Source organism: Exiguobacterium sp. s150, from assembly GCF_018618435.1.
In the GTDB taxonomy this organism is placed as follows: Bacteria; Bacillota; Bacilli; order Exiguobacteriales; family Exiguobacteriaceae; genus Exiguobacterium; species Exiguobacterium alkaliphilum.
Genome location: NZ_JACSMC010000004.1, coordinates 1 through 115,343, shown reverse-complemented (window position 1 = coordinate 115,343; position 115,343 = coordinate 1). Strand labels below are relative to the sequence as shown.

At 55.1% G+C, this 115,343-nt stretch carries 100 protein-coding genes, 1 pseudogene, 1 riboswitch and 1 other annotated feature (1 of these 103 running past the window's edge); of the genes and pseudogenes, 35 read left to right on the top strand and 66 right to left on the bottom strand.

What is annotated here, in order from left to right:
- From KNP76_RS04150 to KNP76_RS04140, 3 genes are all read right to left on the bottom strand, one after another.
- Positions 1–22 carry the start of an alanine/glycine:cation symporter family protein gene (locus KNP76_RS04150; protein ID WP_214842893.1) on the bottom strand. It extends 1,340 nt beyond the left edge of the window, so the window shows 22 of its 1,362 coding nt (coding positions 1–22); it begins with the start codon at positions 20–22; its stop codon lies off the left edge, out of view.
- A gap of 225 nt (positions 23–247) precedes the next feature.
- On the bottom strand, positions 248–685 hold the full coding sequence (gene bcp, locus KNP76_RS04145; protein ID WP_081825801.1) for a thioredoxin-dependent thiol peroxidase: 438 nt from the start codon (positions 683–685) through the stop codon (positions 248–250).
- Between the two features lie 13 nt (positions 686–698).
- The gene (locus KNP76_RS04140) at positions 699–1,502 is read right to left on the bottom strand and encodes a nuclear transport factor 2 family protein (protein ID WP_214842892.1); all 804 of its coding nucleotides are present in this window, start codon (positions 1,500–1,502) and stop codon (positions 699–701) included.
- Between the two features lie 170 nt (positions 1,503–1,672).
- Here KNP76_RS04140 and pruA point away from each other — a divergent pair, with 170 nt between their 5' ends.
- Together pruA and KNP76_RS04130 are read left to right on the top strand one after the other, a co-directional pair.
- On the top strand, positions 1,673–3,217 hold the full coding sequence (pruA, locus tag KNP76_RS04135; RefSeq protein WP_034804518.1) for an L-glutamate gamma-semialdehyde dehydrogenase: 1,545 nt from the start codon (positions 1,673–1,675) through the stop codon (positions 3,215–3,217).
- Positions 3,218–3,270: 53 nt separating this feature from the next.
- Positions 3,271–3,639, top strand: coding sequence for an iron chaperone (locus tag KNP76_RS04130; protein ID WP_211780681.1), 369 nt, complete (start codon positions 3,271–3,273; stop codon positions 3,637–3,639).
- A 41-nt stretch (positions 3,640–3,680) separates the two neighbouring features.
- On the opposite strand, the gene KNP76_RS04125 is transcribed toward KNP76_RS04130, so the two are convergent.
- The 6 genes from KNP76_RS04125 to KNP76_RS04100 all read right to left on the bottom strand — a co-directional run bounded on the left by KNP76_RS04125 (position 3,681) and on the right by KNP76_RS04100 (position 9,175).
- Complete coding sequence (locus KNP76_RS04125) at positions 3,681–4,496, bottom strand: ZIP family metal transporter (RefSeq protein WP_214842921.1); 816 nt, start codon at positions 4,494–4,496, stop codon at positions 3,681–3,683.
- Positions 4,497–4,625: 129 nt separating this feature from the next.
- Positions 4,626–5,090, bottom strand: coding sequence for a 6,7-dimethyl-8-ribityllumazine synthase (gene ribH, locus KNP76_RS04120; RefSeq protein ID WP_276514424.1), 465 nt, complete (start codon positions 5,088–5,090; stop codon positions 4,626–4,628).
- The gene (ribB, locus tag KNP76_RS04115; RefSeq protein ID WP_214842890.1) at positions 5,090–6,271 is read right to left on the bottom strand and encodes a 3,4-dihydroxy-2-butanone-4-phosphate synthase; all 1,182 of its coding nucleotides are present in this window, start codon (positions 6,269–6,271) and stop codon (positions 5,090–5,092) included. The genes ribH and ribB overlap by 1 nt, the downstream gene beginning before the upstream one ends.
- Entirely contained in the window at positions 6,271–6,912 is a 642-nt protein-coding gene (gene ribE / locus KNP76_RS04110) for a riboflavin synthase (RefSeq protein ID WP_034817888.1), read from the bottom strand. The genes ribB and ribE overlap by 1 nt, the downstream gene beginning before the upstream one ends.
- On the bottom strand, positions 6,893–7,975 hold the full coding sequence (gene ribD / locus KNP76_RS04105) for a bifunctional diaminohydroxyphosphoribosylaminopyrimidine deaminase/5-amino-6-(5-phosphoribosylamino)uracil reductase RibD (RefSeq protein WP_214842888.1): 1,083 nt from the start codon (positions 7,973–7,975) through the stop codon (positions 6,893–6,895). The genes ribE and ribD overlap by 20 nt, the downstream gene beginning before the upstream one ends.
- 152 nt (positions 7,976–8,127) lie before the next feature.
- A riboswitch (FMN riboswitch) is annotated at positions 8,128–8,270 on the bottom strand.
- Between the two features lie 92 nt (positions 8,271–8,362).
- A complete protein-coding gene (locus tag KNP76_RS04100) occupies positions 8,363–9,175 on the bottom strand; it encodes an undecaprenyl-diphosphate phosphatase (protein ID WP_214842886.1) in 813 nt (270 codons plus the stop codon).
- A gap of 451 nt (positions 9,176–9,626) precedes the next feature.
- Between KNP76_RS04100 and KNP76_RS04095 the strand changes: the two genes are divergently transcribed.
- On the top strand, positions 9,627–10,268 hold the full coding sequence (locus tag KNP76_RS04095) for a homing endonuclease associated repeat-containing protein (RefSeq protein WP_235193366.1): 642 nt from the start codon (positions 9,627–9,629) through the stop codon (positions 10,266–10,268).
- 47 nt (positions 10,269–10,315) lie between these two features.
- On the opposite strand, the gene KNP76_RS04090 is transcribed toward KNP76_RS04095, so the two are convergent.
- Both KNP76_RS04090 and KNP76_RS04085 read right to left on the bottom strand, forming a co-directional pair.
- Positions 10,316–11,998: a GGDEF domain-containing protein gene (locus KNP76_RS04090; protein ID WP_214842884.1), complete on the bottom strand. Its 1,683-nt coding sequence runs from the start codon at positions 11,996–11,998 to the stop codon at positions 10,316–10,318.
- A 121-nt stretch (positions 11,999–12,119) separates the two neighbouring features.
- Positions 12,120–12,950 carry a DegV family protein gene (locus tag KNP76_RS04085; protein WP_214842882.1) on the bottom strand — a complete coding sequence of 277 codons (831 nt, stop codon included), beginning with the start codon at positions 12,948–12,950 and terminating at the stop codon, positions 12,120–12,122.
- Positions 12,951–13,124: 174 nt separating this feature from the next.
- Here KNP76_RS04085 and KNP76_RS04080 point away from each other — a divergent pair, with 174 nt between their 5' ends.
- From KNP76_RS04080 to KNP76_RS04065, 4 genes are all read left to right on the top strand, one after another.
- Positions 13,125–13,823 carry an ABC transporter ATP-binding protein gene (locus tag KNP76_RS04080; RefSeq protein ID WP_214842880.1) on the top strand — a complete coding sequence of 233 codons (699 nt, stop codon included), beginning with the start codon at positions 13,125–13,127 and terminating at the stop codon, positions 13,821–13,823.
- 5 nt (positions 13,824–13,828) lie between these two features.
- The gene (locus KNP76_RS04075; RefSeq protein WP_214842878.1) at positions 13,829–16,150 is read left to right on the top strand and encodes an ABC transporter permease; all 2,322 of its coding nucleotides are present in this window, start codon (positions 13,829–13,831) and stop codon (positions 16,148–16,150) included.
- Positions 16,151–16,235: 85 nt separating this feature from the next.
- Positions 16,236–16,964 (top strand): hypothetical protein, encoded by a 729-nt coding sequence (locus KNP76_RS04070; RefSeq protein ID WP_235193367.1) that lies wholly within the window; start codon positions 16,236–16,238, stop codon positions 16,962–16,964.
- Positions 16,965–17,069: 105 nt separating this feature from the next.
- Positions 17,070–18,344 (top strand): RNA-binding domain-containing protein, encoded by a 1,275-nt coding sequence (locus KNP76_RS04065; protein WP_211780673.1) that lies wholly within the window; start codon positions 17,070–17,072, stop codon positions 18,342–18,344.
- 8 nt (positions 18,345–18,352) lie between these two features.
- Here the strand turns inward: KNP76_RS04065 and KNP76_RS04060 are convergent, their stop codons facing one another.
- From KNP76_RS04060 to pulA, 7 genes are all read right to left on the bottom strand, one after another.
- Positions 18,353–19,261, bottom strand: a complete 909-nt coding sequence (locus KNP76_RS04060) for a DUF5996 family protein (protein ID WP_251137331.1) — start codon at positions 19,259–19,261, stop codon at positions 18,353–18,355.
- A gap of 110 nt (positions 19,262–19,371) precedes the next feature.
- Positions 19,372–19,695 carry a thioredoxin family protein gene (locus KNP76_RS04055; RefSeq protein WP_214842874.1) on the bottom strand — a complete coding sequence of 108 codons (324 nt, stop codon included), beginning with the start codon at positions 19,693–19,695 and terminating at the stop codon, positions 19,372–19,374.
- Between the two features lie 17 nt (positions 19,696–19,712).
- Positions 19,713–20,564 carry a DegV family protein gene (locus KNP76_RS04050; RefSeq protein ID WP_214842873.1) on the bottom strand — a complete coding sequence of 284 codons (852 nt, stop codon included), beginning with the start codon at positions 20,562–20,564 and terminating at the stop codon, positions 19,713–19,715.
- A gap of 111 nt (positions 20,565–20,675) precedes the next feature.
- Positions 20,676–21,092, bottom strand: a complete 417-nt coding sequence (locus KNP76_RS04045; RefSeq protein ID WP_251137330.1) for an RDD family protein — start codon at positions 21,090–21,092, stop codon at positions 20,676–20,678.
- A gap of 18 nt (positions 21,093–21,110) precedes the next feature.
- The gene (locus KNP76_RS04040; RefSeq protein ID WP_214842868.1) at positions 21,111–22,184 is read right to left on the bottom strand and encodes a nitric oxide synthase oxygenase; all 1,074 of its coding nucleotides are present in this window, start codon (positions 22,182–22,184) and stop codon (positions 21,111–21,113) included.
- A gap of 104 nt (positions 22,185–22,288) precedes the next feature.
- On the bottom strand, positions 22,289–25,141 hold the full coding sequence (locus KNP76_RS04035) for an EAL domain-containing protein (protein WP_214842861.1): 2,853 nt from the start codon (positions 25,139–25,141) through the stop codon (positions 22,289–22,291).
- A gap of 239 nt (positions 25,142–25,380) precedes the next feature.
- Positions 25,381–28,239, bottom strand: coding sequence for a type I pullulanase (gene pulA / locus KNP76_RS04030; protein WP_251137329.1), 2,859 nt, complete (start codon positions 28,237–28,239; stop codon positions 25,381–25,383).
- A 278-nt stretch (positions 28,240–28,517) separates the two neighbouring features.
- Between pulA and KNP76_RS04025 the strand changes: the two genes are divergently transcribed.
- A complete protein-coding gene (locus tag KNP76_RS04025) occupies positions 28,518–29,648 on the top strand; it encodes a GGDEF domain-containing protein (RefSeq protein ID WP_214842857.1) in 1,131 nt (376 codons plus the stop codon).
- 29 nt (positions 29,649–29,677) lie between these two features.
- Here the strand turns inward: KNP76_RS04025 and KNP76_RS04020 are convergent, their stop codons facing one another.
- From KNP76_RS04020 to KNP76_RS03985, 8 genes are all read right to left on the bottom strand, one after another.
- Positions 29,678–30,247 carry a hypothetical protein gene (locus KNP76_RS04020; RefSeq protein ID WP_214842855.1) on the bottom strand — a complete coding sequence of 190 codons (570 nt, stop codon included), beginning with the start codon at positions 30,245–30,247 and terminating at the stop codon, positions 29,678–29,680.
- A gap of 10 nt (positions 30,248–30,257) precedes the next feature.
- Positions 30,258–30,755: an SMI1/KNR4 family protein gene (locus tag KNP76_RS04015; RefSeq protein WP_214842853.1), complete on the bottom strand. Its 498-nt coding sequence runs from the start codon at positions 30,753–30,755 to the stop codon at positions 30,258–30,260.
- A 72-nt stretch (positions 30,756–30,827) separates the two neighbouring features.
- Positions 30,828–32,486, bottom strand: coding sequence for an FAD-dependent oxidoreductase (locus KNP76_RS04010; RefSeq protein WP_214842851.1), 1,659 nt, complete (start codon positions 32,484–32,486; stop codon positions 30,828–30,830).
- A gap of 12 nt (positions 32,487–32,498) precedes the next feature.
- On the bottom strand, positions 32,499–33,785 hold the full coding sequence (locus tag KNP76_RS04005) for an arsenic transporter (protein ID WP_214842849.1): 1,287 nt from the start codon (positions 33,783–33,785) through the stop codon (positions 32,499–32,501).
- A 35-nt stretch (positions 33,786–33,820) separates the two neighbouring features.
- Positions 33,821–34,099 (bottom strand): Fe-S cluster assembly protein HesB, encoded by a 279-nt coding sequence (locus tag KNP76_RS04000; protein ID WP_214842847.1) that lies wholly within the window; start codon positions 34,097–34,099, stop codon positions 33,821–33,823.
- The gene (gene arsA, locus KNP76_RS03995) at positions 34,096–35,853 is read right to left on the bottom strand and encodes an arsenical pump-driving ATPase (protein ID WP_214842845.1); all 1,758 of its coding nucleotides are present in this window, start codon (positions 35,851–35,853) and stop codon (positions 34,096–34,098) included. The genes KNP76_RS04000 and arsA overlap by 4 nt, the downstream gene beginning before the upstream one ends.
- An 11-nt stretch (positions 35,854–35,864) precedes the next feature.
- The gene (gene arsD, locus KNP76_RS03990) at positions 35,865–36,224 is read right to left on the bottom strand and encodes an arsenite efflux transporter metallochaperone ArsD (RefSeq protein ID WP_214842843.1); all 360 of its coding nucleotides are present in this window, start codon (positions 36,222–36,224) and stop codon (positions 35,865–35,867) included.
- Between the two features lie 12 nt (positions 36,225–36,236).
- Positions 36,237–36,554 carry an ArsR/SmtB family transcription factor gene (locus KNP76_RS03985; RefSeq protein WP_214842841.1) on the bottom strand — a complete coding sequence of 106 codons (318 nt, stop codon included), beginning with the start codon at positions 36,552–36,554 and terminating at the stop codon, positions 36,237–36,239.
- A 222-nt stretch (positions 36,555–36,776) separates the two neighbouring features.
- On the opposite strand from KNP76_RS03985, the gene KNP76_RS03980 reads away from it, so the two are divergent.
- The 8 genes from KNP76_RS03980 to KNP76_RS03945 all read left to right on the top strand — a co-directional run bounded on the left by KNP76_RS03980 (position 36,777) and on the right by KNP76_RS03945 (position 44,702).
- Positions 36,777–38,258 carry a SulP family inorganic anion transporter gene (locus tag KNP76_RS03980; RefSeq protein ID WP_214842839.1) on the top strand — a complete coding sequence of 494 codons (1,482 nt, stop codon included), beginning with the start codon at positions 36,777–36,779 and terminating at the stop codon, positions 38,256–38,258.
- Positions 38,259–38,329: 71 nt separating this feature from the next.
- On the top strand, positions 38,330–38,743 hold the full coding sequence (locus KNP76_RS03975; RefSeq protein ID WP_034817869.1) for a universal stress protein: 414 nt from the start codon (positions 38,330–38,332) through the stop codon (positions 38,741–38,743).
- Between the two features lie 109 nt (positions 38,744–38,852).
- Entirely contained in the window at positions 38,853–39,059 is a 207-nt protein-coding gene (locus KNP76_RS03970; RefSeq protein ID WP_051690367.1) for a PLD nuclease N-terminal domain-containing protein, read from the top strand.
- Positions 39,056–39,901 (top strand): ABC transporter ATP-binding protein, encoded by an 846-nt coding sequence (locus tag KNP76_RS03965; protein ID WP_214842832.1) that lies wholly within the window; start codon positions 39,056–39,058, stop codon positions 39,899–39,901. Before KNP76_RS03970 ends, KNP76_RS03965 begins: the two co-directional genes overlap by 4 nt.
- Positions 39,898–40,656 (top strand): ABC transporter permease subunit, encoded by a 759-nt coding sequence (locus tag KNP76_RS03960; protein WP_214842830.1) that lies wholly within the window; start codon positions 39,898–39,900, stop codon positions 40,654–40,656. The genes KNP76_RS03965 and KNP76_RS03960 overlap by 4 nt, the downstream gene beginning before the upstream one ends.
- A 108-nt stretch (positions 40,657–40,764) precedes the next feature.
- On the top strand, positions 40,765–42,261 hold the full coding sequence (locus KNP76_RS03955; RefSeq protein ID WP_214842828.1) for a C39 family peptidase: 1,497 nt from the start codon (positions 40,765–40,767) through the stop codon (positions 42,259–42,261).
- Positions 42,262–42,484: 223 nt separating this feature from the next.
- The gene (locus tag KNP76_RS03950) at positions 42,485–43,663 is read left to right on the top strand and encodes an exo-beta-N-acetylmuramidase NamZ family protein (RefSeq protein ID WP_251137334.1); all 1,179 of its coding nucleotides are present in this window, start codon (positions 42,485–42,487) and stop codon (positions 43,661–43,663) included.
- 112 nt (positions 43,664–43,775) lie between these two features.
- Positions 43,776–44,702 (top strand): CAP domain-containing protein, encoded by a 927-nt coding sequence (locus KNP76_RS03945; RefSeq protein ID WP_214842825.1) that lies wholly within the window; start codon positions 43,776–43,778, stop codon positions 44,700–44,702.
- Positions 44,703–44,730: 28 nt separating this feature from the next.
- On the opposite strand, the gene KNP76_RS03940 is transcribed toward KNP76_RS03945, so the two are convergent.
- Together KNP76_RS03940 and KNP76_RS03935 are read right to left on the bottom strand one after the other, a co-directional pair.
- A complete protein-coding gene (locus KNP76_RS03940) occupies positions 44,731–44,931 on the bottom strand; it encodes a CsbD family protein (RefSeq protein ID WP_214842823.1) in 201 nt (66 codons plus the stop codon).
- A gap of 56 nt (positions 44,932–44,987) precedes the next feature.
- A complete protein-coding gene (locus KNP76_RS03935; RefSeq protein WP_034804603.1) occupies positions 44,988–45,386 on the bottom strand; it encodes a hypothetical protein in 399 nt (132 codons plus the stop codon).
- Positions 45,387–45,522: 136 nt separating this feature from the next.
- Here KNP76_RS03935 and KNP76_RS03930 point away from each other — a divergent pair, with 136 nt between their 5' ends.
- From KNP76_RS03930 to KNP76_RS03920, 3 genes are all read left to right on the top strand, one after another.
- Positions 45,523–46,323, top strand: coding sequence for an ABC transporter ATP-binding protein (locus tag KNP76_RS03930; protein WP_371816150.1), 801 nt, complete (start codon positions 45,523–45,525; stop codon positions 46,321–46,323).
- A 137-nt stretch (positions 46,324–46,460) separates the two neighbouring features.
- The gene (locus tag KNP76_RS03925) at positions 46,461–47,600 is read left to right on the top strand and encodes an ABC transporter permease (RefSeq protein WP_251137327.1); all 1,140 of its coding nucleotides are present in this window, start codon (positions 46,461–46,463) and stop codon (positions 47,598–47,600) included.
- Positions 47,587–48,690: an ABC transporter permease gene (locus KNP76_RS03920; protein WP_214842819.1), complete on the top strand. Its 1,104-nt coding sequence runs from the start codon at positions 47,587–47,589 to the stop codon at positions 48,688–48,690. Before KNP76_RS03925 ends, KNP76_RS03920 begins: the two co-directional genes overlap by 14 nt.
- Before the next feature lie 35 nt (positions 48,691–48,725).
- Here the strand turns inward: KNP76_RS03920 and KNP76_RS03915 are convergent, their stop codons facing one another.
- The gene (locus tag KNP76_RS03915) at positions 48,726–51,410 is read right to left on the bottom strand and encodes an HD domain-containing phosphohydrolase (protein WP_371816149.1); all 2,685 of its coding nucleotides are present in this window, start codon (positions 51,408–51,410) and stop codon (positions 48,726–48,728) included.
- Between the two features lie 205 nt (positions 51,411–51,615).
- On the opposite strand from KNP76_RS03915, the gene KNP76_RS03910 reads away from it, so the two are divergent.
- Both KNP76_RS03910 and chrA read left to right on the top strand, forming a co-directional pair.
- A complete protein-coding gene (locus KNP76_RS03910; RefSeq protein ID WP_214842817.1) occupies positions 51,616–51,924 on the top strand; it encodes a PadR family transcriptional regulator in 309 nt (102 codons plus the stop codon).
- Positions 51,925–51,930: 6 nt separating this feature from the next.
- Positions 51,931–53,115, top strand: coding sequence for a chromate efflux transporter (chrA, locus tag KNP76_RS03905; protein WP_214842815.1), 1,185 nt, complete (start codon positions 51,931–51,933; stop codon positions 53,113–53,115).
- A 41-nt stretch (positions 53,116–53,156) separates the two neighbouring features.
- Here chrA and KNP76_RS03900 read toward each other — a convergent pair whose 3' ends face one another.
- The 8 genes from KNP76_RS03900 to KNP76_RS03865 all read right to left on the bottom strand — a co-directional run bounded on the left by KNP76_RS03900 (position 53,157) and on the right by KNP76_RS03865 (position 60,531).
- Positions 53,157–54,074: a 1-phosphofructokinase family hexose kinase gene (locus KNP76_RS03900; protein ID WP_214842813.1), complete on the bottom strand. Its 918-nt coding sequence runs from the start codon at positions 54,072–54,074 to the stop codon at positions 53,157–53,159.
- 10 nt (positions 54,075–54,084) lie between these two features.
- A complete protein-coding gene (locus tag KNP76_RS03895) occupies positions 54,085–54,954 on the bottom strand; it encodes a tagatose bisphosphate family class II aldolase (RefSeq protein WP_034804624.1) in 870 nt (289 codons plus the stop codon).
- 19 nt (positions 54,955–54,973) lie between these two features.
- The gene (gene lacB, locus KNP76_RS03890; protein WP_034804626.1) at positions 54,974–55,495 is read right to left on the bottom strand and encodes a galactose-6-phosphate isomerase subunit LacB; all 522 of its coding nucleotides are present in this window, start codon (positions 55,493–55,495) and stop codon (positions 54,974–54,976) included.
- A gap of 13 nt (positions 55,496–55,508) precedes the next feature.
- The gene (locus KNP76_RS03885; RefSeq protein ID WP_214842811.1) at positions 55,509–55,928 is read right to left on the bottom strand and encodes an RpiB/LacA/LacB family sugar-phosphate isomerase; all 420 of its coding nucleotides are present in this window, start codon (positions 55,926–55,928) and stop codon (positions 55,509–55,511) included.
- A 168-nt stretch (positions 55,929–56,096) separates the two neighbouring features.
- The gene (locus tag KNP76_RS03880) at positions 56,097–56,879 is read right to left on the bottom strand and encodes a DeoR/GlpR family DNA-binding transcription regulator (RefSeq protein WP_214842809.1); all 783 of its coding nucleotides are present in this window, start codon (positions 56,877–56,879) and stop codon (positions 56,097–56,099) included.
- 112 nt (positions 56,880–56,991) lie between these two features.
- A complete protein-coding gene (lacG, locus tag KNP76_RS03875; RefSeq protein ID WP_214842807.1) occupies positions 56,992–58,416 on the bottom strand; it encodes a 6-phospho-beta-galactosidase in 1,425 nt (474 codons plus the stop codon).
- 66 nt (positions 58,417–58,482) lie between these two features.
- Positions 58,483–60,159, bottom strand: a complete 1,677-nt coding sequence (locus KNP76_RS03870) for a PTS transporter subunit EIIC (RefSeq protein ID WP_214842805.1) — start codon at positions 60,157–60,159, stop codon at positions 58,483–58,485.
- A 57-nt stretch (positions 60,160–60,216) separates the two neighbouring features.
- On the bottom strand, positions 60,217–60,531 hold the full coding sequence (locus KNP76_RS03865; protein WP_034804637.1) for a PTS sugar transporter subunit IIA: 315 nt from the start codon (positions 60,529–60,531) through the stop codon (positions 60,217–60,219).
- A gap of 290 nt (positions 60,532–60,821) precedes the next feature.
- Between KNP76_RS03865 and KNP76_RS03860 the strand changes: the two genes are divergently transcribed.
- Entirely contained in the window at positions 60,822–62,588 is a 1,767-nt protein-coding gene (locus tag KNP76_RS03860) for an acyltransferase family protein (protein ID WP_214842804.1), read from the top strand.
- Between the two features lie 23 nt (positions 62,589–62,611).
- Here the strand turns inward: KNP76_RS03860 and KNP76_RS03855 are convergent, their stop codons facing one another.
- Positions 62,612–63,112: a YdcF family protein gene (locus tag KNP76_RS03855; RefSeq protein WP_214842802.1), complete on the bottom strand. Its 501-nt coding sequence runs from the start codon at positions 63,110–63,112 to the stop codon at positions 62,612–62,614.
- Between the two features lie 121 nt (positions 63,113–63,233).
- Here KNP76_RS03855 and KNP76_RS03850 point away from each other — a divergent pair, with 121 nt between their 5' ends.
- Positions 63,234–64,493: an alginate O-acetyltransferase AlgX-related protein gene (locus KNP76_RS03850; protein WP_214842800.1), complete on the top strand. Its 1,260-nt coding sequence runs from the start codon at positions 63,234–63,236 to the stop codon at positions 64,491–64,493.
- A 76-nt stretch (positions 64,494–64,569) separates the two neighbouring features.
- Here KNP76_RS03850 and KNP76_RS03845 read toward each other — a convergent pair whose 3' ends face one another.
- The 13 genes from KNP76_RS03845 to KNP76_RS03785 form a co-directional block, all read right to left on the bottom strand.
- Positions 64,570–65,460 carry a hypothetical protein gene (locus KNP76_RS03845; RefSeq protein ID WP_214842798.1) on the bottom strand — a complete coding sequence of 297 codons (891 nt, stop codon included), beginning with the start codon at positions 65,458–65,460 and terminating at the stop codon, positions 64,570–64,572.
- 249 nt (positions 65,461–65,709) lie between these two features.
- Positions 65,710–67,140 carry an MBOAT family O-acyltransferase gene (locus KNP76_RS03840; protein ID WP_211780648.1) on the bottom strand — a complete coding sequence of 477 codons (1,431 nt, stop codon included), beginning with the start codon at positions 67,138–67,140 and terminating at the stop codon, positions 65,710–65,712.
- Between the two features lie 58 nt (positions 67,141–67,198).
- Entirely contained in the window at positions 67,199–68,308 is a 1,110-nt protein-coding gene (wecB, locus tag KNP76_RS03835) for a non-hydrolyzing UDP-N-acetylglucosamine 2-epimerase (RefSeq protein WP_211780647.1), read from the bottom strand.
- The gene (tagH, locus tag KNP76_RS03830; RefSeq protein ID WP_024370615.1) at positions 68,305–69,162 is read right to left on the bottom strand and encodes a teichoic acids export ABC transporter ATP-binding subunit TagH; all 858 of its coding nucleotides are present in this window, start codon (positions 69,160–69,162) and stop codon (positions 68,305–68,307) included. The genes wecB and tagH overlap by 4 nt, the downstream gene beginning before the upstream one ends.
- 13 nt (positions 69,163–69,175) lie before the next feature.
- Entirely contained in the window at positions 69,176–69,973 is a 798-nt protein-coding gene (locus KNP76_RS03825) for an ABC transporter permease (RefSeq protein WP_034798952.1), read from the bottom strand.
- A 17-nt stretch (positions 69,974–69,990) separates the two neighbouring features.
- Complete coding sequence (locus tag KNP76_RS03820) at positions 69,991–71,280, bottom strand: nucleotide sugar dehydrogenase (protein ID WP_211780646.1); 1,290 nt, start codon at positions 71,278–71,280, stop codon at positions 69,991–69,993.
- Between the two features lie 144 nt (positions 71,281–71,424).
- Complete coding sequence (locus tag KNP76_RS03815; protein ID WP_214842796.1) at positions 71,425–72,723, bottom strand: glycosyltransferase; 1,299 nt, start codon at positions 72,721–72,723, stop codon at positions 71,425–71,427.
- Positions 72,720–73,073, bottom strand: a complete 354-nt coding sequence (locus KNP76_RS03810; protein ID WP_214842795.1) for a hypothetical protein — start codon at positions 73,071–73,073, stop codon at positions 72,720–72,722. The genes KNP76_RS03815 and KNP76_RS03810 overlap by 4 nt, the downstream gene beginning before the upstream one ends.
- A gap of 10 nt (positions 73,074–73,083) precedes the next feature.
- Complete coding sequence (locus tag KNP76_RS03805) at positions 73,084–75,048, bottom strand: hypothetical protein (protein WP_214842793.1); 1,965 nt, start codon at positions 75,046–75,048, stop codon at positions 73,084–73,086.
- Between the two features lie 54 nt (positions 75,049–75,102).
- Positions 75,103–77,262, bottom strand: coding sequence for a glycosyltransferase (locus tag KNP76_RS03800; protein WP_214842791.1), 2,160 nt, complete (start codon positions 77,260–77,262; stop codon positions 75,103–75,105).
- Positions 77,259–80,342, bottom strand: a complete 3,084-nt coding sequence (locus KNP76_RS03795) for a CgeB family protein (RefSeq protein WP_214842789.1) — start codon at positions 80,340–80,342, stop codon at positions 77,259–77,261. Before KNP76_RS03795 ends, KNP76_RS03800 begins: the two co-directional genes overlap by 4 nt.
- 180 nt (positions 80,343–80,522) lie before the next feature.
- Positions 80,523–82,586 carry a bifunctional metallophosphatase/5'-nucleotidase gene (locus tag KNP76_RS03790; RefSeq protein ID WP_251137326.1) on the bottom strand — a complete coding sequence of 688 codons (2,064 nt, stop codon included), beginning with the start codon at positions 82,584–82,586 and terminating at the stop codon, positions 80,523–80,525.
- A 237-nt stretch (positions 82,587–82,823) separates the two neighbouring features.
- Positions 82,824–84,950, bottom strand: coding sequence for a heparinase II/III family protein (locus KNP76_RS03785; protein WP_214842787.1), 2,127 nt, complete (start codon positions 84,948–84,950; stop codon positions 82,824–82,826).
- A gap of 182 nt (positions 84,951–85,132) precedes the next feature.
- Here KNP76_RS03785 and KNP76_RS03780 point away from each other — a divergent pair, with 182 nt between their 5' ends.
- Together KNP76_RS03780 and KNP76_RS03775 are read left to right on the top strand one after the other, a co-directional pair.
- The gene (locus tag KNP76_RS03780) at positions 85,133–87,004 is read left to right on the top strand and encodes an SH3 domain-containing protein (RefSeq protein WP_214842785.1); all 1,872 of its coding nucleotides are present in this window, start codon (positions 85,133–85,135) and stop codon (positions 87,002–87,004) included.
- A 170-nt stretch (positions 87,005–87,174) separates the two neighbouring features.
- Positions 87,175–87,450, top strand: coding sequence for a hypothetical protein (locus KNP76_RS03775; RefSeq protein ID WP_214842783.1), 276 nt, complete (start codon positions 87,175–87,177; stop codon positions 87,448–87,450).
- 73 nt (positions 87,451–87,523) lie between these two features.
- Here the strand turns inward: KNP76_RS03775 and KNP76_RS03770 are convergent, their stop codons facing one another.
- From KNP76_RS03770 to KNP76_RS03750, 5 genes are all read right to left on the bottom strand, one after another.
- Positions 87,524–90,121, bottom strand: a complete 2,598-nt coding sequence (locus tag KNP76_RS03770; protein ID WP_214842781.1) for a hypothetical protein — start codon at positions 90,119–90,121, stop codon at positions 87,524–87,526.
- A gap of 198 nt (positions 90,122–90,319) precedes the next feature.
- A complete protein-coding gene (locus KNP76_RS03765; RefSeq protein ID WP_214842779.1) occupies positions 90,320–93,118 on the bottom strand; it encodes an autotransporter outer membrane beta-barrel domain-containing protein in 2,799 nt (932 codons plus the stop codon).
- A 642-nt stretch (positions 93,119–93,760) separates the two neighbouring features.
- Positions 93,761–95,176, bottom strand: a complete 1,416-nt coding sequence (locus KNP76_RS03760; RefSeq protein WP_214842777.1) for an Ig-like domain-containing protein — start codon at positions 95,174–95,176, stop codon at positions 93,761–93,763.
- A 158-nt stretch (positions 95,177–95,334) separates the two neighbouring features.
- A complete protein-coding gene (locus tag KNP76_RS03755) occupies positions 95,335–95,709 on the bottom strand; it encodes a nuclear transport factor 2 family protein (protein WP_034805772.1) in 375 nt (124 codons plus the stop codon).
- Positions 95,710–95,877: 168 nt separating this feature from the next.
- Positions 95,878–98,166: a CotH kinase family protein gene (locus KNP76_RS03750; protein ID WP_214842775.1), complete on the bottom strand. Its 2,289-nt coding sequence runs from the start codon at positions 98,164–98,166 to the stop codon at positions 95,878–95,880.
- Positions 98,167–98,283: 117 nt separating this feature from the next.
- On the opposite strand from KNP76_RS03750, the gene KNP76_RS03745 reads away from it, so the two are divergent.
- Together KNP76_RS03745 and KNP76_RS03740 are read left to right on the top strand one after the other, a co-directional pair.
- Positions 98,284–99,024 (top strand): polyphosphate polymerase domain-containing protein, encoded by a 741-nt coding sequence (locus KNP76_RS03745; protein ID WP_214842773.1) that lies wholly within the window; start codon positions 98,284–98,286, stop codon positions 99,022–99,024.
- On the top strand, positions 99,021–99,713 hold the full coding sequence (locus KNP76_RS03740; RefSeq protein ID WP_034817794.1) for a DUF4956 domain-containing protein: 693 nt from the start codon (positions 99,021–99,023) through the stop codon (positions 99,711–99,713). The genes KNP76_RS03745 and KNP76_RS03740 overlap by 4 nt, the downstream gene beginning before the upstream one ends.
- Before the next feature lie 36 nt (positions 99,714–99,749).
- On the opposite strand, the gene KNP76_RS03735 is transcribed toward KNP76_RS03740, so the two are convergent.
- Positions 99,750–102,434: a S8 family peptidase gene (locus KNP76_RS03735; RefSeq protein ID WP_214842771.1), complete on the bottom strand. Its 2,685-nt coding sequence runs from the start codon at positions 102,432–102,434 to the stop codon at positions 99,750–99,752.
- Positions 102,435–102,607: 173 nt separating this feature from the next.
- Positions 102,608–102,839: a binding site (T-box leader), on the top strand.
- A gap of 55 nt (positions 102,840–102,894) precedes the next feature.
- On the opposite strand from KNP76_RS03735, the gene trpE reads away from it, so the two are divergent.
- From trpE to KNP76_RS03715, 4 genes are all read left to right on the top strand, one after another.
- A complete protein-coding gene (trpE, locus tag KNP76_RS03730) occupies positions 102,895–104,226 on the top strand; it encodes an anthranilate synthase component I (protein WP_214842769.1) in 1,332 nt (443 codons plus the stop codon).
- A complete protein-coding gene (locus tag KNP76_RS03725; RefSeq protein WP_214842767.1) occupies positions 104,223–104,798 on the top strand; it encodes an anthranilate synthase component II in 576 nt (191 codons plus the stop codon). The genes trpE and KNP76_RS03725 overlap by 4 nt, the downstream gene beginning before the upstream one ends.
- Before the next feature lie 243 nt (positions 104,799–105,041).
- Positions 105,042–106,085, top strand: a complete 1,044-nt coding sequence (locus KNP76_RS03720; RefSeq protein ID WP_251137325.1) for a Fic family protein — start codon at positions 105,042–105,044, stop codon at positions 106,083–106,085.
- A gap of 96 nt (positions 106,086–106,181) precedes the next feature.
- On the top strand, positions 106,182–106,622 hold the full coding sequence (locus tag KNP76_RS03715; RefSeq protein ID WP_211780628.1) for a small multi-drug export protein: 441 nt from the start codon (positions 106,182–106,184) through the stop codon (positions 106,620–106,622).
- A 105-nt stretch (positions 106,623–106,727) separates the two neighbouring features.
- Here KNP76_RS03715 and KNP76_RS03710 read toward each other — a convergent pair whose 3' ends face one another.
- From KNP76_RS03710 to KNP76_RS03690, 5 genes are read right to left on the bottom strand one after another with little or no spacing between them, the layout of a single operon-like run.
- A complete protein-coding gene (locus KNP76_RS03710) occupies positions 106,728–107,450 on the bottom strand; it encodes a dihydropteridine reductase (protein WP_214842763.1) in 723 nt (240 codons plus the stop codon).
- Positions 107,451–107,474: 24 nt separating this feature from the next.
- A complete protein-coding gene (locus tag KNP76_RS03705) occupies positions 107,475–108,227 on the bottom strand; it encodes an iron ABC transporter ATP-binding protein (RefSeq protein ID WP_214842761.1) in 753 nt (250 codons plus the stop codon).
- A complete protein-coding gene (locus tag KNP76_RS03700) occupies positions 108,224–109,285 on the bottom strand; it encodes an iron chelate uptake ABC transporter family permease subunit (RefSeq protein WP_214842759.1) in 1,062 nt (353 codons plus the stop codon). Before KNP76_RS03700 ends, KNP76_RS03705 begins: the two co-directional genes overlap by 4 nt.
- Complete coding sequence (locus KNP76_RS03695; protein ID WP_371816148.1) at positions 109,282–110,277, bottom strand: ABC transporter permease; 996 nt, start codon at positions 110,275–110,277, stop codon at positions 109,282–109,284. The genes KNP76_RS03700 and KNP76_RS03695 overlap by 4 nt, the downstream gene beginning before the upstream one ends.
- 11 nt (positions 110,278–110,288) lie before the next feature.
- Positions 110,289–111,290, bottom strand: coding sequence for a siderophore ABC transporter substrate-binding protein (locus KNP76_RS03690; RefSeq protein ID WP_214842757.1), 1,002 nt, complete (start codon positions 111,288–111,290; stop codon positions 110,289–110,291).
- 316 nt (positions 111,291–111,606) lie between these two features.
- Here KNP76_RS03690 and KNP76_RS03685 point away from each other — a divergent pair, with 316 nt between their 5' ends.
- Genes KNP76_RS03685 through KNP76_RS03670 form a run of 4 tightly spaced genes read left to right on the top strand, consistent with a single transcriptional unit; the run spans position 111,607 to position 113,151 of the window.
- Positions 111,607–112,128, top strand: a complete 522-nt coding sequence (locus KNP76_RS03685) for a TetR/AcrR family transcriptional regulator (RefSeq protein WP_214842755.1) — start codon at positions 111,607–111,609, stop codon at positions 112,126–112,128.
- Position 112,129: 1 nt separating this feature from the next.
- Positions 112,130–112,438 carry a DMT family transporter gene (locus KNP76_RS03680; RefSeq protein ID WP_214842752.1) on the top strand — a complete coding sequence of 103 codons (309 nt, stop codon included), beginning with the start codon at positions 112,130–112,132 and terminating at the stop codon, positions 112,436–112,438.
- Between the two features lie 11 nt (positions 112,439–112,449).
- Positions 112,450–112,785 carry a DMT family transporter gene (locus KNP76_RS03675; RefSeq protein WP_214836478.1) on the top strand — a complete coding sequence of 112 codons (336 nt, stop codon included), beginning with the start codon at positions 112,450–112,452 and terminating at the stop codon, positions 112,783–112,785.
- A gap of 24 nt (positions 112,786–112,809) precedes the next feature.
- Complete coding sequence (locus tag KNP76_RS03670) at positions 112,810–113,151, top strand: nuclear transport factor 2 family protein (RefSeq protein ID WP_214842751.1); 342 nt, start codon at positions 112,810–112,812, stop codon at positions 113,149–113,151.
- A gap of 33 nt (positions 113,152–113,184) precedes the next feature.
- Here the strand turns inward: KNP76_RS03670 and KNP76_RS03665 are convergent, their stop codons facing one another.
- From KNP76_RS03665 to KNP76_RS03650, 4 genes and pseudogenes are all read right to left on the bottom strand, one after another.
- On the bottom strand, positions 113,185–113,547 hold the full coding sequence (locus KNP76_RS03665; protein ID WP_214842749.1) for a VOC family protein: 363 nt from the start codon (positions 113,545–113,547) through the stop codon (positions 113,185–113,187).
- A complete protein-coding gene (locus KNP76_RS03660) occupies positions 113,544–114,317 on the bottom strand; it encodes an ABC transporter permease (RefSeq protein ID WP_214842747.1) in 774 nt (257 codons plus the stop codon). Before KNP76_RS03660 ends, KNP76_RS03665 begins: the two co-directional genes overlap by 4 nt.
- Positions 114,314–115,018 (bottom strand): ABC transporter ATP-binding protein, encoded by a 705-nt coding sequence (locus KNP76_RS03655; RefSeq protein ID WP_214842745.1) that lies wholly within the window; start codon positions 115,016–115,018, stop codon positions 114,314–114,316. Before KNP76_RS03655 ends, KNP76_RS03660 begins: the two co-directional genes overlap by 4 nt.
- 3 nt (positions 115,019–115,021) lie before the next feature.
- Positions 115,022–115,255, bottom strand: a pseudogene (locus KNP76_RS03650) (GNAT family N-acetyltransferase); the annotation flags it as partial.
- Positions 115,256–115,343: the final 88 nt, after the last annotated feature.

Genomic DNA, 115,343 nt, shown 5'->3' with positions numbered 1-115,343 from the left:
ACCAGTTTTCAAATTGTGTCATCTGTCCGTTCCCCCTATGTCGTACCGTTGCCCTTCCCATTTTTCAGAAGATTCACATACACGTCAAGTTCGTCCTGGCGCAAAATCCCCTCCTTCTCGTGTAAACAACTTGTCACAAACGGGCTGAGACGTTCGTATACGTGGACATCCATCACAGGAGATTGACATCAAATTGTAAACGATATCTACAAAAAAACGGCCTCCTTTTTAGGAGACCGATTCAAACTTATGACGTGACGGCCGCTACGACTTCGTCGACGTGCCCGTTCACTTTGACGCTCCGCCACTCCTGTTCGATATAGCCGTCCTCATTGATGAGGAACGTCGAACGGACGATGCCGTAGTACTCTTTGCCGTAGTTCTTCTTTAGTTGCCAGACGCCGTAAAGCTCCGACACTTCATGGTCGGCGTCGACGAGCAGGTCGAACGGGAGCTCGTGCTTGTTGATGAAGTTTTGATGCTTCTTCTGGCTGTCGGCCGAGATGCCGATGACGACGGCGCCTGACAGTTTTGGCATCGCGTCGCGGAAGTCACACGCCTCGGTCGTGCAGCCCGGCGTCGAATCTTTCGGGTAGAAATAGAGGACGACCTTTTGGCCGCGGTACTGTTCAAGCGAGATCATGTCGCCGTTTTGGTTCGGTAATGTGAATGTCGGTGCTAACATCATCGTTTCCTCCTTAACCGAACGACGGATCGACGAGTCGTTCGTCGTAGCCGTCGATGGCTTGTTCTAGTTTTTGTTTGAGCGGCTCGAGCGCTTCCAAATACTCGACCGGGTCTTCCGTCGCGGCCGCCGCGCGTAACCCGTCTTCCTGTTCATCATACCAGTTCACGTACGCCTCGAAATAGTCGATCATCACTTGCTGGTTCTCCGGGACGGTAAGCGTCTCCGACAACAGGAGGAAGACGTTATTGTCCGCTTCGAGCGCGACATAGTCCGTCTGCGCGTTGACACGGTCGTAAATCGGGCCGGCCTCGTCTTCCGGTACGTCAGCGAGACGGGCGTTCGCTTCCGGGTTGATCCCGTACTCGTTCGCTTCGATGCCGGTCAACAACTCGCCGACCTCGCCGATGACGTCAATCGGGAGCACGGCCGGTGTCACGACGAGCTTCCAGTCCTCTCCGTCTTTGATGGCGACTTTCGCCAACCGGTTCGGCAGTTCATTCCCGTCCGCGTCTTCCATCTCGTGAACGAGATACGCCACGTCTCCGGCCTCGTTCACCCAACTCTCATAGATGTCCCCAGGGGAAAGTTCACGCGTCACGGCACCGGTCGCCGGGATATCGGTCCACTCGCCCGCATAATCGAGGGCCGCGAGCGCCTCGGCGTCACCTTGTCGAAGCGCTTCCTGATAGTCCGCATAGACGGTCTCGACCGCTTCCGGGAGCGGTCGTTTCACCTCTTCGGCCGGTTGCTCTTCCCCGTTGCCGCACGCGCCGAGCATCACGACGAGCACAAGCGGAAGGATCCACTTCTTCATCCAATCATCCTTTCCCGTTACCTCTCTTGTCCTCATCCTACCATGACTTGATTTTGAGCGAAAACGACACGCTTTTCTGGAAAATTGTTTCACTAGGATTTCCCTTGATTTTTCGATACAATACAGACGTAAGCGCTTAAATACACAATCACTTTTAAGGGGGAACGAGAATGATTCCATACAAACATGAACCATTCACAGACTTTACAAACAAAGAGAACGCCGCGGCCATCCAAGCGGCAATCGAGAAAGTGAACGGTGAACTCGGGAAAGACTATCCGCTCGTCATCGGTGGGGAGAAAGTGACGACAGAAGGCAAAATCACGTCTTACAACCCGGCGAACAAAGAGGAAGTCATCGGACACGTCTCGAAAGCGAACCAAGAGCTCGCGGAGCGTGCGATGCAAGAAGCGCTCACAGCGTTCGACTCATGGCGCCACGTCGACCCGGCTGTCCGTGCCGACGTCTTGTTCAAAGCGGCGAACATCGTCCGTAAACGGAAACATGAATTCTCGGCATACCTCGTGAAAGAAGCGGGCAAGCCATGGAACGAGGCGGACGCGGACACAGCGGAAGCGATTGACTTCATGGAGTACTATGCGCGCCAAATGCTCGAACTCAAACCAGGTAAAAAAGTCGAGAGCCGTCCGGGCGAATACAACCGCTATGACTACATCCCACTCGGGGTCGGGATCGTCATCAGCCCTTGGAACTTCCCGTTCGCGATCATGGCAGGGACGGCCGTCGCGGCCATCGTTGCCGGGAACACGATCCTCTTGAAGCCAGCTTCGACGACACCGATCGTCGCAGCGAAATTCGTCGAGGTCATGGAAGAGGCAGGTCTGCCGAAAGGTGTCCTCAACTTCATCCCAGGGCCGGGCGCTGAAGTCGGTGACTATCTCGTCGACCATCCGAAGACGCGCTTCATCAGCTTCACAGGTTCACGCGACGTCGGCCTCCGCATCAACGAGCGCGCCTCGAAATTGAACGACGGCCAAATCTGGCTCAAGCGTGTCATCGCCGAGATGGGCGGGAAAGACACGATCGTCGTCGACGAGTCAGCGGACCTTGAGCTCGCAGCACAGTCGATCGTCAAATCGGCGTTCGGCTTCTCAGGACAAAAATGTTCGGCTTGTTCACGTGCCGTCATCGTCGACAGCGTGTATGACACGGTTCTCGACCGCGTCGTCGAGTTGACGAACGAACTCTCGGTCGGAAACACAGAGAAGAACGAACACTTCATGGGGCCGGTCATCGATGCGGCCGCGTTCAAGAAGATCACGTCGTACTTCGACGTCGCGAAAGAAGAAGGACGCATCGTCGCCGGTGGGAAAGCCGATGACTCGACAGGCTACTTCATCGAGCCGACAGTCGTCGCGGACGTCGCGCCGAAAGCGCGTCTCATGCAAGAAGAGATCTTCGGACCGATCGTTGCGTTCACGAAAGCGAGCGACTTCAAAGAAGCGATCGACATCGCCAACAACACAGAGTACGGCTTGACAGGTGCCGTCCTCACACGTGACCGCTCGAACCAAGAGTATGCGCGTCAAAATTTCCACGTCGGGAACTTGTACTTCAACCGTGGCTGCACAGGCGCCATCGTCGGCTACCAGCCGTTCGGCGGGTTCAACATGTCAGGGACAGACTCGAAAGCAGGCGGACCGGATTACATCCAGCTCCACATGCAAGCGAAAACGACGTCTGAGACGTTTTAATCTTCAAGTCCGGCTCAACGTGAGCCGGGCTTGTTTTATAAGGAGGATTATTCATGGAAACGTTCGATGACTTTTTAACAACGATTGACGACCCGGAGCGACGCGCCAAGCTAGACGACGTGTTCGACTGGATACGCCAGACGTTCCCCCATCTCGAGGAGCGCATCGCCTGGAACCAACCGATGTTCACCGACCACGGGACGTTCATCATCGCGTTCAGCGTCGCCAAAGCCCATTTCGCGGTCGCCCCGGAAGCGGTCGCACTCGAACAGTTCGCCGACCGGATCAAGGAATCTGGCTACACGCAGACGAAACAGCTGTTCCGCATCAAGTGGGACCAAGCCGTCGATCAGGAGCTGTTGCACGACATCATCGCCTTCAACATAAAAGATAAGGCGGATCACACCTCATTTTGGCGGTGAACGAAGATCAGGCACGACGGCGTCGACCGTCGTGCCTTTTTTCATCCTAACGCCACGTCTAGTATCATCATGATGGCGAACCCGAGCATCAACGCCATCGCCGCCAAATCCTTATGCCCGTTCTCTTGCGACCCCGGGACGACTTCTTCGACGACGACGAAAATCATCGCCCCAGCGGCAAAACTCAAGGCGAACGGCAAGAGCGGCTCCATCATGTAGACGGCCCATACCCCAATCAAGGCGGCGACCGGTTCGACGACGGCCGACAACTGTCCGTAAAAGAAGCTTTTCCGCCGTGACATTCCTTCCCGCCGTAACGGCAACGAGACGGCTGTCCCTTCTGGAAAGTTTTGAATACCAATCCCGATGGCGAGCGCGATGGCCCCGGTCAACGAAGCGGAAGGAAAGTCAGCCGCGACCGCGCCGAACGCGACCCCAATCGCTAATCCTTCCGGGATGTTGTGAAGGGTGATCGCCAAGACGAGCAACGTGCTGCGCTTCCGTTTTTCTGGCTCGATCCCTTCCGCCTCATCCATCGAGGACGTCGGATGTAGGTGCGGCAGCAACTTGTCGACACCCCACAAAAAGAGTCCTCCTAACAAGAAACCGACTGTGGCCGGGAACCAGGACGGCCAGGCACCCTCGCCCGCCATCTCGATCGTAGGCGACAGGAGCGACCAGAAACTAGCCGCAATCATCACCCCACCGGCAAAACCGAGCATGCCGTCCATCAGCCGCTGGTTGATCGACTTCGTCGTGAAGACAACCGCCGCCCCGAGCGCGGTCATTCCCCATGTGAATAACGTGCCGATTAATGCCTGCATCGCCGGGCTCAAAGACACGAACCGTTCGACCATCGCTGCCGCCTCCGTATTCTCCGTCATGTGTGCTCCTTGTCCTTTTCCACCGCTTCGATCGAACGTAACCCGTCACCACCAAAAAAGGAGAGCGAGACGCCCCCCTTTTTCTTCCTCCCTAAACCTTCCTCAGAAGGCGCGCATCAAGTTGGCCATCTCGATGGCCGACGTCGCCGCTTCCCAACCTTTGTTTCCGGCTTTCGTTCCGGCCCGCTCAATCGCCTGCTCGATCGTCTCGGTCGTCAAGACGCCGAAGATGACCGGCACTTCCGACTGATAGCTCGCCTGGGCGATTCCTTTCGCCGCCTCGTTACAGACGTAATCGAAGTGTGGCGTCGCCCCACGGATGACGGCACCGAGCGTGATGACCGCGTCATACTTCTTACTCATCGCCATCTTCTTGGCGACGAGCGGGAGCTCGAACGCCCCCGGGACGAATGCCAGCTCGACGTCCTCTTGTTCGACGCCATGGCGCTTGAGCGCATCTTTCGCCCCGTCTAAGAGACGCATCGTGATCAGATCGTTGAACCGTCCGACGACGATTCCGACTTTCAAGCCTTTTCCAACCAAGTTTCCTTCAAATGTATGCATCATCATTGTTCTCCTCCAAAGTGGTTCATTTTTTGTTGTTTCGTCAGCCGATACTTCTCGTTCGCCGCATGTTCCCCAACGATGATTGGCACCCGTTCCATGACGGTGATGCCACACGCTTCGAGCGCGTCGACTTTCTCCGGGTTGTTCGTCATGAGCCGGACGGTCGTGACGCCGAGGTCGCGGAGCATCGCCGCGCTCACCCGGTAATCGCGTAAATCGGCGTGTAAGCCGAGCGCGACGTTCGCATCGACTGTATCAAGCCCTTGCTCTTGCAGTTCATACGCCTTTAGCTTATTCAACAGCCCAATCCCGCGCCCTTCTTGGCGCATGTATAAGACGACACCGCCTTCGGCCTCGATTCTCGCGAGTGCCGTGTCGAGTTGCGGTCCGCAGTCGCAGCGGTATGACCCGAACACGTCACCGGTCAGACATTCCGAATGGATACGCACGAGCGGAACGTCGCTCAGTCCGTCTTTCACGAGCGCGACGTGTTCTTCTCGGTCGAGGACGTTCCGATACCCGAGCAAGCGAAACCCGCCCTTGGCCGTCGGGAGGGTGACGTCCGCCTCGCGCGTGACGAGATCGGTCTCCATATAGCGGACGAGCGCCTCAATCGTGACGAACTTCAAGTCATGGGCTTTTGCCACAAGTTCAAGGTCAGGTACCCGGGCCATCTCCCCGTCTTCACGGATGATTTCGCAGATGACGGCGACCGGTTCACTACCGGCGAGGCGGGCCAAGTCGACCGACGCCTCCGTGTGTCCGCGTCGTACCGAGACGCCGCCTTTTTTCGCGATGAGCGGGAAGATGTGTCCCGGCCGTTGGAAATCAACGGGCCGGGCGTTGATGTTGGCGAGCTCGCGCACCGTGTGGGCCCGTTCACTCGCCGAGATGCCCGTCGTCGAGTCGACGTGGTCGACGCTGACGGTGAAGGCGGTTCCATGCGGGTCGGTGCTGTTTTCGACCATCGGCTTTAAGTCGAGCCGGACGGCGACTTCTTCAGCGAGCGAGGCGCAGACGAGCCCTTTCCCTTCCGTGATGAGGAAGTTCATCGTCTCGGCCGTCATCTTGTCGGCAAGGACGACGAAGTCCCCCTCGTTCTCTCGGTCCTCATCATCGACGACGATAATTGGGCGACCTTGCTTCAAGTCTTCAATCGCTGCTTCAATCGTGTCAAACATCACCATCCCGCCTTTCCGTATCCTTGTGACGCCAACGATTCGAGCGTCATCGGTTTTTGATTCACTAACTTCTCCATATATTTTGCCAACATGTCACATTCCAAATTGACCGTGTCCCCGGCTTGTTTCATCCCGAGCACCGTCTCACTGTACGTGTGCGGGATGAGCGAGAGCGTGAAGCCGCGTTCCGTCACATCGAACACCGTCAAACTCGTCCCATCGACCGAGATCGAACCTTTCGGGACGATATACCGGAGAAGCGACGGCTCGCAGCTGATGTCGACGTACACCGCGTTCGCGAGCGGACGTTTCTTGACGATGCGCCCGACCCCGTCGACGTGACCGGAGACGAAGTGTCCGCCGAATCGTCCGTTCGCCGGCATCGCCCGCTCCAAGTTCACACGTGTCCCCGGGCGGACGCCGTCAAGGCTCGACGCTTTGAGCGTCTCGGGCATGACGTCGACTGCGAACGTCCGCTCGTCGAACGTCGTCACCGTGAGACAGATCCCGTTGACCGAGATGCTGTCCCCGAGTTTCACGTCCTGCAAGACGATGTCACCCGTGAGCGTGAGCCTAAGCGATGGCCCGTTCCGTTTCACCGCTTTGACGCTACCGATTTCTTCAACGATTCCTGTGAACATCGGGCTCCCCCTTTCGCATGACGAGTTTGATATCGTTGCCGATCGTCTCGACAGAACGAACGTCAAATTGTTCGATTGCCTCGAGCGGTCCGTCATGATTCGAGCGATAGAACCCGGCCTTGCCACCGAAGACGCGTGGGGACTGATACATGACCCACTCGTCGATGTATCCCCCGTCTAAGAGCGACGTCACGAGCGTCGGACCGGCCTCGACGAGGAGACGGCCGATGCCGCGGGCGTACAGTTCCTCGAGCACCCGTTCGAGCGTCGTATAGTCCGCCAGTTCGACACCACGCGACTCGAGTGCCTCACGTCTCGACACATCATCGGACGTCGTATAGACGAGCACTGGTAGTTCGTTCGCCGTGCGGACGAGCTGGCTCGCGTGCGGCACGTTCAACTCTCGGTCTAACACGACACGCAGCGGTTGTTCGGTCGGCCGCTCGAGTCGCGCCGTGAGCGCCGGGTCGTCCGCGATGACGGTCCCGATTCCGGTCAACACCGCGTCGACGTTCGCCCGTAGCGCATGGACGTCGAGTCGGGCTTCTGTCCCAGTTACCCATTTGCTCTCACCTGTCTCAAGCGCGACTTTCCCGTCGAGGCTCGTCGCCGTCTTCAAGATGACGTACGGGCGCTTCGTCTCAAGCGAGCGTAGGAATGCAGGATTGAGCGCTCGCGCCTCACGCTCGAGTAGGCCAACCTCGACTTCGATTCCCGCTGCCTTCAACCGGGCAATCCCGCGACCGGCGACGAGCGGATTCGGATCTTCCATCGCGATGACGACACGACGAACGCCCGACTCGATTAAGAGGTCTGCGCACGGCGGCGTCTTCCCGTGATGCGAGCATGGCTCGAGCGTGACATAAACGGTTGAACCATACGCAGACGCCCCGGCCATCTGGATTGCGTGTACCTCGGCATGCGGCTCACCTGCCTTCAAGTGAGCACCAAATCCGACAATTCGGTCGTCTTTGACGACGACGGCACCGACGAGCGGGTTGACCCCGGTCTGTCCGTCCGCGCACTTGGCCAATTGAATGGCATGTTGCATGTACTGTTTCATAATCTCCCTCCTTGTTTCGTACAAACAAAAAAGACCTGAAGGACATGTCCTCAAGGTCTCGGTGGGAGGTGTCAGCCGTATTTGGGCAAGCCAAATAAACGTTTTCTTTACAGAAAAGCGTACGACGAACTACAGGTCGCGCGGACCTGTCGATTTTCCTTCTCCCATCCAGACTATACTGTCGGCTCTAGAGTCTCACTAGATCCACCGTTCGCACACGTGCGCCCGGGTCACGGACTTAAGGCGTTCGCCTATCACCGCCGGTTGGGACTTTCACCCGACCCCGAAGGAATATTTGTTTGTACGCCCTTACTTTAGCGCAAAAAAGAACGGAAAGCAAAGAGGAAAGTGCAAAAAAAGCGCCACTCCGAGGAACAGCGCTTCAAATCAAGCCAAGAAGAGGACGACGAGAATCCCGACCGCCCAGCAATAGAACGAGAAGTACTTGAGCTCGCCCTTGGCCATGATGTGTTGGAACCATTTAAGCGACACGGCCGTCAAGATGTATGAGGCGATGAACGCTACGATGAGCGGCCCGAACAGCTCGCGCGTCTCCGGGTTCGTGAACAGTTCCGGTCCGTCCAACACGATTGTGCCGAGACTGACCGGGATGAACATGAAGAACGAGAACCGAAGCGCCGTCTCTTGTTTGATCCCAAGAAGGAGCGCCATGACGATCGTCGCCCCCGACCGGCTAATGCCCGGGATAAGCGCGGCCGCCTGGGCGAGCCCGATCAAGATGGCATCACGGAGCGTGATTCCGCCGTCGCCCTTACTTCCCCGCATGTTGCGGATGAACCAGAGGGCGAGGCCCGTAATAATCAACGTGTATCCGACCGTTGCGACACCGCTTAGCGTCTCGCCGATCCAGTCACCGAAGACGACTCCGAGCACGCCGGCCGGCACCGTCGCCACGAGCAACAGCCCGATGAACTTGACGTCAACCATCGTGTCGTCGCTACGATCTTTTTTAAACAAGAACGTCCAAAGACTGACGACGAGGCGGACGACGTCTTTCCGATAAATCGTCAACACGGCGAGGAGCGAGGCGAAGTTAACGAAAATCTCGAACGACAGCCCCGGCAACTGAATGTTGAGCAGCTCTTGGAAGATGACCAAGTGCCCGCTCGATGAAATCGGAATCGGTTCGGTGAAACCTTGAATCACACCGAGCAATAAGTAAAATAACCAGATTGTCATATTAAATGTTCCTCTTTTCTTTTTTCACTCAATGCGGCTATTTTAGCAGACTCTATCTTACACTGACCACTCTTTGAAAAAAATCATATATTTTAAAAACTTTTATTGATTAGTCTGAAAATTAAATTTACTATAGAAGGGTACTCAACTGGTGCAAAGGCGATGACCCCATTGACCAGTTGGGTACTTTTTTGTACAAATTATTACATTTTACCCATTTATAAAACTTTTTGTTTACATTAAAACCATTTGTTATTAAATTTGTAATAGAAATGTTACCCTTTTTTCGAATTCTGAACCTGACTTTAGACCTAGTCTTCTGTTAAAACGTTACAAAGAAATTACGAAATCCACTTATGATTTCGAAAAACTGTCCGATAGTATGATTGTAGAAGCATTTTTCGTCATCATTGTCGGTTCAGATATGAGTCCATGGAAGGAGGAACCATCATTGAGTCAATCGCTATCCACTAAATCCCATCACCTGTCCACCGAACAGCAGAGGATGATCCACTGCATTCGCCTCCTCGGGGACTTGTTGAAGGAACGTCCGCGCCGCTCCGTCTATCGCCGCTTCGCGATGGAACAAAACTGGCCGTCCCCCGAGTCGATTATCCGTCAGTTCGGCTCATGGGCCGAGGCGCTCGCCATCGCCGGTTACGAATGGCACGGAGAGACGACCGTCGATCTTCCGGATAAGATGCCGAAGTATACGCGTGATGACATCATCGAGACGCTCGCGCTCTATTCGCGTGACATGGGCTCGATCATCACATTGAAAAAGTATCAGGAATGGCGGAAACTTCATCCAAAGGCCCCGAGCCATTACCACATCGTCAAGACGTTCGGGTCATGGCACGACGCCTGCGCCGAAGCCGGTCTTGAGGCGAGTGTCACCTATTCGAAGTCGGAACTGTCCGGCGCGCTCCGGGAAGCGATTCACGAGATGGGCTTCTCCCTCTCCTTCGAGGCGTATCGCGAATGGGCGAAACGAAACAACAAACCTTCGACGAAAGCCATTTTACACCGTTACGGTTCTTGGTCGGCTGCCATCCACGCGGTCGAATCTGAAATATTTAGTTCGAAATTATAATCCATCATTCATGCAAAAAGGAGAATCCATCGCGGATTCTCCTTTTCTTATTGAATTCGTTCCGTCGACGTGTCCCGATAATGGGCGACCCGGTCGCGTCCGTTGAACTTCGCCCCAACATACATCGCCCGGTCGGCGTTTCGTAGGACGGTGTCGAGCTCGTCGAACTCGTGAATCGTCTCGATGCCGATACTCGCTGTCACTTGAAGCCGGACCCCTTCCGTGCCGAACGGATGGGCCTTGAGCGCTTGACGGATCTTTTCTGCCGTTAACAAGGCCGACATCTCGTTCATCCGCGGAAACACGAAGACGAACTCTTCCCCGCCATATCGTGTGACGAGGTCGCCGCCACGGACGAGTCGTGTGAACAGCGCCCCCGCTTCGATTAACACCTCGTCGCCGAACGCGTGTCCATACGTGTCGTTGACCGATTTGAAATGGTCGAGGTCGATCAAGAAGACCGACAACGGATACGAGGCGACATCGTTCATCCGTTCTTTCGTCCAGCGCCTTAGTGCCCGTTGGTTCGGAAGACCGGTGAGCGGGTCGGTCAGGCTCTCATGTTGCAGCCGGTCGCGCTCGTCAATGCGTTCGAGCGACCACGACAGCGTCTTCAACAGACGATGCAGCTCGACGGCGAGCGCCTCTTCATACGCCCCGTTCGCCGTCGTCGAGACCATGAAGCTGACGGCGTTCGTCGGGCTATACACCGGCTGGATGCCGAGCGCCGAGTGATGGAGCTCGCTCTGATGGGCCAACAGCTCGGGGTGCCATTCATGGAGCGAGTCGTAGAGGAAGTACGGTTCGGAGGCGTCCCGATGCCGTTCGAGCGTGTAGGCGTCCGGGATGCCGTGGTCGACGCGCCCGGTCATATCGTAGAACGTGCGCACCCCTTCCCGGTTCACTTGAATCCAGCCACGCTCGACCTCGACGATCTCGCGAATCCCGTTCCAAAACTTCTCGATGAGGAGCGGTTCGCTGTCGACGCGGTACAACTGTTCCTTCAACCGTTCGATTTGATCGATCTTCGTCTGCGTCTCTTCCGTCTCCGTCGCCTTCGAAAGACTCATCTTCAAGAGCGACAAGACGAAGAACGTCCCCATCAAGCCGACATAGCCGAACAGCTGATACGCCTCGATGGCGACCATCGTGAACAGTAGTTCGAGCGAGACGACGAGCCAGTCGAAGCGGAGCAGCCGCCACATGATCGGCAGCGGGATTCGTTCCCCAATCAAGAAACGGGACAAGACGAAACTGAAACCGAGGACGAGATAGAGCGTCGCGAAGAACGCGAGGAGCGCCACCCCTTGCTCGAGCAGATGGACCGATGCGCCAATCTCGCCGCCGAGCCGTAAGTAGACGAGCCCCGGCACGAGCAAAATCATCGCCTCGATCAGTGTATTGAGCGGATAAAAATGCAGGAAGCGACGCCGGCCGACCTTCTTCGTGAACGAGCGTGCCTGGAACGTAAGTAACAACAATTGACCCATGACGAGCGCCGGCACGAGCCCATACAAGAAAAACGTCATGAAGACGAACATCTCGTGGAACGTGAAGTGAAGATGGCGCCGTTTGAGCGGGTTCATGACGAATAAGGCACCGAGCGTGTATATGAAACCGAAGAGCGTCCAGTCGAACGCCCCCATGTTCTGCCACGTGGCGTAAGCGATCCCGGTAAAGACGAGCGACCACGACAACCAACTGCGAACGAGATATTTGCGAAATCGCATCGTCTTTCCTCCCTTTCAACTTAGCATTCGTTTACAGTATGAAGGGTTTTGGTGGAAGATTCCAGCCGAAGTTTGAAAGTTGTGACAATAAAAAACCGTGGCCGAGGCCACGGTTCGCTCGTTATTTCGCTTTCAAGTACGAGATGCCAATCGAGCCCGACCCGGTATGGGCACCGAGGAGCGGTGCGAGCGTATCGATTCGAATCGGCACGTCGTCCCCGAGTTGTTGCTTCCATGATTCGGCCAACTCTGGCACGTTTCCGTGGAAGATGGAGACGTCCTTGCACTCGCCAGACTCGATGGCGGCGCGGATGACCTCGAACAGATGGGCCTGCGCCTTCTTGTACGTCCGCACCGTCTGATACGGCACGATCAACCCGTCCTCGAAACGGAGCACCGGCTTCAATTGGAGCATGTTGCCGATGAGCGCTTTCGATTTCGAGATACGTCCGCCCTTTTGCATCTGCGTCAAGTTTTGAATCGTCAACTCGATGCGTACGTCCTTGACACGCTCGTTCATATACGCCTCGACGTCTTCGAGCGCATCGCCGCGCTCGACGCGCTCGATCAGTTCCTCAAGCAAAAGTCCCATCGTATAGATGCCGGCGCGTGAGTCAATCGCGAGCAGTTTGAACTCGGCGATTTCCGCCCCTTGGACCGATGCCGAGTACGTACCGCTCAAATCGGATGACAAGTGGATGGCAATCCCCATGTCGTACGTCTGTTTCAACTCTTCATAAATCGTGACGAAATCCCCGATCGCCGGCTGGCTCGTCGAGACGCGCTCACCCGCGTCAATCCATTCATAGACCGTCTCCGCGTCGACCTCGATGCCGTCTTTATATGGCGTGTCCCCCTTGACGACGTAAAGCGGGACGATGTGGATGTCCGGGTGGTGTTTAATCGAATCCGGTAAGACGACCGTGCTGTCCGTAATGTAAGCAATCTTCATAGTAGTTTCTCCTCCAAACAAAAATTAGTACCTGGTAATATTATTTTATCACAGTTGAAGCGGTTTCACTATTTTTTGAAAAATGTACCCGTTTTCGTGAAATGTTCAAACGGATTCGACGCCACTTCTTTGAAAGCGGGTACATAACCTGTAACGGACAAAGGAGGGTTTCTGATGATTCGACTCGAGCACGTATCGAAAATCTATAAGACAGGCGACGTCGAGACGACTGCGTTGAAAGACGTCGATGTGACGATTCAGGACGGGGCGTTCGTCGTCATTTTAGGACCGAGCGGGAGCGGCAAGAGCACGCTCTTAAACGTCATCAGTGGTCTCGACACGGTCACATCCGGTACGATCACGTTCGACGACATCGTCCTGACCGACCTCACCCCGGAACAGATGACGGCGTTCCGACGTGACCACCTCGGCTTTATCTTCCAACAGTATAATCTGCTCCAAAACTTGACCGTCTATGAGAACATTCAAATCGGCGCCGACTTGACGGACGACCCGCTCCCGATTGACGAGTTACTCGACCAAGTCGGACTGAAAGGCGCTCGCGATAAATATCCGTATCAACTGTCCGGCGGGGAGCAACAGCGCGTCTCCGTCGCCCGGAGCCTTGCGAAAAACCCGTCCATCGTCTTTTGCGACGAACCGACGGGCTCGCTCGACGAGGACAATTCGAAGAAAGTGCTCGAGCTGCTCGAACGCTTGAACGAGAAATACCGCAAGACGGTCGTCGTCATCACGCACAACACCGGCATCGGGGCGATGGCCGACGACGTCATCAAGATGAACTCGGGCCGCATCGTCGAACTGACGCACAACCCGGTCAAACAAGCCGCTCGTGACATCCACTGGGGGTGAGACAGATGCTGTATAAAAACGTATGGAAGACGCTCGCCGGCAAATGGATGCAACTCCTCGCCATCGCCGTCATCATCGTCATGAGCTCGCTCACGTACACGATGATGTTCTATGGCATCAGCGGCATCGAAGTGCCGACCGAGGAATATCTCACCTCGTCGAATCAGGAAGACTTCGCCGTCGAGATGCTCAACCGCGTCACCGAGGAGGAGGCGGCCACACCGGCGCTCGCTGATTTCATCGCCGCTGGCCGGTACACGCTCGCCGACTTGAAACGTGACGACGAGGCGGCCTTCGAAGCGCTAATCGATTCCCGCATCGATGCCGTCGCGCGTGAGATGGGCGACGTGACGCTCGAACTCCGTTCCTCGAAGTTGTTCAACTACACGTTCGACGACAAGGAGCATCGTGGGCTCGTCTTAAAAGACGCGGACACGATCAACCTGTCCTACCTCGAGGCCGGTCGACCTCCGAGCGCGGACGACGAGGTCGCCATCAATACGAAGTCAGCCGAAAAGAACGGGATCGACATCGGCGACACGATCGACCTCGGGTCACCGTTCACGGTGACCGGGTTCGTCTTGTTCCCGGACTATACGTTGCCGCTCTTTGACGACAACTTCTTCAACCTGGACCCGGGCACGCAGACGCTCCTGCTCATGACGGATTCGGCTTACGAAACGCTGAGCGGGACGGAATCGTTCCGTCTCGCGGGCGTCACGGACGAGACGGTCCAAACGGACGTCGACCTCCCGTTCGTCATCTCGGTCATGGAGACGGAAAACATTATGCGTAGTGGCGCCATCTATAGTGAGATCTCGTCCGGTAAAGCGATGGCGCTCGGCTTGAGCCTCTTCATCGTCTCCATCGCCGTCATCATCGTCGCCATCTTGATCTCGAACATGCTCGAGGCCGAGCGCGGTCAAATCGGCCTGTTGAAAGCGATCGGTTACAGTCGACGCCAAATCGCCCTACCGTATTTGGTGCTCATCTTGCTGTTCGCGACCGTCATGCTCGTCGTCGGCTATTTCCTCGGCCTCTATTTCGCCGACCCGCTCAAAGACCTATATCTCGATTTTTATCTATTGCCGTCCATCACCATCGCCCAAAGCCCGCTCGTCTTTCTCACGGCCGTCTTCGCCCCGCTCCTCTTCTTCACGCTCGTCGCCGGGGCCGTCATTTATAAATTGATGGGTGAGAGCGCGCTCGCGCTCCTCTCACCTCGCGACAACGTGTCGCTCAACCGTCTCAGCCGCATCGTCAGCCGTCTGCTTCGAAACGCACGTGGTAAGACGAAGTTCAAATATTTATACGCCGTCAAGAGCACGGGCAGCTTCATCATCTTCTTTTTCGGTATTCTCTTCTCGACGCTCCTCATCGTCTTCGCCCTCATGATGAACGGGGCCGTCGATCGGATGACGGTCGGCGAATTGAACGAGGCCGACTACGCGTACGAGGCGTACACGACGACGCAACCTACGCTTCGCGACGGGCAAGAGCCGTTCCTCACCTATCCGTTCGCGTTCGTCGAAGACAAGCTCGTCACGCTGAAAGGACTCGACGACACGGCCACGCTCTATCGACTGACGGACCGAGACGGGAACGACTTGACGCCCGCCTCAGAAGAGGTCATCGTGAGCGCCTCGCTCGCCTTGAAGCTCGGTCTCGAGGCCGGGGACACGCTCGAGGTCGCCGTTGACAACGAGACGTTGTCGTATCCGATTCGCGGCATCGCCGACGAGTATGCGGGTGACATCGTCTACTTGGCCCGCACAGCGCTCAGCGAACAGTTGTCGGACGGGACGTCACGCGACTTGTTCAACGGTATTTATGCGACCGAACGACCGGACGAGACCGACTATCCGACGATTTTGTCGCGTGACAGCTTGATCGACCAGTCCAAATCGATTAACGAATACATGAACTTGATGATGAACGTCATGATCGGCGGCTCCGCGTTAATCGCGTTCAGCATCCTGTTCGTCCTGACCGCGCTCACGGTCGAAAAAAACTATTACGTCATCTCGCTCTTGAAAGTGATGGGTTACGACCGACGTGAGGTCCGATCGATGATTCTCGACAGCTATTTCGTCTATGCGCTCGTCTCGGCGCTCCTCAGTATCCCGATCGCGCTCCTCGTCCTTCGGCTCATCATCGTCTTGTTCGCACAAGATTACGGACTCGTCCTGCCGCTCGAGTTCGAGTGGATTTACCTGGTGTATACGCTCGGCGCGGTGACGCTCCTCTTCTTCGCGAGCACGTTCATCAGCCGCCGCAAAATCGACAATATCCCGCTCCAAGAAGTATTGAAGACGTATCAAGAATAATTTGTCCCGAAATAGGGCATAATAAGAGAAGAGACCGGGCCTCTCGCATGAGGGGCCTGACTATTTGCAGAAAAGGATGATTCATATGAACCGTACACAAGTGTTGCTCGCCATCCCAGGAAACTGGTCATCGGCCGAGGCAGTCAACGAACAAATCAGTTTACATAGCGAAGGCTACACGATGGCAGGTCTATTGCTACTTGAAGACGAGACCGGTAAAGCGTTCACGGTCGAGGTCATCGAACGCGACCCGGCGCTCGCCGAGGCGATGATTCATGCGAGCACGAGCGGCTTCACGCCAAAAATCGCGAAAGGACTGGCCCGTCACACGCACATCGTCTACTTGATCGTCGATGTGAACGACGTGTCGGACATCGCGGCGGCCCGTCGTGCGGCGAACGCGCTCTTGAACGCGGGCGGCCTCGGTGTCATGGTCGAGACGGCAGGCGTCGCCTACTCGAAAGAGGAGTGGCAAGAGTCGAAAGAAGAAGACCTCGCCCTCGACTACTCGCTCCTCACGGCTATCACTGAAGAGGAGACGGCCTACATGTCGTGGGGCATGAAAGCGTTCGGTCAAGCCGACGTCGCCGTCCCGTCGACGCTTGACGTCGAAGATGCGATTCACGTCATCCATTCGTTCAACTTCCACTTGATTTCAGGTGGCTCGATGTTCGGCGACGGCGACAGCTTCGCCTTCGATGACGGCAGAACGTTCACGGTCGAGATGGGTGAAGACGAACGCACGTCGATTGACAACTTGCTCCACAACCCGTTCGGCTTGATTTACCTCGTACCGCAGACAACAGAAGGCTAATTTAGATGATTGATTTGGACTTCCATCCAAATCAATCTTTTTTGATTAATCGATTATAATCGATTATAATTTATCTATACAAATAATAGATTAGAGGTGAATCCTATGAAAGAATCGCCTACGGTTGAGTTCAAACGAGAACTTACTGACGCTGTCGTTCATGAAGTAATTGCGTTTGCCAATACGCAGGGCGGCGTCCTTTATATCGGGATTGAAGATGATGGGACAGTAACCGGTGTCCCTGACGCGCATAAAACACTCGAAGCAGTTTCAAACAAACTGCATGACAACATTCAACCAGATATTCTTGTCCACTTATATCTAGAAGTTATAGAACTAGACGAAAAAGAGGTCATAAAAATAGCTGTGTCCCGAGGGACAAGACGCCCATATCATTTGAAAAAGAAAGGCATGAAATCGTCGGGTGTCTTCATCCGGTACGGTACATCTGTGACTAATGCATCGGAAGAAAACATTCGTCAAATGATTATCGAGTCGGATGGAACGAACTTTGAAACGATGCGTAGCCTAAAACAAGATTTGACTTTTGAGGAAGCTTCTCACGTTTTCAATCAAGCCAAAGTCAAGTTTGGCGCGGAGCAACAGCGTACACTCGGTCTCTTGACCGATGATGATTATTACACAAATTTAGGACTTCTTCTTTCTGACCAATGTGAACACTCAATCAAGTGTGCTCGCTACCTAGGAAATGACAAACTAGAATTTCAAGATCGCAAAGAATTTAGCGGCTCCATTCTTGCACAAGTCGAATCCGTCTATGAGTACCTCAGCCTAAACAATGCAACGTCAGCACGCTTTGTCGGGTTAAATCGAATCGAGACCGAGAGTTATCCGAGCCCTGCTTTGCGAGAAGCTCTTGTAAACGCCGTCACACATCGCGATTATAGTTTTAGTGGCAGTACGTTGATTCATTTATTCCAAAACCGAATCGAAATCGTCTCGGTAGGCGGACTCGTAAAAGGCTTAACGCTCGAAGATATTGATTTAGGTATTTCCCAAAGCCGAAATCCAATGTTGGCCAATGTATTGTATCGACTGAAATGGATTGAAAGTTACGGCACCGGGTTACAACGAATCAAAGAAAGTTACAAAGAAAGTCTCGAACGACCATACTGGACTACGAGTCCGAACGCTTTTGTCATGACGTTGCCTAAACAAAAACGAACGACACCAGACGCTGACGAAAACGAACTCGAACACTGGCTCAGTCAACGGTCTGAATTCACGACAAAAGAACTCGAAGCTTATTTAAATAAAAGTAAAGGGACTGTCCGAAAACTCATCGAACAGTTGATTGCCGAACGAAAAGTGACCCGCGTCGGAAACGGTCGAACGACGCGCTATCGCACATTAAACTAAACAAGAGCTCACGGACTTTCGTCCGTGGGCTCTTGTTGCGACTGCGCGGGCATCTTGAGCGGTAAAAAATAATGGTCGCATCCTTCCCACCCTAGCCGCTCGCTCAAAAAATCGAACGACGTACGGAAGAAATCTTGGACGTCCCCGTCTGCTGTATGTTCGAGTGACAAGAAACATTCGCTCATCGCGGCGTCATAGTAGGCGTCCGCCGGTTGTAGCCGCTCCGACGGAAGTTCCGTATATTGGAACGGATACGGCAAAATGAAAAATGTCGGCATGTCGACGGACGCATCCCCGAGCCAAAAGCCGAACTCAATCATCGGCTCGTCAAACGCCGCCTGCTCGATGACCAAATCTTTCGGGAACGGTTCGTGTGCGTTATAGACGATGAGTGACGAGACGTCGAACGTGCCCCAGAACAAGGCCGGCATCACTTTCCGGCACCGGAGCGGGGCGAGGAACATTGCTTGTTCCCTTGCCGCATCACGGAACAACTGGAGTCCTTTTTGCGCCGCATCGGCATCATAGGCGAGCGGCGTCTCGTTTCGGTCGAGCCACCACGTCTCGGCCATCTCTTGCGATTTCGGATTGATCCTGACCGTGACGCCAGACGACTCGAGCGCCCAGACGATGGCGTCGTAATACGATTTGATGGACGTCCCGTCGGCAAGCAGGATGACCGCTCGACTACCCTCGACGTGCACGGTGATTTCTGAGATCAGGACATTGACTTCAATCTCGAACCACCTGCCCCCGCTATAGAGCGGTCCGGTCGAGAAGCCGCTCACGGTGAGCGGTAACGTGACGTGGGCCCATTGCGGCTGTTGCGGGGCAAGCCCGAGTTTAATTTTCCCTAAAATTTGTGACACGAGGTGGAGCGTGAGCTTCGTATCCGCCCACTCCGAGTGGCGCAGCATGTGCATAATCGATTCCCCATTTCTCCATTGAACGTCCGACGTGACTCTCTTACCGATTCCCGATGAGGTGGTGCGACAATCAAAAAAATCCACAGGCGTCTGCCTGCGGATTACTTACGCATCTCTTGAATTCGTTCGAGTTGGTGGGTCAACTCGCCGATTGGCACGAACCGGGCCCGGCGGAGCATCTCTTTTCCGTTCATGAAGTATAAGACGACAGGCACGGTGAAAATCGAGTACGCGCCGGCGATGTCGGGCACTTCGTCCGAATCGATTGCGACGGATGCGATTTGCGGGAACGCGGTCAGCATGTCTTCGACTTGCGGCTTGAGCGCATGGCAGACGCTACATCCCGGGTGCGAGACGTAGACGAGGAGCTGGTCCGCTTCTCTGATCCGTTCGTTCAAGGCGTCAAGGGTCGTCACGCTTTCCATATCCATCCCTCCTTCCGTTACGCGTCGAGCCAGAGCACACCGACCGTCTCGAAGCCGGCATGGACCGCGATCGACGGGCAGAAGCGCGTGCGCACGACGTCAAGTGTCGGCAGTTTCGATTCGATGAGCGCGACGAGGTCGTCTTGCATCGACGGAGCGAGCGCCGTCTGGACGAAGACACGGTTGTCCTTCACTCCGTTCGCGGCGTGACGGCGTTCGAGCTCGGTCACCATCTCGGCGTACGCTTTCTTGAGCGAGCGCGCCTTTTTGAACGGGATGACTTTCCCCGTCTCATCGAGCGTGATGATCGGCTTGATGTTCAAGATGTTGGCGAGGAAGAGCTCGCCTGACGAGACACGGCCGCCACGGCGCATCGTCTCCATGTTGCCGATAATCATGAAGAAGTTCTTCTTGTCGCGCCACGCCTCGAGCAAGTCGACGATCTCTTCTGGAGACTTCCCTTCTTCTTCAGCGGCACGTCCAAGGCGGACGAGCTCTTGTTGCGCCTCGAGCGCGGCGTGGCAGTCGACCGTGAACACCTTGAAACCGGCCGCTTCGGCCGCTGCGCTCGAATTTTTCACCGTCGAGCTCAACCCGTTCGAGCAGTGGACGGCGATGGCGCAGTCGTAGCCGTCTTCTTTCAGCCGCTCATAGCGGGCGATGAAGTCACCGAAGATCGGTTGTGACGTCTTCGCCTCTTTCTTTTGTTCAATCATATAGCGGTGCAAGTCTTCAAGCGACAAGTCCGTCTCGCTATAGCCGCTGCCGTCGACAATCAATTGAATCGGGACGATCTCGACGCCGAGCGTCGCCGCCTCCTCTTTCGAGAAGTTGGCCATACTATCTGTGATCCATGCGATTTTTGTCATAAGTACAAGTCCTCCAGTGGTCGTTCTAATTTGTCTTCTCTCATTATACATGATTTCAGGCGCCACTTGCCTGATGAAAAAAGCAGGACGATTCGCATCGTCCTGCCCGAGTCATTTTGTCGAAATCAGTTTCGTGTGGGCGAACTCGTCGTGCGGAAGTTCGACGTCTTTGTTCGACTTCATCTGTTGGAGCGCCCGGAGGAGTGGGAGCCCGAGCGTCGCCGGGTAGACGACGTCTTTATAGAGCGTCCGTTTCACGACTTGTTCGAGCGAGAGCGGACGGCCGTCTTGGCTGACGACTTTGATGCCGACGACCTGGTCACCGATCGTCTGGCCGTTCCGATTTAAGAGGAAGTATACTTCTCCGGCGATTGTAACGAGCGTCGGTAAGTAATAACGCTTCACTTCTTTTTTGGGCCAAATTGTTTTGCGAATCGATTTTTCAATCAGTTTGGCCGGTGTCTGAAAAATGAGTTGGTCGATTTGACTGGCGACGGCACGCTTCCAGATTGGGACTGCCACGTTCATCATCCTTTCGTTTCGGTTCTAGCCTTTCAATTCCTCTTTTGGCTTCGCTTGAAACGCGGAAAACGGGCAGCCGGAACGGGCGAACAAGTTCGGCGTCACGATCCGGTCCTCATAATGTTGGTGAAACACGTGCGTCGCGGCCGGTGAGAGCGGCGGGATGAGCCAGCTCCACTGCCCCGTGACGTCACGTCCCGCGTCCGTCTCGTTTTTCTCGAACCGCTTGAACTGTTTGGCCGCCGTATGATGGTCGACAATCGTCACGCCGGACCGCTCGAACGACTGCAAGACGGCGACGTTCAGCTCGACGAGCGCGCGGTCGCGCCAAAGCGTCCGCTCTTTCGTCGTGTCGAGCCCAAGCGACGTACCGACGATTGGCAACAAGTCATAACGGTCGGCGTCGGCCAAGTTGCGCGCCCCAATCTCGGTCTCCATGTACCAGCCGTTGAACGGCGCCGACGTGAAGCGGAGCCCACCAATCTCGAGCTCCATGTCGGCGATGGCAGGGACCGCATGCCATTTGATGGTCCGCCCGTCAAACAAGTCGTAGTCGTCATGGCGAATCTCGACCTCGAGCACCGCGTCGTCCGGCAATTCGTATAGCCGTACGTCTTGCCCGTCCGTAATCAGGAGTGGCAACACGTCAAACGCCGTCCCGGCACCGCGCCATCCGAGCCGTTCGGCTTGTCTCGTCATGTTGAGCGACAACGGGTCGCCGATGATCCCTTCCGCCGTCTCATAGGCGGCGTAGCGGACGAGCTGGCTGTTCAAAAGACGAAATTCGTTTGGGAGAACGGTCATCGTCGAGCGGATTTTGCCGCCGTTCGTGGCGAAACGGAGATGTGCGACGAGCGCGTCGAACACCTCGTCAAACGTCGTCACGTCCCGGGCGTCGCGCACGTGGAGCGTCTGCCAGAATAGCCGGCCGATGCAACGGTTCGAGTTGCGCCAGGCGAGCTTCGCCCCTTCCGTCAACTCTTCGGTCGTCAGCGTATACGTGCCCGTCCGATTGATTTCCGTCTCCACTTCCATCCATCGTTCCGTCTGGTCTCCTGTCAATTGTGAGAAAAAGTCTCGTGCTGCCTGTACCATCATGTCTATCTCCTCTTCATATCTGTCCTTTCCATAGTAAAGGATTTGCACCTTCCTTTTCCACCCGTGACATACGAAAAAAGCGAGCCCGAATCGGCTCGCTCCAATTATTCGCTTTTCTCGACCAAATCTTTTGAATGTTGAATCGTGAACCCGCGAGGCTTCTCGCTCTCGAGCGACGTGAGGCGCTTCTCAAGCTCAACCGTCTGTTCATAGAACGCCTCATATTGATACAATCCGTTCGCGAGCTCCGTCAATCGCTTCACTTGAATCGAGAACGGCGGTCCTCCGTCGTCGAGCAAGATGACGAGCGTGAGGTCACTGTCGACGGGCAGTCGAATCGACCCATAAAAGGCAATCGTCTTGAATCCTCGCCGCATGATGACGATTGGCGACGTTCCGACGGCCACCGTTTGATTGCGCAACCGGGTGATTGTGATTCCGGCGTGAATCAATCGGCTTGATGCTTGGACGGTCTCGACATATTCTTCGATCGGGGTCAACGTCCCAAGCTCGAGTGCTTGTTCGAACTCGTCGATTTTCAACGGTCGGCTGAAAATGTATCCTTGGATGACGTGACAGCCGAACTCACGAAGTCGAAGCAAGTCATCCATCATTTCGACCCCCTCGACGACGACGTTCATGCCGAACTCCTCGGCGATGAGGAGTAGACTTCGAATGATACCTTGTGCTTTTCGACTCTGGTTGACGTTATGGGCGAAGACACGGTCGATTTTGATCGTCTGGGCACTGTACGCCTGCAAGTATGCAAGCGACGAGTAGCCCTTCCCGAAATCGTCGAACGCGATTGGGACACCGAGGTCGTTCAACCGTTTGAACGCCTCTGTAATCTGTTGGGCGTCCTCGAGTAACGACGTCTCGGAAATCTCGACCTCGAGGTAACTCGGCGGGATGTTGAAACGGTCGAGCATATCTTCAAGCACATGCTCGAAATGTTCTTGGTACAAGTACTTGGCCGAGACGTTAATCGAGATCGGGACTTTGCGTTTGAGCGACGCCAAATAACGGCACACTTCCTCGATGAGCCAGTTCGTCAAATCGAGGTGTAGATTGCTCTCCTCGGCGAGCGGGATGAACTCTGCCGGTGAGATTGATCCCCACGTCGGATGCGTCCAGCGCATGAGCGCCTCCGCCCCGACGATTTGTCCGGTCCAGGCGTTCACTTTTGGTTGATACATGAGATAAAATTCGTTATTTTTCAACGCCCCGCGCATGTCGCGCAAAAGTTCGTATCGTTTGAGCGACTCGATATCCATCTGTGACGAGTATAGCTCAAGTTGCGTCCCGACTTTTTTATCGACCCGGTTCATCGCGATACAGGCATGTTTAATCAGCTCGCTCGCCTGTGCCCCGTCTTCTGGGAAGCGGCTCACACCTATCGAAACTCTGGCGAACAAGTCGTAGACGTCAATCCGAAAACGATACGTCGACAGACTCCCAAGCGTCTTACCGAGTGTGATCACTTCCGGGTCCTCCATCCGCCTCGGCAAGATGATTAACACGTTATCGGCGTCCAAATGGCCGAGCAACGCATCCTTTGGTAATCGTCGAATCAATTGGTTCACGGTCGCGATGCGCCACTTGTCCCCGAGCTCGTAACCGAACGTATGGTTGATTTCGGCAATCCGATTGAACGACAGCGACAATAAGGTGAATGGGTCACGTCTACGCGTCAACTGGTAGACCGATTCAGTAATCGACTCTCGGTTCGGCATATTCGTGATGGGGTCGAGCGAGGCGAGCCGCCAAATTTCTTCTTGTTGTGCTTTCAGTTGTGTGATGTCTTTGACGAGTGTTCGAAAGCCGACGACTTCCCCGGACTCGGAAAAAATTGGCTCCCGGTTCTCTTCAATCCATTTGACCTCACCCTTGGCGAAGATGCGGTACGAGAACGTCGACGGCTTGCCGCTCAATGTGACTTCCCGCGCTTGATTGACTTTCGGCACATCGTCCGGAACGACGACTTTCTGCCAAAAGTCCGGATGCGCATTGAACTGCTCTTCGGTATAGCCGAAAATGAGTGAGAAGCCCGGAGTCAAAAACTTGAACCGCTTCGTCTCGAAGTGACGCTCGAAGATGACCGAGTCGACGATTTCGCAAAGCTGTCTTACTTTCGAACGTTCTTTCGTCAGTTCTTCTTCCGCTTTTGACAAGTTCGTCACATCGAACATCGCCCACGTGACGGTCTTGCGATCTTTTGACACGCCAACCTTCACGATGAGCTCGATGTAATTTCTCGTCTTCGGGTTGAGGACACGCAATTGCGTCTCATATTCAAACCGTTCCGGATCCTTCAGTAACGTCTCGATGGCCGATGCAAACGTGCCCCGCTCTTCTTCATGTATCAATTGGCGGAAATGCTCCCGTTTCATCTCACCGAGTTGACGTTTCGTCAAACCGAGCAGTGCCCCTGTTTGCGGGGAATGATAAAAGTCTCCGGTCTCAAGGTTCAATTCAATCAAAATCAGCCCGGGGATTCGCTCGAACAGCGTACGACTCACTTTCAATCGGTTATAGTTCTCCCGAAGTTCAGTCTGTGTCGTCAAATCTTTGACCACGCCGTAGAGTCCGGTAATGACGCGTCCGGAATAAAGCGGCGTGTTTGTCACGGAAAAGTGTGTCACCCGCCCGTTAGACGTTTGTGTTTTTAGCTCGTAATGCACCGTCTCCCCGTTGAGAGCGCGGGCATGATAGTTGCATATCCGTACCCGTTCTTCGCGGTCCAACCATGAGTTCGACTGAAGAAACCGCACTTCCTCTCCGTTGAATAAAAGCGACAACTTCTCGTTCGAGTCAATTAACGTCAACTCTCGATCGAGCACGTAGACAGCGTCTGGATATTGATCCAATAAAAGCGGATCAAGGTTGATTCGTTCGCCCCGTTCAAGTTGTTCAACGTTCGATTCCAATGCGTGCTTCCAATTTCGGAAGAAGCCCATGTTCACCACTCCCCGGCGTGACAAATGTCACAAATATTGCTTACTATCTTCATTATATAAGACAAGCTAACCAATATTAGTATTCTTTTTTGAAAATAAGGTTAATGTTGTATGGTTAATACATAAATCCAACAGAATGTCACGATTCGATACACAAGTAAAATCACTCCCGGTTCACATTTTAGACACATTATATCCACGAAAAAACCCGAAGGACGGCTGTCCCACGGGTTCGAGCGTTACGGTTGTTTCACGACCACCGTCGCGTACGCCGGCACCTCGACATAGCCCGAGACGCGTTTAATCGTCTTCGTGCCTGCCTGATTGCCGTCGACGATCACGTTCCACTGCCCTTTCGGGAGCTTCACTTTGACCGTTTTCGCGTTGGCGTTATGTGTGATGAACAAATCTTTCTTCTGGCCTGGTGCCTTGTCGTCAATCAAGTACGTGATGACGTTCGGCTCAGAACGGTAGAACTTGACGTTTTTCTTGACGTCTTTCGCCTCCGTCATGCGAAGGCCTGGGTTGGCTTTACGCATCTCGATCAACCCTTTCATGTACTGGACGTCCGCCTTCCGGTCGGCGGCGCGTTTCCAGTCCATCTGGTTGATGCGGTCAGGCGACTTGTACGAGTTGTGGTCGCCTTCTTTCGTCCGCATGAACTCTTGGCCGGCGTGGATGAACGTCGTCCCTTGGCTCGTCAAGAGGATGCTCGAGGCGAGACGGTGCATCTTCGTCCGGTCCGCTTCCGACGTCTCCGGGTTCGTGAGCTCGAGCTTGTCCCAAAGCGTATGGTTGTCGTGCGCCTCGACGTACGTGATCGCTTGCGTCGGTTGCTTCGTGAAGCCTTTGATGTCCGCGTTGTAATCGATTTCCCCGACGATGCCGGTCTTGATGCGGTTCTCAAGGCCGTCTTTGCCGTTGATAAAGCCGTTGTCCGTATCGATGAAGACGCTGCCTTTCAAGCCGTCACGGATGTTGTCGTTGAAGTGCGCGACGCCTGGCATCTTGTAGGCGTTCTTTTGGTTCGCTTTCAATGCCGGGTCGAGTGGTGTGCCGAGGTCCCAGCCTTCGCCGAAGACGAGAATTGACTTGTCAACCTTGTCGAGCGCTTGGCGGACTTTGTTCATCGTGTCGACGTCATGGATACCCATGAGGTCGAAGCGGAACCCGTCCCACTTATACTCGGTTGCCCAGTACACCGTCGAGTCGACGATAAGCTTTTGCATCATCTTCCGCTCCGAGGCCGTGTCGTTCCCGACGCCGGTCCCGTCCGCGAAATCGCCGCCTGCCGTGTAACGGTAGTAATAGCCAGGAACGATTTTGTGAAGGTTCGACGCCTGGGCATCGAACATATGGTTGTAGACGACGTCCATGACCGCGCGCAAGTTATGGTCGTGGAGCCCTTGAATCATCTCTTTCAATTGCATGATGCGAACTTTCGCGTCATACGGGTTCGTCGAATACGACCCTTCCGGCGCGTTATAGTTTTTCGGATCGTAACCCCAGTTGTATTTCGCGTCCGGGTTCGTCTCATCGACCGATGCCGTGTTATAGTCGTACACCGGGATGAACTGGACGTGCGTCACGCCTAAATCTTTGACGTGGTCGAGCCCTGTCTTCGTGTTCGTCTTCTTGCCATTCTCAATCAAGCGAGTACCAGGTTGGACGACACCGAGGTATTTGCCTTTATGGCGAATGCCTGAGTCGTACGTATTCGACGTCACGTCGAAGATCGAGAAGTCACGGACGTGCGTCTCGTAAATGATCGCGTCCGTCGATTGCTTCAACTGTGGTTTCATGTTGTTCCAGCGTTTCGGATTCGTCTCTTTCAAGTCGACGATGACCCCTTGGTCGCCGTTCACGCCGACTGCTGTCGCATACGGGTCGACCGCACGGATGCTGCCCGAGGCGTGCTTGACGCTATACGTGTAGCCGATGCCGTCGAGGTCACCGCGCACTTCCGCGACCCATGTGCCGCGGTCCCCACGTTTCATTTGAATCGTCTTCTTGATGTCTTGATCGTTTGCCGGACGGTCTTTCGGCATGTTCCAAAGCTCGAGTTTGACGTCTTGGGCCGTCGGTGCCCACAAGACGAAGTTCGTCTTCGACTTTTGATACGTGATGCCGAGCTTGCCGTCGTACGCGTACTTCGCGTCGAACTCCGGTGAACGGAGCACGTCGCCCGCTTGGAGCACGCGTTCCCCGAACGTCGGGTGCGTCGCCGTGATGACTTTCGTCAAATCGATGTCCTCGTTTAAGTGGACCGTGACCGATTTGTCACCTGTCACCTCGACTGATTTCACGTTCGCCCCGCTAATTTTCAGTTCGTTCGCGAACGATGCGTCAATCGCGCGGTTGAGCGTGAGCTTCGCCGTGCGGAACGTCGTCGCCTCGAATCCTACGATTTTCGGGGAGCGATCGATTTCAGGCTCCGAATAGTAAATCGTCGACTCGCCTTCGACGAGCCAAATCTCTTTCGCCGTGCTGAGGGCGAAGCGGTCTTCGCCGTCTTTCTCGGCCCACTCACCTTTTTTCGTGATGAGACCGATCAGTTTCTTCGCGTCCGGATTCGCGAACTTCACGTTCGCCACGGCGCCGAACTCGTCCGTCTCGTCGAACGCGATGCTCTGGCCATCTCCGCCGTCCGGCCAAGTCCAAAGACCCCAGTCCGTGTATGTATTGTCATAGCGGAAATAGTGTACTTTCATGTCGACTTCTGTCTTCGCCGTGTCCCCGTCCGGGTTCGACGTGTAAATCTTCGAGTCCCCCGACTTGATCCACACTTCGGCGACGCCGTCTTTAATCATGTCGCTCGTGATGAAGCGGTCGTTCTCAGACCCTTTGTCTTTGTCCCAATTGTCCGTGCGGACGATGAGACCGAGTCGTTCCGGTGAATCGACCGGGAATTCGTAGGCCGCCACCTTGCCGAAGTCGTCCTCACCGTTGAAGGCGAAGCCTTTGTTCGGGAAATAATCTGGGCCATTCGCCCAAAGCCATAAGTTCCAATCCGTCTGATTGCCAGGCGCCTCTTGATAGTGGACGACGACTAACGTCGACTTTCCTTTATCGAGGGCTGACGCTGACATCGGAAACATTGACAGAATTAGTGCAAACGTTAGCACAACTGCCCATACGGGTTTCCATTGTTTGTTGACCATGTGGGTCCCTCCTTGTAGCATGAAATTTGAGAAAACGCTTACACAAAAATTGTAAACGTTTCCTTTTGGGAATTCAATGTTTTTCTAATCTAACACCTAACGATTCCCACTTCACACCATCGGTTAGAAAACCTCCTTCATTTTCCAAATAGAAAACGATTGCATTTTCGCTCGCTTGGACTCTATATAGAAGTTAGAGGAGGAATTTTCAGCTCATGTCATTCACGAATCTCATCAACAACTTGATTGCCAACGCGAGTCTTCTGCTCGTCGGCCTCTATATCATCTCCCGCGTCACGAAGCTCGGGTTCACGACGAAACTGCCGATCCGGCGCCAAGTGACGATTTCCTTTTTACTCGCCGGACTGTCCATTTTGATTACATTGCACGGCGTGCTCTGGAACGCCCAGGCCGACTTCCAATACGGTTTTGTCCCGCTTATCATTGCGGCACTTTACTTCGGTTTGCCTGGGATACGGATCACATACGTCGCGAGCATCCTCGTCTTGCCGTTCATCTTGTCGGAGACGTTGCTAATGATCACATTCCTCGACTACACGCTCGCTGCCGGTGGATCGATTGTCTATATGCATCTACGGGAACGCATTAAACCGACACGTGATATTCGCATCGTCAATGCAATCAGTCTCGTCTTTATTAGCGCGTTATCAATGTTAAATTTCAGCAATTACGACCACTCTACGACGTACTTCTTGTCCTTGATTGCGTTCGTCCTCATCGGCTATTCGGCCGGGTTCGTCCTCCATATTGTTTACGGCGGGATGCGCAAGATACAACGGTCGGAGCGGCTCATCACAAAATATAAGGAAGCTGCCTTCACCGACGCGCTCACCGGACTCGGCAACCGGAGGCGTTTCGATGAAGAGATGAAACGGGTCGACGAAGAAGTATTCACGAGTCCGCAAGACGTCGCCTTGCTCCTACTCGACATTGACCATTTCAAATCGATTAACGATACATACGGCCACGACGCCGGGGACGCCATCTTGATCGAACTCGGGCATCGTTTGGCCGAGACGGCACGAGCCGACGACATGGTGTGTCGCAACGGAGGCGAAGAGTTCTCCGTGCTGTTGGCCGACTGCAACTTGTCGCAAGGGTTCGTCATCGGCAAACGCTACTTACGGCAAATCTCCGAGACACCGTTTTTCTTGCCGGACGGCTCTTCGGTCGACCTCACCGTCTCGATCGGTGTCGCGAGCACATCAGAGGCAAAAGTCGTCACATCGACGCAACTCATCAAGAAAGCGGACATCGGCTTGTACGTCGCCAAACGGAGCGGCCGCAATCGGCTCGGCAAATGGAATGAATTGAAGGCGAACTAACCCCGATGCGGCGGCGCACCGGGGGTTTCTTATAGCTTATTGAACTCATCCAACGACTCTAAATACCAACGATAACCTAACTTGATTTCATCATCCGTCCAGTCGTTCGCCCAAAGCGCCCTCGGGATACGGCCAGTGAACTGCGCCCCGCCCACATGTGCCAAAATATAAGACCCGACATGTTCACACATGCTTCGCGTCAAAAACCTCGTCACGTGAATGCCGTCCTGACTCTCGAGTACGATATCGAGCCGTCGCCCCTCTTGCTCGTCGAGAATCAATTGGTTGTAGCGTCGATGCGCCTCGTCCTTATGCTTATACACCATGCCTCGCCGCGCGTTGTCGTCACGTTCCCACTTAAAGTCCGCTCGTTCTTTCGCGTTGAAGATCTTCGCGAGGACGGCCGGGTCGTCAATCGTGATGCAGCAAAAGATGTGCGGATACGACAGTTGGTCGTCATTCACCAAGTCCATGATGTCCGTCTTCGAGATGATGCGCGCCTTGTAACGGACGAGCAGACGGCGAACGACCTCTTCTTTTTCGAAGACGAGCCACTGCTTTCGTCGTTCGAACTTTTCATGGAGTACTTTATAGTTCATATCAATCACCTCACCAAAGCCAGAAATCTTCCCCATGTGTGACGATAAAGCGATCTAACCAAACAGTGAACTCTACATTGAGATACTGCGCATCCTCAATCGCCCCTGTTTTCCACATCCAAATCAAATAATCATCACGGCCCGCTTTGACACGTTCGGAATCAATCAAGATAACAGAAACATGTAAATCAACGATTGGATACCAAGAATTAGGCCATAACTTATAAAACCGATTCATTAACACAATATTATCGAGTGACAAGATTTCAGGACCACCCCCGTATTCTGGATCATCAAATAATACCGCCCCGTTATGTAACCTCAAAAAGTTGCGGAACGCCTCCGGGACGCCCCACTTCGTCTTCTCTTCGAATCGCTCAATCTCTTCTTCCGTCAAAGGATCTCCATACGAAAAAGAAACGAGCTTCGTCCGTCCGTAACCAACATAGATGTTTGATGTCTCACCGTATATTTCTTTTGTCGCCTTCACAATCTGTTCAACTTCCAAAAGTGACGCACCACCTTCCATGCTTATCTTACAACAAAAAACGGCGCCCGAATCACTCGGACGCCGTCTGGCTCAGTTCCCGTACTTCTTGAACAATTGATAGTTCTTGTTGCCGCCTGACAAATTGTACACGTCGGTGAACCCGAGGTTACGAAGCACGTTTTGCGCCGCGTTCCCCGTCACCCCGCCGTTACAGTAGACGACGGTCGGCTTGTTCTTGTCCATGTCTTTGGCCGCCGCACGTAAATCACCGAGCGGCACGTTGACGGCGCAGTCGACGCATGCCTTCTCGAACTGTGCCGCTTTCCGCGTATCGATGATTTGCATGTCTTCACCCGCGTCGATCCGTTTCTGAAGTTCGGCTGGCGTGATGAGACGCGCCGATTTGTTCATGCTGTTCGCGAGCGCCATGCCCGTGTACATGACCGGGTCTTTCGTCGTCGAGAACGGTGGCGCGTAGGCGAGGTCGAGGTGGAACAAGTCATCGACTTTCGCCTTGAACGTCATCGCCGTGACGAAGACATCGATTCGTTTGTCGACCCCTTCGAAACCGACGATTTGAACACCAAGCAACTGACGCGTCGCCCGGTCGCCAATCGCTTTAATCGTCAAGTCTTTCCCGCCCATATAGGCCGGCTTGTCCGGTTTTGTGTTGTGGAGCACTTCGACATCATAACCGAGCTCACGCGCCTCACGCTCTGAGAGACCCGTCTGCGCGACGGCTTGACCGAACACTTTGAAGATACCCGTTCCGAGGATGCCGCGATGCTCGAGGTCGCCGCCCGTCAACAAGTCGCCGAGGGCACGGCCCATCTTGTTCGCCGTCGAACCGAGCGGACGCCAAATCGGCTTCCCGGTCACGAGTGAGAAGCTCTCCGCGACGTCACCGGCCGCGTACACGTTCTCGACGTTCGTCTCCATCCGCTCGTTGATGGCAATCGCACCGGTCTCTCCGATGTTGACGCCAATGGACTTGGCGAGTTCCGTGTTCGGCCGCACGCCGACCGACAGGATGACGAGATCGGTGTCAATCGTCTTGCCGCTCTCCGTGACGACACGTTCGACGTGCCCGTCCCCGACGAGTTCCGTCACCGTCTCGCCGAGCAGGAGCTCAATGCCGTTCTTCTCGAGATGGTCCTCGACGCGGCACGCCATATCCTTGTCGAGCGGCGGCATCACTTGCGGGATGCGTTCGATGACCGTGACGTCGACACCGCGCAGCTTGAGCTGCTCGGCCATCTCGAGCCCGATGAACCCGGCCCCGATGATGGTCGCATGTTTCGGACTCGTCGCATCGACGAAGTGTCGTGTCGTTTCCGCGTTCTGGATGTTACGAATCGGGAACACGTTGTCCGAATCGACGCCCGGGATCGGCGGGATGATGCTCGAGGCGCCAGTGGCGAGAACGAGGCGATCATACGTGTCCGTGAACGTCTCTCCCGTCTCGAGGTTTTCGACCATGATCGTCTGCGCATCTTTGTCAATCGCCGTCACGTTATGGCGCGTCAACACGTCGAGCTGATAGCGTTTCTTAAAGAACGCCGCGTCACGCGGTGTCAAATCATCACGCGACTCGACTTCTCCGCCGACGTAATACGGGATGCCACAACCCGAGTACGAGATGTCGTAATCCCGGTCGTAGATGGTGATTAGTGCGTCTTCGTTATTCCGACGTGCCTTTGCCGCGACCGATGTCCCGGCAGCGACTGAACCGATGATGACTAATTTCATATTAAACTCTCCTTAATAAAGTAATAGACTGATGTATAAGCCGAGCAAGGTGATGGCGAGCGTCGGAATCGTCAAGATAATTCCGACTTTAAAGTACTGCCCCCACCCAATTTTGAGTCCTTTTGACCGGAGCACGTGAAGCCAGAGCAGCGTCGCGAGCGAGCCGATCGGTGTGATCTTCGGACCGAGGTCGGACCCGATGACGTTCGCATAAATCAATGCTTCCCGAATCTGACCGGTCGTATTCGTCAAATCGATGGCGAGTGCGTCAATCATGACAGTCGGCATATTGTTCATGACCGATGACAAGATGGCCGCTAAGAAGCCCATCCCAAACGTCGCTGTGAACGCGTTGACGGCGAACCAGTCGATGAAATTGGCGAGCACTTGTGTCAGTCCTGCGTTTTGCAGACCATAGACGACGATGTACATCCCGAGCGAGAAGAAGACGATCGCCCACGGCGCGCCGCGGAGGACCGTGTTCGTCCGAACGGCCGGTGAACGGTTCGCCATGATCAGGAAGAACAAAGCGATGATACCGGCAACGATGGAGACGGGGGACCCGACGATGTCGCTCGTGAAATAGCCAATGACGAGCAGGGCGAGCACGACCCACGACATACGGAACATCCGATGGTCTTTAATGACCGAGGCCGGTTCGACGAGCTTCGAGACATCATAGTGTTTCGGAATGTCCTTTTTGAAGTACAAGTACAAGACGAGCAAACTTCCACTGACGGCGAACACGTTGACGAACACCATCCGGGCCGCGTATTCGGCGAACCCGATGCCGAAGAAGTCAGCCGAGACGATGTTGACGAGGTTCGAGACGACGAACGGCAGACTCGCCGTGTCGGCGATGAAGCCGGAAGCCATGACGTAAGCCAACACGACCGCGTCCGGCAGCTTCAAAGCCCGCACCATCGCGAGGACGATCGGCGTCAAGATGAGCGCCGCCCCGTCGTTTGCAAACAGCGCAGCGACAACCGCTCCGAGAAGCGTAATATAAACGAACAGCTTCACCCCGCCGCCTTTTGCGATACGGGCCATATGTAGAGCGGCCCATTCAAAGAAACCAATCTCATCTAAAATGAGCGAGATGACGATGATGGCGATAAAGGTGAACGTCGCGTTCCAAATGATGCCCCAGACCGTGCCGACGTCACTAAAATCGACGACGCCGGTGATGAGGGCGACGGCGGCCATCCCCATCGCCGAGTAACCGATGCCGAGGCCTTTCGGTTGCTTGATGATGAGGAAAAGCGTCACCAAAAAAATGATACTAGCAATCCACTGCACAATGTGTTCCTCCAATAACCTCTATTTATGTTTAGTTAGCAAGTTTGTTGCAGACCGCGAAGGACGAGGCTCACGCCGTCCTCCGTCGATTCGACGTCGAGGGTGACGTTCTCCGCCATCGCTTCGGCGTCTTTGGCGACGGCGAACGTGAGTCCATCGAAGTCTTTGACGTCGTCCGTCGTTTCCGCCGCGGCGACGACCAGCCCGAGCGTCGGACCACAGCACCCTGCCTCCGTACAGATGCGGACCGCTTTCGTTTCTTCCTCCGTCAATGCCACTTTCATAAAGTCGATTGCTTCATTTGTCACGTTCATTTGACTTCCTCCTTGAGTAGTTGGGATAGTGCCGGATAACCGACCGGCAGTTGTTCTTGCCACGACAAGAGTGTCGGGCGCGGATACGCGTGCACGCGTTCAAGCCACGATGACTCGCTCGCGATTTTCGCCGTCAATAAATTACTCGTCACGTCGAGCGGGGTGAACGATTGGTTGACGACCCAGGCGAACGGATGAATCTCGGCCCGCTCTAAATCAACGACGAGACGCTCCGCTTCATACACCGGTGTCGCCTCTGGGAGCGTCGTGATGACGACGTGCGTCTGTTTCGGGTCACGAAGCTTCGGCAGCAAATCACGAACCGCTTCCGGGACGATGCCAGTCGAGCGTTCGAGCTCCCGGTGATAACTCTCGGTCGCGTCCAAGAGGAGAAGCGTATGGCCGGTCGGCGCCGTGTCGATGACGACGAAGCGATCTTTCGCTTTCGCCACTTGACTCGCGAAGGCGCGGAAGACGGCAATCTCCTCGGTGCACGGTGACCGTAAATCTTCTTCGAGCATCAAACGCTGCTCATCCGTCATCTCGCCCGCTTCCCGGAACACATCCATCCGGTACTTCTCAATCTCGACTTTCGGGTCGATCGCGTCGACCGTGAACGTCGACGGCACGTCCTCGCCGATCGTGAAGGCGACGTGCGCCGCCGGGTCGGTCGTCGTCAAGTGGACCGCATGGCCCCGTTCGCTGAGTGCAACGGCAATGAGTGAGGCGAGTGTCGTCTTGCCGACCCCGCCTTTCCCCATCGTCATGATCACGCTCGGTCCGTCCGCTTCCATCGCATCGACGAGCGTATCGATCGAGCCGTAACGGCTCGCGTCATACGTCTTGTCCGGGACGGCGACCGTCTCCCCGTTCACCCAGCGGCGTAAGGCCGGCACGCCGACCAAGTTCTCGTACGCATACGGGAGCATGAACGTCTCGAGATGGGCGACGGCTTCTGGAAGTTCACCGAGCGCTTGTTGTTGCCGTTCGATGAACCGTTTCGTATAGCGGTCTGTCCCTTCGTCGAATGCGACGACGCCGTTGATGACGAGTTGCATCCGCTCGATCCCGATGGCGCGCAGCTCGGTCGCGGCACGTGCCGCCTCGACGAGCGTCGAGACTTCAGGGCGGGCAACGAGGAGCAACGTCGTCTCCTCTCCGTTCGACAACGTCTCAACCGCTTGCTTGTATTGGTTTTGCTTATCGGCAAGTCCTGCGAGCGGGCCGAGACAAGACGCACCGGTCGTGTTCGTCTCGAGAAATTCATCCCACGCGCTCGGGAGCGTGAGCAACCGGAGCGTATGGCCGGTCGGCGCCGTATCAAAGATGACATGATCGTACGCCTCCCTCGCCTTTTCTGACGTCAACAGCTCGGTGAACTGGTCGAACGCCGCGATCTCGACCGTACAGGCGCCAGACAGCTGTTCTTCCATCGACTGGATGGCGACGTCCGGAAGCACGCCGCGATATGGTCCGACCATGCGTTCCATATACTGCTTGGCCGCCTCTTCCGGGTCGAAGTTCGCAATCGAGAGCGCGGTTCCCGGTACAGGGCGCGGCGTCTCGTCGAGCGGCATCTCGAACACGTCCTGCAGATTGCTTGCCGGGTCGGTCGAGACAAGCAAGACGCGCTTGCCGCGGTCGGCGAGCGTCAACGCGAGACTTGAGGCGGTCGACGTCTTGCCGACGCCGCCTTTTCCCGTCAAAAACACGTAACGGGTCGGCTCGATCGTCTGAAAATTAAAGCGGTCCATAAGCATCCTCCTTATTTTTTGAGCGTGATGCGCACTTTCGGCTTCTCTCCGCCTTGTTTTGCGAACGCCGTGACCGGTAGTCCCGTCAGTTCAGCGATCTCGTCGTTTGTCAAATAGGCGCCGCGCTTAAAGATCGTGCCGTCGACGAGCGTGAGCGGCAACGACTCAAGACCCTGCTTAATCTCGTCTTGGACGAGCTTGTTCTCGACGAAACGGTTCGGCTCAGACGCGAGATTGTAACGGGCGACGTCAAAACCGCGTTGTTTTAACACATAATGAACGGTCGCGATTCGCGTCAGTTCTGGGTCAATCGATGGACCGCACAATCCGGTCGGGCAGCACATCGCCGGTTCGAACACTTCAAGTTTCATTTTGGGTCCTCCTTAAATCGCACAGTCGGTGTCACAGTCGCAATTCGCATCGACCGTCTCGACTTTATCCAACAATCCGACGAGCGTCGTGTAGAATGGGCTCGTCTCGTTCAACCGATAGTGAATCCATTGTTTGTCGCGGCGCTCCAAAAGGAGCCCCGCCTGCCGCATCATCTTCAGATGACGGCTGATGGCCGGCTGCGAGATGTCGAAGCAGTCGACGAAACTGCAGGCGCACTGTTCACCGTCTTGCATCTGCTTGAGCATCGTCAAACGCGTCGGGTCGCCGAGCACCTTGAGCACTTTGCTCAACTCTTCTGCTGTATGCATGTTCATTCTCCTTTTCTGTATAACAATAACGTTATATAACCTTCACGTTATGAAACTAACATAGTTTTTAACGAGAAGCAATTGTCTTTCCTGAAAAAGTTAGGTATGATAAACGACGTTGTGAAACTAGGTGTCGGCAGGACCACTTTCTTCATATAATTTGCGTTTTGATCTTCGTGAGACTCGGAGGTCAAAGTCAAAAATCTAGAGAGGTGTGTTCTTTTGGAAAAACTAAATACAGTAAGACAAGATTGGCTCGGCAACGTCCGGGCCGACGTGCTCGCGGGGTTCGTCGTCGCGCTCGCGCTCATCCCAGAAGCGATCGCGTTCTCGCTCATCGCCGGTGTCGATCCGATGGTCGGACTCTATGCCTCGTTCATCATTGCGATGGTCATCTCGATCGCCGGGGGCCGGCCAGCGATGATTTCAGCCGCGACCGGTGCGATGGCGCTCGTCATCGTCTCGCTCGTCGCCGATTATGGGTTGCAGTATTTGCTCGCGGCCGGGATACTCGCCGGAATCATTCAAATCGCGCTCGGTTACTTCGGCATCGCCCGGTTAATGAAATTCATCCCGCGTGCCGTCATGGTCGGCTTCGTCAACGCCTTGGCGATTTTAATCTTCCAGGCGCAGTTGACGAACTTTGAAGGGGAGAGTTGGATCATCTTTGCGCTCGTCGCCGGATCGCTCGCCATCATCTTCTTGTTCCCGCGCATCAACAAAGTCATCCCGGCGCCGCTCGTCGCCATCGTCGTCATGACGATTTTGGCGGTCACGCTCGGGCTCGAGACGAAAAACATTAGCGACATGGGGACGATCTCCGCAACGCTCCCGGAATTTTTATTCCCGAACGTCCCGTTGACGTTAGAGACGTTGCTGATTATCCTCCCTTACTCGATCTCCCTCGCCTTCGTCGGATTGATCGAGTCGCTTTTGACGGCACAAATCGTCGACGACATGACCGGTACGGATTCGAATAAAAACCGCGAATCGAAAGGTCAAGGCATCGCCAACATCGTCGCCGGTTTCTTCGGCGGGATGCCAGGTTGCGCGATGATTGGCCAATCGGTCATCAACGTCTCATCCGGGGCACGCGGTCGCCTGTCGACATTCGTCGCCGGGCTCGCCTTGTTCATCATGATCATGACGATGAGTGACATCTTGATGCTCATCCCGGTCGGTGCCCTCGTCGGCGTCATGTTCTTCGTCTCGTACGCGACGTTCGATTGGGGGTCGCTCAGAGGACTTCGTACGGCGCAGAAATCAGACACGGTCGTCATGCTCGTCACGGTACTCGTGACGGTCATCACACACGACTTGTCGCTCGGTGTGTTCGCCGGGATTTTGACGGCGGCGATCCTCTTCGCTGCGAAAATTTCGAAAGTCGAGCTCGACCGGAACGTCGAGCAAGACAACGTCCACTACACGGTGAACGGCCAACTGTTCTTCGCCTCGACATCCGAGTTCGTCAACCGGTTCGACCTTGAAGAAGACGCGGAAGCCGGCATCAAACACGTGACGATCGACTTCGCGAACACGCATCTGTGGGACGACTCGGCCATCGGCGCCATCGACAAAGTCGTCTTCAAATATCGCGCGCTCGGCATCGAGCCGGAACTGTTGAACTTGAACAAAGACTCGGAGAAATTGCTCAACACGCTCGCGCTTCACTTGAAACAACAAGATGCGAACGCCGGACATTGATGAATTTGCTGTCCGTCACGTCGGCCAATCGCATATACTAAAAAGAGATCGTGTGAAAGAGGAGGACTTGTATGGGAAAGGTATTTATCGCGGCAGACGGTTCTGCCCACTCGAAACGTGCCCTTGAGAAAGCGATTCAACTCGCCAAGGCGTCAGACGCTACAATCGATCTCGTTCATGTCGTCAGCGCGAAAGAGTCAAAAGAAGCCGCGCTCAACTCGACTGGGAAGATCGACCTCGAGACGAAACGAAAGCGGATGCTACAGCCACTCTTCGATTTGATTGAGTCAGCAGGCATCGAGTATGAATACATCGAGCTTCGTGGCGAACCGGACGTCGAACTCGTCAAGTACGCCAACCACGAACCTTACGAGTACGTCGTCGTCGGGTCACGCGGGTTGAACGCGTTCCAAGAGTTCGTGCTCGGCAGCGTCAGCCACAAGCTTGCCAAACGTGCACTCGCCCCTGTCATCATCGTCAAATGAGTAAATCCCTTTCTCCGCCACGAGAAAGGGATTTTTTGTGTCCGATACAGGAACTGACCGGCAGATGTGGAATGGAGTTAAAGAATGTTTTGAATAAGGAGGGACTCATATGGAAATCGCAAACGATTCTGGCATGTTATTGCTTATTTTATTGCCACTACTCATTTTACAGCTCGTCTTGCTGACGTTCGCGTTAATCGACCTATTTAAGCGAAATGAGACGAACGGGCCGAAGTGGGTGTGGCTACTCGTCATCTTGTTCATGAATATCCTCGGGCCAATCATCTACTTCCTCTGGGGACGGACGAAACGATGAAAGTGGACCATCTCACGAAACGGTTCGGCACGTTCACCGCGCTCGATGACGTCAGCTTCTCGCTCCGTCCCGGCTGTACGTCACTCCTCGGCGAGAACGGGGCCGGTAAGACGACACTGCTCAACATGATGGCTCGGGTGACGACGCCGACGTCTGGTAAACTGATTGGTCATGACAGCATTCGTATCGGTTACTTGCCGCAGCGCCCAGCGCTCTATCCATCGCTCACCCCTGTCGAGACGATCCGGTACGCTGGCGAACTGACCGGAACAAAACCGGATCCCGTGAACCTGCTCGCCCGCGTCGGTCTCGAGCCGGTCGACCGCCCCGCCTCCCAACTATCAGGCGGGATGCGGCAACGGCTCGGCATCGCCCAAGCGCTCGTCCATGATCCGGAACTGTTGCTCCTCGATGAGCCGGTGTCGGCGCTCGATCCGCGCGGCCGCCGGGAAGTGCTCGATCTGTTGAGCGACTTGAAACGCGAGCGGATGATTCTCTATTCGACCCACGTCTTGCCCGACGCCGAAGAGGCGAGCGACTGGGTGCTGTTGCTGCGGCAAGGCAAACTGCTCATGGAAGGGACGGTCACGGATTTGCTCGGCTCGAAGTCATCGATTCAACTTCGACTGTTCGACGATCCGACGTCAATGGACGTCTGGACCGCACTCCCAGGCGTGATTCGTGTCACACGCTCCGGGACGTCGTGGGAACTCGAGACGTCAGCGAAAGACGTGACGGAGCGAGCCGTCTTGAAGACGATCCTCGACCACGACTTGCGCCTCCAGTCGCTCCACGTCGGCCATCCTTCGCTCGAATCGCTCTTCTTGGAGGTGAACGCATGAAGACCGCCATCTTCAAACAAGAATGGAACGAGTCGTGGCGCAACAAACGGCTCATCTGGGTGCCTGTGGCGCTCATGCTACTCGCCGCGATGCAGCCGCTCACGCTCTACTTCTTACCCGATATTTTGGCAGCCGGCGGCAATTTGCCGGAAGGCGCCGTCATCGAGATCCCCGCGCCTTCACCGGCCGAGGTGCTGTTGTCGGCCGGTGAACAGTTACGGCAAATCGGTCTGCTCGTCGTCCTGTTGTCGGCGATGCATACGTTCAGCCAAGAACGGACACTCGGTACGCTCGCCTGGCTGAAATCATTGAACATCCCGGCGACGCGCATCGTTGTCAGTAAATGGGGACACTACACGCTCCTTTCGACCGTCTCGCTTTTACTCGCACAAGGAACGGCCGCGTATTATACGTTCATCCTCTTCGATGCGTTCGATGTGACAGACTTCCTCGTGTCGACCGGGCTGTTGATCGCCCATTTCATCGTCCAACTCTCGATTTTCTTCTTGTTCGCTGCCTTGCTCGAAAGTGGCCTCGTCGCACTCGTCATCACGCTCGGCGGCCACCTCGTCTTGTCGCTCCTCATCAGTTGGCTCGAGTGGAACTGGTTACCGTGGCGGCTCGGCGGCTTGTCCGGGGAAGCGCTTCTGCTTGACGTGAAGCCGCTCTGGGCATTGCTGAGCGGATTGTTGCTCGTCGGTCTCTGTCTATTCCTCGCCTCGAAGTACTTGCGCTTTTTGAGCAAATCGTCCTGATTGACGTCCTAGAAAAATGGGTCCCTTTCAGTCGTTCATCCCTCTTCATTTCGGGTATAGAATGATTACAAAATAATTCCAATTCTATCGAATGCTGGAGGGACACAAATGAAACGACACATGTGGGTTATGGTGATTAGTTTCGCCATGTTCTTGCCGATTCACGCCGAGGCCGGGTTCGAGACGACACCGGCCGGGACGGTGTACACGGCGACGGACGGGACGCTTTTGACCGGGTGGCAGACGATTGACGGGAAGACGTATTACTTCGATTCGAACGGGATCATGGTTACAGGCTGGCAACTCATCGAGCAGGCTACATACTATTTCAATCCAGACGGCGCCCTCGCCACCGGTTGGCTCTCCCTTGATGGGAGACGATACTATCTCTTTCCGGACGGGAAGATGGCAACTGGTTTTCAACCGATCGATGGGAAGACGTACTTGTTCGGCGTCGACGGCGTGATGCAAAAAGGTTGGCAAACCGTCGCCGGCAAACGCTACTTCTTCCATTCGACCGGTGTCATGTTGACTGGGTTCTGGACCGTATCGAACAACCGGCATTATCTGTTCGCTGACGGCATCATCCGCACCGGCATGTACACCGTCAGCGGACAGAAATATCTATTTCTTACGAACGGGAAGATGGCAACAGGTTGGCAGACGCACGGGACGAACGTCTATTTCTTCGGGACGGACGGCATACGTCGTCACGGTCTCCAGAAGATCGGCGGAAAAGTGTACGGCCTGCATCCGACGTACGGTTACCGGTTACGTGGCAAGCAAACGCTCGACGGCGTGACGTATCACTTCCATTCGACCGGCGTCCGTGAGACCGGTTGGAAGTATACGACCCAATACGAATACTTCGCGCCCGCCCTCACGAAGAAAACGGATTGGCAATTGATTAACGGCAACTGGTACTTCTTCGATGCGTCCGGTGTCATGTACAAAAACAAGCGCGTCGGCAACGCCACGTTCGGCAGCCGCGGCGCCTATGCCCCTGCCTTGTCCGTCTACAAGATGAACGTCCCGCTCTATCGTCAGTTCCAGATGGGCTATCCGTCCGGCTGCGAGTTCTTCTCGCTCAAGATGGCGCTCGAGAAAAAAGGACGGGTCGTCAGCGCCGAGACGCTCTATCGCGAGATGCCGAAAAGCATGTGGAACGCCCGCTACGAGAATCGATTGTACCGCTGGGTCGACCCGAACGTCATGTTCACCGGCGACCCGAAAGGCACGCTCGGCAAGTATCGGAACTATGGTATCTATCCGAAAGGCATGATCGGTTTCTCGAGCAAATATCGGCCCGTGAAAGACATGTCTGGGCAAGGGCTAGCCTCGATTGAGCGTGAGCTGTCGATGGGGAACCCGGTCATCGTCTGGGCGAGCGTCGATTTTAAGACGCCGTATGGCTATTTCAACTGGTACACGGCCTCGAACCAAAAGTTCACCGGCTTCTTGAACTATCACGTCATGCTTGCGACGGGCTATGACAAGAATAACCTCTATATCAACGACCCGTATCGCGGCCGCTTGGTGATCCCGAAGTCACAAGTGAGCGCCGTCATGAGGGCGACCGGCTGGAAGGCGTTATCCGTCCGCTAACACTTACGAGTCAGACGTATACGCGTCTGGCTCTTTTTAGGTATTATGAATCATTTTGAGAAATAAAATTTCCTATTTTCAATAAAATATATTGAATTAAAAATACAGAATGCTACACTTCAACTAAATAAGTGAAGCGCTTACATTTTCTGAAGGAGGAATTTTTATGAAGAAATGGATTGGGGGCGTCGCTGCCCTGACGCTCATCACCTCATCGCTCGTCATGCTCGAGACGGATGCCAACTCGGTGCCGAAGAAGCCAAAAGTCGAGCTCGGGGTCGAACGGCTTATGTCCGACACATCGCTACTCGACGGCAAACGCGTCGGCTTAATCACGAACCCGACCGGTGTCGACTCGTCGATGACGAGCATCGTCGACTTGTTCCACAACGCGGACAGCTTCGAACTGACGGCGCTCTACGGTCCAGAGCACGGCGTGCGCGGTGACGCCCAGGCTGGGGCCACGGTCAGCTCATACATCGATGAAGTGACCGGCCTCCCCGTCTACAGCCTGTACGGGGCGACGCGGAAACCGACACCGGAGATGCTCGCGGATATCGATGTGCTCGTCTTCGACATCCAAGACGTCGGCACAAGGTACTACACGTACATCTACACGATGGCGTATGCGATGGAAGCAGCGGCCGAGAACGACATCCCGTTCGTCGTCCTCGACCGGCCGAACCCGCAAGGCGGCCTCCGCGTCGACGGACCTGTGCTCGACCCGGCCTATTCGAGCTTCATCGGTCTCTATCCGATTCCGCTCAAACATGGCATGACCGTCGGCGAGCTCGCCGGCTTGTTCAAAACGGAATATCAGATTCAAGCGGACCTCGAAGTCGTCAAGATGAAAGGCTGGAAGCGTTCGATGCTGTATGAGGACACGGGGCTCCCGTTCGTCATGCCGTCACCGAACATGCCGACGACGGAAACGGTCAACGTCTATCCGGCGACCGGGTTATTCGAAGGGACGAACCTATCGGAAGGCCGCGGCACGACGAAGCCGTTCGAGTTGATTGGCGCACCGTACATTAAAGCGCACGAGTACGCCAAGACGTTGAATGACCTCGACCTTCCTGGCGTCACGTTCCGCGCCGCCTCCTTCACGCCGACGTTCTCGAAGAACGCGGGCAAGCTGTCGCACGGCGTCGAGGTGTACGTCACCGAGCCGACGAAGTTCGAGGCGGTCAAGACCGGCATCGCCATGGTGAAGACGGCGCACGACTTGTATCCGGATGAGTTCGAGTTCCTCGCGAACGACTTCATCACCCGCCTGACGGGGAACGCCTACGTCAAGGACATGATCCTCGCCGGCGAGTCGCTCGAGGCGATCATGACGAAAGTCGATGCCGAGCGTGACGCGTTCTTGCCGATTCGGAAAGAGTATTTGTTGTATAAATGATTTGAAGGCAGGCTCATATGAGTCTGTCTCTTTTTGTAACGAAATGGTAATACCCATCATTCCCCTTCTCAATATATTATGGAGGTAGATTACTCGAAAAGGAGCCATCCCCTTGAAAAAACCAATCGCACTCCTCACCTCCGCCGCCCTCGCGGCGACGCTCACGTTCACCCCGTCGACGTCCCCGTTGCCGCTCGAACCGACAACGGTCGAGGCCGCTTATACGGAAACCGCCGTCAACACGAAAGGGAGCGTCACCGGCATCAGCCAACTGCCGGTCCGCAAGACCCCGTCACTCTCGGCCGCTCGGCTCGGTCTGATCCCCCGGAACGGCACGATGACGGTGCGGACGTCGTTCAACGTCAACGGCACGCCGTGGTACAAGATTCAATGGGGCGCCGGGTTCGCCTATGTCCCGGCCGCTTACGTGAAGCTGTCGACAGCTGAGGTCGCCTATAAGAAGACGGCCTACGTCGCGCCATCGAGCGTCTACTTGAAGTCGGGCGCCTCGACCGTCTCGTCGAACCTCGCCTTCCTTCGCCAAGGCACGAAGTTCGAGACGATCAGCTACCGCTACACCGGTCCGACCCGTTGGTACAAAGTGAAAGTCGGGACGCAAACGGGCTACTTGATGGCGAAACACGTCACGTTCACCGCACCTGCGACCGTGTCCGTCTTGAGCGAGACGAACAAAGAGCGTCAGGCGGCTGGCCTGTCGGTTCTCGGTGCCTCGGCGGAAGCGAACCGCGTCGCCCAAGTCCGGGCCGATGAGATGGCGCGCACCGGTCAGTTCTCGCACCAGCTTCGTGAGAACGGAAGCCCGGGTGACACGCTCGACGCCTATAACGTCAGCTATCGCGGTTGGGGCGAGAACATCTATATGGGGTCAAGCGATCCGGCGACAGCCGTCCGAGCATGGATGAACTCGAGCGGCCACCGCGCCAACATCTTGAACACCCGCTTCACCCACCTCGGGACGGGCGCCGCCAAAAATGCGCAAGGGCAGACGATTCACGTCCAAGTGTTTTTAATCAAATGAAAAACGGGCTCGTCGTGAGCCCGTCCATTTAACGACGATCGTTTTTCAGACTGTCCAGGTCTTGTTGCGCCTGGCCGGTCTTTTCTTTTGCCGTGCCTTTCACCTGGTCTTTCTTGCCTTCACGCTCGAGCGAACGGTTGTCCGTCGCCTTACCGGCCGCTTCTTTCACCTTGCCGGCCGCTTTATCAATCAATCCATCAACTTTTCTATTCAACCCGTCTTTACTCATTGTAGATGTCCTCCTTGTGGTATCGTGTCTAATTCATGTACCACTGTGAGAAAAACTCAAACATAGTGTTCTTTGACGAGGACGCGAAAACGCGGGCGGACCGTCAGCTCGATCGTTGTCACCGTCCGGTCCCGGTCCTCGCTCATGACGATCAAGAGCTCGCCATGGTCGCGCCGGTCCTCGAGCACTTCGACCTTGCCGACGGTACGGAGCAGCTGGTAATAAAGGAGCTCTCCGCGCTCGTCTTTGACGTTCACCTCGAACTCGTGATAACTCGGCGACACTTTGAAATAAAACGACTCGCTCCCGTTCGAGAAACGGAACACCGACTCATCATAATAAAACGGGAGCGTCGCATCCATCCGTTTCGGCTCGACCGTGCAAAACAGCGCCCATGCCATCTCGTCAGGGAACTTCTCTCCCGATTCTCCTTTGTTGAATTGCCATCCTTTCATATGAATCCCTCACTTCATCTCCCGATAGTTGTCTGAATACTCCGACTATTGTTTTTCATTCGACGAGGCGTTGAAAATCCCTGCAAACGGGAACAAATCTTTGTATAGGTTTTCACGAGAAAGGAGCTGCGTTCCCGTGTCCATCATTGCGCTCGACCATGTGACGAAACGCTTCGGGGAGACCGTCGCCTTGAACGACTTCTCCCTCCACGTCGAAGCTGGCACGTTGTTCGGTCTGCTCGGACCGAACGGTGCCGGTAAGACGACCGCCATCTCTGTCATGCTCAACTTGTATCCGGCCGACAGCGGGACAATCCGCATTTTCGGTCAATCGATGCCAAAAGACGAGCTCGCCATCAAACGACGCGTCGGCATCGTCCCGCAACACGTGTCCGTCTATGACCAGCTCACCGTGTTCGAGAACATCCAGTTCTTCGCCGAGCTGTATGGGTTCAAGCCCGACGAGGCGAAGCAGAAGACGCTCGCCGCCCTCGACTTCGTCGAACTGACCGCGCATCAAAAGAAACGTCCGCCGGAACTGTCCGGGGGACTGCTTCGCCGTCTCAACATCGCCTGTGGCATCGTGCACGAGCCCGAGCTCATCTTCATGGACGAGCCGACCGTCGCCATCGACCCGCAATCGCGGAACACGATTCTCGAGAATATCCGTGAGCTCAACCGCCGCGGGGCGACGATTATCTACACGTCTCACTATATGGAGGAAGTCGAGCTATTATGTGACCGGGTCGCCATCGTCGACGAAGGCAGGATCATCGCCGAAGGGACGCAAGACGAGTTGAAAGACCAAGTCATGACGCTCGAGACGGCACGGATCAAAGTCGAGGCGCTCACCCCTGGCCTACTTGACCGGCTCGGGGCGCTCGAACGGGTGCGCCGCGTCGAGTACGAGGAGCCGTACCTTGACGTCTCGCTCTAGAAAGACACCCCGCTCGCGCCGCTCCTTGACGTGCTCCACGACGAACGGGTTCGCTTCACCGCCATCACCGTCGACCGACCGTCGTTGAACACCGTCTTCCTCGCCTTGACCGGCAAGACGCTCCGGGAGTGATCATCATGAAGACATGGACGTTCATCAAATATGACATCAAACAGCAACTGCGTGACCGGTCCACCTTGTTTTGGATGCTCATCTTCCCAATCGTCCTCATTTTCGGCCTCGGGACGATGTTGTCGGCCATCTTCAGCACCGAGTTCTCACTCCCGGTGACGGACGTCGCCTACGTCGAGGAATCGACCGACGCGTATCGGGAACCGCTCGAGACGTTCCTCACGTCGGACGACATGCGTGAATTTCTGACGCTCACGGCTTACGATACAGTCGACCGTGCCGAGGCGGCCGTGAACGATGGGGACGCCGATGTCATCCTTCATCTCGTCGGGCCGGACGTGACGCTGTTATATGAAGAGCCGACGACGGTCGAGGTCGACGTTTTAGAGGCGGTGCTCACGCAATACACGGATATCGCCAATCAACAGATTTTGCTCGCCGAAGCGGGCGCATCCGCACCGTACGAACCGTTCACCTTCACGGACAGCGAGAGCGTCGACTTGTCGGGCCGCACCCCGACGTCGCTCGAATATTTCACCGTCACCATCTCCATCATGACGGCCTTGTTCGGCGCATTCTATATCACGTCGATGCTAAACGATGAGCGGCCGATGCGCGGCAGCTACCTCCGGATTCAGGCCGCGCCCGTCCGGCTAATCGACTATCGGCTCGCCCGGACCGTGAGCCGCTATGGGCTCATCTTCCTCCAGCTCGTGCTCGTGTTCTGGTTCAGCCATTTCGTCTATCGGAGCTTCTCGCTCGATCACGTGCGCCTCGAGCTGCTCCTCATCGGTTGGGTCGCCCTCGCCACGTACGGCACGGCGTTCGGCTTCTTCATCTCGAGCCTGCCGCGCCTCGCCTACTCGACGAAAGACGCGATCGTCAACGGCTTCGTCGCCATCATCATGATTCTTTCGGGCGGTTACGTCCCGGGCTTCGATCAAGTGACGCTCACATACGCACCGTGGGCCCGTTACGTCTTCATGCCGATCTTCATGCGCGACGGCCTGCTCGCCGTGTTGTTGCGGGGCGGGGACACGTCGCTCTTTTGGCAAAGTTTCGGCTGGCTGTCGCTTCACGCGCTCGTCTTCGCCGCACTCAGCCTGTTGCTCTGGAAAGGGGTGAAGCGCCATGGTGCTGTTTAGACACGTCGCCAAACGGATGCTTCGGAAGAAAGGGTTATGGGTGTTCACATTCGTCTCGATGTTCGGTTTCGCCCTCGTCCTGTCGTTCTTCAACTCGACGTCAACGCTCAACGCCTCGATTGGTATCCTCGACCGCGACGGCGGGCTCCTCGCCGAGCGCCTGATTGAAGAGGCCGAACGGTTCGGCGACGTGACGTTGTTGCGTTCGACCGCGGAGGAAGACACGTTCCTCGAAGGCCAGGATATCGTCCTCGTCATCCCGGAACGGTTCACGGAAGCGATGTTTCAAACCGAGACGCCTCGCCTCGCCTTCAGCGCGACTGAAGGGAGTGACGCCGCCCTCGTCGAACAGGCACTGAACGCCCACTTGTCCCGGGAACGACAACTGCTCGAGGCGAGCAACTATGACTTGACGGTGTTCCGGACGCTCATGGACGAAGAACCCTCGGGCGGCTATACGCTCACGAGCGAGCCGTTCCGCGAGAGCGTCCAGACGACGGCACGGACGCAGGCGTTTCTCGGACTCCTGTCGTTCGTCATGATGTCGGCGTTCCTCCAGTTCATCCCGCTATTCGTCGCCGACGACCGGGACGAATCGATTTACGCCCGTCTGTTCGCCGCCCCGATTTCACCGCGCCGCTATATCGCGTCGCTCACCGGCTCGTTTTTCGCGGTCGGCACGTTGTACGTCCTCATGTTGCTCGCCTTCAGCTCCGTGCTCTATCGGGATGACATCCTCCCCCATCTACCGGTGCTCACACTGCTCTTTCTCGCGTATCTAGGCAGCTGTCTCGCCATCGGAGCGCTCATCGCCGTGTCGGCGTCGAACCGGGAGAAGGCGAACATTTGGCAAATCTCCGTGACGATGGCGGCCGCCATCACCGGGGGCGCCTTCATCGCTTTGACGTGGCTGCCCGATTCGTTGACGGTCGTCGGGCGATTGCTTCCGACGTATTGGTTCAACGCCGGGGTGATCGACATGTACGCCGGCCGTTTCCCGGCACAGTCCTTGTCCGTCCTCGTCGTGATGACGCTCATCTTCTTTCTCGCGACGGCGCTTTACTTGAAGAGACGGCCGCTGACGACATAACAAAGCGGGACGCCCCGACTCGGGCGCCCCGCTCTTTACCGTTGTAACGTCGGCACGACTTTCTCGAAGAACACCTCGACGAGCATCGGGTCGAACTGTTTGCCAGCCTCGTCTCGAATGACCGCGAGCGCCTCCTCGACCGTCTTCGCCTTACGATACGGTCGTCCCGTCACCATGACGTCGAACGTGTCGGCAATCGAGATGATGCGTGAGGCGAGCGGAATGTCATACTCGCTTATCCCTTTCGGATAGCCTTTCCCGTCCCAGCGCTCGTGGTGGGCGAGCACGATCTCGGACAACGTGCCGTACTCCGGCACCGTGCTCAAGATGTTGTAGCTCACTTCCGGATGGCGTTTAATCTCGCGCCATTCAGTGTCGGTGAGCGGCCCCGTCTTGTCGAGGATATCGTTGCTGATCGCGACTTTCCCGATATCGTGCAAGACGGCGGCCGTCTTCAGCTCGCTCACTTCGGCGGTCGTGAAGCCCATCGCCGTCCCGAGTTTCCCGGACAGTTCCGCGACCCGTTGCGAATGCGCCTCTTCCCGGGGGATTTTCTCGTAGAGCGTCCGCATGATGAGTTGAATCGAGTGATGGCGTCGGCTCTGCTTCTCGGATACTTTATGATGGTACATCCGGTCCTCCGCTAGATTGAACACCTCGATAATCGACATCGACGCATCAAGCTTCACCGCTTCGCCGAACGACGCCGAGATCGGCAGCCCTTCGATCGACTTGGCATGGAACAGCCGGCTCAATCGGTCGGCGAGCTGCCGCGCCTCGTTCGGTGACGTGTTCGGCAAGATGAGGACGAACTCGTCCCCGCCGATTCGGGCGACGGTGTCCTTGCCCCGTACTTCCCGCTTCAAGATGTTCGTCGCCTCGATTAAGAGCCGGTCCCCGACGAGATGCCCGAACGCATCGTTCGTCAACTTCAACCCGTTCACGTCGACGACGATGAGCGCGAGCGGATAATACGCTTCCTCGTCATACGTGAGGAGCGCCTCATCGAAGTAACGCCGGTTCTTCACGCCCGTCAGTTGGTCGTGATAACTCAAGTACTCGATCTCCATCTCATACTTCTTCTTCTCCGTGACGTCCCCGATATAGCCGTGCCAGAGCACGTGCCCGTCGGCGAGCTTCTCAGGGCGGGACGAGCCGAGAATCCACGTCGTATGCCCGTCCGGCATGAAGACGCGGAACTCGGCGTCCCAAATCGTCAAGTCGCGATACGACGCCTCGATGCTCGCCATGACGTGCGGGTAATCGTCGGGATGGATCTTCGAGAAGACGATACTCGCGTCTTTCCGAACGTCCTCGGCGAGCACACCGGTCAACTCTTCGAACCCGCGGCTAAAGAACGGGAACGAGAACGAGCCATCCGGCCGGCGCTCGAACTGATAGATCGCCCCTGGGACTTGGTCGGACAGCTTCGTCAGCAGACGGTCACGCTCGGCGAGCTCCTCCTCGAGCTGGACGCGTTCGGTCACGTCTTTGGCGACGGCGTAAATGTAACTACCTTGGACTTTACAATGCCATTCAATGGAGCGATAGTCCCCGTCAATCGTCCGGTAACGGTTGACGAAACGGAACAGTTCCCTTGCCGTCTCGAGCTCGGCGAAGGCACGGTCCGTCTTCGCGACGTCATCCGGGTGGACGAGGCCGATGAAGTCCATGTTCTCGAGTTCTTCGAGTGGAAAACCGAGCACCCGCTCCCACGGTTTGTTCAAATGTAAAATGTCCCGTTTCTGGAGCGACATGATGCACTCGAGGTCGACGGTGGCGAACCCTTCGAACATCGAGTCTTTCGCTTTACCCGTCTGTTGGTCCGACTTCATCATCTGTTCGAGGATGTGATGGATGTATAATTCGACGAGACCAAGCCGGTCCGGCTCGTCTGTCCCTTGCATGACGATCGTCAAGTCGCCGTAGAGCACGCCATCCTTCTCAATTTTAAACAAGACGATTTGCCCGAGGTCAAAGATGCGGGTCAAGTTTTTGATTAATCGCTTCGAGAGTCGATTCTCGATCAACTCTTCGACGTGCTTGAATATGATGGGATTGTCCTGCTTCATCAGGCGGACCCGTTCCGGATAGACCCCCCACTTCTTGCCAACGGGATGGAACCCTAAAATGTCCAAACTTCGTTCAATCGTCTCGTTCAGACCGCTCAGTGCGACGGTCGAGTACGTCTCGCCGTCCTCTTCAATCAAGTTGAGCGCCACCGCTTTCGCCCCGGTGAACGACCGGATTTGATCGAGGAAATGTTGATTGATCAACAGTTCGCGTCCGGTCGACACGAACCGATGCGACACGTTGACGAGTTGCTTCAAGGCGTTGTTCTCCTGGACGTGCGGCGTCACGTCATGAAAGATCGTCGTCACGTAGCCTGGTCGCTCGCTGAAGACGGATAGCTCATACCACGCCTTGTTGCGACGCGAGAAGTGTTCGAACGTGATGGCCTCCCCGCTGCTGACCGCCTTGGCCACTTGCGCGATCCATTCCCGTTCGCTGTATTCAAAGTCTTTCAACACGTCCGTGATGTGCCCGCCGATAAACTGGTCTCGCTTTGCTTTCATGATGTTCTCGAACGCTCGGTTCACTTCGAAGAACTCATAGTCGACGGGCTCACCGTTCGCGTCGTAGACGACTTTGAACTCGACGTAGCCCTGGGGCATATGGCGCAACAAGGATTGGTATTGAGTATGGTCGCGTGCTGTCACGTCATTCCCTCCTACTGGGTCAGTTTCTACTTTTCAGTTTACCTCATTTTCGATGAATTCCCTATATTTTCCGAATGCATTCAACTGAATATGTACATGTAAAGTTTGTGTAAAGCTGCACCTCAACGGTTGAACGTCTGCATCATTCTTGTTAGACTGATGTCGGTAATCGATATCGAATTTCGATTTTAAGGAGTTGATGATGATGGAAGACCGCATCCTCCGGAAGCTCTTCCTCGGTTTCATCCATATCCACATTTTGCACCATGCCGCAGAACATCCGGTGTATGGTGCCTGGATGGTCGAAGAGCTCCGTGAACACGGTTATGCGATCAGTGCCGGTACGCTCTACCCGATTTTGCACGGGATGGAGAAGGACGGCTTGCTCATCCGGAAGAACGAGAACGTCGACGGCCACATCCGGAAGAACTACACGACGACCGACAAAGGACGTGTCGTCTTGGCGGAAGCCCGCCAAAAAGCGTATGAACTGTTTAAAGAGATAAAGGAGTGACACCACATGGAGAAACAACGCGTAACGCTCAAAACGTTACTTGAGATTTTATTCGTCTCGACCCGGCTCGGCTTGACGTCGTTCGGGGGACCGATCGCCCACCTCGGTTACTTCCACGAGGAATACGTCAGACGCCGCAAATGGATTGATGAGAAGGCGTACGCCGACCTCGTCGCCCTCTGTCAGTTCTTACCCGGACCGGCAAGCTCTCAGGTCGGGATCGGGATCGGCATCGTCCGAGGTGGGATTCTCGGCGGGATCACGTCGTTCATCGGCTTCACCGCCCCGTCGGTCATCGCACTCATCGTATTCGCCCTGTTCGTCTCCGGGCTCGACGTGTCGGACGCCGGCTGGCTCTACGGCTTAAAAGTCGTCGCCGTCGCCATCGTCGCCCACGCCATCCTCGGCATGGCCGGGAAGCTCACACCGGACGCGAAGACGCGGACGATCGCCTTCTTCGCCCTCGCCGGCGCCTTGCTCGTCCAGACGGCGTATAGCCAAGTGCTCGTCATCGTCCTCGCCGCCTTGGCCGGGTTCTTGCTATTCAAGCCGCAAAACTTGGACGTCAAATCGGCGACGTTCCCGCTCTCGAAACGACTCGGGGCCGTGCTCCTCGGGTTGTTTGGGGCACTTCTCGTCATCTTGCCGATTTTACGTGAGACGATCGAGAACCAATCGATTGCGATGTTCGACAGCTTTTACCGGGCCGGGGCGCTCGTCTTCGGCGGCGGTCACGTCGTCTTGCCGCTCCTCGAGCGTGAGCTCGTCCCTGCCGGCTTCTTGAGTGAAGAGGCGTTCCTCGCCGGATACGGGGCGGCCCAGGCCGTACCGGGACCGCTGTTCACGTTCGCGTCGTACCTCGGGACCGTCATCAATGGGGTGCCAGGCGGGTTGCTCGCGACGTTCGCCATCTTCTTGCCGGCGTTCCTCTTGATCCTCGGGGCGCTCCCGTTTTGGAACGCCTTACGCCGGAACCCGAAAGTCGGCGGTGCCCTCATCGGGGTGAACGCGGCCGTCGTCGGGATTTTGATTGCGGCGTTCTATCAGCCGATCTTCACGAGCACGGTGAACGGTGTCGTCGACTTCGTCTTCGCCGCCCTCTTGTTCGTCATGATTGCCTACTGGAAATTGCCGCCTTGGTCGCTCGTCATCGCGGGTGTCATCGGCGGGACGATCATCGGGATGCTGTAACAGAAAACAGCGACAATCGCTCACGATTGTCGCTGTTTTTCTTATGATGGGCTGAACAGTTGGTTGACTTTGATTTTCTCGAGCAAATCAGGTAACGCCTGCACCGAAATCGTTCCCGTCCCCGGTTCGAGGGCGTTCAATGTCCCCGTCGCACTCCCAAGCGCGAGCGTCTGTTCAATCGGATATTGTCTCAACAGCCCCACGGCAATCCCTGCGACCATCGCGTCACCTGAGCCGACAGGATTGATCGCCTCAATGGAAGGGACCGTGACCACATAACGTTCCCCTTCGACCAATCCGATCGCCCCGTCTTTGCCCATCGAATGAACAATCCAAGGAATCGTATCGGCGAGCAAATCGAGTGCTACTTCGGTCGATTTACTCGGTTCAAGGGCCGCGAGTTCTGTTTCGTTCGGTTTGATTAAGAACGGTTTCGACATGACCCCTTCGCGTAATGCGATTCCGCTCGTATCAAGAATCATCCGCTTTCCGAGACGTTCCACGAGTTCGTTCAACTGACGATACGCCGAAGTCGGCACGCCTTTTGGTAGACTTCCTGAAGCGACGACGAGCGTGGCTTCCTCTAGCAACGTGACGAAGTGCTCGAGAAACCCATGCCACTCTAACTCGCTCACCGTCGGTCCAGCTTCTAACACTTCTGTCTGATGCCCTTCATGTAGGAACGCATGACACGAGCGTGTCTCACCCTCCACGTGATAAAAATCATGACGGATGCGCGCCGCGTCGAGTTCCGATTCGATCCATTCGCCTGCCTTGCCCCCGAGAAGGCCGGTCGCGAGGACCGGTTCTCCGAGCTGATGGACGACACGCGTGACGTTCAATCCTTTGCCGCCGGCAGTTTTATGAATCGAGTCGATCCGATTCGTCTTATCGAGTTGGAAGTTGCCCATGTCATACCGGACATCAATCGCAGGATTCAAGGTGACCGTTAAAATCATCGGTTCATCCTCAGTAGCGCCCGTCGCTCATACACATGCGAATTTTTTCTTCGACGACGGTCTTCATCGCAGCCTTCGCTGGTCCGAAGTACTTGCGCGGGTCGCTCTCTTCTGGATTCTCTGTCAACACGCTGCGAAGTGTCGAGGCAAACGGCATTTTCAGCTCGGTTGCAATGTTCACCTTGCAGCAGCCTCGACGGATACATTCTCGGACCGTGTCGAACGGCACACCCGAAGCCCCATGCAAGACGAGCGGGATATCGACAACTTCGCGGATTTGGGATAGTCGTTCCAAATCCAGTTTCGGTTCTGCTTTATACAGACCATGAGCCGTCCCGATTGCTACAGCGAGCGAATCGATGCCAGTGCGTTCCACGAACTCCGCAGCGGCGTTCGGGTCGGTATAAAACGAGTCCGCTTCATCGACGACGAGATCATCTTCCTGCCCGCCGAGGCGCCCAAGTTCAGCTTCGACCGTCGCTCCGTACTCACGAGCCAGTTCGACGACTTGGCGGACCGTTTCAATGTTCTCATCGAATGCGTGATGAGAGGCATCAATCATGACCGACTTCGTACCGAGGTCGAGCGAGTTTTTGATGTCTTCGACCGTCTCGTGATGGTCAAGGTGCAGGGCGATTGGAATCTCGTAGCGGCGAGCCGCCGTGTCTGCGATCGCTTGGATGTAGTCACGTCCCGCATACGTGAACGTGCCCGGCGTCGCCGCTAGAATGACAGGAGAACGCAGTTCAGCGGCCGTATCGACGACAACTTGCGCGGTTTCCAAGTTATGAATGTTGAAGGCAGGTACCGCATAACCGTTTTGTTGCGCATCGAGTAACATCTCTTTCGTATTGACTACACCTGTTTTAATCATTTCCATGTTCAGTCACCTCATCGAATTATTTGCTATCTACGTAACAGCCTGCTTCCCATTTTTCCAAGAACTCATCAAAGATCTCATCGCCGTCAAGCCCTCGGCTCTCATTTGCGAGTGCGTCAATGGCTGCGATTGTTCGCTTCGACTCTTCCGTCTCGATATAGGCCGTTTCGAGGAACACATCGATGATATTTTCCATGAGGCCAAGGCCGGTGATTCGACCGCCGATGCCAATCACATTCGCATCGAGTTGTTCACGCGCCATCTTCGCTGTCGTGATGTCACGCACCAGCGGGGCCCGGACTCCTTTGACCTTATTGGCTGACGTCGTGATTCCGACGCCCGTCCCGCAAATGACGACGCCACGGTCGGCCTCTCCCGTCACCACTTTTTCCGCGACGCGACGTCCGTAAATCGGATAGTGCGTCCGCTCAAAATCATACGTCCCGCAGTCGAGCACCTCGTGGCCTTTTTCTTCTAACACTTTAATCATCTCGTCTTTAATATCCGTCACGATGTGGTCACAACCGATTGCAATTTTCATGTTCCGTTCCTCCTTAGGCCATTTTGTTCAGCATGTCGACACGGATTTGATGCCGACCACCCGAATACTCCGCCTCCAAGAAGGCGCTTACAATTTCTTGAGCAAGTCGATCCCCGATGATCGCGCTCCCCATAGCGATGATTGTTGAGTTGTTATGGTCTCGTGTCATCTTCGCGGAATGCTCGTCAGATACTTGCGCACAGACGATACCCGATTGTTTTGCTGCGACCATATACGATAGAGATCCAAACTCGTCGAGTAAAATACCGCGATCCGCTTCACCGTTTTTCACCGCTTCAGCAGCTCGTGTCACAGCTGAGACCGTATCCTCTCCCGAGTAATCGACGATTTCATGTCCAAGTTCTTCGACCCATCTTACTACCATCTGTTTTCGCGATTCGCTAGCACGATCTGACGTAAGCGCAATTTTCATACGATAACCCTCTTTCTCTTTTGTTCTTTTTTGTTCGTTGTTTACACTTTTATACTACCATATAACGAAACTAAATCAATCATTTAAGAACATATTTTGTTTGTTTTTTATCAAAAAAGGCTATCCATTCATCTTTTAATGAATGGATAGCCTAAATATGATTGTTTTTCAAACATTTACGTGTTCGTTCGAACCAACAATGATCTCCGTGTAAGCAGAATAGTGATGGAGCGTCGTCTCACTGATGTTGTGGTCTGTAATGAGTCCCTCCACACGATCGAGTCGATAGAAGTCGAACAAATCGACACGACCGACCTTACTCGAATCACATAAAATATATTTCATTTGAGCGTTATCTAAAATAATCTTCTGACATGCCCCTTCTTCTTCATTCGCTGTCGTGATGCGCTCATTGTTCACGCCGTTCGTCCCGACGAAGGCGATGGAGACGTTGATTCGGGACATGATGTCGTTCGTGAAGCTACCGACGAACGCCCCTGTACGCTCTCGATACCTTCCCCCAATCAACATCAGCTCGAATCGATTGTCATTCTTAAATCGCTCGAACACTTGATACGAGTTCGTAAAAATCCGGGCGTTGACGTCGATATAGTCATAAATCAACTCGTTCGTTGTCCCTGGACCGATATAGACCGTTGCGTTTTCACGAATCAACTCCGCCGCCTTGCGCGCGATACTCCGCTTCTCGTCTGAACGGATTTGTTTTTTCTCAAGGTGAGATAATTCTTCGTACGACAACGGCCGCTCCATATTGAGCGACTTCGCGCCCCCGTGAATCCGTTCTAGTTTCCCCAACTCTTCAAGCATCTGTAAATCTCGTCGCGCCGTCATCGGGGTGACCCCAAGCAATTCGGTCACTTCCGTCGTCTTGACGACCCCCCTCGTCTCGACAAGTTCCATGATGCGCTCCCAACGTTGTTCTTTTAGCATTTTTCCAGTCCCCCTCCTTCTATCTATTAGTATACTCAACTCCCCCACTCCTTGCCTATCATTTTAGAACATAAACAAACAAAAGCCGGTTCAAAAAGAACCGACTTGTTGTTCATTTGACGTCTTCGGGTTGGAGCACTTGGCGCCGGTTCGCCACTTCACGCATCCAACGTGCACTTTTTTTCGCATATCGTTCTTGCGTCTCGAAATCAACGTAAAACAGACCGTAACGTTTGTTGAAGCCGTTTGTCCAAGACAGGACGTCCATGAGCGACCAGAGGAAATACCCCTGGACGTCGACGCCCGCCTCGATCGCATCGAGAATAGCATCCAAATGCTGCGCGATATAGTCGATTCGCGGCGTATCGTCGATGAAACCGTCTTGGAAATCGTCCTTGTAGCCCATCCCGTTCTCCGTGACGTAGGCCGTCTTATAGCTTGGATACTCACGATGGACTCGTGTCAACATGTCCGTCAATCCTTTCGGGTAGATGGGCCAGTCCCAGTCAGTCGTCGGGACGTCCGGATTCGTGACGCGTTTGCCAATCCCTTTCAAGCCGAAGACGCTCGTCCCTTTCTCGCCAGTCCCGTTGTGGTGAATCCCGCTCTCCCCGTCATGATGCGCGATGAAATGGCTCGCATAATAGTTCACACCGAGGAAGTCGTTCAATCGGCTCGCACGCTCAAGTAGCGCTTCATCGTCCGGTTCAACCCGCAACGATTCACCTTGTAACGCCATCAAATGATTGATGACGCGAAGCGTCTCTTCACTGTAGCGCCCTTTGAAGCAGGCATCGAGCATAAACGCATTCGCGAGCGTATCCTCGACGCGCGCCGCCTCGACGTCTTCTGGGCGATCCGTGATTGGATACTTCGATTCGAGGATATGGATGATGCCAACCTCGCCATTCAAGTTGCGTTCTTTATACGCTTCGACGACACGGGCATGGGCAATCATCATATGATGCATGGCCTGAATCGCCTTCGCCACGTCGTATTTGATGTTCGGCGGGAAATGTCCGATGATGTATTGCCCAGCGACGACCGACCACGGTTCGTTGATAGAGACCCATTTCTTCACACGATCACCAAAGCGGTCAAAACAAACTTCCGCGAAGCGGACGAAGTGATCGATGTTGTCACGGTTCAACCAATCCCCCTCTTTGAAGAGCGGGAGCGGCGTATCGAAATGGTGAAGCGTCACGAACGGTTCGACCCCCTGCGCGATACACTCGTCAATCAAGCGGTCATAAAACGCGAGACCCTCTTCACTCACTTCACCTTTCCCGTCCGGAATGACCCGACTCCAGGCGATCGAGATCCGGATGCCGTTCAGCCCGTACTCGTTCGACAGTTTCAAATCGACTGGATATTGATGATAGAAGTCACTCGCCACGTCCCCGTTGAATCGACTCTCCGGCCGATGAAGGAACTCATCCCAATAACAAGGACCACGTCCCCCTTCACCTACTGCCCCTTCTGCTTGATAGGCTGCTGTTGCTGCTCCAAAAATAAATTGTTCCGGAAATTGTCTCATCGTCAAGTCACCTCATTAGAAAGATTTTGAATCGACAAAGGGCTGTCTTGCGGCAGCCCTTGTCCATCAGTTCATGTGTTTCATCGCGAATGCGAGCGCACCTTTCGGGTCTCGGCAAAGCGAGACATATTCTGCTCCTGAGGTCGAGACGGCTTTCGTCGCACTCGAATCAGAATCTTTTTCAAGTTCGCCTAGCATGGACGCCATCTGTGGCGCGAGAATAATCAAATCAAACTCTGAAATCATGGCCTTGTGCTGACCGTAGGCCATGGCCGTCGACTCTAACTGAATCCCTTCGTCTTTCGCCCCTTTGGCGATGGCGTTGGCGAGCATGCCACTCGTCGCCCCATTTGCGCACAAGACGAGGACGTTATAGGACGTGTTCGAATCAACCGATTTCGGTGCGACGACAGCTTCTGTCGCACTTGTCGCGACTTCGGCGTCTTGAGCCGGATTCGCTTCTTCTTCAAGTAACGCAAGGCGTTCTTTTTCAACGAGCTGCTTATCATATACTTTGAAGAACGGGTAGTAGATGAGCAGGTCGATGATGATGAGCGTCGGCGCGAGCACGAAGGCGAGCGGCGCGAATCCTGTTCCGAGAATCAGTCCAATCGGAGCAGGTGTCGTCCACGGTAAGTTGTAGATGAACCCATTCATCCCTCCGATATCAATGAACGCTTTCAACAACCAGACGTTCACGATTGGTGCCGTGATGAACGGAATAAAGAACACAGGGTTCAACACGATTGGTGCACCGAACAAAATCGGTTCGTTAATCCCGAACATGACCGGGACACTCGACGCCCGACCGACCGACTTGAGCTGTTTCGACTTCGCCATGAACGCCATCATGAGCGTGATGACGAGCGTAGCTCCAGTTCCGCCTAACGTCGCGATAAAGTATTGCGATCCTTGTGACAATACGTTCGTCGCATGCTCACCGGCTTGGAACAGCTGAAGGTTCTCTTCAACGTTCGTAATGTAGATGGCCGACACAGCCGGCTCGACGATTGAAGGACCGTGAATCCCGACAAACCAGAAGAATGCCATCGCACCAAAGATCAATGCAAGACCTGGATAACCATCGGCCGCCGAGAAAATCGGTTGGAAGACGTCGATGATCCAAGCACTGAACCCTTCCGAAGTGAAGCTGCGGAACACCATGTCGAACACCCAGAAGAAAATGATCGATGAAGCGAGCGGAATCAAATCCGCGAACGTCTGGGCAATGTTGCCCGGTACTTCCTTTGGCATTTTTATGGTAATATTGCGTTTGACGCAAAACTTATAAATGTTCGGAACGATGAATGCGACAACGAACGCCGTGAGCAATCCTCTCGTTCCGGTGAAGGCGTTCGACAGCCCGCCTTCGATTTGGTCGATCCCAATCAAGGCAAAACCGATGATGGACACGACCATCGTCGACGTCGAGTTGATTTGCCGCGTCTTCGGTAGTTGTCCATTAAACGTCTCGGTCAAGGACTTCGCGATGGTCGCTGCCATCAACAGACCGACGAGACCCATCGAATACCCATATGCTTTCATGAGACGATCAACCCATAGGTCACTTAAATACACACCGAAAATGTTCGGGACGAATGCAATCAATAAGAAGATACTTGAGAACAAGATGACTGGAATCAAACTGATGAATCCATCTCGAATAGCGCGAAGATACGGGTTGTTTGAAATTTTCTCAAACACCGGCTTCATTTTCTCGATTCTTGCGATTAAGCCGTTCATGATTTTCCTCCTAACGATGATAAGTAATGGAAAAGGGCATTGCTGCCCTTTCATTGATCAGTTCGTGCGTCGATACAATTCGATCATATGTTGCATCATGTCTCGGAGCAGCATCGTCGTCATCAAGTGATCCTGTCCATGCACCATGATGAAACCGAATTCTGCCCCTTCGCCCCGCGCCTCGGCTTGAATCATGCTCGTCTGTGTCGCATGGGCATGCGAGATGGCTTCATCCGCTTGTTTGATGAGAGACTCGGCTTCAGCATAGTTCCCGTTCTTCGCTGCTTCAAGCGCCCGCATCAAGTGGGAGCGCGCATCGCCTGCATGTGCCACAATCTCAAGTCCTACGAGTGCTGATTCATCTTTCGTCATAAAAAACATCCCCTTTGTTGTTTGTTTTTTTTCGATATGTCATATCCACATCCACATAGTAGCATCAAAAAGAAACTTTGTAAACGTTTACAGCTCATTTTATTATTTATTTTTATCTTTTTTGTTTATAAATGTTCTATTGGTTTATTCCTGTAGTCTCCCTCCCAATTTTCGAACGATTCCACCTCAATTTTGTTAATCGTTTGAAACTTTTCCTAGCTCACGTCTCGTTATACTGACGTATAGGATTCTTTTATATAATAGGGAAACGTACGAAAGGAAGTGGGAGCATGCAACCGTTGCGCCACTCAAACTATATGCCCGGCCTCGACGGACTGCGCACGTTCGCCGTCCTGACCGTCATCTTGTTTCATTTGAACACACCATACATAACCGGGGGCTTCCTCGGGGTCGACGTCTTTTTCGTCCTGTCCGGCTATTTGATCACCGGCATCTTGATTCGCGAATGGGCGAACGCCGGCCGACTCGATTTGAAACGGTTCTATATCGCCCGGTTCCGGCGGCTGTTGCCGGCGCTCGTCTTCATGCTTTCCGTCGTCATGACGGTCGTCTGGCTGTTTGAACCAGACTTGTTGAATACGGTGCGGCAAGACACGCTCGCTGCGCTCGTCTACGTGAACAACTGGTGGTACGTCTTTCATGACGTGTCGTACTTCGAGAGCTTCGGCAAGCCGTCCCCGCTCCAAAATCTATGGTCGCTCTCGATTGAGGAGCAGTTTTATCTCATCTGGCCGCTCCTGCTCCTCTTCGGCTTGAAGTCGAAGCGACGCCTGCTCCAAGTCGTCTCGGTCATGCTCGTCGCCTCCGCCGTATGGATGGCCGTGAACTTTACGCCGGGCACCGATCCGAGCCGCGTCTATTACGGGACGGACACACGCCTGTTCGCCCTCTTAATCGGTGCCGTCCTCGCCTTCGGTTGGCAACCGGACACGTTCAAACGGGACATGCCGGACATCGGGCGCCGTATTTTGAACATCGGCGGCGGCGTGGCGCTCTTCGCCCTCCTCGTCATCATGACGCGGGCGAGCGCGTACGGTGCGTTTCTCTATTACGGCGGGTTCTTGCTCGTCGCGTTGGCATCGGCCGTCTTAATCGCCGCGACGGCGCACCCGTCGACCGTCTGGGCCCGGTTGTTCGGTAGCGAGTGGCTTCGCACAATCGGGACTCGGACGTACGGCATCTATTTGTGGCACTATCCGGTCATCATCTTGACGACCCCGATTGAACAAATCGGCACGTTCGAACCGATCCGCGCGTTCGGACAAGTCGCCTTGACGCTCGCGATTGCCGAGTTGTCGTACCGGTTCATCGAGACGCCGGTGCGCCATCATGGCTTCAAAGGGGCAATACAATCCCTTCGTCCCGTCCTGTCGCCAGGCCGCATCGCTACCGTGAGCGTCGCGACCGCCCTCTCGCTCGTCCTCGTCGGCAACTTGTCGATTCTCGCCTTCAGTGGGGCGAACGAGCGGACCGAAGCGATTCCGATCGTCAAACCGAATCCGGCACCTGAAAAGCCTGAAGAAGCGACGGAACCAGAAACGGAGCGTCCGATTGACACGTGTCCACCGGCGCTCGCCATCGGGGACTCGGTCCTCCTCGGCTTGAACGAGTATCTCGGGAGCACCTTCCCGAACATGGAGATCGATGCCGAGCTCGGCCGCCAAGTCCGTGACGCCCAAGACGTCGCCGCGACGTATCAAACGTATGACGCACCGGGCCACGTCGTCTTCCTCCACCTCGGGACGAACGGCGCCTTCAAGATGGAGCAGCTCGATACGTTAATCGGGCAGTTCGAACACGCGGACCGCGTCTACTTGATCAACACACGTGTGCCGCGACCGTGGGAGCAAGATGTGAACAGAACACTCCAACGTGCGAGCGAGCTGCACGACAACGTCACGCTCATCGATTGGCACAAGGCGTCCGCCGGCAAGAAAGACTACTTCGAGGCGGACGGCGTCCATTTGACGATTGACGGGGCCGAGGCGTTCGGCCGACTGCTCGAAGAAGAGATTGGTTGCACGAACAAGAAATGACCTAGCCGGCGCTAGGTCATTTTTCATGGGCGCCACTTCCAGCGCAAATAGTTGAGGAACAGCTTGATATAGGCGAGCTGTTCGCGGATGATGTACTTCGGTTTGACCGAAGCCGGTGTCAGAGCATAAAGCGCGTCAGTCTTCAGCCCGAAGTAGAGTCGTCCGACGAGGCGAGCCCTGCGGACGTGAAAGTCGTTCGTGACGACGGTGATCCCTGGTTCCCCGTCCCAAATCGCGCGGCTGAAGTAAAAGTTCTCATACGTCGACGTCGAGGCGGCCTCGACGTGGATGCGGGCCCGTTCAATCCCGAGAGCGATGAGCTCGCGCGCGATGACGCGTGCCTCGGCCATCCCTTCGTCCGGCCCTTGCCCACCCGTCGCGATCAGCTCGACGTGCGGGTGACGTTTCGCATAGGCGGCGGCCATGTCGATTCGATTCCGGAGCGCCTTAGACGGCTTTATCCCGTTCACTTTCGCCCCGAGGATGAGGACGTAGCGATACGTCCCGTCTGCTTGTCGTCTCATTCCATGCACCTGCCCTTCGTAGGGATTATATCATTCGACTGATACGTTTTTGTTACAGAAGCGACAGCAAATATATGGTAGAATGAGTATCGGATTAATTTGAATCGAAGGAGCATCCTGAATGCAAAACTTGAACCGAGCGCCCGATGACCGGATTCGGCATCGGCGCGCGAATCGACATAAATGGACGAAACTCGCCCTTCACGCGACCATGATACTCGGTTTCTTCGCCTTCTTGATTGGTGGCGCCTATTTGACGCTCACCTCAGAAAAGCGCGAAGTGTCCGACATGGAGAACCGAAAACTCGCCGGCCCGCCGGTCGAACTGACCGTCGAAAACGTCATGTCAGGCGCGTATATGAAGAGCGTCGAGTCATACGTGACCGACCACGTCGTCAACCGCGACAGTTGGATTAGCCTGCATGCGTTTCTGTCGAAGGACCTGTTCCGACAGACGGTGAAAAACGGGATTTACGTCTCGGCCGACGGGACGATGGAGTCCCCGATGAAAGAGCAAGTCGACCCGCAACTGTTGCTCGACGACCTCTCGACATTTACAAGCTCAATGAACGAATCGGGCGTCGACGTCTACTTCGGGCTTGCCCCGAACAAGGCATCGATGGTCGATGTCGGACCGAACATGCCCGACTATATGGGCAACGACGCCCCAAAGATTTTCAAAGACGTCCGTGACGGCTTGTCGAGCGTCGACGGGATGACGGTCATGGATTACCGGAAGCCGCTGAACGCGGCGGACCGGTTGAGCGATGTCTTTTATAAGACCGACTATCATTGGAACATTCATGGCGCCTATCTCGCCTATGCGCAGACAGTGAAACAAATTGCCGCCGATCATCCAGAGGTCGGCGAACCGCTGAAGCAAGGCGAGCTCAGGACGAAGACGCATGAACGTCCATATTACGGCTCATACGCCCGTAGCACGACGCTACAGTACGTGAAAGACGGCGATGCGTTCGAATGGCTCGAACCGAAGGCCGGCTACACACCGAACGACATCTGCTACAACCGCTCGGAGACGTGCGGCGGGAAATTGATTAACAAGAAACCGCTTCAGGCAGAAGAGACGTACACCGAGATGTACTCGCTCTTCCTCCACCGCAACTGGCCGATCATCACGATGGACCAAGAGACTCCGAAGAACGACACGCGCACGCTCATCTTAAAAGACTCGTACGCGAATCCGATGCTGACGCTGTTGCCGGAACATTTCGGTCATCTGTCGGTCATCGACATCCGTCACTTTGACGAGTCGTCGATTGAGACGTATGTGAAACAGAACGACATCGACGTCGTCTTGTTCATCCACAACGTCAACCTCGGCGAGTTCATCCCGCTCTATCATGAGAAATTGAATGATTGAGGAGTAAACAAGGGTAATGGTCACGACATAGGTCGGATCCATTACCCTTGTTTTAGTTAGCGACGCCTCTATTAAATTAGAGCGGCCGCGAAATAAGGTCTTCACCTTCTAAGTACAAATCAACGACAGGGGAAAGCGCATTTGCCGCCTCGAGCAAATAGTACTCGTCATATTCCGTCAATCCGAGTATGACATTTCGGTTAACCGCCCTCTGCTGATCGATCATCACTAACGTATGATGATACAGCGTCAAATCCACCTCATTGAGCGGTTGCGCTCGATTCTCATAAACGTCTAAAAACTCATCGAACTCTTGTGTCGATCTAATTAAATCGTCTACAATATTTTGATTGCCGAAACCGTCCATTGCTAAAATCTCAAAGTTGCTCCCCAACAGATCCTCATAATTGCCAAAGTGATGATAATAGTTGGTAGTGTATGCTTCGAAGGCGTCGGAGTAACGTACCGGTTCGTCGTCGACGAGCACTTCTTCCTCGACAACCGTTTCTGCACCTACTTCGTTCTGAGCCTGTTGCAACAACTCATACTCTCGAATCGAAACGGGTTCTGTAGTCACTTTCATCGCGTACTCGAATTCATCACTCGTAGAACCTTCCACAATGACGACATGGTCAACGTCAGCGTATTGACTCATGACCGACATCTTCGTCCCTCCCCCAACGGCCGATAAAAACTGTGGATTCTTACTCGGGGAACCGATATGATTCACCTCGACCGTCACTTCTAAATACACGTCAGGCTCTCTCAATTGTACTAACTCATCTTCCGTAAGCGGCATACGAATCCGCACGTCTTTATCGTCAAAGTATTCGAGCTCGAGATCCCTTGTGGTAATCGGGACGTCGCTCGAGTCATACAACGTCGCTTTCACATCCAGACCTTCTTCCAGGTTACTCGCGAAAAAAACGAGCAGTCCTTCAATCTCTTCATTGTAAGCTACTCTCAAATCGCCTATATGAACATCTTCTCTTTCAACGGTCGGCCTTGCTGAGGATGATGCATCACATCCTGATAAATAAAGAACACTGATTAAGACAACTAGTAGTTTATGCAGGTTTTTCAAAAACTCACTTCCTTTCTTTTGAAATCATACCATTAAAACTATATAAATATATCTTAAATTGGAAGTTTTATTTGGAAATCTTAGGAGAACAAAAAAACGCAACGTATATCACATACGCTGCGTTCCTATCGATTAGAACCGGAAATAGATGAACGGGTTGAAGCTGCTCGCGACGATGTACGACACGGCGAAGATGAAGATTGTCGCCATGAAGCCGAGCCGCATGAAGCCAGCCATATAGTTGACCCACAGCTTCTTGCTGTCTTGCTCGAGGCGGAGCACCTTCTCACCGAACAGTTTCGGGAGCGGCGTCGCCGCGATCATCGCGATGACGAGGATGACCCCGTACTGCACGAAGTAGAACATCGCCTCGTTGTCCCACACCGGCGCACCGTTCAAGTTGAACATGGCCGACAAGTAGGAGAGGGCATACGGGAAGTCGTCCGCCCGGAAGAACACCCACCCGATGATGACGACGAACAGCGTGAACGCATGCGCGAGCGGGGCCGGGAGCGCCTTGAGCCACGCCCCGAGGAACGCACGCTCGAGCATGATGAAGAGCCCGTAATACGCCCCCCAGGCGATGAACGTCCAGCTCGCCCCGTGCCACACGCCCGTCAAAATCCAGACGATGGCGAGGTTTCGGTACAGCTTCCACGCACTGCCACGGTTCCCGCCGAGCGGGATATAGACGTAGTCACGGAACCAGCTACCGAGCGAGATGTGCCAGCGCCGCCAGAACTCGGACACCGATTTCGAGATGTACGGATAGTTGAAGTTCTCGAGGAAGTGGAAGCCAAACATCCGGCCTAGCCCGATGGCCATGTCGGAGTACCCAGAGAAATCAAAGTATATTTGAAGCGAGTACGCGATGATCCCAATCCAGGCGAGTCCCATCGACATCTCGCCCGCGTTTTGCGAGAAGATTTGGTCGGCGACGTAGCCGGCGTTGTTCGCGAGGAGCATCTTCTTCGCTAGCCCGATAACGAACCGCTGAATCCCGCTCGCGAAGTCGTCCATCGTCTCTTTCCGATCGTTGATCTCATCGGCGACCGTCTGATAACGGACGATCGGCCCGGCGATCAACTGCGGGAAGAGTGAGATATAGAGCGCGAGGTCGAGCGGGTTGCGCTGCACTTTCCCGTCTTTCCGGTACACGTCGATGACGTAACTCATCGCTTGGAACGTGAAGAACGACACCCCGATCGGAAGCGGGATTTTCGGGTCAGTCAGCTCGAGCCCGGTGATGGCGTTGACGTTCTCGATGATGAAGCTCGTGTACTTGAAGACGGACAAGAGCAACACGTTCCCGGCGACCATGCCGGCGACGAGCCACTTCGCTTTCTTCTTATTGTCACGGTTATTGTCGACGAGCAAGCCGAACGCATAGTTCATGACGATCGAGGCGAGCATGACCGCCGTGTAGATCGGTTCGCCCCATGCGTAGAACAGGAGACTCGCGACGAGCAGCACCGTGTTCTTCAAGAAGCGCGGCGAGACATAATAAAGGATTAAGACAATCGGTAAAAACCAAAACAAAAAGATCGTCGAACTGAAGAGCATGACGTTCCTCCTCTCTTAAAAAAATAAAAAGACTGCCCCGAGGGACAGTCTAAAGCCATCAACGCGTGAAGCGTTCGACGATTGCGTCGACGATGCGGCGTGACGCCTCCCCGTCCCCGTATGGGTTAGACGCTTTCGCCATCGATTGGTGCGCCGAAGCGTCTGACAACAACTCATCGGCGAGGCCGAAGATGACTTCTTCCTCGACACCGGCGAGCTTGAGCGTGCCAGCCGCCACACCTTCCGGACGTTCCGTCGTGTCACGAAGGACAAGGACCGGTACGCCGAGCGATGGGGCTTCTTCTTGCACGCCACCCGAATCCGTCAAGATGAGGTGTGAGCGTGACGCATAGTTGTGGAAATCGAACACGTCGAGCGGCTCAATCAAGTGGACGCGGTCGAGGTCGTTCAAAATTTCACCGGCAAGTTCCCGAACGATCGGGTTCATGTGGACCGGATAGACGACTTCGATATCGTCATACTTCTCGATCAAGCGGCGCACGGCACGGAACATGTTGCGCATCGGCTCGCCGAGGTTCTCGCGGCGATGGGCCGTGAGCAAGACGAGACGTTTGTTTTCAGCCGTGATTTGGTTGAGCAACGCGTTGTCGTAATCGTCTTGGACGGTCGTCTTAAGCGCGTCGATCGCCGTGTTGCCGGTGACGAAGATATCTGCTTCTTTCTTGTTCTCACGGAGCAAGTTGTCAGCTGACGTTTCGGTCGGTGCAAAGTGAAGGTCCGCCATGACGCCTGTCAATTGACGGTTCATCTCTTCCGGGTACGGCGAGTACTTGTTGTACGTACGAAGGCCTGCTTCGACGTGCCCGATTGCAATTTGGTTATAGAACGCAGCGAGTGACGCGGCGAACGTCGTCGTCGTGTCCCCATGGACGAGGACGATGTCCGGTTTTGCTTCCTTCATGACTTCATCGAGACCGTGAAGGACGCGTGTCGTCACGTCGAAGAGCGTCTGGTTCTTCTTCATGACGTCAAGGTCATAATCTGGAGTGATCTTGAAGAGCTGGAGCACTTGGTCGAGCATCTCCCGATGTTGGGCTGTGACAACGACGATCGGTTCGATCCCTTCACGTTGTTTGAGCTCCAAGACGAGCGGAGCCATTTTGATTGCTTCGGGACGTGTACCGAACACGGTCATAACTTTAATCATACAGATTCTCCTTTGAGGGGTTTTCGCGGCAAGATAATCGTCTCGCCGACGTCGTTTTGGTCGACGATCGTCGTCCGTTGCGCCATCTTCTGTTGCTTGAACTCCGATTGGCGCTTCGAATCGAGCGTGCGGAACCATTTCAAGAACTTCATGTACTCGTCAGCCACTTCGTCGACCGGTCCGTACTCACGGATCTCGCCGTATTCGAGCCAAATCGCCTGCGTACAGAACTGGCGGACTTGTGACACCGAGTGACTGATGAAGAAAATCGTCTTGCCTTCGTCTTTGAACTCGTTCATCTTGACGAGACAGCGGTCGGTGAACGTCTGATCCCCGACCGAGAGCGCCTCATCGATGACGAGGATGTCCGGGTCAATGTTAATCGAGATGGCGAAGCCAAGGCGCGACTTCATCCCGCTCGAGTACGTCTTGACCGGCTGGTCGATAAAGTCGCCGATGTCGGCGAACTCGATAATTTCCGGGGTAATCGCCTTGATTTGATGCTTGTCCATCCCGAGCATGAGACATTTCAGCTCGATGTTCTCCATGCCCGTCAAGTTGCCGTTCAGGCCAGACGAGATGGCGATGAGCGACGGTTTCCCGCGCAGCTCGATTTTGCCGTGCGTCGGCGGGATGACGTCCGATAACAAGTTCGACATCGTCGACTTGCCGGAACCGTTAATCCCGAGAATGCCGACGACCTCGCCCGGCGGAACTTCGAACGTGACATTGCGGAGCGCATAGAACTGCTTCCCGTTCGCCCGGTTGAACAACACTTCTTTCAGTTTATCACTTTGTTTCCGGTACAACGTGTACCGTTTTGATACGTTTTCAAACTTCACTTGGTAGCTCATACGTCACCGCTCCTTAAATATAGTCAATGAAGTAGCGACGGAAACGGACGTGAATCGCCGACCCGATCAAGAACGTCACGAGCGTGAAGCCCCAGAAATAGAGGCCGTAGCCCAAATTCTGCATGAGCCAATCCGTTCCGAGGAACATCGACCGGTACCCTTCCACCAAATAGTAGAGCGGGTTGATCATGAGAATCGTTTCGAGCTTTCCAGTCGGTTGCCAGAAGATAGGGAGTAAATAAAGCATCATCCGAATAATTTGTGACAGCAAATTTTGAAAGTCGCGGATAATCGTGGCCAGTGCCGACGTCAACAGCGAGAATGCGTATAAGAACGCGAGCGCACTGAGGAGCAGGTACGGCAAGAACAGCAAGTTCCAGCCTTCACTGATGCCAAACGCCATCATCAAGATGAACGCGATCGCGACCATCGCCACGTGTCGATACAGTTCCGACAAGATGACGTACGCCGGGATCGTGCTGATTGGGAAACTCATCTTCGAGACGAGTGCGATCTTCGAAAAAACGGATCGAGAACCACTGACGATGGCCGGTCCAAAGAAGAACCATGGCACGATTCCTGAAACGAGCCATGGAAGGAACGGAACATCACCAACGTCTCGACCCGCACGAAGACCGAACCCGAAGACGAGCCAATAAATCGCAATCTGAATGATCGGCGTTATGATTTCCCACAAGTATCCGAAGTACTGCATCGAATAGCGACTTTTCGTTTCATATAGAGAGAGTCTCAATATTAAATAGAGACTCTCCCATAGTTCGATGAATACTTGTTTCGAGGCTTTGATCATAGCGGGCACCTAACGGATTAGGCCAACGTCACTTTCCCGTTGACGTATTCGTACAAGTTTCCGTAGTTGACAACCGCAAGGTCGCTGTCATCGGCCTTCACGATGTTACGTGTGTCAAAGATCATCGGACGGCGCATCGCTGCGTTCAACTCGTTGAAGTCGAGCGCTTTGAACTCGTTGTGGTCAACGAGGACGAGCACGAGGTCCGCATCTTTGATTGCTTCTTCTTTCGACACGAGGTCGAAGTGTTTTGATGACGAGACTTCGACGTGTGGGTCGTGGACGGCCACGTTCATGCCTTGCTCGAGCATCAATTCGATGATCTCGACAGCCGGGCTTTCACGCATGTCGTCGACGTTCCCTTTGTACGTCACGCCGAACGCGGCGATTTTTGCTTCTGGCTGGTCTGAAACGAGCTTCTGCACGTTCTCGACGACGTAAGCCGGCATCGAGACGTTCGTGTCGCGTGAGAGCTTGATAATTTTTGCGAGCTCAGGCTGTTTCGCCACGATGAAGTACGGGTCGACCGCCAAGCAGTGTCCGCCGACACCTGGGCCTGGGCTGTGAAGGTTGACGCGCGGGTGCTTGTTCGCCATCTCGATGACGTCGAGGACGTTGATGTCGAGCGCGTTACATACTTTCGCGAGTTCGTTCGCGAGGGCGATGTTGACGTCACGGAACGTGTTCTCCATGAGTTTCGACATTTCAGCCGTCTTCGCGTCCGTCTTGATGACTTCACCTTTTACGAACGTGCCGTACACGTTCGCACCGGCATCTGCGCACGCTGGCGTGATGCCGCCGACGATACGGTTGTTGTGCACGAGCTCATGCAAGATCTGACCTGGGAGGACGCGCTCCGGGCAATGCACGAGGAAGATGTCTTCACCGACGACGAAGCCTGCTGCTTCGACGAGCGGTTTGACGTGGTCGTCCATCGTACGTGGTGCGATCGTCGACTCGACGATGATGACGTTGCCTTTCTCGACGTATGGAAGCACACGTTTCGTCGCTTCGAGCACATACGTGAGGTCGCACGACTTGTGCTCGTCATCGTTGTTCGGTGTCGGGACAGCGATGATGAACGCGTCCGCTTTCTCCGGCTCGAGCGAGGCGTGGAACTTGCCTTTCGCGACGACGTCTTTGACGACGTCTCCGAGGCCTGGCTCTTCGATGTGGATTTCGCCACGGTTCAATTTATCGACAACTGACTGATGAATGTCCACACCGACGACGTCGACGCCGTACTGCGCGAAGACCGCAGACGTTGGGAGTCCAATATATCCTAATCCGATCGTACATACTTTCATAGTTGAGATTACCTCCATAGATTAGTGACAGGTGTCACTGAATATTGCTTAACATTTCATATTGTTTAGGATTTACCAAAAATCAAACCCATTATACTCCTGATCCGATTTATTAAGCAATTACATTTTCATGACAAAACGGGATTATACCGGGCGGACCGCTCGTACGTTCGTACCGAGCACGTACTCTGTACTGAGTGCCGCCGCACGCACATCCCCTACACTATAGCAAACTTCAGGCAATAATGACCAATTCGAAACGGAAACGTTTGCGAACGTTAACCGACGGAACACATCTTCGGTCACGACTTCTTTCAACTTCGCGCGCGTATACGGGTTTAATAGGTAGACACGGACGACGGCCGTGTCCGGATACGTCGCAATGAGTTCTCCTGCCTGATCGAGCTTGTCGCCGATGATGACAGCGTGAGCCGCGGCATGTTGGTTCAAGATACTGTACGAGAAGTACGAAAGCCCAGCTTCGGCGACGAGATTACGAATCGTCGCTCGCTCGTCTGCCGCATCCCGATAGTACGTACTCATCATCGACGTCTGCGCGTCAATCTTCCGTTCAATCAAGCGTCGCGTCGGCTCATCCGCACGTTCGAGCAACGCATTCAGCGCCTCGATGACCGCCATCCGTTGGCGGACCGAGAAATCGTGACTCTGCGCTTGTCTCGAGACGGAGCGGTCACGCACCTGCCGGTAATAAATCGCCTCGGTACCCTGCGCAAGTAACTCGACACGCGGCGTGAACGTGGCGAACAGCGTCGAGAAGTAGACGACGTCTTCCCCGCTCTTTAGGCTCGGCTCGTACGTCGTACGTTTCGCGTAGACCGTCGGGACGAGCTTACAGGCGTTCAACGTCAACAGCTGTGACATCTGCTCATATGCCCAGTCTTGACCGGCGAGCCGTAAAAACTCGCGATGCAGCGGCGAGGTGAGCGGGTTGCCTTCCGCGTCGCGGTCTTGGATGTCGGCGATGACGATTCGGTCCGGGAGTGCCCGCTTGAACAATTCCTCTAAATACATGTCGCTCAACGTGTCGTCCTCGTCCAAGAACGTCACGTATTGCCGTGTCGCCGCCTCAAGCCCACGGTTCCGGGCGACACTCACGTTCGCTTCTTCTTCGAGCAAAAGGTGGACGGTGACGTCATTCCCGTAGGCCAGACTCGCGTCGTAGAGCGCTTGCCGGTTCGGCCCATTGAAGACGAGCACCCATTCGACGAGCGACGGATGAAGACTCTGGCGTTCGAGCGAGGCGAGGCACGTCGTCAACAGGTCGACCGAGTCGTGCGAGGCGACGATGACGCTGATGCCGCGCTGGAGCGACCCCTCTAAAAAAGTAGGTAGCCGCAACGATTGAAACTGCTCGTCGACCGTGCGGGCCCACGCTTTCTTCTCTGCTTGAATCGCGGTCAACTGTTCCTCGTACCCGTTCATGACGACTGCACTTCCCGCTCAATTTTGGCGACGAGCTTGCCGGCGACCGGGATGGCTTTTGCCCGTTCAATGATTTGGGTCAGTCGCTCCACTTCCGCTTCGGTCGTCTCACGCTTCGCCTTCTCACTCGCGGCCTCTTTTCGCCACTTGTCGGTGTTCGCCTTCGCCTGGCGGACTTCCCGCTCGAGCTCTTTCATCTTTTGAATCGTGTTCTCTTTCCCGCGGATGTGCTTGGCACCCTCTTCGAGCACCTCTTGCCTCACCGCTTCAATCTGGTCAGTCAAAGCTTGCAGTTGTTCCCGTAAAAATGCATTCTCACGTTCGACATACTCAACTTGTTGACGGTCCATAACCTTTTCCTCAGCTTTCTATGACCCACGACCCCATCTTGACACGGACGGTGTGTTGGTCGTTTTGGAATTTGAATGCTAGCTTGATGAACTTTGCCTCAATTTCTTTTGGGATGCGATGACGGATTTCGTTCACGCCAGGCGAGAGCTCGTGGCTGAACGCCGTCTTCTTCAAACTTTTCTTCGCATCGTATTGCATGACATATAGCTCGATTGACGTCGGTTCGTCCGTCAACAGCTCGATCGTGCCGTCGAGGTCGATATACGGGGCACTCCCGAGTGTCGCGTCTTTTTGGAACTCGGTCGACGGGACCGCGCTGAAGCTCTGATTGAACAGTTGCAAATACCCGTTCTCCCCGTTCAATGGCGCCACTTCGACATGCGCGACGAACCGTTCTTCTGTCAACGTGAACAAGTCGGCGTTGAACGGGACGAAGTAATGATAGATGAACGGTTTGATCGTCACCGAACGTGGCTTGTGCGATTCCGGCACGACCAACTCGACCGTCTCCGGCTCAATCTCGGACCCGTCCAACCGAACGTTCCAATTGCGGGCCGTCCATTCGTTCCAAAGCGAGACGTACCCGTGTTCCGGGGTGTCGCTCGGTTTGAAGCGCTCCGTCACGCCCGTCTCGACCCCGAGCCGTGCGTTCACCTGCTTCACTTGCTCCGGGGCGACGTGGTCGAGCATGAGGCGCCAGTTGAGCGGCGCCGGGATAATCGTCGGCAACAGCGGCGAGTCGCTCCAGGCGAACGTCTCTTTGACGAAATGGAGTGGCTTCTCGCCGAACAAGGCGTCGAGGGCGATTTTGACGAGCTGGCCTTGACGGCGGGTCTCGTACGGCGCCTCGATGATGTGGCGCAGGACGTCACGGTCGAAGAGCGGCTGGAGAATCGTCATCTCACGCAAGAATCCGCTCCGGGCGTAGGCATAAAAATGTTCGACCTTCAAATGGAACCAGGCCGCCTCGAGCCGGCCGCTCCAGTCGCGGTCCGCCTCTTCGTCGAATAATTGATTGAGCATCGCCTCGACTTGTTCGCGTTCGCCCTCGCCGAATCCTTCAAACGGGCGGATGGCTTTTCTCGACAGCTGTTGCTTCGCCTCGTGCTCATCCATGTTGTCTTTCAAAAACACGTGCTTGCCGTACAGCCAGTCCGACCCGTGCTTGCCGGCCTCGACATAAGCGTGGTCGACGTCACGTCCGGTCGGGATGCTCTCATAAGCCGATAAGTTGCCGTCTGTCGCCTCGAACGACGACGCGAGACGACGGCTTAGCGAGAGCGTCATCGTGTCCGCTGGCGCCGGTACGATTTCTCGATTCGCTTCCGGAAGAAGCTCTCGGGCGAGTGCCGCCTCGTTTCCTTCCTCATCCGGAACGTGGAGCGTCACATCTTTCCCTGCCTCGATGTATAACTTCGCGAGCAACACGTCGAGCGCACTCCCTGCGAACGGCACGTTCACAGCTGTCATCGGGACCGACGTGGCGTTTCGAAGGGCCGTGAGCCACGTATCGGTGAAGTCGTCACGGAGTTTGGACGCCCCGCGCGGCAATTCGTCCCACGTCTCGATCGTGATTGTGCCGTCCCGTACAATCAGGCGTTCACCGGCAGCGAGGCGTTTGACACCTTCGATGCGCGTGTCGCGGCCAAAGACGTGGCCGATGTGGCGCATCTGGCTCGCCGCCTTCGCCTGTTCTTTTGACTTGCCGGCCTTCTCAGCCACGTCGATGAGCGATGTCCCGACGACGACCGGTGCTTCCGAATAATAGACCGGGAGCAAGTTGTTGAACGGGACGTCAACCGTGAAGGCGTCATCGAGTCGCAAGGCGACGTTCATCCCATTGGGTTCCTCGCGCGACGGGTCGTAATGGCCGAGGCGCACATCGAGCGGCGTCTCGGAGACGACGTGCGTCAGTCCGTCCCGACGTTCGAAATCGAACTTGTGCGTCTTCGCTTCATACATAAACTGGCTCATAATATATCTCCTCAAAATATGATAAAACGAGCAAACCCGGAAGCCCGGGCTTGCTCATTGTTTTCGATTCATTTCGGTCAAGATGAGTTGTTCGAGCTTCGGCGCGAGCGTCTCGATGGCGAAATGGTGATGCGCATATGCCATGAATCGCTCGGTCGAGGCGAGCAACTTGTCGGACTCACCGCGGAACGAGCGGATGATGTCGACGCCGTCTAGGACGTTCTCCATCAACACGTCGTCCGGGTAAATCGTCTCGCTGCCCGTCCAGTGGCGGATGATTGGGTACGTGCCCGACGTCATCGCCTCGGCCGGCGCGAGGTGGAAACTCTCGAGGTCGCTCGTCGACAAGACGAAGCCGATTTTCGTCAACCACTCCGGCACGTCGTCCCCATGGCCGTCAAAGACGACGCTGTCTTTGAACGTCGGTTCTTCGAGCCGTTCGAGCAGACGGTCGTAATAGGCGCGCTCGTCTTCCCGTTTGTTGATCCAATAGATCTCGTTCGGGTGATGCCCTTTGATGAACAGCTTGTAGCGCGTGTCTTCCTTACGGAGCGTCTCGAGCATGTCGAGCGCGAGGTCGAGCCGTTTCAGCTTCGGGTTCACCCCGATCATACCGAGGTGGAACGTCAAGTCGTCGAGTTGCTTCGGTTGCACGAGGCGCGTTCCGTCGACGGCGTTGTAAATCATCGTCATCTTGTGGCGCGGGATGCGGAACAGACGGTACATCTCTTCGAGCATATACGGCGACACGAGGATGATGCGGTCGATGTTGTGCAGATTGTACTCGCGCGGGAACGGCGTCTCTTTCTCTTGGCGATGGATGCGGACGATCATCGTCTGGTGCGGCTTCTTATGATGCGAGTACCAGACGGCGTTGCCGAGACCCCACTCACAGAAGATGATGTCGGCCTGCTCGAGACACGCCTTACTGTGATTGACGTCATGAATCTTGTGTCCTTCCCATTCGTCAATCAAGACGTTGAAGCGCGGGTGGCGCTCGAAGTAGTCCATGAACAGACGCAGGAACTTGAAGTCATGCCCGGCGAACAGCAGGTTGATCTTCTTCATCGACCAAAGCTCGTCACGGAGACGTTTGTACGTGTTCGTGAACGTATAGTACTGCGCCATCTCATAGAGCCGTGTCGCCGCGTCGCGGTAAACGGCCTCATCGGTCAATGCGAGCTTCGCCTTCTCGATGAACTCCTGTTCCGAGTTGACGTAGAGCGGATAGTCCGGGCCGAGGATGAGCTCGTGCATCGGGTTCCGGTTCAACAGCACCGGTTTCCCGAGCGAGCCGTACTCTAGCAGCTTCGTCGACAGCTCGAGCGAGGCGTCGAGCTCCGGATGGCGCCATGACACGCCGATCGCGCTCGACTCGATGAGCGTCTCGACGTCGGCGCGCGGGATGCCTTTGAGCCATGTCAATCCGTCATCCGACTTCAAGCGGGCGAGGATATCCTGCTTGAAGTTCGGGTTGTTCGGGTCTTGGTTGAACTTGTCACCCGCGACGTGCAGTTCGGCCGGATAGTCGGCACGGAGCTTCGCGAACGCGTCGAGAATCTCGGTCGAATACCAGAGCGGCGCGAACTTGCCCGTGTAGACGAGACGGTCGTTCGGCTTCGTGAACGTCGGGACGGCGTCTTTCACGTTCGGGATCATCGGGTTCAAGATGAGGAACGGACGGTCCGTCGGCAAGAACGACTCGAAGTACGTCTTCATCGCCTCGGTCTGGCAGAGCATGCGCGCCGAGCGCGACGCGATCTGTTTCAGCCGGGCGAGCTCTTCTTCAGACGCTTGCGTATGGTCGTGCGTGAAATCTGTGATGTACGTCCACGTCTTCGCCATCGTCTGTTCATATTGTGACAAGTCGTACGCGAGCTGGAAGCCACGGACGAACGCGAGGTCGTACTTCTCTTTTTTCATCAGCTCGTCGATCAGCCCCGCCGCCTCGTCGGCTTGGAGCACCTTGCGTTCGACGTACGGCGCGTCTTGATAAGTTGGATCGGCGAACACGTCGATGAAGCGGACGTTCGGCAACTCGCGGATGCCGGCCGTCACCTCGGGTTTCGTGATCGAACGTTTCAAGAGCACGTCGACTTTGATCGATGGGTCTTGGTTCAACATCGAGACGACGGATGTCAGCCAGATGGCCGACCCGTCGATTAAGTTCAAATTGACGTCCCCGTAGACGAGGACGCGAAGTGGTGTCGTCATAGTTGTACCTCCTGAGCGACCGCTTGCGGCATGTCGCTCCCTGCTTTTACATATTGATACGGGTCCGTGCTGAAGATGCGTTCCCCGGACTGGGCGAGTTCTTTCAGCGTCGCGTCTTGTTTCAACACGTCGAGCGCCTCGGCCACGCTATAGAAACGAAGCACGTCCGGCTTCATGATCGAGCGCGACGGCGTCGCGTCGAAGACGTAACGGTACGTCCCGTCCGAGTCGATCTTCTCGAGCTCGCCGTCCCACGTGAAGTAGTCTTCTTTCGTCAAGATGTTCGAGTCGGCGTAACGCGTCGCGAGCATATAGTCCGATACGTACGATGGGCCGTAATAGTCGCCCGGTCGGATGAACGCCATCCAGTCGAAGCCGTCCAAGATTTCAGACAAGGCGTTATATTGCGGCAAGTAGCTGAGCATGAACGTCGACACGTCTTCCGTGTTGTACGCCTCATATAAATCAAGGTGGCCTTCGAACTTGTCGAGGAAGACGACGAGGTGTTTATGCTCGTAGTCTTGGGCCCGGAACGTCTCGACGGCGCGGTCCATCTCGTCCGCGGAACGGACGAACGCGACGAGCGCGACTTCCGGATGGTCGACACGGTACGGTAAACCGATCGCACCGACGACTTGGGCGAGGCGTTGCGTGTACGTGTGATACTTGAGCACGTGACGCATGCCGCCCATGGCGACGTCCTCGTAGAAGCTGTCGTCTGTCAACAGTTTACGGAACGTCTCCTCGAGCATCTCGTCGCCCTCGTCCAAAAAGACATAATCGCCGAGCATCTGTTTGACGCCGATCGAGCGCGTGCTGACGACCGGTGTCGCACAGGCGAGGCCTTCGAACACGCGGCGTGAGAACATCGTCGGCGAGTCGTTCACCGAGTTGACGTTCAGCATGACCTTGAAGCCTTTATACGCTTTCGCAATCTGGTTGTACTTCAAGCTACCGCGAATCGATTTACGGAACTGTTCCGGGAATTGGAGCTGGTCCGTCTCCCCGCGCTGATTCATCTCATAGTTGCGGTCGTAGATGACGAGACCGTACTTGTCGGCTGCCGCGAACAGGCGGTCCATGTCGATGCGGCGCGACTCGTGACGGTTCGCGTAATACGAGCCGGCGAACGACGCGTACGGTTCACGCGTCCCCGGTAGACGAATCGGGTTATGCTCTTTCGGCTGCGCCGCGAACGGCAACGCGCCGACCCGGTCGTGCCCACAATCTTCTTTATAGTTGTCGAGGATGTTCGCATCCGTCGTGTAGACGAAGTCGAACCGTTTCGCCGTCTCGATGAACCGGTCGTAGTGAATCGGGTCTTCTTTGTTCCAGAACACGGTCGGGACGTTGTTCAAACGGCACCACTCGAGGAGGGCGTCGAGCTCTTCCCACGTGTTCGTGCCGTATTTGACGATCTTCTTCTCCCACGTCTTGTCGTTTCCTTTCCAGGCCGACTCGACCATGAGGAAGTCGGGCTGACGATCGGCGAGGACGGCCGGCCAGTCGTCCGGCGAGAACGTGATCAATTCACATTCCGGACGATACGAAGCGGTCGTGAACTCGTCGAAGATGGCCGCGACTTTCATCTCGTGCAACTCGCGCGGCGTCGCCTCGAACAGGCGGGCCTCACGCGGGTCGATCCATTCCGGCACTTGCGTCCGGTCGGTGATGATCTCCTCGCTGACACGGATGTTCGTGACGAGTGTCTCGCCTTGTCCGTCGACGCGGAGGGCGAAGCGGAGGTAGCGCACGTCTTTACTGAACTCGAAAATCTTCTCGCTGCCGAGTTGCACTTGTTGCATCGACAACCGCTCCGTGAGCGAGTACGAGATGATATAGAGGACGACGCCTGTGTTCTCGCCGAGCTCACCGTCGACCGTCACACGGTAGCGGTGGTTCGGACGGACCGTGTACGGCTTCTCTTTCGGGAGCACCGTGAAGCGGTTGTTCGTCTCCATGTACGACACGTAACGGCGCACGTCCGGCTCGACGTCTAGGACGAGGCGGAGGCCGTTCGGGTCTTGTTTCAGCTTGATCGACTCTGGCGTCGGGATCGTCCAGAACGTCGGGTCGAGGTCGAACGTTTCCGTACGACGGACGCTGTTCTCCCGGATGACGCCGAGCTTCAAGTCCGAGATCGTGCCGTTCCCGTGGAAGCGGACGAAGTAGCGGACCGAGTCGTGGCTCGGCGTGAGGCTCATGACGTTGCTGAAGCCGAGCGGCACCTCGATGAGCTGGTCACGCTCGCCGTGCGCATACGTCGCGACGAAAAGCGTCGCTTTCGCCATCTCGGTCGCGTCTCCTTTTAAATAGAAACGATAGACGTAGTCGTCCATGTCGGCGAGGGGGAAGTCGATGCCGCGTTCGGTGTCGACATGTGGGAGCGCCGCTTCATGGACGCCATAGTGTTCATATTGGCTCCCTTGCCCGGTTACCGTGATCGTGCTGCCGGCGACGTCGACGATGCGGCTGAGCGGGGAGATCAGTTCGAGTGACGCGGCATTGAGTTCGATCATCGTATCGAAGTCGGCATCGGCGACGGCGCTACTCATCCCTTCGACGTTCCAAAGCGGCTGTCCGTCGATGAGGAGTGACTGAATCAAGACGCGTCCTCTCCCTTGCGTCTGGATGACGAAGCGGGTCTTCGTCTCATCCTCACGGAGCGTGACCGTCGTGCGGACACCGTCCCCGACACGGACGACGCGCGTCCGTTCTTGATCGTTATACATCATGACAAGAAGCGTGACATCGATGTCACCGCTCTTCTCGACGTTCAGGCTCGCGTCAAACTCGCGAATCGACGGGTTGAGCTGGAACGAGTCCGGGCCCGGCACCGTGCGGAAGGACGAGGCACGCTCCCCGTACGTCAAAAATTGCTTCTCGGCCATCGTAGAAACGAGCGCCGCGCCGTCCACTTCATAGTTTGCAGACGTCCGGGCATGCCAAGACGGGACGACTTCGACGAACTGTCTCGTCTGCACCTGCGTCTTCGTCCCTTTCATCAACCGACGGCCGATTCGTTTGCCGCGCTGCATGCCTAAATAGACACCACGTTTCACTTTACGTTTCCAACTCATGGGGGTTCCTCCAAATTCATAATGGCATCGTTTTCTCTTTAGCCGATGCCTTCTTATTTGAAACATCTCGTTTCGACACCCATTGATTATAGCAAACGCTCAATTCAAAAGGCAAAATCAACTGGATGACAAATCGAAGACAGAAAAAAAGGACACCCGTAGATGTCCTTTCGCAACGCATTATTCTTTGACGTCGACCACGCGGCCTTCGACCGTCGGTGTGACTTCGCCTTGTTTCACGAGATAGTCGCGCATGATCTCCCAGTCGATGAGACCGAGGTCGTTGACGCGTCCTTCTTCGTAAGCCTTCTTGAACTCGAGGTAGTTGTCGCCACCTTTCGCCGCGAAGAAGTTCGTCGCGATCTTATACGTCGCAGACGGGTCGATATCGACATACGTCTCACCTTGAAGCACCTGTGCCTTGACGACACGGCTGTTCGCCGGTTTCGAGCTGTCGAACTCAAGCTTCATGCCAGACATGTGGAGGAAGCCGCCGCTCTCGATCGGATAGACGCTGACGCTGCGCTCAAGCGCCGCGAGCAACTCGCTGCCTTGAAGCGTCATGACCGCGAGTGTGTTGCCGAACGGGAGTGTCGTGAGCACTTCACCTGTCGTGATCGGACCTTCGTTGATGGCTGCACGGATGCCGCCCGCGTTTTGAATCGCTGCGACGACTTGTGGATCGACTTGCTTCGCACGGTCGAGCATGCCGTCCGTGATCAAGTTCCCGAGTGCCGTCTCGTTTTTACGTACGCTCGGCTTCGTCACGTCACCTGAGTCACGCAAGTTTTCGAACGCAGCAGTCGCTGATGCGCCGATCTCAGCGTTCTTGATTGCATCGATTTCAGCCGCGAACGGAGCGAGGAGACGAGCCGCCCCTGGGTCTGGCGCGTACGTCTTCACGTCAATCAACTTACCGGCTTGCGAGACGACTTTGCCGTCTTTGTCGAACACGAGGTCGAGCGTGCCGAGGAAGTCGCCATACTGATACGCTTGGACGATGACCGTCGGGTTGTCGCCTTCTGTGATGAGGACCGGTGCGTCGAGACGTGTATGCGAGTGACCGCCGATGATGACATCGATGCCGTCGACGTGTTTCGCAAGCTCGAGGTCGTTGTCGATTGCCGGGTTGTCATCGTAACCTAGGTGCGTGACCGCAACGATTTGGTCGACGCCCATGTCTTCGAACGCCTTGACGGCCTTCTTCGCTTCTTCGATGTAGTTTTGGAATTGGACTGGGCCTGGGCTCGCGATGTTCGCCGTGTCTTCTGTCGTCAAACCGAAGAATCCGACTTTCTTGCCGTCGACTTCTTGGATGATTCCTTCATACAGACGACCGTTGAACGGCTTCTTCGAAATCTCATCGCGGAAGAGCGACTTCATGTACTGGTCGCTTGAATAGTCGACGTTCGAGCTGACGAACGGGAAGTTCGCATAGCGGACGAATTGCGAGAACTCTTTGTGACCTGTCTCTGTACCGAGGTCGAACTCGTGGTTGCCCGGTACCATCATGTCATACTTCATGTAGTTCATGAGTTTGAGGTCGACTTGTCCTTTGAACTCGTTAAAGTAAAGCGATCCTGAGAACACATCACCCGCGTCGACTAAGAGACGGTTCGGGTTGGCGGCACGGAGCTCTTTGACTACCGTAGCGCGGTTCGGTGCGAAGTCGAGTGAGGCGTGCGTGTCGTTCGTGTGCATGAACGAGAGCTCATACCCTTTCACTTCGTAAGGCACGTCGAGCGTGACCGTGCGACCTTTGTGCGTGTACGACGCCGTCGCCGTGAATTTCCCGATCTTGTCTGTCGACAAGTTCGTCCACTTCACCGGCTGACGGAGGACGCGGTCGACGAACTGGACTTGGAGCGTGTTGAGTTGACCCGTCAACTTCTCGCCGTGTTTGAACGTCAACTCACCCTTCGGCGCGATAATCGCTTTCGGGTAGTTGATGACGCGAACTTTCTTCTCGAAGTGTTGGTTCTTCCACTTGATGTAGCCTTTGACCGTTTGATATGTACCGAGCTTGTCCATGTCGACGGTTGATTTGTACCAGTAGATTTTGTTGCCTTGGTATGTCTTGTCGAGCGCCGCGTCAAGATCCCCGTTCTCGACGAAAGCTGCCTTCAACTTCACCGTTTGTTTAGCCGGGGCTGCCTCTGTCACGACCGCAGGGGCGATCACCGATGCCGTGAGCGTCGCCGCGAGCATCCCTTGATAAAACTTGCGTGTTTTCGAATTCAACATGCAATTATTCCTCCTTTAATATGTATGTGTCGACCGAAACGAAGTCATACCCGCGATCACACTTCTTCAGCCAGATGTCTGACATCAAGCCAATGGAAGCGATTACAAAACCCGTACAGACTTCATCTTTAAAGATACGCAATCTCATAAAATAACACAATTACTTTTCTGTAAATATTTCGTTATTTCTTTTGGATTTTGAAAAGAGAGGATGCCAAATGGCATCCTCCCTACATGTTACTCTTCGACGATCTCAATCTCTTCTTCCGGTACGTCGAGCTCACCTTTCGGCATCTCGATCGTTCGCGAACGCCCGTCCGAGAGCGAGTACGACACGACGTACGCCGAGTCCGTCTCGGTCACGTGTGAGAACGTCACGCGCGTATTTGATTTCGACATATGGAACAACGTGACGAACGACGTGCCCGCCCCCGTCTTCGTCGAGACGACTTGGTGGCGCGGCGTCCATTCGAAGTCGCGATAGGCGACGAAGCTCGGCTCGATCCGTGTGACGCCAGCCGAAGTAATCGGCAGTTGGATCATTTGGAGCGTCCGCCCTTCCTTGTCGCGGAACATCGTCTCGCCGTCTTTCTCCTCGATTGGTTCTAAGCCGACGCCGAGGTGGAACCGCTGCGTGAACGAGGCGCGCGAGTCCGAGCGGACCGTGTCGGCGACGAGCACCGTGCCGGCTTGGTCGTGGGCGATGCTACGCGTATGGTGGATACCTTGCCCCATCAGTTCGCTGTAACCGGTCGCCCGCTGCAACCCGTCCGTCTCCTCGACCGACAAGATGCCGCTCTTCCCGAGCGTGCTCGCATGGAGCGTCAGCTGGCGCGTGCCCGTGTTGATCGTGTTGTGGGCGTTGACATGGACGGCCTGATTCCGTTCCGGCAAGTTCGTATAGCCGAAGCGGCCCGTCTCGACGATAAAGTCGCGCCCGTAGCCGTACAAGTCGATGCTCAAATCGTCCTGATGCTTGTGGGCCGTGTTGTGGAAGCCGGCCGTCATCATGAGCGAGACCGCGTCCGCGAACGGTTTCGTCTCGCCCCAATGCTCGCGAAGGACGGCGTATTGCGTGTGGAGCTGCTTCGTCCGCTCGACTGGGCGGACACCTTCCTTCCCACCCGACACTGCGAACAAGAGGTGCGGATAGTCGCGCAGTGTCGAAATCATCGATGTCGTCCGCGGTTCGCCCGTCGTGTCACCGAAGAGCGGTAGCGTCCGGTTCGGCTTGATGAGATGGACGAGCGTTTCCGGCATCTGTTCGACCGCTTCGAGTCGTGGCGACGTCGTGAATCCGTTCGCCTCGATCCAGCGGTTGAAGCGGTACAGCATCTCATACGTGTACACTTGGTAGCCCGGCGAGTGCTCGAGGTGGACGTTGTCCGGGCTGAGCGAATGGTCGAGCTGCTCGGTCAGACGCGTCGCCGCGAGCTCACGCCATTCGCCAGAACGCTCGAGTTCCGGGAACGTCTCGGCGATGTCAGTGAGCGCCATGTCTTGGAAGATGCCGTGGTTGTGGCGCGGGCGATAGAACGACGGCGTCGACAAGACGTCGCCGTGCCCTTCGACGGCACGGAGCACGAGCGCGCTGAACGCGGCGTCATTGTTCAGACGCGAGCGCTTGTATTGGTTCCAGAAGTTGATTAAATGGAACGTGCGGATGGCCGTCCCTTGTTGATGATAGGCGTTCGGGTAGCGCTTGTACTGCGTGGTCGGGTACTGTTTGACCCAGCCTTCGACGAGCTGCTTCCCGTATGCCAAGTATTTGACGTCTTTCGTGTAATGGTACGCCATCGTCACTTGGTTTAATACCATCCAGTACTGCGCCTGGAACATGAACGACGTCGAGTCGCCGACTTTGATGTCGCGTTCCCAGTCGAACGTGGCGATGTCCGGCACGGCTTGACGGCCTGGCGCGGCCCCGAGCCGCCAGCTGCCGTTCAGTGCCGAGTCGGCTTGAGACACGGCTTGCGCCTCCGTCAAGAAGCCGTAATAGTACGGCACTTCGCGCTTGACCGAACGCGCCGTGTAGTTATGGAGCAGGCGGTCATATTGGCTGTCGGCGACGACCGCTTTCGTGAGCATCGTCGTCTTGAGCGGGATTTCCCGTTTCAAGCCGTACGTGCGGCGCCCGTCGACCTCGACTTGATAATAGCCTCCCGAGACGCCGACGACGTCATAGCGTTGGTTCGGCGTGAGTGTGGCGATCGGTCGCATCGACTTGTCCGGCATTAGCCGATAGACGACCGTGTCTTTCCCGACTTCTGTGAAAAATGGACGTGTGCTCGCTTCTGCGCCGACCGACGTCGTCGTCAAGACGAGCGCCGTCGTTAAGAGCGTCCCTTTCATAAATGAATTCATCAAATACCCCTTTTATCTTTTTTTACCATCATACCATGATAAAGAGGAAACTTTTTCAAAATGAAGGGAAGCGTTTTTTAGTTTCCGTTTCCAAATAATCGGTTTCCATCATCTTACAAAACATTCGGATTTCACGTTATCGCGTTGCTATACTGAAAGAAACGAAAAAAGGAGCCCAGTTCATGAAACGATTCATCCTATTCACCTTGATTTTCGCTCTCGTCATCGGGACGTTCCCGTCGGCCGCCTCGGCGAAGACGCCGTACGTGACCGTGAAGCAGGTCGCACTCAAACAGTCCGCCTCCACGAAGGCGAAGACGCTCGTCACCATCCCGAAAGGCAAGACCGTCACACACCTGTCTGACAAAGGCAGCTGGTCGAACGTCCAGTACGGGAAACAGAAAGGCTTCGTCGCCAAGCGGGATATCCAGAAGCAGACCGCCGCACCGAAACCGGTGACAGGCGTCGTCCAGGCACCCGCCTTCGGGTCGTTCAGCTACTTCACGTATAAAGGCGGCGACATCGTCAGCATGCTCGGCAAGACGTACAAAATTGACGCGCCGTTGCTGCCGTTCTTCAAAAAACACGCAGGTGTATTCAAGACCGTGTTCGGGATCCCCGTCACGGACGGGAGCGTGATCACCGGGTTCAAGGTGTTCTATCCGAACCAGTTCCATCCGGGTTCGTTCACGCTCGACATCGACAAAGCCGCAGCAGAACGAATCGAGACGTTTGTCATCAGCGTGAGCTCTCATCTGCATCCAACTATCGTCGTAAACGCGGCCAGTCCCGTCACGCAACTCACGACCGCCGGCTCAAGTCCCTACCAACCCGGCACGGCAGACCTTCGGCTCAACGGGACGTTCCGGCAAGTCGCCGTCACCGGGACGTCTCACCTCTCAGGAAAAGCGACGATCGAACGGGTCGTCTTACGGATGGGCGATTTTTATCCCTCGCCTAGTTCTTATATCGCTCAATTAAACGTAAACGGGACGATCAACCACCTCGAGTCGACGTTCGCCGACGCCCAAGTGACGCTCGGTCGTTCGACCGTCGTCAAACATGTCATCGGCGTCTCACCGAACCAAATCTTAGACGGGGCCCATGGGTTGATTAAAGGAACGAAACCATCGGCCGTTCCGGTTCGAGGCCGATGGATGAACCCGACCGAGCAACAAATCAGCGCCTGGCTCATGCGCCTCGCGGACGAAGAAGTCGACGTCGATACCGTCGCGTCGTGGTTGCGCACGCTCAAATTGACGGGCGTCGAAGCGGACCGGTTGCCGTCATACAAGGTCGCCTTAACGAAGAACGCCCACGCCTATGACACCCGCGTCTCACTAGCAACCGCAGCGGACTGGCAACGCCTCATCGATGACGTGAACCGGGCGCTCCGTCCCGGACCGTTAGACCGGCCATATGTCATGACGACGCAGCGAAGCCATCTTGAGGACTTGCTCCTCCGTCACGACCGTTCGCTCGTTTCCTACGATACGTCGAAGCGAGACGACTACCAGCGCGAGCTCATCGGATTGATCGACCCTTCTGGCCAACTGATTGACGTCGCCTTCAAGCGGACGTTTGGGAATCAGGTCGTGCGCCATCACGGGGCCTATACGAATGGTGATTTCGCGACAGAACAAGCGTCGTACCAGGAATCCGGGACGTACCGCCATGTGTCGTTGGTCGGTTCGAGCCGCCACCACTATACGTTCGACGTGACGGTGAACGGGCGCGAGTCCCGCCTGACGCACGTCAACGGGAAAGCGCTGTCCACTTACAAGAAGACCCCGCCGCGCGTCGAAGTGAAACGCGCCGGTGAGTTCTTGCTCATTCGTTCGTCAGACAGTCTCTGGATGGACAGTGTCCAACAAGCCGTCGCCCCGAACGCAACGTATTTCGATCCGCGCATGATCGCGACGTATCGCGTACCGGAGGCCGGGGCGTGGAACGGGTCACCGTACTATGTCCTCTACGCCTCGTCGTATGTACCCGGGCGCAAGCTCGTCCTGCAAGCGTACGGCTATGATGACGCCGTCATCACTATCCCGTGAACAGAAAGCCAGTTTCACTTTACTTATATACATGAATGAATCTGGAATTCAAAGAAGTTTGAAAGTAAATAAATTCAAATTCATGACCTAAATAATTAAAAAACGATGCGACAAGTGTTGGGGATAATTGTATACTAAAGTGGAAGAAACTGATAGAAAGAGGTGGCGTTATGACGATGTATCTTCCTTGTTCTGAGCGATTCACATACAAACGAAACTTGCAACGACTCGCCGAGATTGATTTGCATCAGTCTGCCGCTTGCGAATTCTCGTTCACCCTCCACGTCAGCAAGCAAGCCCGGTTGGCCGAACCCTTCCAACAGCTCGATTCCTTTGATTCGGCGTCGCTCTGGAAGTGGTTCCCGAACATGAAAGAAAAGTACGACTCGCAGCGCGACTGCCTGAAGGCGGCGACAGCTTGTCTGTCGATTATGGTTATTGATTAACTCACGAGGTGCCGCGCGCACCTCGTTTTTCTATGCGAAAACGCCTGCCCGAAATCATTCGGACAGGCGTTTTTTAGCGGACCGTCACATACACGGTCTGCGTACGCCCTTTCGGCGTCGTCAGTTTGATCGTCAGACGTGTGCCTGACTTTTGGGCCGCAATCGCGACCGGTGTCGACTTCGACGTCACCGCCTTCGTCGCGAGAAGCGTCGTCCCGCGATGGATCGTGACCGTGCCGTAGTCGACGTTCGAGTTGACCATGACCGTACGGGTCGTGCTCGTCGGAGCGGCCACCGTCACGACCGGCGTGAGACCGGCCTTCACGTTCACCGTCTGCACGAAGCGATAGACGCCGCGCGTGCTGACGAGCGTGATTTTCGCATTGAGCGGTTGCGGTGACAAGCTCATGACGACACGTCCCGTCGACGAGCTCTTGCCGCTCGCGATTTGACGCGTCCCGTTTTGGAGCGTGACGTTACTGTTCGGGAGCACCATGCCGACCCACGTCGTCTGCTCGTCGTGGAGGCGGATGTTACTGAACGTCACTTGAGGGAGCGCGAGGCGCGTATCGAGCTTCTGCCCGTTCCGCACCAAGCGGACGAGGACGATATCGCCCGGTCGCGCCGGGATTGTGAACCGCGTCGTCGAGACCGGTGTCGCCGTTGTCAGCTTGCCGTTGATGAAGAATTGAAGCTCGGCTCGCGTGTCACGACGAACGTTGACGACCGTGTGCGTCGCCGTCATCGCGACGTCCGTCACTTCTAAAATCGTCGGTCCGATCGCAGCGACTTGATGCTCGATCGCCTTCGTCCGATCACCGGCGCGCATGACGACGCGCACGACGTCCCCAGGTTGAAGCGGTGTCTCGAGATGGAGCAGGCTTCCGCCGGTCCCGAGCAACTTGTCATTGACGTAGTAACTTGTCGTCACGAGGCGCGTCGTCGTTGTGATACCGATTGACAGGTCGCCTGCCGTCGGTGTCTTCCGCAACGTGAACTCTGGCTCGGCCCGTTCAAAGATCGTCAGCACTTTCTCGCTGCTGACCGGCCCGCCGAACGGACGGTAGTAGAACTGAACGCCTTTCGTGAGCGGGTCGACCGAGTCTGTTACTCGGAAAATCCCAGACGCATCCGCTTGGACCGTCTCATAGTAGCTATGGTAACGCTCTTTCACGAACAGGCTGATCTTTCCGTGCGGGACCGTCTTGAAGGCGACGCCCGTCTCCGCATTGTCGCCGACGACCATGATGTTCATGTCGAGCGGGATGCCGTCCGTGACGGTGAACCGTTTTTGATAGGCGACGGTCGTACTGTCGCTCGACGAGATGACGAGCGGTGTGCCTTTCAACAATCGATCCGTTTGGATATGGAACCGTCCGCCGGCATCGGCGCGGCCCGTGTACGTGACCGGCTGACCGCCCGATACAGCTTCAATCGTGATGTAGGCGCGCGGTGTCGCTTCGCCGATCACCTCGCCGTCCATCCCATATTGTTGGACGGTGACGGTGCCTTCACGCTTCGTATGGAACGTGCCCGAGAACTTGACCCCTTTATACATCATGTTGTAAGACACTGACGTCGCATAGTTCGTCCGAAGCGGCGAAGAAATACCGGAATCGGTGTAGGTCGGCGTCAGGCGGTCGAGCGGGATCATCCCTTCGGTGCCGTCGATCCGCATCTCTTTCAGGAAGATTGGATACGATCGGTTGACGTATAACGTCGTATCCCCTGGCTCGTTCGCTTGTCGGTCGACGAACAGCTCAAGTTTCTGAGGGAGCTGAAGATAGTCGGATAGCTTCATCCGTTCCCCGTCACTGAAGACGATTCGTTCAGGGAACACGTTCATCGATACGGCGACCGGATGCGTCTTGATGTCCGCTGTCGCGACGTCGTATACCGAGTATGCGCCGTCTTGGTACCAATGGATCGCGCCGTTCGTCATCGCATAGTTCGTGTCCGACTCGTTCCGTGTCGTCAACGTCACGCTGCCAGTCACTTCATTATAAATATAGTGGGCCCGGTTATGGGCGTGCACCGTGTAGATGGTGATGTTTTGGAAAGACAACGGCTTTTTGACAAGGATGTCTTGCTTCGGGAGCGTGCGGGTGAAGCGCGTCTCCCCCGTCTCGGCAGAAACGTGTTCGATTTGTTCCAATTGGTCCGCTGCCGCAAGGATCGTCTTCCCGTCCGCCGTCAGCGACACGTTCGACGTGCCGAGATTTTTCTCCCAGATGACGTCGCGGGCAAGCGTCGTCGCGACGGTCTTCCCATCGTTTTGATACCAGAAGAGGCGGCCGTTGCCGATGTCGGCCCCGATGAGGCGGTCGTATTCCGGGAACGAGCTGACCTGGACCTTCCCGTCTAAACCGACGACATAGAGCGTCGACGAGCAGTCGGTGCAGCGTTCAGTGAAGACGAGGTAGTCACCTCCCGGGCTGACGAACTGGTCGACTTGAGTGAAGCGGTTAAACGTGACGGCTTGGTTGAGCGCGATCCGCTCGCCCGTCGTCGTGTGGTACAGCGCCTTTCCGTCATTTAAAAGAACGTAAGGGCTGTTGGAGATGCGTTGATGGGGCGGGAGCGGCTCACTGCTCGTCGCAGCGTTCGCGCTCGGTACGGCGAGTCCGCCGACCATCAAGAAGAGTGCCAAGATAAAAATGATTCGATTCACGTATGTTTTCCTCTTTTCTTAAAATTACGGGAAATGATATTTTTTATTACAAAAAAAGTATAATCTGTTTTTTAGAAAAGGGGAATCATTTTTTATGCAAGGTATAGAAAAAAACCGGCAGTGCCGAGGCACTACCGGTTTACAAGATGGCTCCGTCCGAAGACTTTGCTCTATTTAACCCTAAGGGAGGGTCAACAATTATTTTACAAGCTTCACTGTCATTGAAACCGGCGCAGCAAGGAGCTCGCCATTTTCAGTTGTGATAACTCGTGGAAGAACCACTGTCAACTGACCAGCTTTAGCGTCATCAGTCAACGAGTAAGTAGAACCTGAAACTGTAACGTTTGAAAGGTTAGTTACGACAGCGTTTGGAATTGCTACATCGACACCTGTAACCAATTGCATAAGGTTGGTTTTCTTGAAGTCGATTGCTTTACCAAACTGATCTTCAACTCCAACTACCGAGTTCAAGAGGTACTTGTCATTCACAGAATCATACTTACCGAATACCAACTCATTGAGCGTAACCGTAGTTCCACCGATGTTTGACAAGTCGATAGTACGAGTAGCTGTATTGACAGATGCCTTCTTCGCTACAGAGTCAGTGTTAGTGTAATCCACTGAGACTGTATCAACGAGTACTCCACCCACGCGAGCTTGTACAGTTGCTTTACCAGTTCCAGCAAATTTCACTGCAGCATTTTGGTTGAATGACAATGTGTTTGACGATAACGTCAAGTAATCTTCGTGAGAAGCTGTAGTGTAAGAAACTGAGAGAGTTGCTCCTGATTCTACACCAAGACGGTTTCCGAATTTATCAAGTTTGATAACTTGGAATTGTACAGAGTCGTCGTTAATTTCGTTACCAGTGTCCACATCTGCATCAAGAACTTTGTTAGCTGAAGAAATCACGAGATCATATCCAGCAACAACAGAATCAAACGCAGAGCGTTTTACTGCGATAGACTTAGTGAATACTACTTTGTTTGAAGCATCTTTGAACGTTGCAGAGATAGTGGCGTTTCCTTCACGATCACCTTCAGAGACAACAATTTTTCCATCTGCATTAAATTCAGCAGATGCAACGCGAGAGTTGCTTGATGCCAATTCAATTGTACCGACTAAAGTAGAACCTACACGCACTTCACCATCAGCGTTAACAACAGGTGTTGTGTATTCTGCTTTGTATTGATCTAAGAAGTCAACGTCAACTAGTACTGGAGAGTCAGGAGATACAACTGTACCTGAATCGAAGTTGATTGAAGACTCTGAAAGCGTTGCGTTAGCAATTGCAGAATCTGCAACTACTTGGAACTCTACGATTGTCTCGAAGTCTCCTTTTTTAATCTGAACGCGAGCTGTACCAGTTGAGATTTGGTTGATGTCAAAGTTTCCACCAGCATCAACTACTGTCGCTACAGTAGGAGTCAAGTTCGTGATAGTAGCTCCTGTAGCTGATACTTCAGTGAGGTTACCTGATGCATCTTTTACGAAGAGGTTAAGGAATCCTGCATCTGAACGCTTAACTGACGATACAAGGTTTCCAGCACGCTTTGCAGTCTGGTATGCAGATACACCAGTTGCTCCGTCAGTATCAATGTGGAAGCCATCTAATGTCACCAACGCATTAGCATCAGCTACTGTTACACGAGTTGCGCCCGTCGTCGAAACGACATTTCCACGAGAATCTAAAACTTTAACTTCCAAGAAGAACGTGTTTTGCGAAGGAGTTGACGAATAAGTAACTCGTCCAGTAGCTGAGTTAAATACAGTGCTAACAGCAGTTGAAGAAAGCTCTAACTCGTAACCACGATCTTCAAGAGCCTCTTCAGTCAACAACAAACCATTCTCATCTTTGAGCACTACTGAGTCAAGAACTGTTTGTCCACTCAAGAAAGCAGTCTTAGTAAGTGATACTGAAGTTGGTTTTGCTACTTTGTAGTCAAAAGACTTAACGATTTCTACAGTAGCTTCGCCAAATGCAGTCTCGAACTTGTTAGCAGTCAATTTGTACGTTTCCCCATCGATGAGGTTTTCGTTAGTTGTAAGAAGTACTTTTGTTTTATCAGTTGCATCGATTTCAGCTTTAGTAACGAAACGACCGTTATCAAGTTTGAAGTCACTTGCATCAACAGCTACAAGGTTCTTGTTGAATTTAACTTCTAATTGATTCGACTTAACAGCTTTTACAGAAAGATCTGTCGCTGCCACAGTGAACTCCATAACGTCAGTTTCAACTTCACCAGAAACAACCTTGTAAGAATGTGTTCCTGCAGGAAGCGAGATTGATGTAGCAGTGAATTTACCATCTTTGATTGAAGCAGCAGCTTTAATCGGAGTAGCCGATTGATCTTTACCTGGGAAGATCAACAACTCAGCTTTAGTATCTTCTTTTGCTTTAGCGATTTCGCCAGTAACTACAAGTTTGTCATCAGCGTTCACTTCAGACTTAACTGCTGAAAACTCAACCGCGCCAGCTACTACTGTGTAAGTAAGCAACTTCGTGATGCGGTTACCGTTGTGGTTGTACGAGATGAGGACTTTTTGCTCGCCTTCATCTTTCGTGTTGTAGTTCGAGCTCATTGTGTAGCGCTCAGGAGCTTGTGTGTAGATTTTGCCATCGCGGTACATAACGCGGATCGATGGTTTTACGAGTTCAGAACCAGCTTCGACTTCGCCGAGGTCTTGGTCAAGAACGTAGAGTGGGTAGTTACGAGCGTAAAGTTTCTTGATGTACGTCTTGCCATCAGAACCTTTACCAGTAACTGTTTGCCACTTGTTGATTGCTGTCACGAGGTGCTTGCCCCATGTGATTTGTACGCCAGCTGGTGTGTTAAGAGCAAGTGCCTCTTTGAACTTGCCGCCGAGTACGACTTCTGCTTTGAGCTCAACTGCTTTTGCTGTTGAAGCTTCTGCTGCCATTACCGGAGTAAGAGCTGCTGCCGTCACAGCGAGTGCTGCTGACGCTTTGACTAACTTGAATGATTTCTTTGCCATCTTGTGTAAATCCTCCCTTTGGTATGTTGCGATTTTGCGCTACCAGCTTGCAAGCTTCGCTCCCCCCACTAAACGATTCCATATGTATACGCCATTCGACCGAACGACTTATCCAACCTGATCCTTTAGGTCTTGAGCTTCACCGAAACTAGTAGGTATTTTTCAAGATGTGACTCTTGAACAATTTACCAAGTATGAACTTGGAAAACCTTACATCCATAATATACATAACGCTTCCAAACAGCACAAGCGTTTTTTTTCGCAAAAATGGGAATGATTTTGAATTTCGGAGCTTTCGAGATTATTTAATTACTATTTCCCCTTTTTTATAAATGTCGAAAACGGTCGAAAAATGCCGTTTTTAAGCCATTTCAGCTTAATTCACTTTATTATTTACTTTAAAAGGATATTAAATGCCTTTTAATGGATTAATGTATAATTTCCATGTTCAAAATTTGTTTCGCATAAAAACAGCCAATTTATCATCCTTAATTTTACATTGACCAAACTTTTAAAAATGAATCAAATCGCCTAGTTTGAATTTCGGGGAATGTCTTTTGGCCCTCTATCGTCATGTCCACATACAAAAAAAGCCGTCGGCACGGGGCCGACAGCTCATCGTCTTGCGACTTTCTTCTATTATTAATACCCAGCGTACTGAAGCGAGTGGATGAAGGCACGCTTCTCGCCACCGAGGAGCGCCCATTCGACTTCGTAGTCATAGCCCTCGATCGTGACGACGATCCGGTTCTCCGGACGGACGTGTTGCTTGATGAAGGCGATCATCTTGGCGTCCGGTTGGAACAAGTACGACTCTTCGACCGTGCCGTCGTCATACTCGTAGATGTCGACGTCATACGGGTCGATCGTGTGAACGAACGATGCTGAGCCGACACGGATGCGGAGCTTCTCGAACTCGAGCGGCTCACCGTCTTCCGCGATGTAGTTCAACAAGAAGCCCATGTTCGCTTTCGTCGGACGGTCGAAGAAGAGCGGTGCGAACGTCTCGTTGTAACGGACCGACGCGTCAGCAGCGAACACTTCCTTATGAAGCGTCATGCGGAAGCCGTCCATGTTGACGCGGTGGAAGTTGTTGAAGAGCGCGTGTTGCACCGTGAGCGTCTCCGCGGCGCTGCGGTTGCCGGCACCGTCACGCACGACGAGCGACATTTTCTTGCCGAGCGGTTGTTTCGGAATCGGCAAGACGAACTTCCCTGTCGACATGACCGGGGCCGTGTATGCTTTCCCGTCAATCGTCACGATGACCGTCGCGAGCGGCTCAGCCGTTCCGGCGATCCCGTTCGATACTGTCGTGACGGCTTGCGTGAGGCGGGCCTTGTTTGGTGCGACCGTGTCCGCGACGACCGTCGACTTGACGAGCTCGCTGATCGCGCCGTTCGGTTTCTTCGCTTGTGCCGTGAGCACCGTGCCAACTTTTTGGAGCGCGATGACGCGACGGTAGTTCCCGTTCGCATCGAACGAGCCGTTGAACGTGCTGCCGCCGACCGTGACCGTGACGGCGAGGCCTGGCGTCCCTTTCACTTCGATGGCACGTGACGAGTTATCGACTTTCCCGATGACCGGGGCTTTCGGACGTGCCGTCGCATCTTCTGCGACGACGACCGTCGTTGTCTCACTCACGTTTCCGCTCGCATCGACCAAGCGGACGTCGATGACGCGCCCGACCGGTTGCGGTGACATCGTGAAGATCGCTTCGCCGTTCGTGCGGATGACGCGCTCATACGTCTTCCCAGCAACGAGGATTTCCGCTCTCGCGCCGACTTCACCTTTAATCGTGAGTGACGTCGAGGTATGGAGTACGGCCGAGACGATTGGGGCGTCCGGTGCCGTCACGTCAGCTTCGGCTTCCGGTGTCGTGTCGACCGGCGTCTCCGTCGATTCAGGTGTTTCTGTCGTGTCGACCGTTTCTGTCGTTTCCGTCTGTTCGACAGGCTCGACTGTCTCGGTGTTCCCTTCGGCCGCGACGAATGACGGGCTGAAGCCGCCGACGACGAGTGTCCCGGCGAGGAAGAGAGATAAGTACTTCGGTTGTTTCATATGAATGTATTCCTCCTAAAATAATGTAGCAATAGACAACAAGTTTATTATATTGGATTATTTTAAAAATAGGTACATAAATTTCTAAATTATGTGTATGTTTTTCATCTATGGGAGACATAAAAAAAGACACCCCCTAAATCGGAGATGCCTAAGGCTCAAACTTCATGAATCATCGTCGCCTGACCGCCTTGCCAGAGCCACGTGTCGCCTTCTTTTACGTACAAGTGGAGCGCCCAGAAGCGTCCTTCGTATGCATTCGTGCCAAGGATGAACCGCTCCTCAAGCAGCAGTTGGACGATGGCGAGGTCGCCTTTCACCGTCTCGTCGAACGTGACCGTCTCTTGGGCAATCCACTGCACCGAGGCCGGATCGACGAACTGGTCCAAGAACGTCTCTTTATCGAACTGACGGCCGCTCGAGTCGACGTAGCGGAACGAATCGTGCATGATGCCGCGCATCGCCTCGAGGTCCCCGCCCGTCTGGAACGTGGCCCGGTCGTCAGAAAGTTGTTTCATATTTAATGTTTCCATAGATGTACCTTCCTTTCAGCGTTCATCATACCACACAATCCGTACCGGCTTCATCCAGATTCCTAGCACCTAGTTTTTACCAAACCTGAACGGTGAATCATCTTCCGGTCTATACCCGTCTGTGCGTTTTCTTATACCTATAGAAAAGACCGGCTCAGCCGGCCTTTCTCATTCACTACCGAATCGGGTATTTAATTGCGCTCGGACGACGGCCGGACGCCGCTCGGCGAACTGGCGCATCTCGGCGAGTTCGGCCTCCCACCCGTCGACGGACGGGATGTTCCCCCAGCGCGCGATTTGCCGCGGCATCTCCGGCGCGACCGTACTCGCGACCTCGTCCAGTTTCGACGTCATCGCCTCCGGTGTGAACGGCCCGGCGAGCAGCTCGTCGAAGATCTCAACGAAACGCTCCCGTCCTTCCGTGCTCGCCATGAGCGAGCGGAACAGCGCGTGCTCCGGCCCAGGACCGGTCAAGTAGGCGAACATGTCGTAATTGATGCTCTCCTCGAGCGGCAAACGTCCGGCAAAGCCTTGGTCGAGGTCGAAGACGACCCAGCGCCAACGCCCATCGTGCCCGTAGACGTCATCGTCCGTCAGCTCCGTCGCCTTGCGCCAGACGACGTAGTTGTTGAACATGCTGTCGAGGTTTCCATAAAACGCCTGATAGGCGACGTACTCCAAGAAGTTGTCGACGTCCATCTGCCGTTCGAGCTCATCAAACGCTTCGGGCGCGTCTAAGTCGTTCGTCTCGGCAAAGCGGACCATCTCCCGGTAATGGATCAAATCGGCGTCTTGCCCTGTCTCGATGACGAAGCCGTCCGGCATGTCTTGGTCCGCCTCGAGGATGGCGAGCTCGGTCTCGTCGATGTCGTATTTGATCTCAAAATAATCCGGTGAATACAGTTCCCGCAAATTATGCAGCCCCCAATACTCCCCGTTCACGAGGACGATCGTCGGCTGATAGTCTTCGAAGTCGAGTGGACGCTCACTCAGGAGTTCCTGCATGAACGCGTCCCGGAGCATCGCCCCTTGCCAGTCGTTGCCGGCGTTCCGGAGGAGCAGACGGTTGAACTCGGTCTCGTCGTTCCCGGGGAAGAACGGGTGGTAGAAGCGACTCTGCCCGTACTCGCTCCGGGCATACAGGCGAAGGCTCTTTTGGGCGAGGCCACGGGAGAACCCACCATGGATGCGAATCCCGATGTCTTGGCCGAAGACGTGCTCGCCGCCTTCGAAGTAATCGAGGTGGGCCGGCCGCTCCCACTCCCGTCCCGTCTCGAAGAAGTTGCCGCGCCCGATCTCGAGCGGGCCGTCCGGGACGTCGCCCGGCGTATAGATGCCGATTTTCTCATCGAACAAGTTCCTCGCATCGGTCGTCAGCGAGACGACGGGAAGGTTCGACGTGAACAAGTCCGCGTCAAGCAAATACGTCCGCGTCGAAAGCGCGCTCGTCGCCCCATCCTTCACGCTAATCGCGCGGATGACGAGTGCACGTTCGGCCGCCCCCCGTTCAAACGTCGGCGGGGTCCGGTTCGTCGCCGTCCGATTGTTCGATAAGACGGGCACGCCCGCGGTAAGCGACGGGGCGAGCGTGATCGGGCTCATATAGCGGGTCGACTCGGGTGTCGGGTCGCTCCCATCTGTCGTATAGAAGATGTCGGCCCCGTCCGTCGCCTCGAGCGAGAGCGTCGTCCCGGGTGCGATGATGCCGCTGTCGACCGAGAACGTCGGTCGATCCGGCAACCGTTCGAAGTCGCGGTCGGCGACTTGCTCAGCGATCCCGTCGAGACTCGAATAGTCGTGCGTCGCGTTCCCCGTCACGTACAGCCGTTCCGAGATGTCGAGATTCTCGAGCGGCGAGAAGTCGGCGATGCGGTTGTCCCGCAGATTGACATTGACGAGTCCCGTCAGGCCTTGGAGCGGTCCAATCGATTCGATGGCGTTTCCACGGACGTTCAGATGCGTCACGTTCGGGGTCCGTTCGAGCGCCTCGAGCGCGGTGACATCGTTGTCACGCAGGTTGAGCGTCGTGAGCGTCTCGGAAGCCGGTAAGAACGACAGGTCGCTCACGTCGTTCCCTTCTAAATTGAGCGTCTCGAGCGTGTCCGGGAGTTCCGGCACGCCTGTCAGTTGGTTGAAGCTCAAGTCGACCACTTTCAAATGAGGTAAGTTCGCGAGCGCCGACACGTCGGTCAGCCGGTTGCCGGACAGGTTGAGCGTCTCGAGCGACTGGAAATGTTCGATCCCGGTCAAGTCGGTCAACTGATAGCCGGACAAGTCGAGCGCGGTGACGCCTCGGACCTTGTTCTGGTTGAACGAGCCGACCGGGATGTTCAGCTCCTCGGCGAGCGCGGCCTCGAACGCCTCCCCGGCCGTCGCGTTCTCTTCGGCGATGTAGTACATGCCGCCCCACGTCCCGGCGAGCACGGCGGCCAGCAATCCGACTTTTAATACCTTCATAATGATATGAGCCTCCCGACGTCGATGTCTATTTGCGATTCGTGTGCTGTAACAGTATACTTGAATTCTAACACACCTTAACAAATATTTAACAATCCCTAATGAAGGAGAGACACCGTGGCCCAAGAGATATTCAAGCGATACGAGATCAAGTATTTAATCCCATTTGCGAAGTACCTTGAGCTCCGTGAGCTCATCCTCCCGTATATGCATTACGACACGTACGGCAACCCGGAAGGGAAATATAACATCGTCAGCCTCTATTTCGACTCGAACGACAAGTCGATCTATTACGAGACGCGCAACAAACTGCCGTTCCGCCAGAAGCTGCGCCTGCGCGTATACGACCAGGCTGACCTCGGCAGCGCCTCGTTCATCGAGGTGAAACAGAAGTTCAAGAACGTCGTCAACAAGCGCCGGACGATCCTCCCGCTCCATCAGGCGTACGACATCCTGCGCGACCCGAACAAACCGCTCGAGACGGTCGAGGCGTCGAACCCGCAAATTTTGAAAGAAGCGCTCCACTTCCAGCACTTGTACGACTTAAAACCGAACACGGTCGTCAGCTATGACCGGCAAGCGTTCTCCGGGACGTTCGAGAAAGATTTGCGTGTCACGTTCGACTACAACCTCATGTGCCGAAACGACGACCTGCGGATCGAACACGGGCCCGAAGGTCATCATTTCATCGACTCCGGTCTCGTCGTCCTCGAAGTGAAAGTGTCCGAGGTCGTGCCGTTCTGGCTCGCCCGGATTCTCTCCGACCTCGAGTGCAACAAACAGAGCGTCTCGAAGTTCTGTACGAGCGTCGAATTATTGGAACACGAAAACTTAAGCGAAGGTAGGATTTTGTCATGACCGATTTCTTTAACGAAGTACGCCAGCTCGCCGACGTCACCTCGCGCCTTACCGTGCTCGAGGCGGCCGCGGCCATCTTCCTCAGCTTCATCTTGACGCTTTGCATCGCCTATCTCTATAAACGGACGCACACGGGGGCCCGTTACTCCCAATCGTTCGTCCAGACGATTATCATCATGGGCGTCACCGTGTCGGTCATCATGATCGTCATCGGCAACAACGTCGCCGTCGCCTTCGGTCTCGTCGGGGCGTTCTCGATCATCCGCTTCCGGAGCGCGATGAGCGACCCGAAAGACATCGCCTTCATCTTCTTCGGCATGGCGGCCGGCATCTCGTGCGGCCTCGGCTTCTACATACTCGCCATCCTGTTCACGGTGTCGCTGTCGGTCATCATCCTCCTGTTGTACACGTTCGACTTCGGTCGCGGCGGCTCGGACAAGAAGCGGTTGTCGATCACGGTGCCGGAGAATCTGCATGACGAGACGGCGTTTGACGGGGTGCTGTCGGCGCACTACAAGTATTATGCGCTCCGCTCGGTCGAGACGACGAACCTCGGCACGATGATCCAGCTCGTCTATATCGTCCAAAACAAGGACGGCGTCAAAGACAAACAGATTATCGATGAGCTCCGTAAGATGAACGGCAACTTGAAAGTGTCCGTCAACTATTTGAACACGGAAATCTTCTGACATGAAAAATCGGCCCTCGCGAGAGGACCGATTTTTTTATTTGACGATGACCGTCGTGATCTTGCTGACTTTTTTCGTCACATCTTCCACATGGACCGACAAGCGCTCGCCTTTTTTCAAGGCGCGGGTTTTCGCCGTGTACGTGCCAGCGAGCGTCACTTTCGACTTCCCGATGACGCGTTTTTGTGCGTCACGGACGACGACCGTCATGCCGGCTTGGGCTTTCCCTGTCACGTGTTTCGCGTTCGCACGCGGTGCCGTGACACTCGGTGCGTTCGGACGGAGTCCTTTCGCGACCGTGATGCGTTCCCCGGTGAAGAGTGAACCGTTCGTATACGTCACGCGGAGCACCGTGCCCGGTTTTTGCGGCGTGAGCGACATCGTCACGTTTCCGTTTCGAGCCGTCCCCCATCCGATGCGCTTCGTCCCGTTATAGACGTTGACGACCGTGTCCGGTTTCGCCGCGACCGTGAACACCGGCGCGTTGTCGAACACGCGGCCTGGCTTCGGCGCGATTTGAAGCATCGACTCAGCGCGATAGACGTTCACTTTCCCATATCCGCTGACGACGTCATAGTATGGGAGGAGCGGCACCTTCAATTCGTCGAGCACTTGCTGCATCCCGTCATACATGCGCGGGTCTTTTGGCGCGTCGCCACCCGTGAAGGCGAGTGGTTCGGCCGAGCGGCGAAGGATCGAGCGGACGCCTTCGACCGTCATGCGCGGATGCTGGGACACGAGAAGCGCCACGGATGCGGCGACGTGCGGGGTCGCCATGCTCGTCCCGTCCATATAGACGACGTTGCCGTCCGGCACGAGACTCGCGACTTTCGAGCCCGGGGCGACGACATCGACGTTGAGGCCGAAGTTCGAATAGTCGCTGACGAGACCGAACGTGTTCGTCGCGCCGACCGAGATCGTATATTTCGACGAGGCCGGGTACGACAAGAGCGACTGGCCGTCGTTCCCCGTCGCGGCGACGATGATGACACCGCGGTCATGGGCATACTTCAACATGTAGCCGATCGTCCGGCTCTCTGAACCACCGAGGCTCATGTTGATGACTTTCGCCCCGGCATCGACGGCGTACTTGATGCCGAGTGCGATTTGGTCAGTCTCCCCGTAACCCCATGAATCGAGTACTTTCACCGGCAAGATCGAGACGTTCGGCATCATGCCGCGCATCGAGGTGCCGTTGTTCTGCGCGGCGGCGATGACGCCGGCGACGTGTGTGCCGTGACCGTGGTCATCGATCGCATCGCCTTCCCCGTTCGGGTCGACGAAGTTCTTCCCGTTCTTCACATCGACTTTCCCTTTCAAGTCGAGGAGTCGGTGGTCGACCCCGGTATCGAGCACGGCGACTTTCACGCTACGGGCGTTCAGTTTGAGCGCCTCGTACTTATCGAGCCCGATGCCCGCATCCGCGAACGGCTTCAAGATGGAACGGCTGTTGACCGACCATTGATAGCTGTACGTCGGATCGGCCATGAACGCGGAGTATTTCTCGATTGGCTCGATGTATTCGACGTTCGGGTCGTTATTCAGCATCGTTTGGGCTGACGCTTGCGTCTTCGCTGACGCCGCCTCGACGTCGACGAGGGCGAAGTGGTCACCTGACGCCCCGATTGACAGGCGTTCGGCCGAGACGTCACGCAGTGCGTTCATCTTGCCGATCGACTGGCTCGGTGATGACTTGTATTTAACGATATAGCGCGGCGCGTCCGAAACGTTCACCGTGATGCCGATGCGGTCGAACACGTCCGTGATCGGCGTCCCGGCGAGTTCGTCCATTCCGACGCTGCCTGCGACCGAGGCGATGTCCGCCTTCAAGCCTTCCGGCACGCTCTGGTTGACGAGGGCGTGCATCCGGTTGATTGCCGTCGCTTCTTTTGATGAGACCGTATGCTGTTTCCGGTCGACGAGCGCCGTCAAGAGCGGTTTCAACGTCATGAGGTCTTGATAGGCCGCTTGACGTTTCGCCTTGTCGAACGTGACCGCCTTGACGATATACGGCGAGGCGCGGTAGTAAAGTGCCGCGAGCTCACGCCCTTGTTCCGACTGGTTGAGGACACCGGTCTGGACGTGGCGAATCAACTCGAGCATCGTCTTTTTATCGTTCGCTGACATGAAGATCGTTTCGACGGCGCACATGTCGCCGCCTTGTTGCTCATACTTCACCGGCAGTTTGACCGGGTTGTAGACGAGCTCGATCTCCGAGGCGAACTGGGACAAGTCCGGCTCGCCCGGCGGTTCTTCCGATTCTTCCCCTTCTTCAAGCGAGAAGCTCTCTTCCGGCGGGTACATGTCCGGCATCTCCATCGGCATATACTCGACTTTCACATAGTACGGTCCTTGCCAAGCGTATGGGAGGTTGATTGTCGCTTTCCCGTCCTCTTTCGAGGCGCTCGCCCGATACGGGTAAAACGTCTCGTCCTTCGCGCCCATGTCCGCACTCGGATAGACCGAGATGTGAGCGAGCTTCGTCGCTTCCATGACGATTTGCATATGCGTCATGTCACTCGGACCGTTCCGTTCTAGCTTGAACCAGTATGTATTGACCGGTTCGACGCCCGTCGTGAACGTGACAGCCTTCCCGGCCTCAAGCCGTGCCGCCTGCTTCATGCCGGCCCCGGCATCGGCGTGGATGCGTGGCGGGACGAGCGAGACGACGAGTAGGACCGCGAGCAATGTCGCAACGGTCCGTTGCACCATTCGTTTCATCTTGTTTCCCTCTTTTCCAAGTATTAGGTGAATCACCTTGGATATAGTATACGGGATATGACAGAAAATGTTTCAATTGTGTTACGAAAAGATTTCATCTTGATTTCGGAATTTTGAACACCAGCGTATTGACAAGTCGTCCCGCGCCCGGTAAAGTGACGATAACATCATACGAACTCGCGATGAGAAAGAAGAGTAGCGCGAAGGGACGTCTCCAGAAAGCCGGTGGTCGATGCGAACCGGTGACGTGTCTTGCGTGAATGGGCTTTTGAGCGTTCAGACCGATATGTAGGCTCTGACGGGTCCTCCCGTTACCGAGGACAGCGAATGATTGTTCGCGATGAGTGGGGAGACATGTCGTCTCTCAACGAAGGTGGCAACACGGGGAATCTCCTCGTCCTTCATGTCCGTTTGGGCATGTCGGGCGGGGAGATTTTTTTATTTTAAGGAGGTCAATCTTATGGAACAACGAATCATCAACGGCGACGAACTGACACCGGTGGCCATCTTCCACCGTCTAAAAGGTGAACGAAAAGTATTGCTCGAAAGCCGCGCCGAAGGCAAACATGGCCGCTACTCGATTGTCGCAGCGAATCCGGTCGAGACGATTCGTGTTGACGGGACGAGTGTTTCGGACGCGAACGGAACGATTGAGACGGCCGATCCGCTCGCCCACTTGTCCGCGCTCATCACCCGTGACGTTCCGGACGTCCCGTACCCGTTCATCGGCGGCGCCATCGGCTATATCGGTTACGACATGCAGCGTGTCTATGAACCGATTCCGAACACGCCGTGCGAGACGCGCAGCTTGCCGGACGCATTGTTCCAGCGTTACGAGACGGTCGTCTTGTATGACCACCTCGAGGAACAGGTCATCTTGATCGACACCGGCGACACGGACGCGACGGAACGGCTCGACGAGATTCAGCGTCAACTCGAGACGGCGCAGACGCACACGCTCGAACCGGTCGTCCGGACGAGCGAGCGCATCTTGACCGAAAAAGACGCATTCATCGAACGCGTCTTGAAGGCGAAAGAGGCGATTCTCGCCGGCGAGGTGTTCCAACTCGTCTTATCGCAACGAATCGACGCGACGTTCACCGGCGACCCGTTCCACTTTTACCGGACGCTCCGGAAACAGAACCCGAGCCCGTACTTGTTCTATATCGACCTCGGGGAAGCGATCGTCCTCGGTGCCTCCCCGGAGAGCCTCGTCCAAGTGAGCGGGAGCCGGGTGACGACGAACCCAATCGCCGGCACACGCCCGCGCGGCAAGACGGTCGAGGAAGACATCCGTCACGGCGAGTCGCTCCTCGCCGACGAGAAAGAACTCGCCGAGCACCGGATGCTCCTCGACCTCGGGCGAAACGATATCGGCCGCGTCGCCAAGGTCGGCACGGTCACGATCCCGAAACAGATCGAGCTCGAACGGTTCAAAAACGTCATGCACCTCGTCTCCGAGGTCGAAGGCGAGCTGCGTGACGACTTGAATCCGATTGACGCTTTGCGCGCCTGTCTTCCGGCCGGCACCGTCTCCGGGGCGCCGAAGATTCGGGCGATGCAGCTCATCGACGAGCTCGAGACGGTGAAACGGGAAGTGTACGCCGGGGCGGTCGGCTATCTCGACGTCCGGGGCGGGTTCGACTTCGCCCTCGCCATCCGGACGATGGTCGTGCAAGGCGACACGGCCCATGTCCAAGCCGGTGCCGGGATCGTCTATGACTCCGACCCCGTGTCGGAATATGAAGAGACGCTGCATAAGGCCAAATCCCTTTTGGAGGTGTTCGCATGATTTTACTCATCGACAACTACGACTCGTTCACGTATAACGTCTATCAGGACGTCGCCCGGTTCAGTGACGTCATCGTCGTCCGGAACGACGAACTCTCGGTCGAGGCGATTCGTGACCTCAATCCATCCGGCATCATCATCTCCCCTGGCCCCGGTGGCCCACAGGACGCCGGCGTCTCGCTCGACGTCGTCCGGGAGCTGTCCGGCGTGATTCCGATACTCGGTGTCTGTCTCGGCCATCAAGTCATCGCCGAGGCGTTCGGCGGGACGGTCGGCCGAGCAAATCAAGTCATGCATGGGAAGACGTCACGCATTTTGACGACCCCGTCCGTCTTATTCGATGGCGAGCCGCTCGATGTCATGCGCTATCACTCACTCGTCGTTCAAGCGACGGAACTTCCTGTCACCGCTCGCACGGAAGACGGTGTCATCATGGCACTCGAGCATCCCGAGCATCCGACATATGGCGTCCAGTTCCACCCTGAGTCAATCGGGACGCCCGAGGGACGAAATCTGTTCGAGCGGTTCGTTGCATGTTGCGTGAAAAGTGCGGGGCATGTGTCCTCGGTCTGAGTGTGACGAAATACATCACTCAAGCGTGTCTCCACGAAAATCGGAGATGCGCTTTTTTACCGTTTCTCAATCATAACCTGAAATATAGCTCACCATTCTCTAAACATACTTATTTCTGTTCAAAATGAGTATGTTTATCACGTACATACCATCATAAATCAGTTATATTAGAATTAAACATATTCAAAAATCAATCAAATGACTATGTTTAATCAATTTTGGTTATAAATGGGGATGAGTGTTATGCGAAATTACGATTATCAATATTTAAGAAATCTCGCCTTGCCGATGGAAACCGTACGATTGATTGGTCGCATCAATGAATATAAAGGCAAACAAGACCTATATAAACAACAGGCGCCTCAAATCTTGAACACGTTACGTGACGTCGCGGTCATTCAATCGACAAAGGCTTCCAATGCGATTGAGGGAATCGTCGTGACCGAGAGCCGCCTACACACCATCATGTCGAAGACCTCGGATCCGGCCGACCGCTCAGAAGCTGAAATTGCCGGGTACCGGGATGTATTGAACTTAATCCATGCTTCAGCCCAAGATATCCCAATCAACCCGAACATCCTGCTCCAGCTTCATAAAGAACTCTACAAATTTGTTCCGGTCGAAGGCGGGCGCTGGAAAAATATCGATAACGAGATTAGCGAGACCTTCCCCGACGGTACGCGTCGGACGCGCTTCGTACCTGTCCCAGCATTCGAGACCCCGACGGCTGTTCAGGCCTTATGCGACAGTGTAAAAGAACGTCGGCAAAACGAAGACGTCGATTCACTCATCTTGACTAGTATGTTCGTCCTCGACTTTTTATCGATTCATCCGTTCAATGACGGGAACGGACGAATGGCCCGGCTGGTGACTTTGTTGCTGTTGTATCAATTCGGCTTTGAGGTCGGCCGCTATATTAGTCTCGAAAAGATTGTCGAGGAACGGAAAGAGGACTACTATGAGTCTCTACGGTTGTCATCGATCCATTGGCATGAGAACCGACAAGACCCATTCCCATGGATCAACTATCTGTTGAGCGTGATTCTTGCGGCATACAAAGAATTAGAAGAGCGCGTAGGACTTGTCACGTCAGGCAGTCAAAGCAAGAGCATCCGGATTAGACGATTCGTAGAAGGGAGAATCGGGCCGTTTACCAAGTCGGATATTCGGAACGCCTGCCCCGACATCAGTGAGGCAACCATCAACCGAGTTCTTCGGGAATTGCGGGATGAAGGGGAAATCGCTCCATCTGGACTCGGCCGGAGTGCGAAATGGATTAAGCAATGACTCGAATGCAGAGGGTAGCACGCTTCCTCAACCAGAGGCGGAAATTCATTTCACAACGTTTACGTTTGAAAAGACATACGATCAAGGAGAATTGACATGAGTCTATTTGAATACATCAGTCTGTCTGCAACTGCATGGTTTATGGGATTCTTCCCCATGTTCGAAATCTATTTGGCCATCCCGAGTACGATGTTACTCGGTCTCGATCATGTCTCTGCGGTGCTTTGGGCCGGGTTCGGTAACTTCTTGCCGGTTCCCCTGCTCGCGTATTTCTATGATTGGCTCCATCGTTTCAAACGCCTCAGCGGCTGGCTCGATCGTCTAGAGAAGCACCGCTTCAGTCATTTGATGCGCGAGCATGGCAGCTGGTCGATTATCCTCGTCACGCCATTACTCGGGTCATGGGTCGTCGGTGTGATTGGGCATTCGATTGGAATGAGGCGTTCTACACTCCTCATCTATTCAGCTATCAGCATATTCGGGTATGGCGTGATCATCGCTTGGCTCACCTCGAAAGGCATCGAGTTCACATTCTGAGACACGCCTGACGTCGTTCGCAAATGAAAAGGTATCGGACTCATTCTGACATGAATGAATCTGATACCTTTTTTGTGCTAGATTACTCAAGTCTGATTTTCTGCATTAAGAGGAAATCACGTCCTCGTCTCTTTCTGTGAAAAACGCATCCAACTGAAAATCATGCTTATCGAGCACGATCTGTTCGCGCGCAATGCCCCGCTCACATAGCGTCGCAATCGTCTCACGCAAAAAGTCATCGCTTCCGACGACGTAATATAGTCCGTCCAAATCCTGCGCGAGCGTCTTGACCGCCTCGTGATAACGAACGCGACTGTCGACGAAGTCAGCCGTGAACGTATCGGTCGACGTGAAAACATCTTGAAATAGATAGTTGGCCGACGAGTCGACGTTTAACGAATGGAGGTGCGGGACGCCTTCCCCGTCCGTCAAATAGTCGAGCACGAGCGGACGGAACGTCGCGAGCCCTACCCCGGCCGACAACAAGTAGACGTTCTTCCCGACGCGCTTCAACGGCACGTTCGAATACGTTTTGAAAATCGCTACGTTCTCGCCGAGCGCCATTTCCCGGAGAATCGATTTGAACTCGGAACATTCTTTTTTGATACGCGTCGTGATGCCAATCACGCCTTCTCGCGGCAACGTCGAGATGGACATGTGGCGAATCAAACTCCGGTTCGGTCGCTCTTCTTTGTTGAACCCTTCGAGCGCGAAATGCGTGTGCGCCCCTTCCTCCCACGTGAAGCCGTCTGGCCGTTCGAGTCGGAACGTGTATGTATCAGCCGCTTCTTCGATGACCTCTAAAATCGGTGTCCAGTAAATCTGCATCGTCGTCACTTCCTTCTATAATGATTAGTAGACCGCGATCGGTCCGTACGGGCCTTGGATGACCTCGAGCTTCGTCTCGAAGATGTCGGACAGGATGTCCCCGTTCATAATCTCGTCGACCGTCCCGAACGCGGCGATCTGTCCGTCTTTCATCGCACAGATGCGGTCCGAGTATTTGGCCGCGAAGTTAATATCGTGGAGCACGGTGACGATCGTCCGCCCGAACTCGTCGGCGACGTGCCGTAAGTATTCCATCATCTGTACCGAGCGGGCGATGTCTAAATTGTTGAGCGGCTCGTCGAGGAGGACATATTCCGTCTCTTGACAGAGCACCATCGCGACGTACGCCCGTTGGCGCTGGCCGCCCGACAGTTCGTCGAGGTAGCGGTGCTCGAGATGCGTCAAATCGAGGAAGTCGATGTATTTCGAGATGATCGCCTCATCTTCTTTCGTCAACCGCCCCTTCGAGTACGGGAAACGTCCGAAACCGGCGAGTTGGCGCACGGTCAAGCGTGTCACGAAATGATTCTCTTGCCGGAGAATCGTGATGATTTTCGCCAAGTCTTTCGACTTCGTGCTCGACACGTCCATCCCGGCGACTTGAATCTGACCCGCGTCTAAATGGAGCAGACGGCCGATCATCATGAGCGTCGTCGACTTCCCAGCCCCGTTCGGACCGATGAGCGACGTGAAGCCGGCCTTCGGGATATCAAGGTCGATCGGCCCGATGTGGACGTTATCCGTATACGATTTTTTCACTTGTTCGAGTTGTATCATAAGGACCTCCGCTTAAGAATGACTGCCAAGAAAATGATGCCACCGAACAGTTCGATGATGACGGAGACGACGCTTGGCGTGTTGAAGATGTGGTACATGAAGAAGTAGGCGCTCGTCAAAACGAAGAAGCCGAGCGCGAACGCCATCGGGAAGACGTATTTATGGTCATACGTCGAGGCGACCTGGTAGCTGAGCGTCGCGACCAAGAAACCGAAGAACGTGAGCGGCCCGATGAGCGCCGTCGACACCGACATGAGGAGCGAGATAAGAATGAGCGTATAGATGACGCTCCCGCGATGGTTCACCCCGAACGACGTCGCCACGTCCTTCCCGAGCGAGACGAGATTGAGTCGGTTCGAGAACGCGTACAATAATACCCCGACGACGAGCACGAGCGGGATGACGATCGGGAAGTAGGCCGCGTCCGCGTTCGTCACCGAACCGAACAGCCGCGCCTGCAAGATGTCAAAGTCGGACGGGGCGAGCATGCGGCGCATGAACGTCGACACCGAGTTGAGCCCGGTCCCGATGATAATCCCGACGAGCAGCATGAGCTGCAGGTTGGCGTATTTCCCCGACAATAACCAGCCGTATAGCAAAAGACTCATGAGCACCATCAGTCCGACCTGCGTCAAGAACGCACCGGTCCCCGTAAAACCGACGAAGGCGCCGGCACCGAAGAAGAAAATCATGCTCGTCTGAATCGTCGAATAGAGCGCATCATACCCGAGGAGCGATGGCGTGATGATGCGGTTGTTCGTCACCGAATGGAACGCGACGGTCGCGAGGCTCTGACAGAGCGCCGCGATCGCCATCGTCGTGACGGCGACGACGCGCCGCTCGACGACCGGCCAGAACGACGGCGAGTCAATCGGGACCGGATTGTTGTAAAGCAACAGTCCGAGCGCGCACAACACCCCGCCGATGATGAAGACGGCGAGGAAGAGCCAGTAGCGTCGCTCCTCCCGCCTCGAACGGAACGCCGACGCGCTCCGCTCCTTTCCGTGAAGCGGATGGACGTCCACTTCGTACACTTCTTTCTCGATGACCGTACTCATCGAACCCCTCCCCGCTTGCGCTGTCTAAGTAAAATCCCGATGAAGACGAACGCACCGACCGTCCCGAGAATGAGTGAGACCGGCAGTTCGAACGGTGCGATAATCGTCCGGGAAATCAAGTCACTGACGAGAATCGCCCCCATGCCGACGACACATACCCACGGCAAGTTGCTGCGGAGGTCGTCCCCCCGAAACATCGAGACGAGGTTCGGGACGATTAAGCCGAGGAACGGCAAATTGCCGATGACCGTCGCCACGACACCGACCGAGAGGGCGATGAGCCCGGTCGCGACCATCATGAGCTGGTTGTAGTTCACGCCAAGGCTCGTCGCGACGTCCTCCCCGAGCCCCGCGAGCGTCAATCGGTTCGCGAGCAAAAAGATGAGCACCGTCGAGATGAGGATGAGCCATAAATACTCATAGCGTCCGACCTGGACCGAGGCGAACGAGCCGACGAACCAGCCTTCGAGCGTCTGGCTCATCCGGAAGAACAGGCCGAGGAACGTGGAGACGGCCGAAATGACGGCACCGAGCATGAGCCCGATAATCGGGACGATCAACGACGACCGGAGTTTGACCGAACGTAAAAACCAAAAGAACACCATCGTACCGACGAACGAGAACACGATTGCCCCCGTCATCCGCATCATGAGCGTCGGTGCCGGGACGAGCAAGTACACGGTCAAGAGCCCGAGCCCGGCCCATTCGAGTGTCCCGGTCGTCGTCGGTTCGACGAGCCGGTTTTGGGTGATGAGCTGCATGACGAGCCCCGACATCGCCATCGCCGCCCCCGTCAACATGAGGGCGACCGTCCGCGGGACACGGGTGATCCAAAACATATCGAAGTCGGCGCGAATATCATACACGCCCGTAACGAGCGATAAGACCGCAAGCATCAACACGACGAGCGTCGCGAAGATGAACGACTTCGTCCATATGGTAGAAAAGGAGGGCTGAGACAATGTCTCAGCCCGAGTTAGTGGTGTTTGCACGATAGCACGCCTTACTTCTTGAGCGCTTGTGCGATGTCGTTGAACATTTCAGCGTACGTTTGAATCGACTCGTTCAAGTATGTGTCGTTCGGTGCGTAGACGATGTTCTTTTCTTTGACGGCTGTCGTCTTTTGAAGCGCCGGGGCGTTGTCGATGACGTCCGCCGCCGGTACGGCACCTTCCGCTCCTTCGAGTGGTGCGTCGCGGTCGAGGACGAAGAGCCAGTCCGGATTGCTTTCGGCGATTGCTTCGACCGAGACTTCATCCCCTTGGTGGTCGGTTGTCGTCTTCTCGACTTCTAGCGCCGGTGTCCAGCCGAAGATGTCATACATCGGGCCATAGACGCGACCTGAAATCGGTGCCGAGAAGCCGATGTCTCCGCCTGAGACGATGACCGACATGATCGTGTCTTCGCCGTTGTAGGCTGATTTCACGCCATCGATTGAGTTGTCGAGGTCCGCGACGAGCTGTGCCGCCTCTTCGTTCTTATCAAAGATTTTCCCGAGCGTGAGCGTCGTGTCCGTCAACCCTTTGACCAAAATCTCACCCGGAGTGCCCGTATCTTCCGGGATATCGATGTACAAGTCAATCACGGCCGCGTTCGGTACGAGTTTTTTGATGTCTTCGTAGTAATCGGCGAAACGTTGCCCGACGATGACGACGTCCGGGTCGACGCCTGCAATCGCCTCTAAGTTCGGCTCAAAGTGCATGCCGACGTCGGCGATGTCGCTGTCTTTCGCATATGGCGACTCGGCCGGCAACAATCCGATCGGTGCCGCCGCGAGTTCGATGTCCCACGCCGCGAGCGTCTCGAACGTACGGTTGTCGAGGGCGACGACCTTCTTCGGGTTGACCGGTACTTCAATCGTGCCGTGCGCATCGGTGATTTCAACCGTTTTCGGTGCCTCGGCACCTTCCACTTCTCCTGTTTCTTTCGTCTCTGTCGTCCCGCCGCATGCGGCAAGCACGAAGATGAGTACTGTCAACATGAGTGACACTTTCAATTTCCCCATTCTGTCCATCTCCTTATGTATTTAGTTTGAATGACACTCGTCTCAACTCGAACGTGTCCACGTCTTCTGTTCTATGTATGGACGCTTCTATGGACTCGTTCTCATTGATAATGATTATCATTGTCGTTTTCATTGAGAAGCATATCAAACAAAAAAAGGATGTGCAATGCCAAATTGTCAAAAAGGGACTGGGAATATTTTTCTTTCCTTATACGCAAAAAAATCATTCATGTATGAGTAATCGGTTCGACAAGACAATTCAGACTTGATATATTGACTTTACTGACCGTTCAGTAAAGTTAATGAGGTGAACATGATGAACAAAAAACAATTACTGCTCGAGACGGCCGCCCAGATGATTCGGGAGGACGGCATTCAACAACTATCGCTCGAGCGGCTCGCCGCGCGTGTCGGCATCACGAAAGCCGGTGTGCTCTACCACTTCGAGACGAAAGACAATTTGCTCCGCCAAATGAACGAACTCGCCATCACCGAGTTCGAGACACGGATCCATCATCATATGACGGACGGACCGTACCCGTTCACACGAGCTTACGCCCAGGCGACACTCGACTATCTGGACGCGGCACGAATCGGCCTGAGCGCCGTCTTCATCTCGTCGCAAGAAGATGCGAGCGGTGCTATCTGGAACGAGGCGGCACGCCGATGGGATGAACGCTTTCTTGCCGACGGGACCGACCCGCGCGTACTCGAACTTCGGCTGTTATGTGACGGGTTCTGGTTCGCGTTGACGTACGGCTATAGCGACGCCTTCAAGGACGAGGCCGCCCGGCTCATCCTCCAAAAGTGTGACGCGCTCGAACAGGCAGGTGGCTAAGATGGGCTTCCTCTATCTCGCCGGAGCGATCATCTCTGAAGTGTTCGGCTCGAGCATGCTCAAGCTCAACGCGACGTCGTCGACCCGTCTCCCGATTGTCGGGGTCGCGCTCGGCTATGTGACGGCGTTTTATCTATTGTCGCTCGCCCTCCTCTCCATCCCGCTCAGCTTCGCCTACGCGTTTTGGAGCGGGGTCGGTACGGCTGCGACGGCACTCATCGGGTTTCTCGTCTTCAACGAGCAAGTCCGTAAACAGACCGTTGCCGGCATCGGACTCGTCATCGTCGGACTCGTGTTGATGAAAGTATAGGAGGGAGACGGATGAAAGGATATATATTCTTACTGTTCTCGATCGCGTTCGAGGTGCTCGGGACCTCGATGCTGAAGCTGTCGGACGGGTTCACACAACTCGTTCCGAGCATGATCCTGCTCGCAAGTTTCGCCGTCTCGTTCACACTCATGGGCATCGTCTTAAAGACGATTCCGCTCAGCATCGCCTACAGCGTCTGGGCTGGCCTCGGCACGGTCGCGACGGGGCTCATCGGCGTGTTCGTCTACGGCGAGGTGTTGTCGACGTTGAACAGTATCGGACTCATCGTCATCGTGCTCGGTGTCATCGTCATGAATTTCGGGAAAACGAATACGGTACACGGTTGACGTTTTTTCGGAAGGAGTGACGCGATGCTCGCACCATTGATTGAAGAGAAAGAACGACTGTTGTTGACGAAGGAAGTGCGGACGTCTCCAGAGCGGTTGCGCGAACTCGTGACCGAAGATTTCTTTGAAATCGGCAGCTCCGGACGCCTCCTCTACAAAGAAGAGGACACGAACACGATGGACCTCGGCGAGATCGACGTCTCGCTCACCGACTTCAACCTCGAAGTCATCCGTGACGACGTCGTCCTCGCCACGTACCGGACCGAGAATCACATGACCGGAAAGACTGCGCTTCGCAGCTCGATTTGGGTACGGATTGACGGAACGTGGAAAATGAAGTTTCATCAAGGAACACCCATTCCATAAAACAAAGGAGCACCCGCGATGGGTGCTCCTTTGTCATGTCGCTTGAATCATCTCGACTCGGTTGCCGAACGGGTCGCGGAACTCGAACCGGTCAAAGCCGGGAATCGGGATGCCTTCGATTCGGTCAATTCCTTCCGCTTCCAACCGTCGTCCCCATGCCTCCAAATTAGTAACGGCATAGGCGACGTGGGCTTTCGTTCGGGAGCGGTCGACGCCGTCCTCTGCGCCGACGTGGACGCTCTGGTCACCGAGTTTGAGCCAAAATCCGCCGCGCCCTCGCAGCGACGCGGGCTTTTCCATCTCTTCTAACCCGAGCAAATCGCAATAGAAGGCCCGGGCCCGCGCTTCTTCTCCAGTCGGGATTGTGATTTGTACGTGATGGATACCTAGAATCATGTTGCTTTCCCCTTTCGATACGTCAAGCCGACGAACTGCAGCTTCTCATTGAACAGGCGCGGATACGCGAGATAGCCGACCATGACGGCCGAAATCGTCGCCGTCGTCAAGATGAGGAACAAGATGAGGAGTTGATACAATACCGCCTCCATCGGGTCGGCTCCGCCGATGATGAGCCCGCTCATCATGCCCGGCAGTTGGACGAGCCCCATCGTCTTTTGCGCCTCGACCGTCGGAATCATGCTCGTGCGGATGGCGTTCTTCAAGCTCCGGTCAATCGCCGTCTTCGGCGCCCCGCCCATCGACAAAATGAGTTCAATCACCTCGTCACTCCGCTCGACCTCGTCTTTGAACTTGTTCAAGAACAGGAGCGACAACACCATACAGTTGCCGATGACCATGCCGCTAATCGGGATGACCTTGTCCGGCTCGAACGGGATGATGCCGAGCCCGAGCATAAGCCCCATCGTCAGCGCCTCGACCGTGACGAGCGTGAGGACGATCATCCACGTGATGCCGGGGATGCCGTCCCCTTTTTTGATGATGTTCTGCGTCGCCGCCCCGATCATGAGAAGGATCATGAAGAGCATGAACACCGGGTTGTCGCTCTCGAAGACGAACGTCAAGATGTACCCGATCACCAACAGTTGGATGATGGAACGCACTGTCGCGATGACGATGTCACGTTCGAGTCCGAGCTTGAGATAAAGCGCCAGTCCGAGCGGGATGGCGACAAAGATGAGCGACGTCAACAGTTCGACGAACGTCATAGCTCTTCCCCCCTCACGAACCGCCCGATCATCGGATTATCCGACTCGTCGATGAACGAGGCGTCCCCGAACTCGATCAACTCGCCGTTCCGTAAAAACCACATGTCGTCACTGACGCGCCGCGCTTGATCCAAGTCATGGGTGATCCAGATGACGGTGACCCCATATTCGCGCTGCAGGCGGACGATGAGCCGTTCAATCTCTTTCACCGTCCGATAGTCGAGGCTCGCCGTGATCTCATCTAACAGGAGCACGTCCGGTTTATTGACGAGCGTCCGAGCGATGGCGACGCGGCTCCGTTCCCCGCCCGACAGCGTCTTGACGGGCTTGTCGAGCATCCGTTCGTCCAAGTCGACAGCTTGTAATAGCGAGGCCGCCTTATCTCGGTCGAGCGTCTCCCCGAAAATCGCTTTCGGCAAGTTCAAATTGTCATACACCGTTCCGTCAATCATCGGCGCACTTTGGAACGCCATGCCGATGTTTTTACGGAGCGCGATGATGTCGAGCTCTTGAATGTTTTCTCCCTTGAAATACACCTCGCCCGAATCCGGAGACAGCAGTCCGTTGATGTGTTTCAAACACGTCGTCTTCCCTGCCCCGCTCGGGCCGACGAACGTCGTGATACGCCCTTCCCGGAAGTAGCCCGTCACGTTATGTAAAATGTCTCCGTGACTGACGCCATTAAACTCGATGATCTGCATCGTTCATCGACCCTTTCTGTCATTTAATCGCGAATACATATACAAGTCATCAAACTTACCGCGCGTGAACTCATAGCTTCGAAGCAACCCTTCGTGTAAGAAACCGTGTCGTTCAAGTAGTTGCATCGACGCGTGGTTTTCTGGTTCGACGAGCGCTTCAATCCGCATAAGTCGAAGCTCATGAAACCCATATGCGACGACGGCTTCAAGCGCTTCCCCGGCAATGCCTTTCCCCCATTGACACTCCCACGGCTAAAGCCGCAAGCTCACCCTTCGGGATGAGTGGGATTCTGAAGTGCTTGTGCGAGCGCAGTCCATTTCTGTT

Coding starts and splice junctions, on each gene's coding strand:
- bcp (WP_081825801.1), bottom strand. CDS start 685: ATGTTAGCACCGACATTCACATTACCGAACCAAAACGGCGACATGATC.
- KNP76_RS04140 (WP_214842892.1), bottom strand. CDS start 1,502: ATGAAGAAGTGGATCCTTCCGCTTGTGCTCGTCGTGATGCTCGGCGCG.
- pruA (WP_034804518.1), top strand. CDS start 1,673: ATGATTCCATACAAACATGAACCATTCACAGACTTTACAAACAAAGAG.
- KNP76_RS04130 (WP_211780681.1), top strand. CDS start 3,271: ATGGAAACGTTCGATGACTTTTTAACAACGATTGACGACCCGGAGCGA.
- KNP76_RS04125 (WP_214842921.1), bottom strand. CDS start 4,496: ATGGTCGAACGGTTCGTGTCTTTGAGCCCGGCGATGCAGGCATTAATC.
- ribH (WP_276514424.1), bottom strand. CDS start 5,090: ATGATGCATACATTTGAAGGAAACTTGGTTGGAAAAGGCTTGAAAGTC.
- ribB (WP_214842890.1), bottom strand. CDS start 6,271: ATGTTTGACACGATTGAAGCAGCGATTGAAGACTTGAAGCAAGGTCGC.
- ribE (WP_034817888.1), bottom strand. CDS start 6,912: ATGTTCACAGGAATCGTTGAAGAAATCGGTAGCGTCAAAGCGGTGAAA.
- ribD (WP_214842888.1), bottom strand. CDS start 7,975: ATGAAACAGTACATGCAACATGCCATTCAATTGGCCAAGTGCGCGGAC.
- KNP76_RS04100 (WP_214842886.1), bottom strand. CDS start 9,175: ATGACAATCTGGTTATTTTACTTATTGCTCGGTGTGATTCAAGGTTTC.
- KNP76_RS04090 (WP_214842884.1), bottom strand. CDS start 11,998: ATGCGATTTCGCAAATATCTCGTTCGCAGTTGGTTGTCGTGGTCGCTC.
- KNP76_RS04085 (WP_214842882.1), bottom strand. CDS start 12,950: ATGAAGATTGCTTACATTACGGACAGCACGGTCGTCTTACCGGATTCG.
- KNP76_RS04080 (WP_214842880.1), top strand. CDS start 13,125: ATGATTCGACTCGAGCACGTATCGAAAATCTATAAGACAGGCGACGTC.
- KNP76_RS04075 (WP_214842878.1), top strand. CDS start 13,829: ATGCTGTATAAAAACGTATGGAAGACGCTCGCCGGCAAATGGATGCAA.
- KNP76_RS04070 (WP_235193367.1), top strand. CDS start 16,236: ATGAACCGTACACAAGTGTTGCTCGCCATCCCAGGAAACTGGTCATCG.
- KNP76_RS04065 (WP_211780673.1), top strand. CDS start 17,070: ATGAAAGAATCGCCTACGGTTGAGTTCAAACGAGAACTTACTGACGCT.
- KNP76_RS04060 (WP_251137331.1), bottom strand. CDS start 19,261: ATGCTGCGCCACTCGGAGTGGGCGGATACGAAGCTCACGCTCCACCTC.
- KNP76_RS04055 (WP_214842874.1), bottom strand. CDS start 19,695: ATGGAAAGCGTGACGACCCTTGACGCCTTGAACGAACGGATCAGAGAA.
- KNP76_RS04050 (WP_214842873.1), bottom strand. CDS start 20,564: ATGACAAAAATCGCATGGATCACAGATAGTATGGCCAACTTCTCGAAA.
- KNP76_RS04045 (WP_251137330.1), bottom strand. CDS start 21,092: ATGAACGTGGCAGTCCCAATCTGGAAGCGTGCCGTCGCCAGTCAAATC.
- KNP76_RS04040 (WP_214842868.1), bottom strand. CDS start 22,184: ATGATGGTACAGGCAGCACGAGACTTTTTCTCACAATTGACAGGAGAC.
- KNP76_RS04035 (WP_214842861.1), bottom strand. CDS start 25,141: ATGGGCTTCTTCCGAAATTGGAAGCACGCATTGGAATCGAACGTTGAA.
- pulA (WP_251137329.1), bottom strand. CDS start 28,239: ATGTTTCCGATGTCAGCGTCAGCCCTCGATAAAGGAAAGTCGACGTTA.
- KNP76_RS04025 (WP_214842857.1), top strand. CDS start 28,518: ATGTCATTCACGAATCTCATCAACAACTTGATTGCCAACGCGAGTCTT.
- KNP76_RS04020 (WP_214842855.1), bottom strand. CDS start 30,247: ATGAACTATAAAGTACTCCATGAAAAGTTCGAACGACGAAAGCAGTGG.
- KNP76_RS04010 (WP_214842851.1), bottom strand. CDS start 32,486: ATGAAATTAGTCATCATCGGTTCAGTCGCTGCCGGGACATCGGTCGCG.
- KNP76_RS04000 (WP_214842847.1), bottom strand. CDS start 34,099: ATGAACGTGACAAATGAAGCAATCGACTTTATGAAAGTGGCATTGACG.
- arsA (WP_214842845.1), bottom strand. CDS start 35,853: ATGGACCGCTTTAATTTTCAGACGATCGAGCCGACCCGTTACGTGTTT.
- arsD (WP_214842843.1), bottom strand. CDS start 36,224: ATGAAACTTGAAGTGTTCGAACCGGCGATGTGCTGCCCGACCGGATTG.
- KNP76_RS03985 (WP_214842841.1), bottom strand. CDS start 36,554: ATGCATACAGCAGAAGAGTTGAGCAAAGTGCTCAAGGTGCTCGGCGAC.
- KNP76_RS03975 (WP_034817869.1), top strand. CDS start 38,330: ATGGGAAAGGTATTTATCGCGGCAGACGGTTCTGCCCACTCGAAACGT.
- KNP76_RS03970 (WP_051690367.1), top strand. CDS start 38,853: ATGGAAATCGCAAACGATTCTGGCATGTTATTGCTTATTTTATTGCCA.
- KNP76_RS03965 (WP_214842832.1), top strand. CDS start 39,056: ATGAAAGTGGACCATCTCACGAAACGGTTCGGCACGTTCACCGCGCTC.
- KNP76_RS03960 (WP_214842830.1), top strand. CDS start 39,898: ATGAAGACCGCCATCTTCAAACAAGAATGGAACGAGTCGTGGCGCAAC.
- KNP76_RS03955 (WP_214842828.1), top strand. CDS start 40,765: ATGAAACGACACATGTGGGTTATGGTGATTAGTTTCGCCATGTTCTTG.
- KNP76_RS03950 (WP_251137334.1), top strand. CDS start 42,485: ATGCTCGAGACGGATGCCAACTCGGTGCCGAAGAAGCCAAAAGTCGAG.
- KNP76_RS03940 (WP_214842823.1), bottom strand. CDS start 44,931: ATGAGTAAAGACGGGTTGAATAGAAAAGTTGATGGATTGATTGATAAA.
- KNP76_RS03935 (WP_034804603.1), bottom strand. CDS start 45,386: ATGAAAGGATGGCAATTCAACAAAGGAGAATCGGGAGAGAAGTTCCCT.
- KNP76_RS03925 (WP_251137327.1), top strand. CDS start 46,461: ATGAAGACATGGACGTTCATCAAATATGACATCAAACAGCAACTGCGT.
- KNP76_RS03920 (WP_214842819.1), top strand. CDS start 47,587: ATGGTGCTGTTTAGACACGTCGCCAAACGGATGCTTCGGAAGAAAGGG.
- KNP76_RS03910 (WP_214842817.1), top strand. CDS start 51,616: ATGGAAGACCGCATCCTCCGGAAGCTCTTCCTCGGTTTCATCCATATC.
- chrA (WP_214842815.1), top strand. CDS start 51,931: ATGGAGAAACAACGCGTAACGCTCAAAACGTTACTTGAGATTTTATTC.
- KNP76_RS03900 (WP_214842813.1), bottom strand. CDS start 54,074: ATGATTTTAACGGTCACCTTGAATCCTGCGATTGATGTCCGGTATGAC.
- KNP76_RS03895 (WP_034804624.1), bottom strand. CDS start 54,954: ATGGAAATGATTAAAACAGGTGTAGTCAATACGAAAGAGATGTTACTC.
- lacB (WP_034804626.1), bottom strand. CDS start 55,495: ATGAAAATTGCAATCGGTTGTGACCACATCGTGACGGATATTAAAGAC.
- KNP76_RS03885 (WP_214842811.1), bottom strand. CDS start 55,928: ATGAAAATTGCGCTTACGTCAGATCGTGCTAGCGAATCGCGAAAACAG.
- KNP76_RS03880 (WP_214842809.1), bottom strand. CDS start 56,879: ATGCTAAAAGAACAACGTTGGGAGCGCATCATGGAACTTGTCGAGACG.
- lacG (WP_214842807.1), bottom strand. CDS start 58,416: ATGAGACAATTTCCGGAACAATTTATTTTTGGAGCAGCAACAGCAGCC.
- KNP76_RS03870 (WP_214842805.1), bottom strand. CDS start 60,159: ATGAACGGCTTAATCGCAAGAATCGAGAAAATGAAGCCGGTGTTTGAG.
- KNP76_RS03865 (WP_034804637.1), bottom strand. CDS start 60,531: ATGACGAAAGATGAATCAGCACTCGTAGGACTTGAGATTGTGGCACAT.
- KNP76_RS03860 (WP_214842804.1), top strand. CDS start 60,822: ATGCAACCGTTGCGCCACTCAAACTATATGCCCGGCCTCGACGGACTG.
- KNP76_RS03855 (WP_214842802.1), bottom strand. CDS start 63,112: ATGAGACGACAAGCAGACGGGACGTATCGCTACGTCCTCATCCTCGGG.
- KNP76_RS03850 (WP_214842800.1), top strand. CDS start 63,234: ATGCAAAACTTGAACCGAGCGCCCGATGACCGGATTCGGCATCGGCGC.
- KNP76_RS03840 (WP_211780648.1), bottom strand. CDS start 67,140: ATGCTCTTCAGTTCGACGATCTTTTTGTTTTGGTTTTTACCGATTGTC.
- wecB (WP_211780647.1), bottom strand. CDS start 68,308: ATGATTAAAGTTATGACCGTGTTCGGTACACGTCCCGAAGCAATCAAA.
- tagH (WP_024370615.1), bottom strand. CDS start 69,162: ATGAGCTACCAAGTGAAGTTTGAAAACGTATCAAAACGGTACACGTTG.
- KNP76_RS03825 (WP_034798952.1), bottom strand. CDS start 69,973: ATGATCAAAGCCTCGAAACAAGTATTCATCGAACTATGGGAGAGTCTC.
- KNP76_RS03820 (WP_211780646.1), bottom strand. CDS start 71,280: ATGAAAGTATGTACGATCGGATTAGGATATATTGGACTCCCAACGTCT.
- KNP76_RS03815 (WP_214842796.1), bottom strand. CDS start 72,723: ATGAACGGGTACGAGGAACAGTTGACCGCGATTCAAGCAGAGAAGAAA.
- KNP76_RS03810 (WP_214842795.1), bottom strand. CDS start 73,073: ATGGACCGTCAACAAGTTGAGTATGTCGAACGTGAGAATGCATTTTTA.
- KNP76_RS03805 (WP_214842793.1), bottom strand. CDS start 75,048: ATGAGCCAGTTTATGTATGAAGCGAAGACGCACAAGTTCGATTTCGAA.
- KNP76_RS03800 (WP_214842791.1), bottom strand. CDS start 77,262: ATGACGACACCACTTCGCGTCCTCGTCTACGGGGACGTCAATTTGAAC.
- KNP76_RS03795 (WP_214842789.1), bottom strand. CDS start 80,342: ATGAGTTGGAAACGTAAAGTGAAACGTGGTGTCTATTTAGGCATGCAG.
- KNP76_RS03790 (WP_251137326.1), bottom strand. CDS start 82,586: ATGTTGAATTCGAAAACACGCAAGTTTTATCAAGGGATGCTCGCGGCG.
- KNP76_RS03785 (WP_214842787.1), bottom strand. CDS start 84,950: ATGAATTCATTTATGAAAGGGACGCTCTTAACGACGGCGCTCGTCTTG.
- KNP76_RS03780 (WP_214842785.1), top strand. CDS start 85,133: ATGAAACGATTCATCCTATTCACCTTGATTTTCGCTCTCGTCATCGGG.
- KNP76_RS03775 (WP_214842783.1), top strand. CDS start 87,175: ATGACGATGTATCTTCCTTGTTCTGAGCGATTCACATACAAACGAAAC.
- KNP76_RS03765 (WP_214842779.1), bottom strand. CDS start 93,118: ATGGCAAAGAAATCATTCAAGTTAGTCAAAGCGTCAGCAGCACTCGCT.
- KNP76_RS03760 (WP_214842777.1), bottom strand. CDS start 95,176: ATGAAACAACCGAAGTACTTATCTCTCTTCCTCGCCGGGACACTCGTC.
- KNP76_RS03755 (WP_034805772.1), bottom strand. CDS start 95,709: ATGGAAACATTAAATATGAAACAACTTTCTGACGACCGGGCCACGTTC.
- KNP76_RS03750 (WP_214842775.1), bottom strand. CDS start 98,166: ATGAAGGTATTAAAAGTCGGATTGCTGGCCGCCGTGCTCGCCGGGACG.
- KNP76_RS03740 (WP_034817794.1), top strand. CDS start 99,021: ATGACCGATTTCTTTAACGAAGTACGCCAGCTCGCCGACGTCACCTCG.
- KNP76_RS03735 (WP_214842771.1), bottom strand. CDS start 102,434: ATGAAACGAATGGTGCAACGGACCGTTGCGACATTGCTCGCGGTCCTA.
- trpE (WP_214842769.1), top strand. CDS start 102,895: ATGGAACAACGAATCATCAACGGCGACGAACTGACACCGGTGGCCATC.
- KNP76_RS03725 (WP_214842767.1), top strand. CDS start 104,223: ATGATTTTACTCATCGACAACTACGACTCGTTCACGTATAACGTCTAT.
- KNP76_RS03720 (WP_251137325.1), top strand. CDS start 105,042: ATGCGAAATTACGATTATCAATATTTAAGAAATCTCGCCTTGCCGATG.
- KNP76_RS03715 (WP_211780628.1), top strand. CDS start 106,182: ATGAGTCTATTTGAATACATCAGTCTGTCTGCAACTGCATGGTTTATG.
- KNP76_RS03710 (WP_214842763.1), bottom strand. CDS start 107,450: ATGCAGATTTACTGGACACCGATTTTAGAGGTCATCGAAGAAGCGGCT.
- KNP76_RS03705 (WP_214842761.1), bottom strand. CDS start 108,227: ATGATACAACTCGAACAAGTGAAAAAATCGTATACGGATAACGTCCAC.
- KNP76_RS03700 (WP_214842759.1), bottom strand. CDS start 109,285: ATGAGTACGGTCATCGAGAAAGAAGTGTACGAAGTGGACGTCCATCCG.
- KNP76_RS03690 (WP_214842757.1), bottom strand. CDS start 111,290: ATGGGGAAATTGAAAGTGTCACTCATGTTGACAGTACTCATCTTCGTG.
- KNP76_RS03685 (WP_214842755.1), top strand. CDS start 111,607: ATGAACAAAAAACAATTACTGCTCGAGACGGCCGCCCAGATGATTCGG.
- KNP76_RS03680 (WP_214842752.1), top strand. CDS start 112,130: ATGGGCTTCCTCTATCTCGCCGGAGCGATCATCTCTGAAGTGTTCGGC.
- KNP76_RS03675 (WP_214836478.1), top strand. CDS start 112,450: ATGAAAGGATATATATTCTTACTGTTCTCGATCGCGTTCGAGGTGCTC.
- KNP76_RS03670 (WP_214842751.1), top strand. CDS start 112,810: ATGCTCGCACCATTGATTGAAGAGAAAGAACGACTGTTGTTGACGAAG.
- KNP76_RS03665 (WP_214842749.1), bottom strand. CDS start 113,547: ATGATTCTAGGTATCCATCACGTACAAATCACAATCCCGACTGGAGAA.
- KNP76_RS03660 (WP_214842747.1), bottom strand. CDS start 114,317: ATGACGTTCGTCGAACTGTTGACGTCGCTCATCTTTGTCGCCATCCCG.
- KNP76_RS03655 (WP_214842745.1), bottom strand. CDS start 115,018: ATGCAGATCATCGAGTTTAATGGCGTCAGTCACGGAGACATTTTACAT.